The 115343-nt window shown below is 60.1% G+C and carries 105 protein-coding genes (2 of these 105 only partly in view); 79 read left to right on the top strand and 26 right to left on the bottom strand.

Annotated elements, in window-relative coordinates; genetic code table 11:
- Nucleotides 1-748, bottom strand: partial view of an HNH endonuclease signature motif containing protein gene (locus CACC_RS07975; RefSeq protein ID WP_005278450.1) — the 5' portion only. It extends 251 nt beyond the left edge of the window; the window shows 748 of its 999 coding nt (coding positions 1-748); its start codon is at nt 746-748; its stop codon lies off the left edge, out of view.
- A gap of 285 nt (nt 749-1033) precedes the next feature.
- Between CACC_RS07975 and ileS the strand changes: the two genes are divergently transcribed.
- From ileS to CACC_RS07955, 4 genes are all read left to right on the top strand, one after another.
- Nucleotides 1034-4198: an isoleucine--tRNA ligase gene (ileS, locus tag CACC_RS07970; protein WP_005278452.1), complete on the top strand. Its 3165-nt coding sequence runs from the start codon at nt 1034-1036 to the stop codon at nt 4196-4198.
- Nucleotides 4199-4817: 619 nt separating this feature from the next.
- A complete protein-coding gene (locus CACC_RS07965) occupies nt 4818-5708 on the top strand; it encodes a hypothetical protein (RefSeq protein WP_005278455.1) in 891 nt (296 codons plus the stop codon).
- 431 nt (nt 5709-6139) lie between these two features.
- Nucleotides 6140-7105 (top strand): hypothetical protein, encoded by a 966-nt coding sequence (locus CACC_RS11630; RefSeq protein ID WP_005278457.1) that lies wholly within the window; start codon nt 6140-6142, stop codon nt 7103-7105.
- A gap of 507 nt (nt 7106-7612) precedes the next feature.
- Entirely contained in the window at nt 7613-9088 is a 1476-nt protein-coding gene (locus CACC_RS07955; RefSeq protein ID WP_005278458.1) for a hypothetical protein, read from the top strand.
- Nucleotides 9089-9219: 131 nt separating this feature from the next.
- Here the strand turns inward: CACC_RS07955 and CACC_RS07950 are convergent, their stop codons facing one another.
- Both CACC_RS07950 and CACC_RS07945 read right to left on the bottom strand, forming a co-directional pair.
- Nucleotides 9220-10452: an MFS transporter gene (locus CACC_RS07950; RefSeq protein ID WP_005278460.1), complete on the bottom strand. Its 1233-nt coding sequence runs from the start codon at nt 10450-10452 to the stop codon at nt 9220-9222.
- Nucleotides 10449-11093: a GntR family transcriptional regulator gene (locus CACC_RS07945; RefSeq protein ID WP_005278463.1), complete on the bottom strand. Its 645-nt coding sequence runs from the start codon at nt 11091-11093 to the stop codon at nt 10449-10451. Before CACC_RS07945 ends, CACC_RS07950 begins: the two co-directional genes overlap by 4 nt.
- A gap of 79 nt (nt 11094-11172) precedes the next feature.
- Here CACC_RS07945 and CACC_RS07940 point away from each other — a divergent pair, with 79 nt between their 5' ends.
- Entirely contained in the window at nt 11173-12558 is a 1386-nt protein-coding gene (locus CACC_RS07940; protein ID WP_035108433.1) for a DNA polymerase IV, read from the top strand.
- Here CACC_RS07940 and CACC_RS07935 read toward each other — a convergent pair.
- Nucleotides 12555-13469 (bottom strand): asparaginase, encoded by a 915-nt coding sequence (locus tag CACC_RS07935; RefSeq protein WP_005278469.1) that lies wholly within the window; start codon nt 13467-13469, stop codon nt 12555-12557. The two genes, CACC_RS07940 and CACC_RS07935, sit on opposite strands and share 4 nt — an antisense overlap.
- A gap of 107 nt (nt 13470-13576) precedes the next feature.
- Here CACC_RS07935 and CACC_RS07930 point away from each other — a divergent pair, with 107 nt between their 5' ends.
- Nucleotides 13577-14212 carry a WKL family lipoprotein gene (locus tag CACC_RS07930; protein ID WP_005278471.1) on the top strand — a complete coding sequence of 212 codons (636 nt, stop codon included), beginning with the start codon at nt 13577-13579 and terminating at the stop codon, nt 14210-14212.
- 12 nt (nt 14213-14224) lie between these two features.
- Here CACC_RS07930 and CACC_RS07925 read toward each other — a convergent pair whose 3' ends face one another.
- Entirely contained in the window at nt 14225-15169 is a 945-nt protein-coding gene (locus CACC_RS07925) for a hypothetical protein (RefSeq protein WP_005278474.1), read from the bottom strand.
- A 32-nt stretch (nt 15170-15201) separates the two neighbouring features.
- Between CACC_RS07925 and lspA the strand changes: the two genes are divergently transcribed.
- From lspA to CACC_RS07905, 4 genes are all read left to right on the top strand, one after another.
- Nucleotides 15202-15702 carry a signal peptidase II gene (lspA, locus tag CACC_RS07920; RefSeq protein ID WP_005278476.1) on the top strand — a complete coding sequence of 167 codons (501 nt, stop codon included), beginning with the start codon at nt 15202-15204 and terminating at the stop codon, nt 15700-15702.
- Nucleotides 15695-16621 (top strand): RluA family pseudouridine synthase, encoded by a 927-nt coding sequence (locus CACC_RS07915; protein WP_005278479.1) that lies wholly within the window; start codon nt 15695-15697, stop codon nt 16619-16621. Before lspA ends, CACC_RS07915 begins: the two co-directional genes overlap by 8 nt.
- Nucleotides 16618-17157: a hypothetical protein gene (locus CACC_RS07910; protein ID WP_005278482.1), complete on the top strand. Its 540-nt coding sequence runs from the start codon at nt 16618-16620 to the stop codon at nt 17155-17157. Before CACC_RS07915 ends, CACC_RS07910 begins: the two co-directional genes overlap by 4 nt.
- Before the next feature lie 61 nt (nt 17158-17218).
- A complete protein-coding gene (locus CACC_RS07905; protein WP_005278484.1) occupies nt 17219-18241 on the top strand; it encodes an HNH endonuclease signature motif containing protein in 1023 nt (340 codons plus the stop codon).
- A 272-nt stretch (nt 18242-18513) separates the two neighbouring features.
- Here CACC_RS07905 and rarD read toward each other — a convergent pair whose 3' ends face one another.
- Nucleotides 18514-19389, bottom strand: a complete 876-nt coding sequence (gene rarD / locus CACC_RS07900) for an EamA family transporter RarD (protein WP_005278487.1) — start codon at nt 19387-19389, stop codon at nt 18514-18516.
- Between the two features lie 45 nt (nt 19390-19434).
- Between rarD and dnaE the strand changes: the two genes are divergently transcribed.
- A complete protein-coding gene (dnaE, locus tag CACC_RS07895) occupies nt 19435-23007 on the top strand; it encodes a DNA polymerase III subunit alpha (protein ID WP_005278490.1) in 3573 nt (1190 codons plus the stop codon).
- 167 nt (nt 23008-23174) lie between these two features.
- Here the strand turns inward: dnaE and CACC_RS07890 are convergent, their stop codons facing one another.
- Together CACC_RS07890 and CACC_RS07885 are read right to left on the bottom strand one after the other, a co-directional pair.
- A complete protein-coding gene (locus tag CACC_RS07890) occupies nt 23175-23654 on the bottom strand; it encodes a hypothetical protein (protein ID WP_005278493.1) in 480 nt (159 codons plus the stop codon).
- Nucleotides 23655-23719: 65 nt separating this feature from the next.
- Nucleotides 23720-25609 carry a choice-of-anchor I family protein gene (locus CACC_RS07885; RefSeq protein ID WP_005278496.1) on the bottom strand — a complete coding sequence of 630 codons (1890 nt, stop codon included), beginning with the start codon at nt 25607-25609 and terminating at the stop codon, nt 23720-23722.
- 122 nt (nt 25610-25731) lie between these two features.
- Between CACC_RS07885 and ilvA the strand changes: the two genes are divergently transcribed.
- Genes ilvA through CACC_RS07865 form a run of 4 tightly spaced genes read left to right on the top strand, consistent with a single transcriptional unit; the run spans nt 25732 to nt 28269 of the window.
- Nucleotides 25732-27000, top strand: coding sequence for a threonine ammonia-lyase IlvA (gene ilvA, locus CACC_RS07880; protein ID WP_005278499.1), 1269 nt, complete (start codon nt 25732-25734; stop codon nt 26998-27000).
- On the top strand, nt 27000-27644 hold the full coding sequence (locus tag CACC_RS07875; RefSeq protein WP_005278502.1) for a YigZ family protein: 645 nt from the start codon (nt 27000-27002) through the stop codon (nt 27642-27644). Before ilvA ends, CACC_RS07875 begins: the two co-directional genes overlap by 1 nt.
- Nucleotides 27641-27880 carry a hypothetical protein gene (locus tag CACC_RS07870; protein ID WP_005278507.1) on the top strand — a complete coding sequence of 80 codons (240 nt, stop codon included), beginning with the start codon at nt 27641-27643 and terminating at the stop codon, nt 27878-27880. Before CACC_RS07875 ends, CACC_RS07870 begins: the two co-directional genes overlap by 4 nt.
- On the top strand, nt 27880-28269 hold the full coding sequence (locus CACC_RS07865) for an RNA-binding S4 domain-containing protein (RefSeq protein ID WP_035108435.1): 390 nt from the start codon (nt 27880-27882) through the stop codon (nt 28267-28269). The genes CACC_RS07870 and CACC_RS07865 overlap by 1 nt, the downstream gene beginning before the upstream one ends.
- On the opposite strand, the gene CACC_RS07860 is transcribed toward CACC_RS07865, so the two are convergent.
- The 4 genes from CACC_RS07860 to CACC_RS07845 all read right to left on the bottom strand — a co-directional run bounded on the left by CACC_RS07860 (nt 28266) and on the right by CACC_RS07845 (nt 31964).
- Nucleotides 28266-29264, bottom strand: a complete 999-nt coding sequence (locus CACC_RS07860; RefSeq protein WP_005278511.1) for a GTP pyrophosphokinase — start codon at nt 29262-29264, stop codon at nt 28266-28268. The two genes, CACC_RS07865 and CACC_RS07860, sit on opposite strands and share 4 nt — an antisense overlap.
- A gap of 10 nt (nt 29265-29274) precedes the next feature.
- Nucleotides 29275-29892, bottom strand: coding sequence for a hypothetical protein (locus CACC_RS07855; RefSeq protein WP_005278513.1), 618 nt, complete (start codon nt 29890-29892; stop codon nt 29275-29277).
- Nucleotides 29893-29964: 72 nt separating this feature from the next.
- Nucleotides 29965-31329 carry an exonuclease domain-containing protein gene (locus CACC_RS07850; protein WP_035108436.1) on the bottom strand — a complete coding sequence of 455 codons (1365 nt, stop codon included), beginning with the start codon at nt 31327-31329 and terminating at the stop codon, nt 29965-29967.
- 101 nt (nt 31330-31430) lie between these two features.
- On the bottom strand, nt 31431-31964 hold the full coding sequence (locus CACC_RS07845) for a TetR family transcriptional regulator (RefSeq protein WP_005278517.1): 534 nt from the start codon (nt 31962-31964) through the stop codon (nt 31431-31433).
- A 161-nt stretch (nt 31965-32125) separates the two neighbouring features.
- On the opposite strand from CACC_RS07845, the gene CACC_RS07840 reads away from it, so the two are divergent.
- Nucleotides 32126-32893, top strand: coding sequence for a hypothetical protein (locus tag CACC_RS07840; RefSeq protein WP_244262143.1), 768 nt, complete (start codon nt 32126-32128; stop codon nt 32891-32893).
- A 1-nt stretch (nt 32894) separates the two neighbouring features.
- The gene (locus tag CACC_RS07835; RefSeq protein WP_050755823.1) at nt 32895-33434 is read left to right on the top strand and encodes a hypothetical protein; all 540 of its coding nucleotides are present in this window, start codon (nt 32895-32897) and stop codon (nt 33432-33434) included.
- Here CACC_RS07835 and CACC_RS07830 read toward each other — a convergent pair.
- Complete coding sequence (locus CACC_RS07830) at nt 33421-34320, bottom strand: YbjN domain-containing protein (RefSeq protein WP_005278523.1); 900 nt, start codon at nt 34318-34320, stop codon at nt 33421-33423. The genes CACC_RS07835 and CACC_RS07830 overlap by 14 nt on opposite strands.
- A 137-nt stretch (nt 34321-34457) precedes the next feature.
- On the opposite strand from CACC_RS07830, the gene hisD reads away from it, so the two are divergent.
- From hisD to pyk, 13 genes are all read left to right on the top strand, one after another.
- A complete protein-coding gene (gene hisD / locus CACC_RS07825) occupies nt 34458-35768 on the top strand; it encodes a histidinol dehydrogenase (protein ID WP_005278524.1) in 1311 nt (436 codons plus the stop codon).
- Complete coding sequence (locus CACC_RS07820; protein ID WP_005278527.1) at nt 35769-36881, top strand: histidinol-phosphate transaminase; 1113 nt, start codon at nt 35769-35771, stop codon at nt 36879-36881.
- Between the two features lie 3 nt (nt 36882-36884).
- Complete coding sequence (gene hisB / locus CACC_RS07815; protein ID WP_005278532.1) at nt 36885-37487, top strand: imidazoleglycerol-phosphate dehydratase HisB; 603 nt, start codon at nt 36885-36887, stop codon at nt 37485-37487.
- A gap of 167 nt (nt 37488-37654) precedes the next feature.
- The gene (locus CACC_RS07810) at nt 37655-38905 is read left to right on the top strand and encodes an MFS transporter (protein WP_005278542.1); all 1251 of its coding nucleotides are present in this window, start codon (nt 37655-37657) and stop codon (nt 38903-38905) included.
- A 3-nt stretch (nt 38906-38908) separates the two neighbouring features.
- Nucleotides 38909-39541 (top strand): imidazole glycerol phosphate synthase subunit HisH, encoded by a 633-nt coding sequence (gene hisH, locus CACC_RS07805; protein WP_005278545.1) that lies wholly within the window; start codon nt 38909-38911, stop codon nt 39539-39541.
- 13 nt (nt 39542-39554) lie between these two features.
- Nucleotides 39555-40343 (top strand): bifunctional 1-(5-phosphoribosyl)-5-((5-phosphoribosylamino)methylideneamino)imidazole-4-carboxamide isomerase/phosphoribosylanthranilate isomerase PriA, encoded by a 789-nt coding sequence (priA, locus tag CACC_RS07800; RefSeq protein WP_005278547.1) that lies wholly within the window; start codon nt 39555-39557, stop codon nt 40341-40343.
- A 3-nt stretch (nt 40344-40346) separates the two neighbouring features.
- Entirely contained in the window at nt 40347-41117 is a 771-nt protein-coding gene (locus CACC_RS07795; protein WP_005278550.1) for an inositol monophosphatase family protein, read from the top strand.
- 23 nt (nt 41118-41140) lie between these two features.
- Entirely contained in the window at nt 41141-41911 is a 771-nt protein-coding gene (gene hisF / locus CACC_RS07790) for an imidazole glycerol phosphate synthase subunit HisF (protein WP_005278553.1), read from the top strand.
- A complete protein-coding gene (gene hisI / locus CACC_RS07785) occupies nt 41908-42270 on the top strand; it encodes a phosphoribosyl-AMP cyclohydrolase (RefSeq protein ID WP_005278556.1) in 363 nt (120 codons plus the stop codon). The genes hisF and hisI overlap by 4 nt, the downstream gene beginning before the upstream one ends.
- The gene (locus CACC_RS07780) at nt 42270-42905 is read left to right on the top strand and encodes a TIGR02234 family membrane protein (protein ID WP_005278559.1); all 636 of its coding nucleotides are present in this window, start codon (nt 42270-42272) and stop codon (nt 42903-42905) included. Before hisI ends, CACC_RS07780 begins: the two co-directional genes overlap by 1 nt.
- 86 nt (nt 42906-42991) lie before the next feature.
- Nucleotides 42992-43822: an indole-3-glycerol phosphate synthase TrpC gene (locus tag CACC_RS07775; protein WP_005278561.1), complete on the top strand. Its 831-nt coding sequence runs from the start codon at nt 42992-42994 to the stop codon at nt 43820-43822.
- Nucleotides 43823-43875: 53 nt separating this feature from the next.
- Entirely contained in the window at nt 43876-44847 is a 972-nt protein-coding gene (lgt, locus tag CACC_RS07770) for a prolipoprotein diacylglyceryl transferase (protein WP_035108438.1), read from the top strand.
- 121 nt (nt 44848-44968) lie between these two features.
- Nucleotides 44969-46387 carry a pyruvate kinase gene (gene pyk, locus CACC_RS07765; RefSeq protein ID WP_175279200.1) on the top strand — a complete coding sequence of 473 codons (1419 nt, stop codon included), beginning with the start codon at nt 44969-44971 and terminating at the stop codon, nt 46385-46387.
- Nucleotides 46388-46456: 69 nt separating this feature from the next.
- Here pyk and CACC_RS07760 read toward each other — a convergent pair whose 3' ends face one another.
- Nucleotides 46457-47668, bottom strand: a complete 1212-nt coding sequence (locus CACC_RS07760; protein ID WP_005278568.1) for an amidohydrolase — start codon at nt 47666-47668, stop codon at nt 46457-46459.
- 27 nt (nt 47669-47695) lie between these two features.
- Here CACC_RS07760 and CACC_RS07755 point away from each other — a divergent pair, with 27 nt between their 5' ends.
- Nucleotides 47696-48094 carry a hypothetical protein gene (locus CACC_RS07755; RefSeq protein WP_005278570.1) on the top strand — a complete coding sequence of 133 codons (399 nt, stop codon included), beginning with the start codon at nt 47696-47698 and terminating at the stop codon, nt 48092-48094.
- Here the strand turns inward: CACC_RS07755 and CACC_RS07750 are convergent.
- Nucleotides 48091-49176, bottom strand: coding sequence for a glycerate kinase family protein (locus CACC_RS07750; protein WP_035108440.1), 1086 nt, complete (start codon nt 49174-49176; stop codon nt 48091-48093). The genes CACC_RS07755 and CACC_RS07750 overlap by 4 nt on opposite strands.
- A gap of 201 nt (nt 49177-49377) precedes the next feature.
- On the opposite strand from CACC_RS07750, the gene gdhA reads away from it, so the two are divergent.
- Nucleotides 49378-50724, top strand: a complete 1347-nt coding sequence (gene gdhA / locus CACC_RS07745) for an NADP-specific glutamate dehydrogenase (protein ID WP_005278576.1) — start codon at nt 49378-49380, stop codon at nt 50722-50724.
- A 259-nt stretch (nt 50725-50983) separates the two neighbouring features.
- On the top strand, nt 50984-51751 hold the full coding sequence (locus tag CACC_RS07740) for an SPFH domain-containing protein (RefSeq protein ID WP_005278579.1): 768 nt from the start codon (nt 50984-50986) through the stop codon (nt 51749-51751).
- A 102-nt stretch (nt 51752-51853) separates the two neighbouring features.
- Here the strand turns inward: CACC_RS07740 and CACC_RS07735 are convergent, their stop codons facing one another.
- Entirely contained in the window at nt 51854-52468 is a 615-nt protein-coding gene (locus tag CACC_RS07735; RefSeq protein ID WP_005278582.1) for a hypothetical protein, read from the bottom strand.
- Between the two features lie 150 nt (nt 52469-52618).
- Here CACC_RS07735 and CACC_RS07730 point away from each other — a divergent pair, with 150 nt between their 5' ends.
- The 16 genes from CACC_RS07730 to ffh all read left to right on the top strand — a co-directional run bounded on the left by CACC_RS07730 (nt 52619) and on the right by ffh (nt 73228).
- Nucleotides 52619-53167: a YceD family protein gene (locus CACC_RS07730; RefSeq protein WP_005278584.1), complete on the top strand. Its 549-nt coding sequence runs from the start codon at nt 52619-52621 to the stop codon at nt 53165-53167.
- Nucleotides 53164-53934, top strand: a complete 771-nt coding sequence (gene rnc / locus CACC_RS07725) for a ribonuclease III (RefSeq protein ID WP_005278587.1) — start codon at nt 53164-53166, stop codon at nt 53932-53934. Before CACC_RS07730 ends, rnc begins: the two co-directional genes overlap by 4 nt.
- Before the next feature lie 3 nt (nt 53935-53937).
- Nucleotides 53938-54753: a bifunctional DNA-formamidopyrimidine glycosylase/DNA-(apurinic or apyrimidinic site) lyase gene (gene mutM / locus CACC_RS07720; protein WP_005278590.1), complete on the top strand. Its 816-nt coding sequence runs from the start codon at nt 53938-53940 to the stop codon at nt 54751-54753.
- A gap of 53 nt (nt 54754-54806) precedes the next feature.
- Nucleotides 54807-56309, top strand: coding sequence for an alanine/glycine:cation symporter family protein (locus CACC_RS07715; protein ID WP_005278593.1), 1503 nt, complete (start codon nt 54807-54809; stop codon nt 56307-56309).
- 18 nt (nt 56310-56327) lie between these two features.
- A complete protein-coding gene (locus CACC_RS07710; RefSeq protein ID WP_005278595.1) occupies nt 56328-56606 on the top strand; it encodes an acylphosphatase in 279 nt (92 codons plus the stop codon).
- A 57-nt stretch (nt 56607-56663) separates the two neighbouring features.
- Nucleotides 56664-60194: a chromosome segregation protein SMC gene (gene smc / locus CACC_RS07705; protein ID WP_005278597.1), complete on the top strand. Its 3531-nt coding sequence runs from the start codon at nt 56664-56666 to the stop codon at nt 60192-60194.
- Nucleotides 60195-60248: 54 nt separating this feature from the next.
- Nucleotides 60249-62387: a signal recognition particle-docking protein FtsY gene (ftsY, locus tag CACC_RS07700; RefSeq protein ID WP_005278599.1), complete on the top strand. Its 2139-nt coding sequence runs from the start codon at nt 60249-60251 to the stop codon at nt 62385-62387.
- Between the two features lie 249 nt (nt 62388-62636).
- Nucleotides 62637-65618: a DUF4040 family protein gene (locus CACC_RS07695; RefSeq protein WP_005278601.1), complete on the top strand. Its 2982-nt coding sequence runs from the start codon at nt 62637-62639 to the stop codon at nt 65616-65618.
- Nucleotides 65618-66094: a sodium:proton antiporter gene (locus CACC_RS07690; RefSeq protein ID WP_005278605.1), complete on the top strand. Its 477-nt coding sequence runs from the start codon at nt 65618-65620 to the stop codon at nt 66092-66094. The genes CACC_RS07695 and CACC_RS07690 overlap by 1 nt, the downstream gene beginning before the upstream one ends.
- A complete protein-coding gene (locus tag CACC_RS07685) occupies nt 66094-67635 on the top strand; it encodes a monovalent cation/H+ antiporter subunit D family protein (protein WP_005278607.1) in 1542 nt (513 codons plus the stop codon). The genes CACC_RS07690 and CACC_RS07685 overlap by 1 nt, the downstream gene beginning before the upstream one ends.
- Entirely contained in the window at nt 67636-68169 is a 534-nt protein-coding gene (locus tag CACC_RS07680) for a monovalent cation/H+ antiporter subunit E (protein ID WP_005278609.1), read from the top strand.
- Nucleotides 68166-68456, top strand: a complete 291-nt coding sequence (locus CACC_RS07675; protein WP_005278611.1) for a cation:proton antiporter — start codon at nt 68166-68168, stop codon at nt 68454-68456. Before CACC_RS07680 ends, CACC_RS07675 begins: the two co-directional genes overlap by 4 nt.
- A gap of 3 nt (nt 68457-68459) precedes the next feature.
- On the top strand, nt 68460-68828 hold the full coding sequence (locus tag CACC_RS07670; RefSeq protein WP_005278614.1) for a Na+/H+ antiporter subunit G: 369 nt from the start codon (nt 68460-68462) through the stop codon (nt 68826-68828).
- 230 nt (nt 68829-69058) lie between these two features.
- Nucleotides 69059-69397 (top strand): P-II family nitrogen regulator, encoded by a 339-nt coding sequence (locus CACC_RS07665; protein ID WP_005278617.1) that lies wholly within the window; start codon nt 69059-69061, stop codon nt 69395-69397.
- A gap of 6 nt (nt 69398-69403) precedes the next feature.
- On the top strand, nt 69404-71536 hold the full coding sequence (locus tag CACC_RS07660; RefSeq protein ID WP_005278620.1) for a [protein-PII] uridylyltransferase: 2133 nt from the start codon (nt 69404-69406) through the stop codon (nt 71534-71536).
- Between the two features lie 51 nt (nt 71537-71587).
- Nucleotides 71588-73228: a signal recognition particle protein gene (gene ffh, locus CACC_RS07655; protein ID WP_005278622.1), complete on the top strand. Its 1641-nt coding sequence runs from the start codon at nt 71588-71590 to the stop codon at nt 73226-73228.
- Between the two features lie 82 nt (nt 73229-73310).
- On the opposite strand, the gene CACC_RS07650 is transcribed toward ffh, so the two are convergent.
- The gene (locus CACC_RS07650) at nt 73311-75578 is read right to left on the bottom strand and encodes an acyltransferase family protein (protein ID WP_005278625.1); all 2268 of its coding nucleotides are present in this window, start codon (nt 75576-75578) and stop codon (nt 73311-73313) included.
- Between the two features lie 357 nt (nt 75579-75935).
- On the opposite strand from CACC_RS07650, the gene rpsP reads away from it, so the two are divergent.
- Nucleotides 75936-76436 (top strand): 30S ribosomal protein S16, encoded by a 501-nt coding sequence (rpsP, locus tag CACC_RS07645; RefSeq protein ID WP_005278628.1) that lies wholly within the window; start codon nt 75936-75938, stop codon nt 76434-76436.
- A gap of 145 nt (nt 76437-76581) precedes the next feature.
- On the opposite strand, the gene CACC_RS07640 is transcribed toward rpsP, so the two are convergent.
- Together CACC_RS07640 and CACC_RS07635 are read right to left on the bottom strand one after the other, a co-directional pair.
- Nucleotides 76582-77286, bottom strand: a complete 705-nt coding sequence (locus tag CACC_RS07640) for a TetR/AcrR family transcriptional regulator (RefSeq protein WP_005278630.1) — start codon at nt 77284-77286, stop codon at nt 76582-76584.
- 29 nt (nt 77287-77315) lie between these two features.
- Nucleotides 77316-77741 (bottom strand): cupin domain-containing protein, encoded by a 426-nt coding sequence (locus CACC_RS07635; RefSeq protein WP_005278635.1) that lies wholly within the window; start codon nt 77739-77741, stop codon nt 77316-77318.
- 86 nt (nt 77742-77827) lie between these two features.
- On the opposite strand from CACC_RS07635, the gene rimM reads away from it, so the two are divergent.
- From rimM to CACC_RS07560, 15 genes are all read left to right on the top strand, one after another.
- Nucleotides 77828-78325, top strand: a complete 498-nt coding sequence (gene rimM / locus CACC_RS07630) for a ribosome maturation factor RimM (RefSeq protein WP_005278638.1) — start codon at nt 77828-77830, stop codon at nt 78323-78325.
- Nucleotides 78322-79212, top strand: a complete 891-nt coding sequence (gene trmD, locus CACC_RS07625) for a tRNA (guanosine(37)-N1)-methyltransferase TrmD (RefSeq protein ID WP_005278641.1) — start codon at nt 78322-78324, stop codon at nt 79210-79212. Before rimM ends, trmD begins: the two co-directional genes overlap by 4 nt.
- Complete coding sequence (locus tag CACC_RS07620) at nt 79212-79592, top strand: hypothetical protein (RefSeq protein WP_005278643.1); 381 nt, start codon at nt 79212-79214, stop codon at nt 79590-79592. The genes trmD and CACC_RS07620 overlap by 1 nt, the downstream gene beginning before the upstream one ends.
- Nucleotides 79593-79690: 98 nt before the next feature.
- On the top strand, nt 79691-80281 hold the full coding sequence (locus tag CACC_RS07615; protein WP_005278646.1) for a hypothetical protein: 591 nt from the start codon (nt 79691-79693) through the stop codon (nt 80279-80281).
- A gap of 158 nt (nt 80282-80439) precedes the next feature.
- A complete protein-coding gene (locus tag CACC_RS07610; RefSeq protein ID WP_005278649.1) occupies nt 80440-82764 on the top strand; it encodes a Tex family protein in 2325 nt (774 codons plus the stop codon).
- Between the two features lie 255 nt (nt 82765-83019).
- On the top strand, nt 83020-85227 hold the full coding sequence (locus CACC_RS07605; RefSeq protein WP_035108443.1) for a YhgE/Pip family protein: 2208 nt from the start codon (nt 83020-83022) through the stop codon (nt 85225-85227).
- A gap of 174 nt (nt 85228-85401) precedes the next feature.
- The gene (gene rplS, locus CACC_RS07600; RefSeq protein ID WP_005278655.1) at nt 85402-85746 is read left to right on the top strand and encodes a 50S ribosomal protein L19; all 345 of its coding nucleotides are present in this window, start codon (nt 85402-85404) and stop codon (nt 85744-85746) included.
- A 245-nt stretch (nt 85747-85991) separates the two neighbouring features.
- A complete protein-coding gene (gene lepB, locus CACC_RS07595) occupies nt 85992-86687 on the top strand; it encodes a signal peptidase I (protein ID WP_167530823.1) in 696 nt (231 codons plus the stop codon).
- Entirely contained in the window at nt 86665-87402 is a 738-nt protein-coding gene (gene lepB / locus CACC_RS07590; RefSeq protein ID WP_005278660.1) for a signal peptidase I, read from the top strand. The genes lepB (CACC_RS07595) and lepB (CACC_RS07590) overlap by 23 nt, the downstream gene beginning before the upstream one ends.
- A complete protein-coding gene (locus CACC_RS07585; RefSeq protein ID WP_244262152.1) occupies nt 87380-88030 on the top strand; it encodes a ribonuclease HII in 651 nt (216 codons plus the stop codon). Before lepB (CACC_RS07590) ends, CACC_RS07585 begins: the two co-directional genes overlap by 23 nt.
- A 62-nt stretch (nt 88031-88092) precedes the next feature.
- A complete protein-coding gene (locus CACC_RS07580) occupies nt 88093-88398 on the top strand; it encodes a DUF2469 domain-containing protein (RefSeq protein WP_005278666.1) in 306 nt (101 codons plus the stop codon).
- A 182-nt stretch (nt 88399-88580) separates the two neighbouring features.
- A complete protein-coding gene (locus CACC_RS07575) occupies nt 88581-88979 on the top strand; it encodes a YraN family protein (RefSeq protein ID WP_005278670.1) in 399 nt (132 codons plus the stop codon).
- Nucleotides 88966-90531, top strand: coding sequence for a YifB family Mg chelatase-like AAA ATPase (locus CACC_RS07570; RefSeq protein WP_005278673.1), 1566 nt, complete (start codon nt 88966-88968; stop codon nt 90529-90531). The genes CACC_RS07575 and CACC_RS07570 overlap by 14 nt, the downstream gene beginning before the upstream one ends.
- On the top strand, nt 90528-91709 hold the full coding sequence (gene dprA, locus CACC_RS07565) for a DNA-processing protein DprA (RefSeq protein WP_005278675.1): 1182 nt from the start codon (nt 90528-90530) through the stop codon (nt 91707-91709). Before CACC_RS07570 ends, dprA begins: the two co-directional genes overlap by 4 nt.
- Before the next feature lie 22 nt (nt 91710-91731).
- Nucleotides 91732-92649 (top strand): tyrosine recombinase XerC, encoded by a 918-nt coding sequence (locus CACC_RS07560; protein WP_005278677.1) that lies wholly within the window; start codon nt 91732-91734, stop codon nt 92647-92649.
- A 7-nt stretch (nt 92650-92656) separates the two neighbouring features.
- Here the strand turns inward: CACC_RS07560 and CACC_RS07555 are convergent, their stop codons facing one another.
- Nucleotides 92657-93178 carry a M23 family metallopeptidase gene (locus CACC_RS07555; protein WP_244262144.1) on the bottom strand — a complete coding sequence of 174 codons (522 nt, stop codon included), beginning with the start codon at nt 93176-93178 and terminating at the stop codon, nt 92657-92659.
- Nucleotides 93179-93570: 392 nt separating this feature from the next.
- Between CACC_RS07555 and rpsB the strand changes: the two genes are divergently transcribed.
- From rpsB to CACC_RS07530, 5 genes are all read left to right on the top strand, one after another.
- Entirely contained in the window at nt 93571-94404 is an 834-nt protein-coding gene (rpsB, locus tag CACC_RS07550) for a 30S ribosomal protein S2 (RefSeq protein WP_005278684.1), read from the top strand.
- Between the two features lie 304 nt (nt 94405-94708).
- A complete protein-coding gene (gene tsf / locus CACC_RS07545; RefSeq protein ID WP_005278686.1) occupies nt 94709-95521 on the top strand; it encodes a translation elongation factor Ts in 813 nt (270 codons plus the stop codon).
- Between the two features lie 227 nt (nt 95522-95748).
- Entirely contained in the window at nt 95749-96435 is a 687-nt protein-coding gene (gene pyrH, locus CACC_RS07540; RefSeq protein ID WP_005278688.1) for a UMP kinase, read from the top strand.
- 70 nt (nt 96436-96505) lie between these two features.
- On the top strand, nt 96506-97063 hold the full coding sequence (gene frr / locus CACC_RS07535) for a ribosome recycling factor (RefSeq protein WP_005278690.1): 558 nt from the start codon (nt 96506-96508) through the stop codon (nt 97061-97063).
- A gap of 124 nt (nt 97064-97187) precedes the next feature.
- A complete protein-coding gene (locus CACC_RS07530; RefSeq protein WP_249852937.1) occupies nt 97188-98066 on the top strand; it encodes a phosphatidate cytidylyltransferase in 879 nt (292 codons plus the stop codon).
- A gap of 108 nt (nt 98067-98174) precedes the next feature.
- On the opposite strand, the gene CACC_RS07525 is transcribed toward CACC_RS07530, so the two are convergent.
- Nucleotides 98175-98582, bottom strand: a complete 408-nt coding sequence (locus CACC_RS07525) for a LapA family protein (RefSeq protein ID WP_005278698.1) — start codon at nt 98580-98582, stop codon at nt 98175-98177.
- A 104-nt stretch (nt 98583-98686) separates the two neighbouring features.
- Here CACC_RS07525 and rlmN point away from each other — a divergent pair, with 104 nt between their 5' ends.
- Entirely contained in the window at nt 98687-99799 is a 1113-nt protein-coding gene (gene rlmN / locus CACC_RS07520) for a dual-specificity RNA methyltransferase RlmN (RefSeq protein ID WP_023017311.1), read from the top strand.
- A 183-nt stretch (nt 99800-99982) separates the two neighbouring features.
- Here the strand turns inward: rlmN and CACC_RS07515 are convergent, their stop codons facing one another.
- Complete coding sequence (locus CACC_RS07515) at nt 99983-100471, bottom strand: DUF2631 domain-containing protein (RefSeq protein WP_005278706.1); 489 nt, start codon at nt 100469-100471, stop codon at nt 99983-99985.
- Nucleotides 100472-100611: 140 nt separating this feature from the next.
- Here CACC_RS07515 and dxr point away from each other — a divergent pair, with 140 nt between their 5' ends.
- From dxr to map, 5 genes are all read left to right on the top strand, one after another.
- Nucleotides 100612-101772, top strand: coding sequence for a 1-deoxy-D-xylulose-5-phosphate reductoisomerase (gene dxr / locus CACC_RS07510; RefSeq protein ID WP_005278709.1), 1161 nt, complete (start codon nt 100612-100614; stop codon nt 101770-101772).
- A 13-nt stretch (nt 101773-101785) separates the two neighbouring features.
- On the top strand, nt 101786-102994 hold the full coding sequence (locus CACC_RS07505; RefSeq protein WP_005278712.1) for a M50 family metallopeptidase: 1209 nt from the start codon (nt 101786-101788) through the stop codon (nt 102992-102994).
- A 177-nt stretch (nt 102995-103171) separates the two neighbouring features.
- Nucleotides 103172-104335 (top strand): flavodoxin-dependent (E)-4-hydroxy-3-methylbut-2-enyl-diphosphate synthase, encoded by a 1164-nt coding sequence (gene ispG, locus CACC_RS07500; RefSeq protein ID WP_023017313.1) that lies wholly within the window; start codon nt 103172-103174, stop codon nt 104333-104335.
- Between the two features lie 93 nt (nt 104336-104428).
- Nucleotides 104429-106279 carry a penicillin-binding transpeptidase domain-containing protein gene (locus CACC_RS07495; RefSeq protein WP_035108499.1) on the top strand — a complete coding sequence of 617 codons (1851 nt, stop codon included), beginning with the start codon at nt 104429-104431 and terminating at the stop codon, nt 106277-106279.
- 65 nt (nt 106280-106344) lie between these two features.
- The gene (map, locus tag CACC_RS07490) at nt 106345-107214 is read left to right on the top strand and encodes a type I methionyl aminopeptidase (RefSeq protein ID WP_005283598.1); all 870 of its coding nucleotides are present in this window, start codon (nt 106345-106347) and stop codon (nt 107212-107214) included.
- A 120-nt stretch (nt 107215-107334) separates the two neighbouring features.
- On the opposite strand, the gene mtr is transcribed toward map, so the two are convergent.
- Both mtr and CACC_RS07480 read right to left on the bottom strand, forming a co-directional pair.
- Nucleotides 107335-108735, bottom strand: coding sequence for a mycothione reductase (mtr, locus tag CACC_RS07485; RefSeq protein ID WP_005278725.1), 1401 nt, complete (start codon nt 108733-108735; stop codon nt 107335-107337).
- Between the two features lie 35 nt (nt 108736-108770).
- Nucleotides 108771-109817: an alpha/beta hydrolase gene (locus tag CACC_RS07480; protein WP_005278729.1), complete on the bottom strand. Its 1047-nt coding sequence runs from the start codon at nt 109815-109817 to the stop codon at nt 108771-108773.
- Between the two features lie 285 nt (nt 109818-110102).
- Between CACC_RS07480 and mqo the strand changes: the two genes are divergently transcribed.
- Nucleotides 110103-111599, top strand: a complete 1497-nt coding sequence (gene mqo / locus CACC_RS07475; protein WP_005278731.1) for a malate dehydrogenase (quinone) — start codon at nt 110103-110105, stop codon at nt 111597-111599.
- A 108-nt stretch (nt 111600-111707) separates the two neighbouring features.
- Here mqo and CACC_RS07470 read toward each other — a convergent pair whose 3' ends face one another.
- Together CACC_RS07470 and CACC_RS07465 are read right to left on the bottom strand one after the other, a co-directional pair.
- On the bottom strand, nt 111708-113063 hold the full coding sequence (locus tag CACC_RS07470; RefSeq protein WP_005278734.1) for a protein adenylyltransferase SelO: 1356 nt from the start codon (nt 113061-113063) through the stop codon (nt 111708-111710).
- A 1-nt stretch (nt 113064) separates the two neighbouring features.
- Nucleotides 113065-113889, bottom strand: a complete 825-nt coding sequence (locus CACC_RS07465; protein ID WP_005278737.1) for a PhzF family phenazine biosynthesis protein — start codon at nt 113887-113889, stop codon at nt 113065-113067.
- A 66-nt stretch (nt 113890-113955) separates the two neighbouring features.
- On the opposite strand from CACC_RS07465, the gene CACC_RS07460 reads away from it, so the two are divergent.
- Nucleotides 113956-115137: a sensor histidine kinase gene (locus CACC_RS07460; protein WP_005278739.1), complete on the top strand. Its 1182-nt coding sequence runs from the start codon at nt 113956-113958 to the stop codon at nt 115135-115137.
- A protein-coding gene (locus tag CACC_RS07455; RefSeq protein ID WP_005278742.1) for a response regulator crosses the window boundary here: on the top strand, nt 115130-115343 show its 5' end (the start). It continues 548 nt past the right edge of the window; 214 of the gene's 762 nt are visible here — the first part of the coding sequence; its start codon is at nt 115130-115132; the stop codon falls past the right edge of the window. Before CACC_RS07460 ends, CACC_RS07455 begins: the two co-directional genes overlap by 8 nt.

The raw sequence follows: 115343 nt of genomic DNA, 5'->3' as shown, positions 1-115343 counted from the left end.
TGGCAAAGCGCTCCGTGCGGTACAGGTTGACCGCTCCCTCATAGGGACTAATAAGCGTAATCAACCCGCGATCCTTAAGCGCGCGCTCGAGGTACTCGGCGCCGGTAAGCGTAGCGCCATTGGTCATTTGGAGTTGGATTTCCTCGCCATCGCCGTTGATGATGCGCACGTAGTCATCCAAGTTGACCAGGACATTGGTCATCACCGTGGTCTTGACGGCGGTACCGCCACCGAAAAAGGTCTGTTCCACCGCCTCGAGCGGCTTTTTGCCGCTCTCTTTTAGCGCGGCATGAAGGTCTGCAATAAGCATGGAGCGCGCATCGATGGCCAGGGTCCACGGCGCGTTCTTGCGGCGAATGATGCGCACCCCAGGCTTAACCTTCTTCTTTTTCGCAGGTAGCTTAGATTTTGCCAGTTTTTCTAGGTCCGCCGTGCCGGCGTTGGTAGTGCAGAGCTGCTCGCGGAGAAGCCAGGCATCGAAAAGCGTGGGCATCTTGCGGGCATACTTTTCGATGATGGACAACGCCACGATGGAATGACCATTGCGCCGGGCACCGTCCATGGCTCGCCGGCGTCGGCCGGTGAATTTGGTGTTTCCGCAATAAGCCTCTTTGAGCAGGATAAGCTCCCGCGCCGTGTGCTCCGGCGCACCATGCGCCCGCAGATCGTCCTCAGACAGGCCAGCGCACCCGGCGACGATATCCATCCCCGGGGCCATAGCTGCTAAGTAATTCTCGAGCGCGGTCATGCTTCATAATCTATGGCCGCGTGCAACCACGTACAACAGGAAAATTTCTACCTGTGGATAACTTTTGTGCACAGCGTTCTTGTGGCGCTATACTGGCGGGCACATGCGATGATCCGGCCATCACCGGGGGAGCAATTCAGAAGAACGGCCATAAGGCTCAGTAGAACTGAACGGGTGGGACCGTTATCTCCTTCACCGAAACGAAGCGGAGCTTTTAGCTCAAGCAGGGTGGTACCGCGAGCCATTGGCCCGTCCCTGCATCAAGTTACAGCGTGAAGGAAGATAATGGTGAAAAAGATTTACCCCAAGGTCGATATGACCGGCGGCTCGAGCCGTTTCCCGGATATGGAAGAAGAAGTCCAGAAGTACTGGAAGCAGGATGATACGTTCCAGGCTTCTTTGGAAAAGACCAAGGACTGCCCCGAATACATCTTTTATGATGGCCCTCCCTTTGCCAACGGCCTACCGCACTACGGCCACCTGCTCACCGGTTACGTCAAGGATATCGTGCCGCGTTACCGCACGATGGCCGGAAATTACGTCCCCCGCGTCTTCGGCTGGGATACCCACGGCCTGCCCGCGGAGCTAGAGGCAGAAAAGCAGCTCGGTATTACCGATAAAGCCCAGATCGAGGACATGGGCCTGGATAAGTTCAACGAGTACTGCGCCAAGTCGGTGCTGGAATACACCGATGAGTGGGAAGATTACGTCAACCGCCAGGCGCGTTGGGTGGACTTTGATAATGGCTACAAGACCATGGATATCAACTTCATGGAATCGGTCATGTGGGCGTTCAAGGAGCTCTATGACAAGGGCCTGATCTACAAGGGCTTCCGCGTCCTGCCGTATTCCTGGGCGGAGCATACCTCCTTGTCCAACCAGGAAACGCGCTTGGATGATTCCTATAAGATGCGCCAGGATCCCACCTTGACGGTGACCTTCCCGGTCGCGGGCGCTCGAGAGGGCACCGCGGCGGAGAAGACACTGGCGGATTACCCCGCGCTTGCCGATGCCTCCTTCCTCGCCTGGACCACCACCCCCTGGACCCTGCCGTCCAACGAGGCGCTGGCGGTTCACCCGGAGGTCTCTTACGCACTATTTAAGGCCACCGACGGCGAATTCGCCGGCCGCACGTTCATCATGGCCGAAAACCTGCTGGGCACCCTGGAAAAGGAGCTGGGTGAGGCGGAGGTGCTGGACACCTTCACCGGCGCGCAGCTCGAGGGCTTTAAGTACGAGCCGATCTTCGGCTTCTTCCCAGACCTGCGCAATGCTTATCAGGTACTGTTGGCGGACTACGTCACCACCGAAGACGGTACGGGTGTTGTCCACCAGGCACCCGCCTTTGGTGAAGACGATATGAATACCACCAATGAATACGACATCGAGTTGGTGGTCCCAGTGAATGAGGACGGCAAGTTCACCTCCCAGGTCCCGCCATACGAGGGTCAGCTGGTCTTCGATGCGAATAAGTCCATCATCAAAGACCTCAAGGCCGCTGGGCGAGTGGTGCGCCACGTCACCATCGAGCACTCCTACCCGCACTCCTGGCGCTCGGGCGAGCCGCTTATCTACATGGCTCTGCCCGCATGGTTCGTAAAGGTCACCGAATTCCGCGATCGCATGGTGGAGCTTAACCACAACGAGATCGAGTGGCTGCCGGAGCACATCCGCGATGGCCAATTTGGTAAGTGGCTGGAAGGCGCCCGTGACTGGAATATCTCCCGCACCCGCTACTGGGGCGCGCCCATCCCGGTGTGGATGTCCGATAATGACGAGTACCCGCGCATGGACGTCTACGGCTCTTTGGATGAGCTGGAGAGGGACTTCGGCAAGCGCCCGGAGTCGCTGCACCGCCCGCACATCGATGAGCTGACCCGCCCCAACCCGGACGATCCCACCGGCAAGTCCACCATGCGCCGCGTGCCGGACGTGCTGGACTGCTGGTTCGAATCTGGCTCCATGCCGTTTGCGCAAAAGCACTACCCGTTTGAAAACAAAGAGTGGTTTGAAACCCACTCGCCGGCGGACTTCATCGTGGAGTACTCCGGGCAAACCCGCGGCTGGTTCTACCTGCTGCACGTGCTGTCCACCGCGCTCTTTGACCGCCCGGCGTTCAAGAAGGTCGTGGCCCACGGCATCGTCTTGGGCAATGACGGGCTCAAGATGTCCAAGTCCAAGGGCAACTACCCGGACGTCAACGAGGTCTTTGACCGCGATGGCTCCGATGCCATGCGCTGGTTCCTGATGTCCTCGCCCATCCTGCGCGGCGGCAACCTCATCGTCACCGAGCAGGGCATCCGCGAGGGCGTGCGCCAGGCGCTGCTTCCCATCTGGAATGCGTACACCTTCCTGCAGCTCTACGCCGAGCAGGAAGCTAAGTTCGATACGAGTTCCACGCACGTGCTTGACCGCTACATCCTGGCCAAGACCCACGATCTTGTGGCCAATGTCGATGCCGCGCTGGCGGGGACCGATATCGCCACCGCTACCGAAGAGGTTCGCCTTTTCGCCGATGTGCTGACCAACTGGTACGTCCGCCGCTCCCGCGATCGCTTCTGGGGCGGCGAGGATGCCAACCCGGAGGCCTTCAATACCCTCTACACCGTGCTGGAGACCACCACGCGCGTGGTGGCCCCGCTGCTGCCGCACGTCGCCGAGGTCATCTACCGCGGCCTGACCGGTGAGCGCTCCGTCCACCTGGCGGACTTCCCGAAGGCCGAGGACTACCCCGCGGATGCGGACCTGGTTTCTGCCATGGACGCCACTCGCGCGGTGGCATCGGCTGCGTCTTCGGTGCGCAAGGCTAATAAGCTGCGCAACCGCCTGCCGCTGCCGAAGCTCACCGTTGCTTTCGCGGGCTCTCAGAGCCTGGCGGACTTCGCGGACATCATCCGCGATGAGGTCAATGTCAAAGAGGTTGAGCTTACTGACGATGTCGATTCCGTCGGCACCTTCCAGGTGGTCTGCAACGCCAAGGTTGCCGGTCCGCGCTTGGGCAAGGACGTCCAGCGCGCCATCAAGAACCTTAAGGCGGGCAACTACGAGCGCCGCGGCGATGAGGTCGTGGTTGACGGGGACATCGTCTTGAGCCCCGAGGAATATACCGAGCGTTTGCAGGCTGCGAACCCGGATTCCACGGCCCGCATCGAGGGCTTGGATGGCCTTGTCGTTCTGGATACCGAGGTCACCGAGGAGCTCGAGGCCGAAGGTTGGGCCGCCGATGTTATCCGCGGCCTGCAGGATGCCCGCAAGAACTCCGGCTTCGACGTATCGGACCGCATCTCCGTGGTTCTTGCCGTGCCTGAAGACAAGAAGGAGTGGGCGCAGCGCCACGCAGACACCATCGCAGGAGAGGTGCTAGCTACGGAGTTCTCCGTGGTCACCGAGCCACTTGCTGATGCCCACGACATCCTCGGCGACGTCACCGCCACCGTAGCGAAGAACTAAAAGCGCACGGCGCGTGCTCTAAACGGCCCGGCCGGATGCTATCTACAGCGTTCGACTGGGTCGCTTTGTGCACTTGCGAATCAGGGCATCCAATAGCCAGAAGATGAAAACAAAATACGAGGTGGTGAGCCAATTGCTTAGTGCATCGGCACTAGGCAGATTGGACCGCCAGCCAAAGACCTTGTTGCTGAGCTAACCCAACGCGAATGGAAAGTTACTGAGGAACAGGTCGGTCCAGTGCTTGGGAACATTGCTAGCGGAATCGTAGAAACCTATGGAAACAGAGGATTAGACTACATCCTGCGCATCGCGAGTTGGCATTAGTTATCTTTTGGGGCGGGGATGGGGCACTTAACATATCAACTGCTGAAGATGTGCCATTGGATGGGGGTGACTGGGAGCGAAAAGAGCACCCCTAACAGTGGGGAGGAAGCAAAATTATCGACGAAAAATGCTTTGGGATCACACGCGTTTATGGTTAACTGAGGTCAAGATTAATAACGCTAATAGCATGATAAATGTCGTGCTAAGTCGCGTCTGCGGCAATGTGTTTTTGAACTGTGAAACCACATCGTTGCGTATATGACCCAAAGTCGTCTGAACTCTCTGGAAGATTTGTATGAAACTCAATAAGCGTATTTTTGCTTCTGCCGCTCTGTCCGTATCCCTCGTTGCTCCTGCTGTAGCTCCAGTCGCTTTGGCTGACGAGGCGCCGACTCACACGAAGTGTGAGCAAAGGTTCCAAAAAGGCGCTGATTTCAATGGTACTCCTGAGATTATTGTAGCTGCGCACCTCAACAAGAATTGTGGCTTGAGTCCTGAGGAAATTGGGAAGTTGAGCCCAGAGGAAGTCAAGACCGTCGCGAAAGAGCTGAAGGACTCCAAAGGAAGGCCGGCTCTAACTGAAGCACAAATTAATAATGTGAAGCAGCCAAATTCGTTTGTCGTCAAGCCGTATTTGGATGGTTTGGCAAATAAGCCGAAAAAGGAACAAGGTTCTGACGAGCAGAGCGTTGAGAAGAAAACTTCAATCTTGGCCAATGACATTGCTGCCGGTGAGCGTGAAGTAACCGGGCAGGCATTCGTCGTTGGCGCCGAAAAGCAATCGGTTAAAGCCATCTTCCCAGGTGGCAAGGAAGCGACAGTTGAACTCGGAGACGGAATTGTCCTAGAAGAAGGACTGCGATTGGTGGAATTTACTATCGCTGTTCCAGAGGGTGTTGAGCTGAAGGCAGATGACCAAGTTTCCTTCGTTACGGTTCCATCGAACGGTAAAAGCACGACCATCATGGTTGGTGCCGCTGAAGAGGCTGACAGCAATGAAGAGAGCACCCCTGATGATGCAGTGGGTAGCTCTAAATTCGGTAAGGTCTTTGGCGTGATTGCAGGCCTTGGCGGCTTGGCCGCTTTGGTTGCAGGCGCTACCCATTGGTTGAACCAGAACCAGGACTTTGCTCACTTCTTGCAGCCACTTCGCGACTTCTTGGCACAGTTCAACATCAAGTTCTAATTCCGTCTGAATTTGCTTGGGCTCATGCCTTGGCTATGATTCGGACAATAGCTAAACCGGAGCTCTCTTTGCGGAGGTGCTCCGGTTTCTTTTGGTTAATAGGGGCAGGGAAGTGGACTTTGGTTGTTTAGCTTCAGCCTCGTGCTATTTCACGTACCCAGCAATCATCCCCTATTGAGCGGAGCTTGCTACTGGCGATTGTTTCACTGCACTACAGGCGCAGCGATTGAGTGATTTCGCGCACTTTTTGGTGGTGGATATTTTGAATGGAAAACCAATATGGTTTACTAATCTTACGTTTAAAAGCGTAAATGGCGCCATAAAGATCGTGTTATCCCACTTTCTACGGAGTCTGTCCATGCTTTCCATTCCTTGAAAGCACATCTTGGCGTATGGGGCCCGTAGCTTGTAGTTCCCCTTGGAAGGTTCGTATGAAACTCAATAAGCGTGTTCTCGCTTCTGCAGCCCTCTCTACGTCTCTCGTAGCTTCTGTTGTCCCCCCAGTTGCCTGGGCTACTGATGGCCATGTCAACTGCGCACAGGAATCCGATGATGGGGGCGATCCTCATTCTGGATTCAATGTCAATGATGCAGATTATCTGCAGCCAAACTGCGAGTTGAGTCAAGGTGAAGCCTCTCAGCCTGGCGTTGAAGAAGAGTTCAAGCAATTATTGCCTTCTGAGGTTGTTGGGGGAGCAGAAGGCAGCGACGTTTCCTTCGGCGATAACGGCGAGAATCTTGCTGATGTCGAACAGCAGTCTGGGCAGCCTCTATCGGTGAATGAAGTCAAAGAGGGGGATAGGGTGATCACTGGCTCTGTATATTTGCTCCCAGGTGAGCAGAAGATAATTCAGGCGCATTATCCAAACCGGACCGTTGCAACTAAAGTGCTAAACTCTGACGAAAAGTCCGGTGAAGAAGGTAAACCTTCTGGAGGTAAAGTTGTCACCTTTACATTCGGTGTTCCTGAAGACTTGCAACTAAAAGCCGGAGATGAAATAACAGTTTCCAGGCTTATTGATATCGCAGAAGAGGATGCCAATAAAGATAAACCCGTTAAAGTCATTGTTAAGGCGGCTGACAAGGGTAATGGTCAAGCTCCAGGGGGTGGCGCTGGCAACAATCCGTCAAAGCCGCCGGTTCCAGGTGGTAATGAGAATCCGCAAAAGCCGCCGGCTCCGGGTGGTGGTGAGAATCTGCCAAAGCCGCCGGCTCCAGGCGGCGGTGCTGGAGAGGACGGCTCTAACTTTGGCAATATCTTTGGCGTAGTCGCTGGTCTTGCTGGTTTGGCTGCTGTGGTGGCGGGTATCGCTAAAATCTTCCACCCGAACTCAGGTCTCGTTCGCTTCTTGCAGCCGCTGCGAGACTTCTTGGCACAGTTCAACATCAAGTTCTAATCCTGTCTGAGTTACCGGATGAGCGCGGGTCCGGTGTCCTGACCGTGTCTGGGTTAGGAACTGAACCGGAGCCCCCTTCGTGGATGTGCTCCGGTTTCCTTTTGATGAATGGGCCAGGAAAGCGGATCTTGTCTGTTTAGTTCTAGTCTCGCATTATTTGGGGCACTTTGTGATCTGCGATGTGTATGTCGCCCAGGCTGAGTATCAATCTGGCGCGTGTGGTAGGGCCTGAAGTAATCCTTCAACGCCCCTGTTAAACGGGGTTCGCTACCGGAAAAGTTACGCTTTACTACAGGCGCGGCCTTCAAGTGATATCGCACACTTTTCCGGTTTGAACCTTTTGGATGAGAAACCAATATGGTTTACTAATTCTACGTTTAAAAACGTAAATGACACGATAAGGTTCGTGTTATCCCACTTTCTGCGGTGTCCGCTCATGCTTTTATTCCTTGAAAGTAAAACGTGGCGTATGGGACCCGTGGCTTGTAGTAACCTTGGAAGGTTCATATGAAACTCAATAAGCGCGTTCTCGCTTCTGCAACTATGTCTGTGTCCCTCGTTGTTCCTGCTGTTGCCCCAGTCGCGTGGGCTAATGATACGCATGTAAACTGCGAACAGAGCTTCCGCCCGGGAAGCGATTTTGACGGTGATGCAAACGCCAAGGTCGCGGAACACTTGGAGCGGAATTGCCATCTGACCGCAGAACAGATTTCTAAGCTCAGCATTGAAGATTTGAAGTCGGTGGCTAAAGAGCTGAAGAGAGCAGACGGTACTCTCGCCATTAGCGTTGAGGAGATTGAGCAGTTGACTACTGGGCAGGTCAACTCTGAGGCGCAAAATAATAAAGCTGCTGATGAGGCCGACGAACCCGGCGAAACTCAGGGCAATGGGGCTGGTGGCGAACAGCAGTCTGCGGATACTCTAACGGTGAATGCCGTCAAAGCGGGCGCTAAGAATGTTACTGGCTGGGTGTTTTTGCTCCCAGGTCAAGAGAAGACTATCAACGTGTTTTTCCCGAATGGCTTACAGCCATCTGTCACAGTAAAACATGAGGACAAGTCTGTTGGAGAAGGTGAAATCTCTCGAGGCGAATATGTCCCCTTTGAAGTTGCCGTTCCTGGAGGCCTGCAATTAACGGCCGGCCAAGAACTGATCGTTACTCCGTCTAAAGATCCTTCCAAGCCAGGTGTCAAAGTAGTTTCCACTAAAGTAGTTGTTGAACCTGCAGATGTAGCTGAAGATGAAGGCCAAGGCCCTGAAAGCCCAGGGGGATCTGACCAATCAGGTGCCGGTAGCGAAGGCTCCGAAACCCCCGAAGACCCAGATTCTGGAGACTCTGTGGACGAATTCCCGGTTGATGTTATCGCGGAAGTAAATGACATCAAGGAGGGGGACAAGAAAGTTACCGGAAAGCTTCGTTTGTTCCCAGGGCAAAAAGAGGAAATTGAGGCTTATTTCCCGGGCGGAGGTCATCAGTCAACTGTCGTAGAGCTACCGAAAGACCCTGCAAAGAAGGGCCAAGCATCTGAAAGTCAGCTCGTTCCCTTTGGAATCGATGTTCCTGAAAGCGTGCAGTTAAAGGCCGGTGAAAAGGTAAAGGTTTCTCCAGTGCCTACCGTTACGGATCCGGAAACTGGTAAATCCAATAGTGTAGAGGTGGTCGTAAAGGCTGCTGATAAGGGCAGCGAGTCGCGACCCGAGCAAACCCCTGATAACGGTAAGGGCCAGACTCCAGGTAACGACGGTAGTGAGAAGCCGGGTAACCCGCAGGGTCCGGGCAACGACGGTAGTGAAAAGCCGGGCAAGCCTTCGGTTCCGGGCAACGGCAGTGGAGGGAGCAGCTCTAACTTCGGCGCTGCTTTTGGGGTAATCGCTGGTGTAGTTGCTTTTGTGGCAGGCGTTGCCAAATTCTTTAACCAGTTCTCTGGGATCGCGCGCTTCCTGCAGCCACTGCGTAACTTCTTCTCACTGTTCAAGTTCTAATCTTGCTTTAATCAGCGGATTAGCAGCTGTTTGAAGCCCGGACTAGGTACCAAGTAGTAACTAAACTGGAGCCCTCCTTGAGGAGGCGCTCCGGTTTCTGCGTTTTCTGGCTACGTGTTGCAGGACTGGCCCTAGCGCACGGGGCCGGGCAGGTGGGCGCGCCAGCCGTGAATCACGTTGATGAGGCAGCATGCGGCGAGCAGGGAGCCGATGAGGAATAGTGCGGTGAAGCCTATGTAGGGCGCAAGCGCGCTAAAGGCCATGGGGATAAAGAAGCCGGTATAGGACACGGAATAGAACACGGCGGTAAGGCCGGCGAGGTCATCTTTTCCGGCGATGCGCTGGACCTCGGAAAGGCCGGCGACAAGTGCTAGGCCGTAGCCAGCTCCCATGACAGCGGCGCTGGTGATACCGAGCGGGAGGGAGAGTGTGCGCGCGGCGATGGCACCGAAGACGGTGCCGACGGTAATGACGGCCATGGCAAAGGCGGAGGCGCGGGCGGAGCGGTGGGTGTCGATGACTTTGCCAAACATTTGGATGCCAACGCCGCAGCCTAGCGTGATGACGGTCATGAGACCGGAAAAGGCGATGGGGGCATCGCCGGCGGAATCGGAAAGCAGCTGCGGCAAAAGGGCATAGGCCGCGCCCGCGCAGCCGAATACCCAGGGGGCTACGGGAAGGACGATGCGGGAAAAGCGGCGGTGCGCGACAGAAGGAATATGCAGCATGTGCAGCATATCGCGGATGCTTAAATCCAGGAACGTGTCTTTGACGGTCGCGCCGCGGGGTGGACGGGTTTCGGGGGTTTTCAATAGCCACACCGCGGTAATGACGGTAAGCAGGATGTGTAGGACGTAGGCCAGGTGGGTGGGCCACGGGCCCCATTGGGCCAGCACCGAGGCTAGGGCGGCGCCGATGAGGAAGCCCAGGGTAAGGCACATCGATGCCTTTCGGGGGCCTGCGGCGGGGTCGCCGCCGGAGCGGGTGATGAGCTCGGAAATCCAGGTGGAGCCGACCGCCATGACGATGCCCAGCGCCAGGCCGCACAGCACGCGGCCGGCGGCGATGATGAGGGGTTCTTCGGGAGCGATGGACAGCAGGAAGGACCCGGCCAGGGAGAGCGGTGCGGCGGGCAGCATCGTCGGGCGGCGGCCGATATAGTCCGACAGCGGCCCGGAGATAAGCAGCGCGGGCACGATGCCAATGACGTAGGCCGCCAGGAGGCCGTTGACGGTGACCTGCGAGAAGTGGGATTGCTCGCGGTACATCACGAGCAGGGGAGTAAATTCATTGCCGCCCCAGGCAACGGCCACCATGCTGCCTGCGACGGGTAACCAGTCGCGATTGGCGGGGTCCTGACTCATAGTTGATCCTTCGAATTCTTCAGGTGCGAACGGAGTGCGGCGAGGTAGGCGGGCAGGTTGGCGGTGCGGAGGGCATCGGCAAGCACGCGGTGCTGATCGACGAACGCGCGGGCCCGCGCCACATTGCGCCCGATGGCGGTGGCGGTAAAGCGTTGCTGACGCTCGCGCAGCTGGTGGCCCACGTTGGCCAGCAGGCTATTGCCGGCGCTATCCATGATGATTTGGTGGAATTGCGCATCCAGGCGCGTGTATTCGCGGAGATCCTCGGCATCCAGGGCGGCGTCTTGGGCCGCGATGTTTTCTTGCAGGCGCTTGGCGATGCCCCCACGTTCCGCCTCACCCAGCTCGCAGATCTTTTCGGCACTGTGGGCATCGACAAGCAGGCGCGCCTCGTAGACCTCGCGGATTTCTTGGGGGCTAATCGGCACGACCAGCGCGCCGCGCTTGGGATAAAGCTGCAAAAAGCCCTCGAGCTCCAGGCGCAGGAAAGCCTCGTGGGCCGGGGTCCGGCTGACCCCAACCTCGGCCGCGAGTGCGGCTTCTGACAGCATCTGCGAGGAATCGATGGTGCCGTCGATGATCCTTTCTTTGACCAATTCATAAACCCGCTCCGCGGCAGGCTGCATGCTTGTATCGCTCATGCATACATCTTGCATACAAGTTAGTTTAAGCGTCAACCTATTCCCAATTCTGGGGTTGGCGTGGCTTAGACTGGAGGGCATGCAACGTTGGGTCTTACACATCGATATGGATGCGTTTTTCGCCTCCGTCGAGCAATTGACCCGACCGACTTTGCAGGGCCGGCCGGTGCTCGTCGGTGGGGTCGGCGGCCGCGGGGTTGTTGCCGGTGCGTCCTATGAGGCGCGCGAGTACGGCGCGCACTCGGCGATGCCGATGTATCGCGCCCAGCAATTGGTGGGCCTGCACGCGGTGGTGGTCAGCCCGCGCCGGGCCGTGTATTCGGCGGCCTCGCGCCGGGTATTTGAGATCATCTCCCAGCACGTGGAGGTGATCGAGCAGCTATCTATCGATGAGGCCTTTATGGAGCCAGAGGCGCTGGTAGGTGCGACGGCTGATGAGGCGCAACAGTGGGCGGATGGCCTGCGCGCGCTCATCCGGGAGGAAACGGGCCTGCCGTGTTCCATCGGCGCGGGCTCCGGCAAGCAATTTGCCAAGATCGGCTCCGGCGAAGCCAAGCCCGATGGCACCTATGTCATCCCAGCGGATAAGCAGCTGGAGATGCTGCATCCGCTCCCGGTGGGAAAGCTGTGGGGCGTCGGGCCGGTTACGGAGGCCAAGCTTAAGGGCATCGGGGTGGAGACCATCGGGGCGCTGGCCGCCATGACCCAAAAGGAGGTGGAAATCTCCATCGGCAGCGTCGTCGGATTGCAGCTGTGGCAGCTGGCGCAGGGCATCGACGATAGGGAAGTTGCCCCGCGCGCGATTTCCAAGCAGATTTCTACGGAGCATACCTATCCCAAGGACCTGCTGACGGTACCGGATGTGGACGCGGCGATTACCCGCGCGGCCGAGGGTGCGCACCGCCGCCTGCTTAAAGATGGCCGCGGCGCGCGCACGGTGACGGTAAAGCTGCGAATGGCGGATTTCCACATCGAATCGCGATCGACCACCCTGGCCTATGCCACCGATGACCTGGAGGTATTGACCGCCGCCGCCTTCAAGCTGGCGCGCTACCCGGATGAGCTGGGCCCCATCCGCCTGGTGGGGGTGAGCTATTCCGGGCTGGAAGCCGCGCGCCAAGACGTACTATTTCCTGAGCTCGACCGCGAAATCGTGCGGCCTGTGCTGCCGGATAGCGACTATGAAACGGGCGTGAGCGATGACTCCCCGCCACCGGCGCCGACCACCGTGGTAGTCGAAGACGATGTGGAGGATCAGTGGCACGCCACCCAGGACGTCTACCACCCGGAATTTGGCCACGGTTGGATCCAGGGCACCGGGCACGGGGTGGTCAGCGTGCGTTTTGAAACCCGCGCCACCGGACCCGGCCGCACGAAATCCTTTGCCGCCAGCGACCGGGATTTGGTGCCGGCGGATCCGCTCGATTCCTTAGATTGGCAAGACTGGCTGGAAACCCAAGACTAGGCTTCGCGGTAGCGCTTGGGGTCAGGGCTTTGCCGGAATACCTCGGCAGGGTCCGTGCCGGTGGCCAGCACCGCGGCCAAAAGAATACGCGCCTGGCTGGGGCGGAAGGCACCCGCGTTGATCGCGCCCAAGCTATGCAGGCTCGCCCCGCCGCCATCGCCGCCATAGGACAACGCGGTCGCGCCGTACGGGGTGCGGGTGGAAATAACGACGGGGAGGCCATCGCGGAGGGCATCGGCAAGCGCGCGGCCCATATCCCCACTCATATTGCCCGCGCCCATGGCCTCGATGACGAGGCCGGCGGCGGAAGTGCGGGCGGCATCGACAAGCACGCGCCCCGCGCCGGGGTAGGCAGGGATGATTTCTACCGGGTGCGGCGCCAAGGGCTGCGGGTGCAGCCGCGGGGTGGCATCCGGGATCCGCAGGGACTCAAAAGCGCGCAGGTCAGAGGTGTGCTGCTTGCGGGCCCCGCGCGCAGGGATGGTCATGCCGCCAAAGCGGATGAAGACGCCGGGCTGCCCGCTAAGAGCGAGCTCGCGCGCATCGCGGAGATTGCGCGGGCCGTCCGGGTGCGGGTGATCGTAGGAGCGCTGCGCGCCGGTGAGCACAATGGGCGTATCGCCGGCGCAAAAAATCTCCAGCGCCATCGCCGTCTCTTCCATCGAATCGGTGCCATGGGTGATGATGACGCCGTCGATGTCTGCGCGGGCGGTCTGCTCATTGACCACCGCGATGAGCTCGTCGAGGTCCGCGAGCGTAATAGAAGAGGAATCGAGCTGGCGAAATTCCACCACTTCGGCGTCGATATCGGCCGCGAGCTGCGCGCCGGTGACGGTGGGGACGAGGGAACCATCCCGCACAGTGGTGCAGGCAATCGTGCCGCCGGTGGCGATGAGGGCGAGGTTAGTCATACCTTCCAGAATAAAAGAAGACGCGCCGAGGCGGCAGGCGCGGACCAGAAAAGCTGGTGCAAATGTAAACTGATGGGAGTTTATAACCCAGACGTGAGGAGTGAGAAGTGAAATTCCGCAAATTTGGTGCCGCGTGCCTCGCATTGAGCGCGGCGGCCGCCCTGTCCGCCTGCTCTTCTGATGACGAGCAAGAAGACACCACCAAGAACAGCGAATCCAGCGAATCCGCGTCCGCCGACGGCGACTCCGCGGCCCCCGCACTGCCAACCGCCGCCGATTTGAACGCCATCCTGGCCAAGGCCACGGATCCGGAGGCATCGCAGGAAGAAAAGACCGCCACCGTGGAAGGCGGCGAATCCGCCCCAGAGATCTTTGACACCATGGCGCGCTCCAAGGAGGAGTCCGGTGCGGAGTTCGCGGTCGTGGATCCGGTTTTGCCCGGCTATGACCCGCAGTCCGTGCTGACCACGGTGAATTTCTCCACGGCTGATGGCCAGGAGCAGACCGCGGACCAGGTGGAATTTATTTATCAAGACGGCACCTGGAAGCTGTCGAAGACCTGGGCCTGCACGCTGATCCAAAACACGGTGCCGCCTGAGCAGGTGCCGGAGATGTGTGCCGATACCGGTGCGGGTGCGCTGCCGGCCGATGAGGGCAACGGAGCACCTGCGCAGGGCGATGCCCCCGCAGAAGGCGCAGAGCAGGCGCCTGCCGAGGCCCCCGTAGAAGCCCCCGCTGAGTAACTCGCCTCCCCGCTACTCGGAAAACGCTAGCTCCGTCAGGCTTGATTGCACGACGCGCAGATCTGAATCGGCGGTGCCGTAGGTTACCTTCGTATCGAAGGACACGTCACCGTCCACGGGGAGCGGTTTCGTCAGGTCTACCGTGATGCTTCCCGAGGAGTTGGTGGAAGAATCCAGCACGTCGAGTTCCTTATCCTTTAACTCCGTGCCCTCGGCTTGGCCCTCGAAGGATAAAGCACCCAGGGTGGGGCGTTGTTCCACCTCGACGGATAGCGTGACGCGGTCACCATCGATGGACTCGACCTTATAGCGGGTCGTCTGCAAGAGCGTGGATTCGCCGGTCACGCGCGAATCTACCGTCCACGTCGCGCCGGTGCCGACCTCTTCTTCCGGGAAGACGATGGGCAGCGCGGTCAGCTTCATGATCGCCTGTTCGACGGTGCCGCGCGCCTCATCGCTCGCATCCTGCGGGGCGGCCAAGCGCAGGGAATTCATCTGGCCGTTGTCTTGGCCGCGCCAGCCAAATTGGAACCCGGACGCAGAAGAGACATCGGTATCGCCGGAGTATTCCGGATCCCCTGCGGTGACAAACGCGTTGCGCGAGGCCGGGAGCTGATCCTCGACGTCCTCGGTGGCTTTATCCACGGAAGCTGAAAGCGGCAGGGTAGTGGTCTCCTTATCCACGTCGGCGGCCTGGAAGTCGGCGGCGGCGGATTTATTCAGCAGGTCCTGCGAAAATCCCTCCGTGGCGCGGTACGTTACCTCCTGCGAGGAGTCGATGTCGTGATATTCCAGCAGTTTCTTCTCCCCGGTTCCGGCCTCTTCGACGGTCAGGCGCGGGGCATCGATAGTCAGGCCGACTGGCTGCTCCACGGCGGGGCCGGGGGTCTCATAAGAACAGGCGCTTAGCGCTACGGCGACGGCGGAAAGGGCTGTAAAAACTTTGACTCGAAACACGCTTACCAAAATACCGGACGCTCCTGATTAGAATGGTGTGGGTGAGCCAAAAACGAAGGAGTCAGACAGGTCTTATCGCCGCGGTGGTCATCGCCGTGGCGGTTGTGGATCAAGCCGTAAAACAACTCATGCTGACCGTCCTGACGGAGGGTGTGCCGCACTATGTCATCGGGGACTGGTTCAGGTTTACCCTGCTCTTTAACCCGGGCGCGGCGTTTTCCATCGGCGGCGAGGGATCGACCTGGCTGTTTACCACCATTCAATTGGCGTTCGTCTTAGGCGTTGCCATCGCCGCCCCGCGCATCCACAACACCGGCCAGGCGCTGGGGCTGGCGCTCATTGCCGGTGGGGCATTGGGCAATTTTGCAGATCGCATCTTCCGCGACCCGGGCTTCTGGTTCGGGCACGTCGTGGACTATATCTCGGTCGGCTCGTTCGCGGTCTTTAATATCGCAGATGCGGCCATTACCTGCGGCGTTGTCATCTTTATCGGCGCCATGCTGATTGCGGAACGAAGGGCGGAAAATGAATAGGCAATTGCGCAGTTTCCCCATTCCAGAAGGCTTGGAGGGCATGCGTGCCGATGCCGCGCTGGCCAAGCTCCTCGGCCTCTCCCGCTCGGCCACTGCCCAGCTGTGCGCCGAAGGCGGGGTCACCGTGGATTCGCAGGAGCTGGGTAAATCCGAGCGCCTGGCGTCCGGCCAGGTGGTCTCGGTGCTGCTCCCGGAGCCGGAAAAGCCCCTGCTGCCGCGCGAAGAGCTGGTAGAGGGCATGGACGTTTTATATAGCGACGCCGATATCATCTGCGTGCACAAACCCGTGGGCGTCGCCGCGCACCCGAGCGTGGGCTGGGATGGGCCGACGGTCATCGGCGGGCTGCGCGCGGCGGGGTATAACGTGGCCTCGCTTGGCCCCACCGAGCGCCAGGGCATCGTCCACCGCCTGGACGTGGGCACCTCCGGGGTCATGGTCGTGGCCTCCTCCGGGCGCGCCTATTCCGCACTCAAGCATGCGTTTAAGCACCGGACCGTGAAAAAGACCTATCACGCGGTGGTCCAGGGCCTGCCCGATCCGATTGAAGGCACCATCGATGCGCCCATCGGCAGGCACCCGAAGTCAGGCTGGAAATTCGCCGTGCTTGACGACGGCAAGGCCGCGGTCACCCACTACCGCCTCATCGAGGCCTTTCGCGAGGCCAGCCTCATCGAGGTGCACCTGGAAACCGGCCGCACCCACCAAATCCGCGTCCACATGTCCGCCACCGGGCATCCCTGCGTCGGCGATCCCATGTACGGCTCGAACCCGCAGCTTTCTGCCCGCCTAGGACTCGAGCGCCAGTGGCTGCATGCGGTGCAGCTGGGCTTTACCCACCCCGGCACCGGGAAGTGGTTCGAGGCCCGCGCGCCGTACCCCGATGACCTGCAACAGGCCCTGGAGCGCCTGCAGGGATGAAGAAGTTTTATCGGCGGCGCCGCCTAGCGGCCTTGGCGCTGGTGCTGGTGGCGATCGTGGTGGCCCTGGTGCTTTTTGGCACGCTGGGCACGCAGGCATCCACGCGCGTGCAAGGCGATCAGCTGGGCCCGGATGGGGAGTCCCGCGCGGAGTATATTGAGCGCGTTAATTCCATGGACATCGACCCGGATGCCGCCACGTATGCGCTGGTTACCTTCGATACCGAGCTGCCGCCTGTCGCCGTGGCCGCCGCCCTGACTGATATTCCGCGCATGGACGCCATCCTCATGGGCTCGACCGCGCCCATCGCGGTGCCGGAGCCTGTTGCCGGCGAGGATCGCGCCGCGGTGATTAACCGCACCTTCGATCGCATCGGCGCCTCCTACGGCCAGCGCCCCAGCGAGGTGAGCGCCGCCGTGGTGTGGGGGACGGGCGCCCAGCTTGCCGATGTCGCCTCCCTCCCCGCCGTCGCCGCCGTCGAGCCCGCGCCTGCCGATGCCGCCTGGGGCAGCTTCGCCGTGCGCCCACCCAGCTAAATTTGCCATCCTGAACGCTTCGCCGCGCGGGGTGTGGGGGTGGCGGCTTAGTATCGGGGACATGGAACACATTCGGGCATATATTGCGGCTTTAAACTCGGCGATGGATATCCTCGCCGAGGCCGCCGATATGCCCGCCTCCGAGCTGACCGCCGCCGGAATGCCGGATGCCGCCGCCGCGTCGATAGCCCACCTTTCCCAGATCTATTTCGGGCCGACCAGCTTTACGCGCCGCCAGCGTCGCGCGGTCGAGGGGGCGCGCCGCAATGGGCATTCGCTGCCGACGCTGGAGGTCATCGAAAAGCACGCCCGCCGCGCGCCCACCCAAGCCCGGGCCTGGGCCCTGCGCGCGGAGCTTGCCCAGGTATCCGCCGATACCCAGGCGATGGACAAGCTCGCCCGCAAGAAGGTGCGCGCGCTGCGCCCGCCGCGCGAGCCCAAACCCGGGGTGAGGCTGCGCCGCCGCGCCGCGGGCAAACCGTGGACGCTGACGATTACGGGTAGCTCCAGCCTCGTCGCGGAGCTGCATAACCAGGCAGGCACGCTTGCCGATGTCGCCGCCCTCTTCCACTCCGGCGCCTCCACCTCCACCGTGCGCACCAACGTGGTAATCCCGCTGGATAAGCTAAGCGCCGTTGTGCAGGGCGATAAAGATGTGACGGTCACCATGACCAACGGCGCGCAGATAAGTGGCGCCGAGCTGGCCCAGCGCGCGATGGCGGAGGAAGGCTTTATCACCCTTATCCACCCCGTGGAGGGGCCGGTGAACCTGTACCGCATGCGGCGCGGGGCAACGTGGAAGCAATTTATGATGGCCGCCGCCGAAAACCCCGTTTGCCCGGCGCGCGGGTGCCACCGCCCAGCCGATGAGTGCCAGGTGCACCACATCTATAGCTGGGCCGGCGGCGGCTGGACCAATGCCAAGAACCTCACCGTAGCGTGCCCGCATCACAACGGCCGCAATGACGACGACCGCGCGGGCCGCCCCCGCAATGGCCGCTTCGAGCGCGTGCACGGCGGCGTGCGGTGGATTAAACCCTGGCAGCCGCCACCGCCGGACCTTGTTGATACCGGGCCCAGATAGACACAGTGTTGGGCCCAAGGCCCGCCCTCCCAGCGGCGACCATTACGCGCCGTTTTCCCGCGCCGTACACTCTCGCGAACCCCTTTTCACGCAGGACATTCCTGCGTACCGTTTTCCTGCGCACGCAACCATTTCGCATTCCCCCTCGCCGCGGACTCTTGCGTGCCGCTTACCCGTGCTGCGAACTTCTGGGCGCCGCTAACCTGCGCCGCGCATTCTTGCGTGCAGCGCTCTGGCACCCTTCTCCCGTGCCGCGCACTCCTGTGGGCCGCTTACCCGCGCCGCGCACTCTTGCGCGGCGCGCTTTGGCGAACGCGAATGAGATCCGCAATGTAGATGCTGACCGCTACGCCGATGATGCCGAAGCCAATCCACCGGTGCGCGGAAAAATGCTCTTGGGTGACAAAGAGCGCCCACAGCATCTGCATGATGGGGGTGAGGTATTGGAGCATGCCGATCGTCGATAAGCGGAGCGTCCGCGCGCCTTGGGCGAAGCACAATAGTGGCAACGCGGTAATTAGGCCGGCGCTGATTAATAGCAGCATGTGTGGCGTGCCATCCGAACTGAACGTGCCGCGGCCGGCCTGCTCGATCCACACGATATAGGCAATGGCAATGGGGGAGACCACCAAAGACTCCGCCGCGACCGAGACCGCTGCCGATACCCGCACCTGCTTCTTGATGAGCCCGTAGATGCCAAACGATGCCGCCAACAGCAGCGAGATATACGGCGCCTGTCCGATAAAGAAGGTCAGATACAGCACCGCGATTGCCGCCACGGCGACGGCGGTCGCCTGCCATGGGCGCAGCTGCTCCTTTAAGAAGATCATGCCGAGCGCCACCGATACTAGGGGGTTGATGAAATACCCTAAAGCGGCATCGGCCACGTGATCGGTATTAATCGCCAGTACATAAGTACCCCAGTTGACCGTGATAAATACGCCCCCGGCGGCAAGCCAGCCCCACGTGCGCTTGTCCATGCGCACCAATTCGCGCCAGCCGCCGCTGAATATTAAAAATGCCGTGACGATAACCGCGGTCCACAACACGCGGTGGGCGAGGATTTCCAGCGGCGTGGCCGGCAGCAGGAGCGGGAAGAACGCGGGGAAGAACCCCCACATGATGTATGCGGCGAGCGTGAAGATCATCACCGCATAATATCGTCATCTTGACCGCCCCGCTAAGATGACCGCATGGCCAAAAACTCCTCCTTCGTCCACCTGCATAACCATACCGAGTTCTCCATGCTGGACGGCATGGCCAAGGTCGATATGTTGGCTGATGAGGTGGTCAAGCAAAACATGCCCGCCGTGGGCATGACAGACCACGGCAATATGTATGGATCCGACGCCTTTTACAAGCGCATGACCAGCGCCGGGGTCAAACCCATCATCGGCATCGAGGCCTACATGGCCCCGGAATCGCGCTTTAATAAAAAGCGTGTGTTGTGGGGCACCCCGGACCAAAAGCGCGACGATGTCTCCGCCTCGGGCGCGTATTTGCACCAGACGATGATCGCGGAAAACGCGACCGGGCTGCGCAACCTGTTCACCTTGTCTTCGCTCGCCTCCTACGAAGGCCAGCTGGGCAAGTGGCCGCGCATGGATGCAGAGCTCATCGCCGAGCATGCCGATGGCATCATCGCCACGACCGGCTGCCCATCCGGCGATGTGCAGACCCGCCTGCGCCTCGGCCAATTCAACGAGGCCCTCGAGGCTGCGGCGATGTGGCAAGACATCTATGGCAAGGACAACTTCTTCTTGGAGTTGATGGACCATGGGCTGGACATCGAAAAGCGCACGCGCGATGGGCTGCTCGAAATCGGCCGGAAGCTGGACCTGCCGCCGCTGGTGACCAATGACTGCCACTACGTGCTGGAATCCCAGGCTCCGGCGCACGAGGCCATGCTGTGCGTGCAGACCGGCAAGACGTTCATGGACCCGGACCGCTTCAAGTTCGGCGGTACCGGCTACTACATCAAGTCCGCCGCGCAGATGCGCGATACCTGGGATGACCTGATTCCGGATGGCTGCGATAACACCCTGTGGATTGCCGAGCGCGTGCAAGACTACAGCGAGGTGTGGGAGGAACACCCCCACGACCGCATGCCCATTGCCGATGTCCCCGAGGGCCACACCCCCACCTCCTGGCTGACCCACGAGGTGATGGAGGGGCTGCAGCAGCGGTTCCCCGGGCGCGATGTGCCGGAGGAGTATATCGAGCGCGCCAAGTACGAGATTTCCGTGATTGAGATGAAGGGCTACCCGTCCTACTTCCTCATCGTGGCGGAGCTTATTAAGTATGCGCGTTCGGTGGGCATCCGCGTGGGGCCCGGCCGTGGTTCTGCGGCGGGTGCGCTCGTGGCCTACGCGCTGACCATTACCAATATTGATCCGCTGGAACACGACCTGCTCTTCGAGCGCTTTTTGAACCCCGAGCGCCCGTCCGCGCCCGATATCGATATCGACTTCGACGATCGCCGCCGCGGCGAGATGATTACCTACGCCGCCGAGCGCTGGGGCGAGGATAAGGTTGCCCAGGTCATTACCTTCGGTACGGTGAAAACCAAGCAGGCCATTAAGGACTCCGCCAAGGTACACTTTGGCCAGCCCGGCTTCCAGATGGCCGACCGTATCAACGGCGCGCTGCCGCCGGCGATTATGGCGAAGGACATTCCGCTGCGGGGCATTACTGACCCCGACCACGAGCGCTATTCCGAGGCCGCCGAGGTCCGCCAGATGGTGGAAACTGACCCGGATGTGAAAAAGATTTATGACACCGCGCGCGGCTTGGAGGGTGTTGTTCGCCAGGCTGGCGTGCACGCCTGTGCGGTGATTATGGCCTCCGTGCGGTTGATGGACCACATCCCGATGTGGAAGCGGCCTGCCGATGGCGCCTATATCACCGGCTGGGATTACCCCGCCTGCGAGGCCATTGGCCTGTTGAAGATGGACTTTCTGGGCCTGCGCAACCTCACCGTTATCGGCGATGCCATCGAAAACATCAAGCGCAACCGCGGCGAAGAAGTGCAGCTCGAGCAGCTGCATGCCGATGACCCCAAGGTCTCCAAGGTCTATGACCTGCTCTCGCGCGGGGATACCTTGGGCGTGTTCCAGCTGGACTCCGGCGGAATGCAGGAGCTGCTCAAGCGCATGAAGCCTACCGGATTCAAAGACATCGTGGCCTCCTTGGCCCTGTACCGCCCTGGCCCGATGGGTGTCAATGCCCACTGGGATTATGCCGATCGCAAGAATGGGCGCAAGGAAATCACCCCGATCCACCCTGAGCTCGAGGAGCCGCTGAAGGAAATCCTGGATGAGACGTATGGCCTTATCGTCTACCAGGAGCAGATCATGCGTATCTCGCAGAAGGTGGCGAACTACACCGCCGGCGAGGCAGATGGCTTCCGTAAGGCGATGGGTAAGAAAAAGCCCGAGGTCCTGGCCCAGCAATACGATAAATTCTGGGGCGGCATGCAAGAAAATGGCTACTCAAAATCCGCCATGGATGCCCTGTGGGGGACCATCGAGCCCTTCGCGTCGTACGCGTTTAACAAGTCCCACGCCGCGGGCTACGGGTTGGTCTCGTTCTGGACTGCCTACCTCAAGGCCTACTACGCGCCGGAATACATGGCGGCGCTACTAACCTCTGTGGGCGATAAGAAAGATAAGTCCGCCATCTACCTGTCGGACTGCCGCCACTTGGGCATTAACGTCTTACCGCCTTCGGTCAATGAGTCCGAAGAGGACTTCCAAGCTGTGGGCGAGGATATTCGCTTCGGCATGGGCGCTATCCGCAACGTGGGCTCTGAAGTGGTCGAATCCATCATTGCCTCGCGTAAGGCAAAGGGGGCGTTTACCTCCTTTAGCGATTACCTCGACAAGATCGACCTTGCGGCGTGTTCCAAGCGCGTGACCGAGGCGCTGATTAAGGCCGGTGCTTTTGATGATTTCCAGCAGCCGCGCAAGGGCCTCATGTTGATTCACGAGGACGCCGTCGATGCCGTGCAGACCACCAAGAAGGCGGCGGATAAGGGGCAATTCGACCTCTTTGCCGGCTTCGGCGGTGGTGACGATGCCTCTTCGGAGGGCGCCTTTGCCATTGATGTTCCGGACGACTCGTGGGATCGCAAGCACGAGTTGGCACTTGAGCGAGAGATGCTGGGCCTCTACGTTTCTGGCCACCCACTCGATGGTTTCGAAGAGGCCCTAGCTGCGCAGACCAATACTCCGCTGACCAAGATCCTCAACGATGAGGTACACAATGGCCAAGAACTCATCATCGGCGGCATCATTTCCGGCGTGGACCGGCGCTTTTCTAAGCGCGATGGTTCCCCGTGGGCGATTGTCACGGTAGAAGACCACAACGGCGCGCAGGTAGAGATCTTGGTATTCAATAAGGTCTATTCGCTGGCAGCGCCGCATATCGTGGAAGACAACATCATCTTGGCGCGCGTCAACGTCAAGGTGCGCGATGAGCGCCGGTCGCTGTTTTGTTCCGATATTCGCGTCCCCGAGCTGGGGCCTGGCGGTGGCGCGAGCCTGCCGCTGCGCCTGACCATGCGCACGGACCAGTGCACGATGGAAAATATCGCCCGACTCAAGCAAGTCTTGGTCAAAAACCACGGTGATTCCGATGTTTACCTTGAGCTTGTCGAAGGCGATCAAACCACCACGATGGTCCTAGGCGAGCACCTCCGCGTGCAACGATCCGGCAACCTCATGGGGGATCTGAAGGCCACCATGGGCGCTGGCATTTTGGGCTAGTAGAATTTGCCTGCCTCGTCCCTGCGCTCCCTCTTTCTGAGGCGAACAGGGATTGAGGTGGCGACGGGCCTAGGGCGAAGCCGCCAGGCCGCCTGCGCGAAAAGCTGGGCATAAAGAAATGGCCGCCGTGCACATGCAACGGCGGCCATTTTTTGGGAAATCGGAGATTAGTACTTAATTCCCAAGCGGTCAAGCGCAGCCTTCAGCGGTTCGAGAACTGCCGGGTTGAACTTGGCGATGGCGGCGTAGGTCTGCAGAATCGCAGCGACGGCGCCGGCGATGACGGCGGTCCACTGCGAGACCTTCAGGAACTTTTCTGCAGTTTCCTCGGAGGAGCCAAGCTTGGTCAAGCTATCGAGCTGCTGTTGCTGTGCCTCTTTAGTCACGCAATCTGGCTGCTTCGGCATGCCGGCGGTGCCGTAGCCATTGAGCAAGCCCTCGAGGAACTTATTTGGGTTGGACAGGTTGACTCCGCCCTTGCCCTCTTCGATGTTCTTGAGGTGCTCTTGCTTGGCAGCTTCTACTTGGGCCTTGCATTCAGCGCTGAGCCCCTTGCCGGTCTCATCTGCGGAAGCAACAGCCGGGGTGACAAGGCCCGCCGCCACAGCGGTGGCAGCGACGAGAGAGGTGCTGAGTCGTTTACGCATAGGGAAAGGCTCCTTAAAGTTCAGATTTTAGCTTGTTAAAACGTAGCAGCTTTAAGGCTAAAAATCTATGGAAGTAATTGCCGGATGGGTTCAGGAAGCATCTTATAAAATTGATCCGCCACCTGCGGCATGAAGTGCAACACCCCGCTCAACATGGCGCCGAGGGCAATGACACCGGCGATAATCCCGATACCTTTCCCGATGAAGCTGCTGCCAGAACCGTCATCAGGCAGCGACGCCCCGGGAGTATTGTCGCCATTTTCATCGGAGTCGGCGTCGTCGCCTTCAGCCTGGGAGCCGCCCACGAGATCGGCGACGGAGAAGACCGTGGTGGTGCCGGATACCTCGTTGCCGGCGATAAGGAGGGCATCGGCAGTAGGCGAGTCTTCTTTGCTAATGAACGCCAATCCCTCTGGGCCCAAGTCGCCGGCCAAGCTGGTGGCGGCGACATTGTCTTCGTCGTAGTCCACGGTGAAATCGCGGTTATTGGTGTAGGTGACGAACTCGGCTTGAGCGGGGTCGGTGACGTCATAGACAAAGATGCCGCCCACACGCTCCATGCCGATGAAGGCATAGGTACGATCGCCAACTGATCCAATCGTCAGGGCTTCCGGTTCGGGGCCTTTATTATTGGAGCGATCGTCAAAGTCGGGGTCTTCATTATCGGCATTGAAGTTAAGTCCCTCGATGTCCTTGGTGATGTCCTCGAAGTCGGAACCGGAATCGAAGGCGACGTTGCCCTCGGCATCGTAAATGCTAAAGGAGCGGGACCCGAAGGAATACAGGCCATCGAAGCAGCCCTTTTCCTCATTCCACCCAGAGGCATTGCTTAACTTGAGGTTACCGGCGTATTTCTTATCCTCGATGCCTTCTGGAAGGTCGACGGAATCACAAACCTGGCCCTCTTCAACGAGCTCTTTCAGTTTGACCTCATCGGTGTAACCGCCCCAGTCGCGGGCATCGCCCTCATTGGCGGTTGCGAAGTAGGTCTGGCCGTTGGTCTGGAAGGCACCGATCGAATCCGGCATGGACAGGCCATGCACAGGGATCGTGCGCAGCTTTGCCTCGCCGTCCTTATTGGAGGGATCGAGGGGGACAACGGAGTGATCCGCGATGTGGGCGGGCAGCACCTTTTCTACGGTGGCGGAGGCGATATCGACCACGCCGATGGCGTTGTTTTCTTGCAAGGTGACATAGGCCTTGCCATCGGCGGAGGAAATATACTCCGGCTCGAAGTCGAGCGAAGGTTTGTTGTGGTGGTTTTCTGGGCCGAAGACGCGAATGGACGGGTCAAGTTCTGCATCAGGGCCGTCGAAAGCGCGGAAATCGGCGGTGCGAACATCGGCAACAGAGGGCGCCGCGACACCATCAGGCAGGGAAATCACGGATACGGTGCCTTCTGGGTCTTTTGCGTATTCGGTGCCGTCGGCGGTGAGCTCATCGGAGGGCTCGCCCTCATTCGCGGTCAAGGCATAGGCGCCGTCTTTAGTGATGTGCACGTTATCTGGCAGCGCGCCGAGCGGGACGCGGCCGAGCTCATCGCCGGAGGCGGTATCGAAAATCAAGGCTTCGCCGTTTTCGGTCTTGTCAGCCTGCTGCACGGCGGCGATGGCGAGGCCATCGGGGCGCACGGCTACGGAGTTGATTTCCTTATCGCCGCCGGCGGAGACCTCGGCAACCTTGGTGGGGTTGGCGGGATCGGAAGCATCCAGGATATCCACCTTGCCCGATTGCGCGTTCACCGTGAGAATGCGCTGGGAGGCGGCGTGGTAGGCCACGATTTCCGCTGCTGATTTGCCCATGACCCCAGCTTCATAGGAGCCAATGGGGCTGAGCTTTACCGCAGCATCGTCGGCGGAGCGTTCCAAAACATTATCGACGATATGCGCGTTGGCGGCCGGGGCGCAGCTGAGCGCAAGGCAGGCAGCCACGCCGATGGAGGTGCGCTTAAACATAGAGAGAGTCCTTTCTTGTTGAGCACTCCATTGTCTCGGGCCCACGTAACAGGCGCGCTACACCGGAATGAAATCTAGGTGAATCGGTCGAACACTAGGTAGGGCGAGTAGACTCTGCAATCATGACTGAATCGACCATCCACGCATCCGATATCCAGCAGGCACAGGCACGCATCAGCTCTGAAATCGCGCCGACGCCGCTGCAGTATTGCCCCCGGCTTTCTGCGGAAACGGGCTGTGAGGTCTATTTAAAGCGCGAGGATCTCCAGGACGTGCGCTCGTATAAGATACGCGGCGCGCTCAATAGCATCTCCAGCCTGTCGCAGGAGGAGCGGGAGCGGGGCATCGTGACGGCATCGGCAGGCAACCATGCCCAGGGCGTGGCCTATGCGTGCCGCACCATGGGGATTCCGGGCAAGATTTTCGTCCCGGAGCCCACGCCCATGCAAAAGCGCGACCGCATCCACGTACACGGCGGTGAGCAGGTGGAGCTTATCGTCGTGGGGGCCAACTTTGACGAGGCCGCGGCCGCCGCGCATGCCGATGCCGCCGAGCGCCACGCCACCTTCATCGAGCCCTTCGATGCCCGCGATACCATCATCGGCCAGGGCACCGTGGCCGCGGAGGTCTTGGCGCAGCTTTCGGCAAAGGGCGCCTCGGTCGATACCATCGTCGTTCCCGTCGGCGGCGGCGGGCTGATTTCTGGCATTACTTCCTATATGGCGGATATGGCACCGCACGCGAAGGTGGTGGGGGTGGAGCCGGAAGGGGCGGCATCGCTAAGAGCCGCCTTCCGCAACGGCGGGCCGGTGGCGCTTGAGAGCGTGGATCCGTTCGTCGATGGCGCGGCGGTCAAGCGCCTGGGCGCGCTGCCGTATGAGATTTTGGAGGCCAACCAATCGCGCCTGCACTGGGACACGGTCTCTGAGGGGGCGGTGTGCACGGACCTGCTCAACCTGTACCAGAATGAGGGCATTATCGCCGAGCCCGCCGGTGCGCTGTCCGTGGCTGGGCTGCAGCGTGTGCCGCTGGAGCCGGGTTCGACGGTGGTCTGCGTGATTTCTGGGGGAAATAATGACGTGTTGCGCTACGCCGAAATCATGGAGCGCTCCCTAGTGCACCGCGGCCTCAAGCACTATTTCTTGGTCAATTTTCCGCAGGAACCGGGCCAGCTGCGCCACTTCCTGTCTGAAATCCTGGGTCCCAGCGATGACATCACTCTATTCGAGTACCTCAAGCGCAATAACCGCGAGACCGGTGCCGCGCTGGTGGGCATACAGCTCAGCCGCGCCGAGGACCTGGCGGGGCTGAAGGAGCGGATGGCCGAGTCCAAGATCTCGGTGCAGCACCTGCAGCCGAATACCCCCGAGTACGATTTCCTGGTGGCCTAATGCGCGATATGTATCGGCGCCCCACCGGCCAGGTGGAACACGAAATTGAGATCAAACGCTCGCGGTTTATCACCCTGATCGGCCGGGTGACGAATGAGGAAGAAGCACGGGCGTTTATCGATGCCGCCCGCCAGCGCTTTCCCGATGCCCGCCACCATTGCTCCGCCTATGTCTACCACGTCGACGACGCGAACCCAGTGGAGCGTTCCTCCGATGATGGCGAGCCTTCCGGGACCGCTGGAAAGCCGATGTTGGATGTGGTGAACGGCTCTGGAATGCTCGATATTTGCGCGGTGGTCGTGCGCTACTTCGGTGGCATCAAGCTGGGTGCGGGCGGGCTTGTGCATGCCTATGGCGGGGCGGTCAGCGAGACCATGGAAAAGGTCGAGGCGGTCACCCGGGCGCGCCGGGAGCTTTATACCGTGGAATGCCCGCACGCCACGGCCGGGCGCCTCGAGGCGGATTTGCGCGGGCGCGGCATCGATATCACCGATACCGAGTACGGTGCAGCCGTAACCTTTACCGTCGCCGTGCGCCCGGGTGGGCTCGATGAGCTCCAGGCGATGCTCGCCGCGCTTTCCCAAGGCGAAATCAGCGCGCGCGAAGCAGGCTCTGCCTGGGTTGAGGTAGGATCTGGGTCATGACTATGCAGCAGCGACCGAATAACCCCATTGCGCAGCGCAAGCAGCAGGTGCGCAAGCACTCCCGCAACGCCGTTATTTCCGTTGCCGGTGGCCTCGGCGCAGGAGTTGTTTTAGGTGTGCTTTCTGCTAATTTGGCCGCTTGGATGGTTTTGGGCCTTATCATCGCCGTGGTGGGTGGCGGATATAACTGGTTGAAGATTCGCAAAATCGTCAACGAGAACCACAATAATTATTAATGCCTACCCCGCAGCCAAGCGGCCGTCCCGTCCGCATTGATGCTTGGGTATGGGCGGTGCGCATGTTCAAAACCCGATCCGTCGCGGCCACCGCGGTGCGCGCTGGACACGTGAAAATCAACGGTGAAGCGGTCAAACCCGCGCAACAAGTCGTGCCAGGCGATAGGGTGCGCGTATGGCGCAACCACCACGAGCACGATTTGGAGGTACTGGCTACCGTCGCCAAGCGCGTGGGCGCGCCGGTGGCCCGTACCTGCTATACCGATCACGCGCCTCCACCACCGCCCAAGGAGTTTATGCCGTCCGTGCCGGTGCGCCCCCGCGGCGCGGGTCGGCCGACGAAGAAGGAACGCCGCGATATGGAAAAGTTTCGCGGCGGATTCCGCTAAGAGTTAGCGCGCAACGCCTTTAATCGCGCGTTCAGGCGGCGTCGGCGGCCGGCGCGGTCGCCGGATTCAGCGGTGGCCTCGATGTGCTGCTTGCCAAACTTATTGAGCAGCAGGTCATCGATAAGGCGCACTTGGCCGGGCCGAAAGCGATAGCGCATGGTGTCGTGGACGTGGGCAATGGCGTCATCGTCAAGCAGCTGCTCCAGCTGGTCCAAGGACCGGATATCGTTTTCCTCCAAGATTTCCGCGAGGAAGCGGTAGTGCTCCGAACGCGAAAGCGGGAAGCGATTGCCCAAAATGATGGCCAGGACGCCAGGCAGGGTTTCCGGAGTAAGCTCCACATTCGTGTCCGCCTCCGTGCGCGGGGCCTTGAGCGCGGCGATTTCATCGAATTGCTGATCGGCAAGTTCGATGAGGCCGGCGGCCAGCGTAAATAGGCGGTCGACCTCGGGCGAGGGCGGGGTAGGGCCCTGCTTATAGCGGATATCGTGCTCGAATTCCGCCCACGCGTGCTGCAGCACGGTGCGGATTTGCACCTCAAAGGTCCAACCCACAAAATCGGCGAGCTCCTCCATGGCCGCCGCGCTATCATCCGTCACGGTGAGCACCAGGTGGTGGGAACCGTAGCCAAAGCCACCGGAAATGCGGGTCTCGGCCGCCTTATCCACAGAGCGCACGACCTTGAAAGATTCACCCAGCACGTCTAGCGCATTGGGAATGGTGGTGGAGTGGTACAAGGTGACGCGCACGCCCATGACATCGTGGATATCGTCCCACGGGGTGGGGTAGATGAAATCGCCGCCCTCGCCCCGCTTCTTGGCCTTGCGCTTGAGTGAAGACCAGGCCTTGACGCGCGTCGATACCCGGTCAAAGATGATGCCGGCGTCATTGAGCAGGTCCTCGATGGCGGTGCGAAAATCCTCCGCCGCCGTGGGGTGGCTGCGGGTCCAGGCGTGGTACTGATTGCTCAGCCGCGACATCCTGCTTTCCGCCATGGTGCTCCTCTCATAATTCGCGGGGAAATCCGTTAGACCATACTAGCGGGCGCGAATGTAAAACGGTGCGATGGCTTGGAAGTTGTTCGGCGGCGGCGCGGGCGAGGTCGCGAGCATATTCATCGGGTAAGTGGGCGAAGACAAAAACCGTCGCGGAATCCGGCACCAGGTAGGTCAAAGAATGCGAGCGCATGAGGCGGCGCATGTGTTTATCCAGCACGGTAAAGGTTTCCGGGTGAGCCAACCAAGAGGAAATCGGGGCACCGTGGGAGCGGACCTGTAGGCCGCCATAAGGCGTTGCGGCAGGCAGGGCGCAGCGAGCTGGGCGCGTCCAAAAACGCAGGCCCTGCGAGTCGAGCGCGGCGCGCTGCAGGTTCAGCGAGGCACAATTCCACGCCTGACGGGTCGAGACATCCAGGTCCGCGAGGCCGCGGTGGCTGAGCCGGCGAAAGGTGCGCTGCCCGGGAAAGACTAGCGCCATCGACAGGTTGGGGGAGAGCTGGATGGTGGCGAGGGAGTCGCAAAAGCCGTCATCGGAAAGCCGCTGGTGCTTAATCCACGATCGCGCGAAGAGCGCCGGCAGCAAATTAGCGGTGGTGGGGCGGGGAGCGTCGAGCGTAAGGGTCATGGCGATTTCTCCAGGGTCGTGAGTATCCGCCCTTATTGGACTGGAGAAATAGCCGGGTGGTTCCCTGTGGGTTTAAAAAGGCGGCTCGGCGTCGAGCTCCAGCTCAGAAAAGAGCTGGGCACCGGACCACATGGTGATGTCCTGGCCCTTTTCCTGCAGCTCTTCGGCGCGCTTTTCCTTGGAGGTCTTCTTTGCCCATTCGCCGACGACAAGCAGCGTGGTCTTCTTGGTGACGTTTTTGCCCACTTGCCCTCCGCGCTTGGCGATGCCCTGCCACAGCAGCCCCTTATCGTACGGCTCGAAATCCCCGGTCAGGGTGACGTGTTGGCCGTAGAGTGCGCCTTGAGGATCGGCGTCGAGGTTGGGATCTGGAATGGTATCTGGGGTGGCAACGGCCTGCCACGGCGCCCGGCCGGAAGACGCGGGCTTCTTGTTGGTTCCGGCGGAACGGGTGGAATCGCGGAAATCGGTGCCGGCGCCCAGATCGTCGCCGGAGGTGGGCGCGGTATGCGCGCGCAGAACCGGCAGGATGGCCGAGGATTCGAGCCGGCCGAGGCTAAACTCGCGGGTGGTAAAGAGATCGGTGATGCTTCCGGTATGCCCGAAGCGCTGGGCTAGCCCGGTGATGATGGTGCCGGCGGCGCGGGCGTCCTCGGTGGCATCGTGGTGGGTAAAAGAGGCGCCGCCGAGGTGCTTCACGACGGTAGGAAGCTTGTGGTTGGCCACCGAGATAACACCTTGCCTTGAGGCATCGCGAGACAAAGCGAGCGAGCAGGCCAGCGGGACGGTGGGGACATCGGCGCCGGCGGCCAGCAATCCGGAGCGCAGCGCGGAAGAATCGAACTGGACATTGTGCGCGACGATGACATCGCTGCCGATGAAATCAAAGAGCTCTGCGGCCGCTGTGGCAAAGGGCATGGCACCTTCGACATCGGCTGCGGTAATCCCGTGGATGGAGATATTGATTTCGGCAAAGTGCTCCAAGCCTGGGGGAGGGGTGCACAGCCACGACTGGGACGCGGTTTCCCCGCCATCGCGGTAACGCACGGCACCGATCTGGCAGATGGACCCCCAATTATCATTGGCGGTCTCTACATCAACCGCGACGAAATCAAGCCCCGGGTTGCCCACGGAGGATTCTTCGCTAGAGGATGGGGCTGCGGCTTCCGCGGGTGCGTCGCCCTGCTGCGCCGCCTTAATGGCGCGCGCCACGCTGTGGGGATCTTGGTGCGGCGCGAAGGCAATGCTGCCGGCGCTGCCTAAGGACAAGGAACCAAAACCGGTGGCGGTGGGTTCGTGGGCGCGCAGGTCATCGATGGTATCGAGCGCGATTTCTGCGGTGGCAGGCGCGCCTAAGCTGCGGGAGAGCAGGCTGCGGTGAAGCACGACTTTTTCCGCAGTGACATCGATGAATACGCCATGCGCGGGATACGACACGAAAATGGCCTTTCTTCTGGGGTGAGAATCTAAGGGGAGGTGCTGCACAGAGATCGTACTCGCTTGTGCTTAGCAGAAATCCGCCGAGGGGGTGAAGCGTTTTAATCCGCTTCGCTGTGCTGCAATCCGGCATTGATAATCCGCACGCCACGCACCAAATCGGCGCGGTAGTCCGCCGGGGTAGTCCCGCCGGTGGTTTCTAACAGCTGGCGCTGGGATTGCTCGAGCAGCGTGGCGCCCAAGACGAGGTGCACGGCGGAAAGGGCAGCGGCCTTGCGGGCGGAATGATCGAAATCGGGGCAGGTGGCGGAGCTAAACTGCGCGACGAGGTGATCCCACGCCGCGGAATCCGGCTGCGAGAGTCCGGCAATGGCTACCTCCGCGCCATCGCGCCGGGCCAGGAGCAATTCGCGCAGGTGCAGGCTAATTTCTTCCAGCGTGGAACCGGCGACGGGGGCGATAATATCTTCAGCAAGAGCGGCGATGAGCGCCTGCTTATTGGCGATGTGCCAATACAGCGCCCCCGGGGCAACGCCGAGGGAGGAGGCGACGCGGCGCATGGTGACATCGGCAAGCCCATACGTATTCAATAGGGTCGTGGCGGCGTCGATGATGGCCTCGCGATGTAGTTGCACAGTGGAAATTGTACGTGTTTCGCCGCGCTAAGGAATAGCTCACAGGTACTTTTCAGACTGCAATAATGTCCCTTGCAAACTTGCATTGTTAGGATTGCGGGGACATAAGAACCCGTCGTGAGGCGGCTTCGCATTCGAAAGATTGATTCAGGAGCTCTCCCTTGTCCTTTTTGACCCCTGCTAAGAAGTCCCTTTTTGCGGTCGCTATGGTTGCCCCGCTTGCCTTAGCTGCATGCAGCTCAGATGACGAGGACGATTCGACGAAGACCGCGTCGTCTTCGTCCGCCTCCTCGTCTACTGAGACCTCCGCAAAGGAATCGGCGAAGAAGTCTGAGGACAAAGACGCCGACGAGGATAAGAAGGAAAAGGAAGAAAAGGATAAGAAGAAGGCCGCCGAGGACCCTAAGGACAAGGGCGAAGAAGGCGGCAATGAGGGCGCTAATACGAACCCCATGCACAACGGGGACGATCCCTTCGCCAACGCCCAGGACATCAAGCCCATCGAAGGCGGACAAGAAGCCAACGATGGCGATAAGCAGGCCATTGAGCAGCTGGTTCGCGGGCAGCATGAGATTGACAACGTCAAGGAATACTTTGGCTACATGCCAGCCCACGCCTGCAGGGCCGTGCGCGAAGGCGAGTCCGGGGATTTCCAGCAGTACCTCAACTACGTTGACAGCCTGCCCAACCAGTCCTTTTCCGAATACGCAAACTCCATGCGCCAGCAAGGCCAGGGCAATCCCCAGATCAACGAATTTGCCAACCAGCTAGAGGCCATTCCTACCTCCACCAAGCTGGAATCGGTCAATGACGTTGTGGTCAACGGCGATGACGCCTCCGCCACCGTGAGCGTGTCAAACTCGGAAGGTACCGATACCTCCACCGTTCGTTTCCGCCGCGAGGACGGCAACTGGACCTTCTGTAACTAAAGTGTCTTCCCGCCAAGCTCGCTTGCCCCGCACTCTCGGTGTTGGTGCGGGGCTCCTCGCGTGTTCCCTGCTCGTTTTCGGCATCTGCGGCGCGCTCTGGGGTTTTATGCGCCCCACGATGACCGGCCGCGCTGTCGAAGGTGGCGGTTATGCCATTGAAGCGGTGGGCAACGCGCAATTCGTCGCTTTTATGACCTTTGCGCTCGTTACGGGTTTCTTGGGGCTGTGCTTGGGGCTAGCCGCATTTGTCCAGCGCCGCGGGCGCGGTCTCGCGATGTTGCTGTGGGTGGGGGCATGCGCCTTCGCCGGTGCCGTGTCCTTCTACGTCTTTGGCGGCATCACCGCGACGCACCCGCCGGAGAACCCAGGCGATGTCGTGGAGTTTGCGCCGAACTTTTCTCCCGCCGTGGCCTGGGCGGTAGCGCCATTTTTGGCCATGTTTTCCTACTGGTGCACCGCGTTTATTAGCTCCGACGCGGACTGGGAAGTTGTGGGGCGAGAGGCTGCGGATGAGCCGCAACGGGAAGTTACGCCCACTTAACCGGGGAGCTGCCGCAAAATTCCCGCGCGATTTCATCGATTGCGTGCAAGATCGCATCGAGGCTCTGGCTTAAAACCCGCTGCAACTGGTCTTGGCTTAGCCCCGCCCCAATAATCGTCGGCACATCGACGTGGACGTGGAGGCCGTCGTCGTTGGCGCGGCAGTAGGCCGTGGCGCTGTGGCTTATCAAGTTCCAGTCATTGCAGATCAAAAACAAACGGGTGAACTCGTGCTCATCCGCATTGAGAGCCCACCGGCCGGTAATGATGAGGCTTGGCCCAGAGTCGAGGGTGAAGGTGCAGGCGATGGAATTGACGAGGGCAAATAGGCAGATTTCACCATCGCTATGGAAGCTGTCGATCCCTATCTGCGGCAGAGTGGCGGCGAGGAAATCCAGGGTGACTGCGGGCGGGGAAGCGGCATCGTCTTGAACTAGCAACAGCTCTGGTTCTTGGGCAAGGGCTGGAAATTCGCGCGTCGCCACGCTCATGAGCACCTCTGCGCCGCGGAGCGCGGCGGGCACAAACGCGGCCAATTGATCGTGGGTTGGTGCCGTCCCGGTGGTGAAGTGGCTCTGCCCGCACAGCACCAGCGAGCCCGCCTCGTCATAGTCCAGCAGGGCGGTGGGGTAGAGGCAATCGGCATTCCAGGTGGTGATGAAGCGGGACAGCTCGGCGGCATCGCCCAGCGCAACCGCACCGCGCGGAGCGGTGTGCAGGTGGATTACCACACCGTCGGCCTGCGACACAGACACCAGGGTGGATCCCTCCTGCCCATGGGAGATGACGAGTTCTCCAGTGGGCAAGGCCCAATAGGAAAAGTCATTCTCGCGGACGATGGCGCGCAGGTGCCGCTCAAGACTGGTGGATTCAAATTCGATCATCATGCACCGCACACTCGCCCTCGCTGGAATTTGCTTTGAGTCTATCGCCCAAGAGGGTGTTCCCGCGGCGCTTTGGGCGATAGTATATTGGTTTGTCTACAGATATAGCCCACGGTGATCAACCAGAAAGTGAGCCAGGAATGCTTCGAACCATCGATCTCCGCGGTCAACAGCTCCGCCCCGCTACGCTGCGCCGCGTCCTTCCGCGCGGCGGCACCGATGTGAATTCCGTCATGGGGACCGTCGTGCCGATGGTCAATAAGGTGCGCGATGAGGGCGCCCAGGCGGCGCTGGATTATGGGGAGCAATTCGATGGAGTGCGCCCGCCGTCCCTGCGCGTGCCTGAGGCGGAACTGCAGCGGGCCGCCGACGAGCTTGATCCCCTGGTGCGCGCGGCCATCGAGGCCTCCATCGAGCGGGTGCGCCGCGTGCATGCGGACCAAAAGCCGGAGTCGCACACCACGCAGCTGGCCCCCGGCGCCACCGTGACCGAGGTATTCCGCCCCATCGAGCGCGTTGGCCTCTATGTTCCCGGCGGCAAGGCGGTCTACCCGTCCTCTGTCATCATGAATACCGTGCCCGCGCAAGAGGCCGGTGCCTCCAGCCTGGTGGTTGCCTCCCCACCGCAAAAGGAGGACGGCGGCCTGCCGCACCCCACGGTCTTGGCCACGTGCCACATGCTGGGCGTGGAGGAAGTATGGGCCGTCGGCGGGGGCCAGGCGGTAGCTCTTTTGGCCTACGGCGATGCGGACGAAGACGTAGAGCCCGTGGACATGATTACCGGGCCGGGCAATATCTTTGTCGCCGCGGCCAAAAGGGCGGTGCGCGGGGTGGTAGGCACCGACGCGGAGGCCGGCCCGACCGAAATCGCCATCTTGGCGGATGAGACCGCGAACCCCGTCTACGTGGCCTACGATCTCATCTCCCAGGCAGAGCATGATCCGATGGCGGCTAGCGTGCTGATTACGGCATCGGAAAGCGTGGCCCAGCAGGTGCAGCAGGAGGTCGAGCGCCGCTATACGGCAACGGAGAACTCCGCCCGCGCCGCCGAGGCCTTAACCGGCGAGCAATCCGGCATCGTCCTGGTGGATTCTCTGGAGGCGGGCATCGCCGTGGCGAATGCGTATGCCGCCGAGCACCTAGAAATCCACACCGCGGATGCGCGCGCCGTGGCAGAGCGCATCAACCACGCCGGAGCCATTTTCGTCGGCGCGTATTCCCCGGTGCCCTTGGGGGACTATTCGGCCGGTTCCAACCACGTGCTGCCCACCTCGGGCACGGCGCGGTTTTCCGCGGGGCTTTCCACCCACACCTTCCTCCGGCCGGTCAACGTCATCGATTATGACCGCGGCGCCCTGGAAGAAATCGCCCCCAACGTCATCGCCTTTGCCAATGCCGAGCGCCTTCCCGCCCACGGGGAGGCCATCCGCGCCCGATTCGAGGAGAAATAAATGGCCCAGCTACATGACCTACCGCTGCGCGAGGAATTGCGCGGCGAGACCGCCTATGGCGCCCCGCAGCTGCGGGTGGCCTACCAGCTCAATACCAACGAAAATCCTTTCCCGCCTTCGCCCGCGCTTGTCGATGCCCTCGTTGACGAGGTCCGCCGCTGCGCCAGCTCGCTCAACCGCTACCCAGAGCGCGATGCGGTCGAACTGCGCACCGAGCTAGCCCGCTACGTTTCGCAGCAAACCGGCGTGGATGTCACCTACGAGCAGGTCTGGGCCGCCAACGGCTCCAATGAGATCCTGCAGCAGCTGTTGCAGGCCTTCGGCGGGCCTGGGCGCAGCGTGCTGGGATTTACGCCGTCGTATTCCATGCACCCGATCCTGTCTGCCGGTACCCACACCCGGTTTATCGAGTGCCCGCGCGATGAGAACTTCGCCATCGATATGGACCGCGCCCTGGCAGCGGTGGCCGAGCACCAGCCCGACGTCGTTTTTGTCACCACTCCGAATAACCCCACCGGTGGGGTAACCAGCCTGGAGGATATCGCCGCGCTTATCGATGCCGCTCCCGGCATCGTCATCGTCGACGAAGCCTACGCAGAGTTTTCTGACTCGCCGTCCGCGACGAGCTTGTTGGAAAAATACCCCACCAAGCTCGTGGTCTCCCGCACGATGTCGAAGGCCTTCGACTTTGCCGGCGGGCGGCTCGGTTACTTCGTGGCGGACCCGGCCTTCGTGGAGGCCATCATGCTGGTGCGCCTGCCGTATCACCTCTCCGTCTTATCCCAGGCCGCGGCCACCGTGGCCCTGCGCCACAGCGCAGATACCCTCGCCACCGTGGAGACCATCGCCGCCGAACGCGACATGGTGGCCGGGCGCCTGTGCGAGATGGGCTATACCGTCATGCCGAGCGAATCGAATTTCCTTTTCTTTGGCAATTTTGCGGATCAACACCGCGTGTGGGAGCAGTTCTTGGAAGAAGAGGTGCTCATCCGCGATGTAGGGATCGACGGGTACTTGCGCGTGACCATCGGCCTGCCAGAAGAAAATGCAGCCTTTCTGGCTGCAGCGGAAAAGCTAGCGACTACAGTAGGAGCGGATACTTCAAAGGAGTGATTTATGACAAACCGTGTGGGGCGTGCCCAAAGAGCAACATCGGAATCGGACATCACCGTTTCCATCGACCTTGACGGCACTGGGAAAAGCGACATTTCCACTGGACTGCCGTTCTTTGACCATATGCTTACCGCATTTGCCACACACGGGCTCTTTGACCTGCAGGTTAAGGCCACCGGTGACGTGGAGGTAGACGCCCACCACACCGTGGAAGATACCGCCATCGTATTGGGCCAGGCCCTGCGTGAAGCAGTGGGGGATAAGGCCGGGATCCGCCGCTTCGGCTCCCAATTGCTGCCCATGGATGAAGCACTGGTAGAGGCGGTCGTGGACTTTTCGGGCCGCGCCTACTTCGTGATGAATGGCGAGCCGGAGCACTTGGAGTGGCAGGTCATCGGCGGGCACTATGCCACGGTGATTAACCGCCACTTCTTCGAATCCTTGGCCATGCACGCAGCCATTACCCTGCACGTCAACGTGCGCTACGGCCGCGATCCGCACCACGTGACCGAGGCGGAATACAAGGCGGTAGCCCGCGCGCTGCGCGCTGCCGTGGACCACGATCCGTGCCAGTCCGGCATTCCTTCGACGAAGGGAGCCCTGTAGCCCGTGCAGTTTATGATCCTCATCCTGTTTTTGGTGGCAGGCCTCTTAGTTGGAGGGGCCTGGTCTGCGTATCAGCAGGGCTCGAAGTTTTTCACGGTCGTCGCCGCGCTTTTAGCCGTTATCACCGCGGCTGCGGCCATTGCCTGGATGGTTGGAGGCTTTAGTAAATGAGCGAATCTCAAGAGACCAATATTTGGAAGGTGCCCGGCTATACGCCGACGATGGTAGCCATCGCCGCTGCCTTCGGCGCCTGGTCCATCCTGCTTCCTGTGGTGCCGCTTGCCGTCATTGACTCCGGCGGTTCCGCGACCCTGGCGGGTGGATCCACCGGTATCTTCATGGCCTTTACGGTTGCCACGCAGATCATATCTCCGTGGCTGTTGCGCCGCTGGGGCTACAGGCGCGTGATGGCGCTGTCCGCCTTTACCTTGGGTGTGCCGGCCTTCGGCCACCTGCTGGGCACCGACGCCTGGATCGTCTTGCTATTTTCCGCCATGCGCGGGGTGGGTTTCGGCGCCCTCACGGTGTCCGAATCCGCGCTCATTGCAGAGCTCTCTCCGGTACGTCTGCTGGGCAAGGCTACTGGCATGATTGGTGTATTTACAGGCTTGGGCCAGATGATCTTCTTGCCGCTCGGCCTGTTCATGGCGGATTCCCTAGGCTACGCGTCCACCTATATCACCGCCGGCCTTATCGGCTTCTTGGGCTTTGCAATGTGCCTGCGCATCCCCAAAATCAAGGTCACCTTGGCCGAGGATAACGATGAAGAAGTCAATATCATCCGCGTTCCTACCTGGAAGCTGGTGGCAGTCCCGGCCTTGGCCTTGACCACGTTCTCCATGAGCTACGGCGCCATTTCCTCGTTCTTGTCCCCCGCGATGCAGGAACTCGATGCCGCAAGGGGTGCCAGCCTCGCCGGTATCATGCTGTCCATCGTGGGCGGCGCGGCGATGATCTTCCGGTACTTCGCCGGCGTGGTGGCAGACCGCACTGGCGCCCCAGGCAGCCTGTACATCCCAAGCCAGATCATGGCGATCATCGGCGTCGGAACGATTTCGCTCACCCTGTTTATGGAAAGCTCCATCTGGTGGCTAGTGCTCGGCGCCGTTCTATTCGGTGGCGCCTTCGGTATCGCGCAAAACGAGGCCTTGCTATCCATGTTTGACCGGCTGCCCCGCGAGCGGGTCTCGGAGGCCTCGGCGATTTGGAATATTTTCTACGATAGCGGCACCGGTCTAGGCTCGACCTTGCTCGGTGCCATGGTGGCAGGCTACGGCTACGACGGCGCCTTCGGAGCGGGAGTTGCGATCCTGATCGCCGGTTTGCTGCTTACCACGGCGGACTTCATCCTGGGCCGGACTCGTATCAGCGAGACCAACGATATCCGCACTCGTTTGCGTCGAATGCGTAAGGTATAGCCCATGACAAAATCGGTGGTGTTATTGGACTACGGCGCGGGCAATATTCGCTCTGCCCAGCGTGCCCTCGAGCGCGTCGGGGCGGAGGTCACCGTCACGGCGGATCCTTATCAGGCCCTCGAGGCAGACGGGCTGCTGGTTCCCGGCGTGGGCGCGTTCGATGCTTGCATGACAGGGCTTAAGGCGGTGAATGGGCCGAGGGTCATCGGCCAGCGGCTGGCAGGAGAGCGGCCGGTCATGGGCATTTGTGTGGGTATGCAGGTGCTTTTCGATGCCGGCGTCGAGCACGGCATCCACTCCACAGGCTGCGGCGAATGGCCGGGTACGGTCGAGCGCCTGCAGTCCGACGTGTTGCCGCATATGGGCTGGAATACCGTTGAGGTGCCAGATGGCAGCGCCATGTTTGCCGGGCTTAATGCCGATGAGCGATTTTATTTCGTGCATTCCTACGGCGTTCGCCGCTGGGAATTGGAAACCGTCATTACCCGCCCGCCGCTGGTGAGCTGGTCCACGCACGCTGGCGATTCTTTCGTGGCGGCGGTGGAAAATGGCGCGCTGTGGGCCACGCAATTCCACCCCGAAAAATCCGGGGATGCGGGCGCGCAGCTATTGGAAAACTGGATGCACACGCTCTAGGTAGGATGAAACCATGACTTTTACGCTTTTGCCCGCAGTCGATGTCGCCGGCGGCAAGGCCGTGCGTTTGGATCAGGGAGAGGCCGGCACCGAAAAGGTCTACGGTGCCCCGCGGGATGCAGCCCTTGAATGGCAGCGCCAAGGCGCCCAGTGGCTGCACTTTGTTGACCTCGATGCCGCCTTTAATCGCGGTTCCAACCACGAGCAGATGGCGGGGATTACCCAAGAACTCGGCATTAATGTCGAGCTTACCGGTGGCATCCGCGATGATGCCGGGGTAGAGCGCGCGCTGGCTACCGGCGCGAACCGCATCAATATTGGCACCGCCGCCTTAGAAAACCCAGAGTGGATAGAAAAAATCCTTGGGCGCTACGGCGAGAAAGTCGCCGTGGATTTGGCGGTGCGCTTAGAAGATGGCGAATGGCGCACGAAGGGCAATGGCTGGGTCTCCGATGGCGGGGATCTTTGGGAGGTGCTTGAGCGCCTCGATGCCGCAGGATGCCAACGCTTCGTGGTCACGGATGTGTCCAAGGACGGGACGCTTTCTGGGCCCAATGTGGAATTATTGCGCGAGGTAGCAATGGCAACCGATGCCAAGGTCACCGCCTCCGGCGGCATTTCCTCCCTGGCGGATCTCACCGAGCTGGCCCGGTATGAAAATGAGGGCATCGATTCGGCGATCATCGGCAAGGCGCTGTATGAGGGAAAATTCAGCCTGGAGGAGGCGCTAGCGGCGGTGGCAGAGGTAGAACCGCTGCCCGCAGAGGTGCCTATCGATCCTTATGACCCCGAGGAAGAGTAAGCGATGATGGATCCGCGCGAGTTGGTGGCCTTCGCGGAGGCGGCCGTTGACCAGGTCGAGCCCATCTTTCGATCCGGCATCGGGGCGCCACCGGCCCACTTTAAAAGCAGGGGCGATTTTGCCACAGAGGTGGACTTGGCCATCGAAAAGCAGCTGCGCGATATCTTGCAGCAGATGACCGGTATCCCGGTCTATGGGGAGGAATCCGGCGGAAGCATCCACGACACCGTGTGGGTGGTCGATCCAATCGATGGGACCGCGAATTATTCCGCGGGCAACCCCATGGCGGGTATCTTGGTGGCTTTGGTTCACGAGGGCCAGACTGTCGCGGCCATCTCAGATTTTCCCCTCTTGGGCAGGCGCTTGGTGGCCAGCGACGGCTCGCCGCTGCGTTCTGCCGGTGGGCCGTCCGGCGGTTTCGGTGGCGGGGAAGAGTCCCCAGAATTCGATGATGCCCGTGGGCACGTGGGATGTTTTTCCAACCTTCCCACTGCGGCATTCCACGAGCTGCGCGAATCCGGCTTGCGGCCGCGCATCACGGGCTCGGTGGGACTAGATAATGCCTTCGTGGCCCAGGGCGTATTTGACGGTGCCGTGAATTTCTCGCCGCACCCGTGGGATAACGCGGCGGGAGCGCTCCTTATTAAGGCCGCTGGGGGCATCATCACGGATCCGGAGGGCAATCCGTGGACCGTGCAGTCGCGGGGTATGGTCTCCGGTACGCCGCAGGTGCACGAGACAATCCTAGAAATCCTATCTCATCACTCAGATTAAACCTGTGAAGGAGTAAGCCCCGCATGGCTGTAGCCGTACGCATTATCCCGTGCCTTGATGTGGATCAAGGCCGCGTAGTCAAGGGCGTAAATTTTGCCCACCTGCGCGATGCAGGAGACCCCGTGGAATTAGCCGCGCGCTATGAGGAATTGGGCGCGGACGAACTGACATTTCTCGATGTCTCCGCGTCCAAGCACGGCCGGTCCACCATGCTCGATGTGGTACGCCGCACCGCCGATCAGGTCTTTATCCCTCTCACCGTGGGCGGGGGAGTGCGCAGCGTTGACAATGTCCGCGAGCTCCTGCGCACCGGTGCGGATAAGGTATCGGTCAATACCGCGGCGATTGGCAATCCAGACCTGCTGCGCGAATTGGCAGAGGTCTTTGGCTCGCAGTGCATCGTCTTATCCGTGGACGCGCGGCGCACCGACGCGGCGCACGCACCGTCGGGGTTTGAAGTCACGACTCACGGCGGGACGACATCGGCTGGCATCGATGCAGTGGAATGGGCCCGCACCGGCGCCGAACTGGGCGTGGGGGAGATCCTTTTAAACTCCATGGACGCCGATGGCACGAAGGCCGGATTCGACCTCGAGCTTCTGCGCGCGGTGCGCGAAACGGTGAATATTCCCGTCATCGCCTCCGGTGGGGCGGGTGCGGCAGCGGATTTTCCACCCGCCGTTGAAGCCGGTGCCGATGCCGTGCTGGCAGCCAGCATCTTCCACTTTGGAGAGGTAGAAATTGGCGAGGTCAAAAAGGCCCTCGCAGACTCCGGATACGAGGTGCGCCGGTGAACACTCCCGCAGATTATGAGCTAGACCCGCAGATAGCTGCGCTGCTCAAGCGCAATGAGCAAGGGCTCGTGCCGGCGGTTGCCCAATCCGATTCCGGCGAAGTGCTTATGCTTGCCTGGATGGATGACCACGCGCTGGCCCACACGCTGGCAACGCGAAAGGGCACCTACTTCTCGCGCTCGCGCGGCGAGTATTGGATTAAGGGCGAGACCTCCGGACATACGCAGGACGTGCTCGGTGTGCGCCTTGATTGCGATGGCGATACCATCTTGCTGACCGTGCGGCAGCGCGGCGCGGCGTGCCACACTGGAGACCGGACCTGCTTCGATGCGAGAGTTCTTTTAGGGGATGATTCCTGATGACGAGGCGACTTGGCCCGCTCCTTATCGCGGTGGGCACGGCGGTGCTGTGGTTTTCTTCCCGCAGCACCTGGGTAAAAGCGGTAAGCGAGGACGATAAATCGGGCTCGGCAACCAATGAGATCGTGGGCTCGTCGTGGTCCTTAGAGCTTATGGCATTGACACTGGTTCTCCTCGCCGGGGTGCTCGCGGGCCTCGCGCTGCGCCGAACGGGACGACGTATCGTGGCCATTGTGTGCGCCCTCGCCGCCGCAGCCGCTGCGTGGAGCCCCATTAACCTGCTGACCAGCGGTGCTGACGCCCAGCGCGCGCAAAAAATATTGCAGGGCGCGTCCGCGAATGAGAACGCGGTGGATTCTGCCGCAATCTCCGAGTGGGCCACCGTCATCTCGGTGGAGGTCACCAAACTTGGCCCCATCGTGGCCATTATTGGTGCGGCCCTAGCGTTCTTTGGCGCCGTCCTCCTCGCCCAGAACCCAGGCAAGGACAAGGCCAAGGCATCGAGCAAGTACGAAACCCCCGCCGCCCGCCAAGAAAAGCTGGCGGAAGATTTGGAGACCTCATCCGATTCCGGCCGCGTGATGTGGGACGCGCTCGATAGCGATATCGACCCGACCGATGTGGGCCGCAAATAGCCCCGTTCGCGCAGCGCAATTTCCGGAAACGCCTCGCATAGCGTTAATCTAAGTGTGATCTTAATCGCGCTTGGAGGGAGGTGCTCATGCCCACGCCCATAGCCGTCGATCACCTGGTCGCTGGGGTGCTTGAGGATGTCGCCGCGCGCGAAGCACGCGTTTCCTTCCAAGACATCAAGGCGCGCTCCCGGGACATGGAGCCTCCCCGCGATGCCCGCGCGGCGCTTTTAAAACCAGGGTGTTCGGTCATTACTGAGCTCAAGCGCGCCGTTCCTTATACCGGGGAAATTGCCCACGTGGGCTCGGCCGAGCAGATGGCCGAATGGGCGCGCACCTTTGAAAACTGCGGCGTGCATCTGATGGCCTGCCAAACGGATACGCGGCGCTTTAACGGTTCGCTTGAGGATATGGCGGCCGCGCGCGCTGCTATCGATATCCCGATGATGGCGCGCGACCTCATCGTGGATCCGTACCAGATTCATGAGGCTCGTTGTTTTGGCGCCGATGCAATCCCGCTGCAGGTCGAGCTTTTAGAACAAGCTCGATTGGAAGCCCTTTTGGACCGGGCGGAATCGTTAGGGATGACCGCCATCGTGGAGGTGCGAACCTGCGGGGAGGTCAACCGTGCCATCAAGGCCGGCAGCAGTGTCATCGCGATCAATGCGTGGTCGCTTGCCTCCGATGAGATCAACCGGGAGGCCTTCAACGATATTGCCCCGGGCCTGCCGGAATCGCTCCTGCGCATTGCCGTGGGCGGGGTAAATAACGCCCGCAACCTCTTCCACTATGCCTCTCGCGGGGCGGATGCGGTATTGGTCGGCGAATCCGTCATGGCAGCCCAGGATCCCACCGCCTTGGCACGCTCTCTGGTGGCCGCGGGCCAGCACCCAGCGTGCCCGTCGCGTAAAAGTTCCTAGGAAAAGTGACCCCAAACTAGCTCACGGGCACGCCGATAAGGCACACTATCTACGTGCGTACTCAGAACCTTGCAAATATCCCCTCCCCGCCGCAGGGCGTGGTGTGGCATCTTGGCTCCATTCCAATCCATGCGTATGCGCTGTGCATCATCGCCGGCATCCTCGTGGGCATGTGGATGACGCTGCGGCGATACACGGCTCGGGGCGGCAATCCCGATACCGTGTGGGATGCGACCATCGTCGTCATCCCTGCCGGCATCGTGGGCGGACGGCTCTATCACGTCATTACGGATAACCAGAAATACTTCTGTGATACCTGCAACCCAGTCGACGCCCTCAAGGTCACCAATGGCGGCCTTGGCATCTGGGGTGCGGTCGCTTTAAGCGCCGTAGCGCTCTGGGTAATGTTCCGGATCAAAAAGATCCCCCTGGCACCGTTTGCGGACGCGGTAGCGCCTGGCCTCATCCTTGCCCAGGGCATCGGCCGGTTGGGCAACTGGTTCAATCAGGAGCTCTACGGCCGGCCGACCGACGTTCCGTGGGCGCTGGATATCTACTACCGCGTCGATGAGGCGGGGGAGTACGCCCCAGTATCCGGGCATTCTACCGGCGAGGTCATCGCTTCGGTGCACCCGACGTTTTTGTATGAGCTCATTTGGAACGTGCTGGTGTGCCTGTTCCTTCTGTGGGCGCACAAGGCATGGAAGCTGGGGCGCGGACGGGTATTCGCCCTCTACGTCGTGGGCTACACTCTGGGCCGCTTCTTTATCGAAGGCATGCGCTCTGATGAGGCCACCGAAATCTTCGGCGTCCGCGTAAACCTCATCGTCTCCGCCGTTGTCTTTATCGCAGGTCTCATCGTCTTTTTCTTGCTGGACAGGCAACGCAAGGGCCCCGAAACTCCAGAGGAAGTTGACCCGCGGTACTACCGCGAGCAGGCGGAAAACGGCGGCGAGGGCGACGAGAAACGCGTGGCAGCCACGCATGCTAACGGCACCTCGGGCACTGCTACCGGCCGGAAATGACCGGTTATGTGTGATCGTGTCCGATTGCCGTAGTTAAGGCGCCAAAAAATTGTGGCCTGTCGGCGCGCGAGGGAGTAGGTTGGGGGTTGTTCAATTTCCCCGATGGAATAGGCCAATAATGCTGGATAGAAGAACCAAAATTGTCTGTACTCTCGGCCCCGCGGTAGCTAGCGGGGACGGAATTTTGCGCCTTGTAGAAGACGGCATGAACGTCGCGCGCCTCAACATGTCGCACGGTGAGCATGCGGACCACGAGGCCAATTACAAGTGGGTCCGCGAAGCCACCGAAAAGACCGGCCGGAACGTAGGTATCTTGGCCGATCTTCAGGGCCCCAAGATCCGCCTTGGCCGGTTTAAGAACGGCGAAGAGCAGTGGGATAACGGCGAGATCGTCCGCATCACCGTGGACGATGTCGAAGGCACCCACGACCGCGTATCCACCACCTACAAGGGCTTGGCCCAAGACGCGAAGCCGGGCGATCGCTTGCTTATCGATGACGGCAAGGTCGCCGTCGTCTGCAAGGAAGTAGACGGCAATGACGTGGTGTGCGAGGTTACCGAGGGCGGCCCCGTATCCAATAACAAGGGCGTGTCCCTGCCCGGCATGAGCATTTCGGTGCCGGCCCTGTCTGAAAAGGACATCGAGGACCTGCGCTTTGCCCTGCAGCTCGGCGTGGACTACATCGCGCTGTCCTTCGTGCGTTCGCCTGCCGATGTCGACAAGGTCCACGAGATCATGGACGAGGAAGGCCGCCGCGTGCCGGTCATCGCCAAGCTGGAAAAGCCCGAGGCTGTCGATGCCCTCGAGTCCATCATCTTGGCCTTCGACGCCGTGATGATTGCCCGCGGTGACTTGGGCGTTGAGGTTCCGCTGGAAGAGGTGCCACTATTCCAGAAGCGCGCTATCCAGATTTCCCGCGAGAACGCCAAGCCGGTCATCGTGGCCACCCAGATGCTGGATTCCATGATCGAGAACTCCCGCCCAACCCGTGCGGAGGCTTCCGACGTGGCCAACGCCGTGCTCGACGGCGCCGATGCGGTGATGCTGTCTGGCGAGACCTCCGTGGGCGCGGATCCACACAACGTGGTGCGGACCATGTCGCGCATTGTCAAGCGTTCTGAGACCGATGGCCAGGTCCCGCCGCTGGCGCACGTCCCGCGCACCAAGCGCGGCGTGATGTCCTATTCCGCCCGCGATATTGCAGAGCGCCTGAACGCGAAGGCTATCGTTGCCTTCACCTCCTCTGGTGATACCGCAAAGCGCGTCGCCCGCCTGCACTCTGATTTGCCGCTTTTGGTATTCACCCCGGACCAAGACGTGCGCGCCCAGCTGGCGCTGACCTGGGGTGCAGAGACCTTCTTGAGCCCCGACGTCAAGTCCACGGATGAGATGATGGAGGCCATCGATAAGTACCTGCTGGACTTGGACGAGTACGACGAGAATGACTTGGTCGTCGTTGTTGCAGGTACCCCTCCGGGAATCTCCGGCAATACCAACATGATTCAGTGCCACATTTTGGGAGAGACCATCAAGGACTAGCGGACTGAAAAATCCGCCGCGCCCCACACTCCATTGAGAGAGTGGACGCGGCGGATTTTTTATGGTGAGTTAAGCGCCCAGGTACGCCAGCACCGCCGCATGGGTGGCTTGGGTGGAGGCCTTGACCGTCGGCTCATAATCCGGCAGGAAGTTGGCCTGGTGGTTGACCGGGGGATCGGCTAGCTCAGATTCCGGGGTGCACCCTACGTGCCAAAAGACGTACGGCACGCCCCAGGCCTGGGGGAGGTAACAAAAGTCTTCGGAAGCGGTCGAGGGGGAGGCGGTAACGGATTCTTCCCCGAACGTGGCCGTAAAGACCTCGTCGATGGGCGAATACGCGGCGGCATCATTATCGGTGACCTCGCCGTGCGCGTAGTACTCGAAGGTGGGGTCCTTCTCGCAGCCGGAGGCCACGCATTCTGCCTTCACCATGCGCTCTAAGGAGGCATAGACCTTCTCCGCCAGGGCTGGATCATAAAAGCGCGTATTGAGCACGAGCTCGGCGGAATCCGGGATGATGTTGTTTTTATCGCCGGAGTGCAGCTCGCCCACGGAGATGACGAAGAACTCGTGCGGGGCTACCTCGCGGCCGACGATGGCCTGGAGCCGGGTGACGATCATCGCCGCGGTATAGGTCGGGTCGATTGAATTATGCGGCATGGAGGCGTGGGCGGATTTACCAAAGATGCGGATGCGCAGGGAATCGCAGCCGGCCATGATGGGGCCGGCGGTGTGGCGGACGGTGCCGGCGCGGCCGGGCATGATGTGCTGGCCTAAGCAAATATCGGGGCGTGGCACGCGCTCGGTGAGGTTATCGGCGATCATGTATTTCGCGCCCATGGATGATTCCTCCGCCGGCTGGAACAGGGCGAGAAAAGTGCCGGACCAGGTATCGCGGGAGGCATCGAGAAGCGCACAGGCACCGAGTAGGGCCGTGGTGTGCATGTCGTGCCCGCAGGCGTGCATGTAGTCATTGGTCGAGGAATACTCCACGCCGGTGGCCTCCTTGACCGGCAGGGCATCGAAATCGGCGCGCATGAGGGCGGTGGGGCCATCGCCATTGCGGAAAATGGCGACCATGCCGTGCCCGCCAATGTTTTCTTCTACTTCGCAGTCGAATTCGGCCAACTTGGCGCGGATGCGCGCCGCGGTGCGTTCCTCCTCGTGGGAAAGCTCGGGGTGGCGGTGCAGATCTTCGTAAAAATCCCGCTGCCACGCCAGGTCAGTATCCGCAGAGTGGACCACGGAAGCGATGTTTGTGGAATAAGACATAGTTTTCATCCCTTTGGTTAGGGTAGGGTCAGCTATATGCCGACTATTCAATTCGATGTATTGGTTCCAGATGAGCAAGCGGACCGCGTGGAGGAGATTTTTACCACTGCCACCGATAAGCTGGTAGCGGGCGGATCGCTTACCTCCGCCGAGGTTACTCGCCCGGCAGATCCCCAGTTCCCTGAGGGCTTGGAGGAACAACTGCAGCAAAATTACCGCGATGAACACGAAGAGCGCGACTTAGAAGGTGCGCACGCCCACCGCTATAACATCGCGGTGGCGGGAGCGACCGGCTCCGTGAACCAGCTGGCCATGGTGCTGTCGCGTTTGCTCACGCCGCACGCCGTATTGCCCAAGGATCACGTGCTGCTGGAGGATGAGTTGGCGCATGAGCGCCCCGCCATCTTTCCCTGGACGGTCGAGATTCGCCCTTAGCCCAGCTGCTTGACGATGTCCCGGGCAGCCCTAGCCAGCTGCTCCGGCATCCCACCTTCTTGATCTAGCTCTGCGGTGACGTGCTTGGTGTCCTGGTTGATGGCCCCGGCAACGATGCCGACGGGGGTAGAGGACTCCGCCGCAAGGTCCGCGACGGTGCCGACGACCTTGCCGGTTAAGGATTGCTCATCAAAGGCGCCTTCGCCGGTGATGACGAGGTCCGCCTGAGAAATGGCATCCGCGAGACCAAGGGCCTTCGCCACGTGGGCCCCGCCAGAGACGACGCGGGCGTGCTCATCGGTGCCCCACAGGGTGCGCGAAAGCCAGGTAAGGCCGATGGGAATGCCACCGGCGGCACCGGTAAATTCCGTTTCCGGATCCGTGCCGGTGACCTTGCACAATTGGAGCAGTGCCCCGGCAAGCAGGGCTATTTGTTCGCCCTCTGCGCGTTTTTGTGGCCCGTACATGGTGGCAGCCTGCATGGCCTTAGCCCGGGTATCGGCCAGGAGTGTGAAATCAACCATGCCCGCTTTGATGTTTAATTGCGCGGTATCGATGGAATCGAGCTGCACTAGCGGGGCGCCGCCCTTGGGCAGGGCATAGCCGCGTGCATCGTGGGCGGCAGCGCCGAGGGCAGCAAGGATTCCCATGCCACCGTCGATGCTGGCCGTGCCACCGAGGCCGAGCACGATGGAGGTGGCGCCGCGGGATTGGGCATCGGCAAGCAGCACGCCCGTGCCATAAGAATCCGCGTGAAGGGGATCGAGTGCGTCGCGGACCGCGGGCAGCCCCGTGGCGGCGGCGACGTCGATGAAGGCCGTGCGTCCAGCGAGGAAATACTGGGCCTCGGTCAAACGCCCCACCGCATCAGTTGTGGGAAGGGTAATGGTCTGGGTTTCTTGCCCGCCCGCCGCGGCGGCCTGGGCCAGCACCTGGGCGGTGCCTTCGCCGCCATCGGCCATGGGCAAGGTGGTAACGGTGGCGGTGGGGTAGTGCTGGCGGATTCCGTTGGCGATTCCGGCTGCGGCTTCCGTGGCAGAAGCGGTACCTTTAAAAGAGTCAGGCGCGACAACAATATGCATGCCCGTGATTATAAGGCCCACGACTCGTGCGGCGGCTTTTTGCCAGAAATCCGAACGTTCGACAGAAAATATTTACCTTTATCATCGCAGGTAAAAGCCGGTAAGCGGGGGAGTGAGAAATAATTGCACTTGCATTATCGGTAGATTGATAGGAAACTGGTTTCTGCTAGTCAAACTCCACGAGAATGGGATTTATACACTATGTCTGTTGATAGCCAGATTTCTGAGTACTACGACAAGCTACTCAAGCGTAACGCCGGCGAGCCGGAATTCCACCAGGCGGTGTCCGAGGTGCTGGATTCGCTCAAGATCGTCCTGGATAAGGACCCACACTACGCAGACTACGGTCTGGTTGAGCGCCTGTGTGAGCCAGAGCGCCAGCTCATCTTCCGCGTCCCATGGATTGATGACAACGGCGAGGTGCAGGTCAACCGCGGCTTCCGTGTGCAGTTCAACTCCGCGCTCGGCCCGTACAAGGGTGGCCTGCGTTTCCACCCCTCGGTAAACCTGGGCATTATTAAGTTCTTGGGCTTCGAGCAGATCTTTAAAAACTCCCTGACCGGCCTGCCCATCGGTGGCGGCAAGGGTGGCTCCGACTTTGACCCGAAGGGCAAGTCTGAGCAGGAAGTTATGCGCTTCTGCCAGTCCTTTATGACCGAGCTGCACCGCCACATCGGCGAGTACCGCGACGTTCCTGCCGGCGATATCGGCGTTGGCGGCCGCGAAATCGGCTTCCTCTTCGGCCAATTCCGCCGCCTGACCACCCAGCACGAGTCCGGCGTCCTGACCGGTAAGGGCCTGACCTGGGGCGGTTCCTTGGTACGTACCGAGGCCACCGGTTTCGGTGCCGTCTACATCACCGAAGAAATGATGAAGACCCACGGCGAGTCCTTCGATGGTGCCAAGGTCATCGTCTCCGGTTCCGGTAACGTTGCCATCTACGCCGCCGCAAAGGCACAGGAACTGGGCGCTACCGTCGTCGCAATGTCTGACTCCTCCGGCTACATCACCACCCCGAATGGCGTGGACGTTGACCTGCTTCGCGATGTCAAGGAAGTCCGCCGTGAGCGTATCTCCACCTACGCCAAGGAAGCTGGCAACGGCGTGGAGTTTCACGAGGGCGGCAATATCTGGGATGTCCAGGCTGATGTTGCACTGCCGTGTGCAACCCAGAACGAACTCGATGGCGAGTCCGCCAAGAAGCTCGTCGAGGGTGGCGTGCGCTACGTTGCAGAGGGCGCTAACATGCCGTCTACCCCGGATGCGGTACACGTATTCCAGGACTCCAAGATCAACTTCGCGCCCGGCAAGGCTGCCAACGCCGGTGGCGTGGCAACCTCCGCACTGGAGATGCAGCAGAACGCATCCCGCGACTCCTGGTCCTTCGAGTACACCGATGACCGCCTGCGCGGCATCATGAGCAACATCTTCAAGAACATCGACAACACGGCCAAGGAATACGACCGTGAAGGCGACTACGTGGCTGGCTCCAATATCGCCGGCTTCAAGAAGGTGGCTGACGCCATGCTGGCACAGGGCGTTATCTAAACTCCCCTTAATCCACGGCTCCCCATTTCTCCGCACCCGCGGGAGGTGGGGAGCTTCTGCATTGGTATGGCATGTGCCGATCCCCGTTGGTAGCCGGTGGCCAACTGCGCCAGTGCCGCGGGTATGTGGAGGGAAAATGGGTTACTCGCACACGGGATGCGAATCGAATTCGGAGAGCTTGAGCCCTCGCTGCACCGGCCTGAGGATTCAAGGCGCGCCCTCCACACAATGCGGGGTGCTGCGTTGTAGAATTCCCAGCATGTACCGTGTCTTTGAATCCCTTGATGAATTAGTTCAGCATTTGGAGCAGGCTTCTGGCTTTCCCATGACCTCCAATTGCTTGGTCCCCCGCCATGAGATGCTGGCGCTTCTCGATGACCTGCGTAACGCGCTGCCCGTAGAAATCGACGATGCGCAGGACGTTTTAGACAAGCAAGACGAGATTATCCGCGGCGCCGAAGAGCGTGCGGATAACACCATTAATGAGGCGAATGCGCAGGCCACCGATATGGTCAACCAGGCGCGCCAAGAGGCCGATACCACGATCGCGCAGGCAGAAGAACATGCCCAGCGGCTGATGGCTGATGCCGAGGCGCGCGCCCAGTCCACTCTTGAGCAAGCCCGCGCAGATGCAGACCGCACCATTGCTCAGGCCAACGAGGAATACGAGCGCTCGGTGGCCGAAGGCCGCCAGGAACAAGAACGTTTGGTTTCCGAATCTGAAGTTGTCCGCCGCGCCAACGAAGAAGCCAACCGGATCGTGGAGACCGCATACACCGAATCCAACCGGCTGCGCACGGAGTGCGACGACTTTGTAGATAGCAAGCTCAGCGAATTTGAAAGCTCCCTCAGCGGCCTCTTGCGCACCGTTAATTCCGATCGCTCCGCCTTGCGCGGTGGGGCCGGCGTGCGCTCTCGCGGCGGCGACTACCTGCCGTCCACCAACGCTGGTTCCTCTCGCGGTGGTGCTAGCGCCCCGCGCTATGGCGACGATGACGGTTACGAGCGCCGTTATACCGAGCGCTAAACGCTTAAACTACAAGGCACGACGCTTAAAAAGTCCTGCTGCACGGGGTACATCGCGAAAATCGCGGCACCGTGTAGCAGGACTTATTGTGCCTGTGGGAGTCTAGACCGAGCTGCGCGAGTTGGAGTGGTGCGGCGTGGGGGATGAGGGGGCATCGGCAAGCGAGGCGTCAACAGCATGTGCAGTGGGGTGTGGGCGCTGGCTCTGGACCGCCACGAAGGCCACGATTCCCGCGCTGACCAGGCCAGGGAAGAGGAAGGTGACCAAGGCCGTGGTGAAGTAGGACGAGAGCGAGGTCATCGAGCCGCTCATAAAGTCTTGGGGGAAGAACATCGCGCTGAGGCTAATGACCGCGCCTGCGGTAAGGAACATGGTGCCGACGCTAAGCAGCGCGCAGGCAAGGGCTTCGCGCGAAAGCCACGTGATGGCGGCGGCGCTGGCGGAAAATACTAGGGCACCGGTAAGTACTGTGAGGTCGAGTCCGGAAGGGATGACCAAAATCGCGCCGGCGATAAGCCCCGCGCACAAGCTGAGGATGAGGGCGGAGGAAAGGCGCAGGCCTCTGTCGCCGTAGATGCCGGAGTGGTCGGCCTTGGGCAGGCGATGGAGGACTGTCCCAGAGATGACCAAGAAGGTGGCGGGAAGGCAGCACAACACTCCGAATCTAGGAGCGATAGCGCTCAAATCTCCTGAGGTCGCGGCCAAGTGGTAAGTCATGCCTTTAGGCTAAGGCGGCTGCGGCCTGCAGGAAAGGGAAAACCGGCAAGCCATAGCGCTTTATGCCCAAACCTTCAGTTTCTTGCCAGAAAAAGCGGCCGTGCCAGCAACTACGCGGAGTTTGCGAGGCAGGGTAGACTACCAACTGTTATGACATCTCCATTGAAGTTCGATGTGGGCGAATTATTAAACGCCCAAGGCGCTGACGCAATGCCGGAACAACGCACCCAGACGGGACCTGCACCGGAAAGGATTGGCGTGGAAATGATCGCCATCCCTAAGGGTGAAGATCTCACCGTTGCCGCGATCCTGACCCCCCTGGGGTCAGGCGTTCTGGTTGATGCGGATATCTCGGGCGTTCTCACGGGCGAGTGTGCGCGCTGCTTAAAAGAGCTCCACCCACAGCTGGATTTGCACGTGACCCAGGTCTTTGCCGCCGATGAATCTTTTGTCAGCGGCGATGACGCCGATTCTGATGATGCCGGCTCGGGCGATGAAATCCCAGAAATCGAAGACGATGAGCTGGATCTGCTCCAGGCGGTCATCGATGAAGCAGGCCTGAACCTCCCGTTCGCCCCCGTCTGCGAAGACGGTTGCGATATTCAGACCCCAGAGGGTGTGACCACCGGAATTTCTGGGGAAGAAGAGGAAGAGGAGAAGGTAGACCCGCGCTGGGCAGGTCTGGAGAAGTTCCTATGAGCCGCAAGAAGAAGCTAACCGGGCACGAGGCATGGGAGGCCGCCTTTGCGGCGGTGGACCACAGCCCGCTCTTGGAATCGCTCGGCGTTGCCTTGGAGCCGGAAAACCTGCGCTTGGCGCTTACGCACCGTTCCTTTGCCAATGAAAACGGGCACCTGCCCAATAATGAGCGCCTCGAGTTCTTGGGCGATGCCGTCTTGGGGCTCTCGGTGGCCGCGAAGCTATACGTGACGTATCCATCGCGCCCGGAATCCGATATCTCTAAGATGCGCGCGTCCATTGTCTCGCGCTATGGGCTTTCCGATATCGCGCGTGAGATTAACCTGGGCCCGCATATCTTATTGGGCAAGGGCGAGCAGTCCACCGGTGGGCGCGATAAGGATTCCATCCTTGCGGATACCACCGAGGCGATTTTCGGCGCCATTTACCGCGAGCACGGCTTTGAAACCGCCCGCGATGTCATCCTGCGCCTCTTCGCGGAAAAGATCGATAATGCCTCTGTCAGCGGGCGCCACTTGGACTGGAAGACCACCTTGCAAGAGCTGTGTGCTGAGCTAAAGGCACCGATGCCGGTCTATTCGGCCACCGCCACCGGCCCAGAACACGATCAAACCTTCAGCGCGGTCGCGACCGTCGCGGGGCTGACCGTGGGAAATGGGCAGGGGCACAATAAGAAATTAGCGGAGCAGCAGGCCGCGCAAGAGGCATGCCAAACCCTGCGCGAAACCCCGTTGCTGGTGCAAGGGACCGCCCATAAAGAAGGCTAAATAATGCCAGAATTGCCCGAAGTGGAATCGGTGCGCCACGGCGTGGAAAGCTACGTCGTGGGCAAAGAGATTACATCGGTAGACATTGCGCACCCGCGGGCGAACCGCGGCCAAGATGAACCGCTCGCGGGCCTTATAGTGGGCAAAGAAATCGCCGCAGCCGCCCGCCGCGGTAAATTCATGTGGCTGGAATTCGTGGGGGAGGACCCGATGGATAGCCACCGCGACGTGCTTTTTATTCACTTAGGCATGTCCGGTCAGCTGCGCATCGGCCACACCGACTCCCCGCACCGCCGCATCACGGTAGTACTTAGCGATGCCACCGAGCTGCACTTCGTGGATCAGCGCACCTTTGGGTACTGGCTGTATGCGCCTTGGTCCACGATCTCACATATCGGTTTAGATCCCCTGGAACCAGATTTTGATATCGCTAGCGCCGCGCGCCGCCTGCGGAAGAAGAAAACCGCGGTAAAGACGGCGCTGTTGGATCAAACGCTGGTATCTGGCATTGGCAATATCTACGCCGATGAAGCGCTGTGGGCAGCGCGCATTTCACCGCGCAAGAAGGCTTCGGCACTGCGGCAGAAAGATGCCGTGGCGCTATTGGCCGCGGCACAGACCGTGATGTCTGCCGCCCTCAAAGCGGGGGGAACGAGCTTTGATTCTTTGTACGTCAACGTCAACGGTGAATCCGGCTATTTTGCGCGCTCGCTTGCGGCCTATGGCCGCGCTGGCCAGCCATGTTCCCGCTGCGGCACGCTCATTGAGCGAAGTGTTATCGGTGGCCGCTCGAGCCATTATTGCCCCCACTGCCAATAGGGCTTTACCTGTGAGGTTCACGTTGTGCACCTTCAGGCAGTAAATTAATCCGCATGGAATTTCTCGAAAATGTCGTCACGACATTTAACGATGGCGTGTGGACATACATCCTGCCCTGGCTGCTCATTGGAGCGGGCCTTCTATTCGGTGCGCGCACCGCAGTGGTGCAGATTCGCAAGGTGCCCGATATGCTCCGCGCCGTGGTCGAGCGCCCCAAAACCGACGATGAGGATGAGGGCGCAGGAAGCGGGGGAATTTCCGCATTTAAGGCATTTACCATCTCTGCTGCCTCGCGCGTGGGCACCGGCAACGTGGCCGGCGTCGCGGTGGCCATTTCGCTGGGTGGTCCTGGTGCCGTCTTCTGGATGTGGATCATCGCCCTCCTCGGCGGCGCTACCGCCTTTGTGGAATCCACCTTGGCGCAGCTGTGGAAGGTCCGCAATGGCGATACGTACCGCGGCGGGCCGGCCTACTACATGAAGCGCGGGCTGGGCTGGGGCCCGCTCGGCGTTTTATTCTCTATCGCCATCGTCTTTACCTTCGGCTTAGTCTATAACTCTTTCCAGACCAACGCCATCGCAGAGGCCGTGGCCTTTTCCTTCGGCCGCGAAGACGATGCCACCTTTGGCTCCATCATTGGCATCATCATCGCGATTGCCGCGGGCCTCATCATTTTTGGCGGCGTAAAGCGCATTGCCAATATCACCCAGGTGGTCGTTCCGTTTATGGCCCTGGCGTACCTGCTCATCGGCGGCTTCGTGGTCATTACGAACTTTGACAAGGTCCCGGGCATGCTGGGCGATATCATCGGCCACGCGCTCGGCTTTAAGGAAATCGCCGGCGCGGGCATCGGCGCCGCGATGATGAAGGGCATCCAGCGCGGCCTGTTTTCCAATGAGGCCGGCGAGGGGTCTGCCCCTAACGCCGCGGCTACCGCCACCGTCTCCCACCCGGTAAAGCAGGGCTTGGTGCAGACCTTGGGCGTGTACTTCGACACCATCGTGGTCTGTACCATTACCGCCTTCCTGATCCTGCTCGGCCCGGAAGTTGCCTACGGCGAAGAGGCCGAGGGCGTTTCCCTTACCCAGGCGGCCTTGTCCGCCGAGGTTGGCCACTGGGGCATTCACTTCGTCAGCTTCATCTTGTTCTTCCTGGCCTTTTCTTCCATCTTGGGCAATTACTACTTGGCAGAAGCCAACCTGGAATACCTCACCACCAATAAAACGGTGCTGAATATCTTCCGCCTCGTGGTGCTGTTCTTCGTCTGGTTCGGCGCAGTCGGATCCCTGCCATTGGTCTTCGCCCTGGCAGATACCGGTGCGGCGACGATGGTGATTCTGAATATCATCGCCATTGTTCCGCTATCCGGCGTGGCCATTCAATTGTTAAAGAACTTCAACGAGCAGCGCAGTAAGGGCATCGATCCGGTCTTCCACCGCGATATGCTTCCCGATGTCCCCGGTGTGGAGTGCTGGGACGGTTCTGACCCCGTGACTCGCCGCAGCGATGCGGACCGCAAAATCTTGCGCGATCGCGGCGAAGCCGATCGCTACTAATAAGGAAGGTGCAGTGGCATGGAAAGAATGACGGCTTTTGTGCACGGTACCGTGCAGGGTGTGGGCTTTCGCTGGTGGACGCGGTCGCGCGCACTGGAATTAGGCCTTTCTGGGCATGCGACCAACCTGGCAGACGGCCGCGTGCAGGTTGTTGCTGAGGGCCCGCGCAAAGACTGCGAGAAGCTCTTGGAACTATTGCAGGAGCAACCGAGCACTACCCGCCGCCCCGGCAGCGTCGATCTCGTGGTCGAGCAGTGGGCGGACGCAAAGGGCGAAAGCGGCTTTGTTGAGCGCTAATAGCCAACCCAATGCTTGCTGCAGCTCGTGTCTTAAAGGCTTGCTACACTATCCCAAATGCACCTGAAATCGCTGACGCTCAAAGGCTTTAAGTCATTCGCGTCGGCGACGTCTCTCAAATTTGAGCCGGGCATCTGTGCTGTTGTCGGCCCGAATGGTTCCGGCAAATCCAACGTGGTCGATGCCCTTGCCTGGGTCATGGGAGAGGCCAGCGCGAAGACCCTGCGCGGCGGCAAGATGCAAGACGTCATCTTCGCCGGGGCAGGCGACCGCAAGCAATTGGGCAGGGCCGAGGTCACGCTCACCATCGATAATGCCGATGGTGCGCTGCCCATCGAGTACTCCGAGGTATCCGTTACCCGCCGTATGTTCCGCGATGGCGCGAGCGAATACGAAATCAACGGGGCAAAGGCCCGGTTGATGGATATCCAGGAGCTGCTTTCTGATTCCGGCATTGGCCGGGAAATGCACATCATCGTGGGGCAGGGCAAGCTTTCTGAAATCCTGGAATCGCGCCCCGAGGATCGCCGCTCCTATATCGAGGAGGCTGCAGGCGTCCTCAAACACCGCCGCCGCAAAGAAAAGGCCCAGCGCAAGCTGACGGGCATGCAGGCCAATTTGGACCGCCTGCAGGATTTGACCGATGAGCTGGGAAAACAGCTCAAGCCCTTGGCGCGGCAGGCAGAAGCCGCCCAGCGCGCGGCAACAGTGCAGGCGGATGTGCGCGATGCGCGCCTGCGCCTGGCCGGAGATCGCATCGTCGGCCTGCGGCAGAAGCTTTCCGCTGCCGAGCAGACCGCGACGGCCCTATCCACCCAGGTGGAAGAGACCACGGCGCAGCTCGAAGAGGCGACCGAGCACCAAATGGAGCTGGAAACCCAGCTAGAGGAGGTCAATCCGCAGGCAGAATCCGCCCAGAAGTTGTGGTTTGATCTCTCCACCTTGTCCGAGCGCATTGCGGCGACCCAGCGCATCGCGGAGGAGCGGGCGGATAATGCCGGGTCCCAGGTCGCTTATGCCGGCCAGGATCCGGATGATTTAGAGGCCAAGGCAGCGCGCGCGGACGAGGAGCACGAGGAACTCCTGGTGGCGGCAGAAGAAGCTGCGGAGCGGTTAGAAAGCATCCGGGAGGAAGTGGCGGAGCGTCGGCAAGCATTCGAGGCCGCCGAGCACGAACATATGGCACAGGTGCGTGCCATTGCGGATCGCCGCGAGGGCGTGGTGCGCCTTTTTGCCGCCGAGGAAAAGGCGGCGGGGCAGGTAGCCAGCGCGGAAGAGGAGTTGGCGCGGCAGGAAGAGGCCGTGGCTTCGCTGCAGCGCCGCACCCAGAATGCGCAGGCAGAAGCTGCTGAGGTAGCGCAGAAGCTGGATAATTATGCCGCGGAGCGCCAGCCTTTGGAGGAGGCGCATACGCGGGCTGCCAGCGAGTCCGGTGCTGCCGATAAGCGCTTGGATCAGCTCCGCGATGCCCAGCGCGAGCGCGAGCGCAGTGTCTATACGCTGCGGTCCCGCATCGATACGCTATCCCAGACCATCCCCGAGTCGGTCGAGGTGGGCGAAGAATTCCAGCCATTGGCCGCGTATATTTCCACCACCTATGAATCGGCGGTTGCGGCCGCGTTGGGCACCTTTGCGGAGGCGCAGGCGGGGCAGTTGACCGAGGGCTTGATTGCGGATTTGGAGAAGGGGCCGCGCTCAGCGCTGCTGGATGCGGCGGCGGCAGCGCCTGCAAGCTCGTGGCGCGTCGATGCCGATTTGCCGCCGCAGACCTCCTGGTTGCTGGATCACGTCACGGTACAGCCTGAGGTTTCGGCGGCATTGCACAGGCTGCTTGCCGATGTCGTCCTCGTCCCCGATATTGCCCACGGCCGGCGCCTCGTGTCCGACGATCCGCGCTTGCGCGCCGTGACCGCGTCCGGGGTTGTCATCGGTGAAGGCTGGGTCGAGGTCGGCACCGGTTCCTCATCCACGGTGGAGGTCACCGCCCGCATCGCGGAGGCCGAAGAGGAACTAGAGCAGGCAAATCAAGCCCTGCACGAGCTTTCTGGCACCCTGGAAGGAGCAAAGATTGCCGCCGAGGATGCCCGCGTGACGGCCGCGTCCGCCAAGGCCGCGTTGCGGGAGCACGATACCGAAGCCGATGCCTGGAAGCGGGATCACCGCCGCTTGGAAAAGCAGTACGAGGCCAATAAGGCGGAGCTGGAAAAGTCCGCGCAGCGCGCCACCGAGATCGAGATCCGGCTGCAGAAAGCCAACCAGGAGCTTGCCGATGCCCGCGATAGGCTCGCCCGCGTCGACGCCGACGATCAACCAGACGAGCCCTCGTCCGCCGATAGGGACGCCGCCTCGGCCGCGCTGGAAGAGGTAAAGTCCATGGAAATGGAGGCCCAAGTCGCGGCCCGATCGGCGCAAGAGCGCGTGGGCCAAGTTGCCGGCAAGGCCGATAGCTTGCGGCGCCAGGCCCAACACGAACGCCAGGCGAAGGCCCGCCATGAACAGGCCATGGCTCGCCGCAAGGCGCAGGGGCAATTGGCATCGGCAGTGGCGCGACACGCACAGGATTTGGCCGCGCGGGCGAACCAGCTTTTAAGCCGCGCCACCTCCGAGCGCGATGAGTTTGTACACGAGCGCAACTCCTTAAATTCCCAATTGCAGCAAGCCAAGCAGGCGGTATCGGCCGCACGCCAAAATAGCGACCGGCTAACCGCGCGGGCGCATGAAGCAGAACTGGCCCGCTCGCAGGCACAGGTGCGCCTGGATGAAGCCGAGAAAAAGATCGGCGAACAGCTGGGCATCGCCATCGCTGACCTCTTGCGCGATTTCACCCCGGGCGAAGATTTCGACCGCAGCGCCGAAAAGTCGCGGCTGCAGCAGGCAGAAAAGGATTTGAACTCCTTGGGCAAGGTCAACCCCTTGGCCTTGGAAGAATATAAGGCGCTGGAAGAGCGCTACAGCTACCTGTCCACGCAGCTCGATGACGTCATCCAAGCCCGTCAGGACCTCGCCGGGGTAATTTCGGACGTAGATAAGCAGATCCTGCAGCTATTTACCGATGCCTGGCGGGATGTGGAAGCCGAATTTCCCAAGGTATTCAATACCCTCTTCCCGGGTGGGGAGGGCCGGTTGATCCTTACCGAGCCCGAAGACATGCTCACCACCGGCATTGAGGTCGAAGCCCGCCCGCCAGGCAAGAAGGTCAAGCGCCTGTCGCTGCTTTCCGGCGGCGAGAAATCCCTTACCGCATTGGCCATGCTCGTGGCGATCTTCCGCGCGCGCCCCAGCCCGTTCTACGTTATGGATGAGGTCGAGGCAGCGCTTGATGATGTCAACCTGCGCCGGCTCATCGCCCTATTTGAGGAATTGCGGAAGGATTCCCAGCTCATCGTCATCACGCACCAAAAGCCCACCATGGATGTGGCCAATGTCCTCTATGGCGTAACCATGCGCGGCGATGGCATCACCCGGGTCATCTCCCAGCGCATGAATCCAGCCGGGCTCGCGCCGGGAGCCGAGCAAGCAAGCCGGGATGCGATGCGGCTTGGGGTTGATGCGCCGCACTCAGGTGGTACGCCGCAGTCAACGGAATAGAAGTTTTCGCCTCCCTTTTGTGCCGCAAGCCCGAAAGGCTGGCACTATAGAGGCATGAATTCTTTATGGTTATGGATCGGCATAGCAATCGTTGTCATTGTGCTGATTGTCGTCTTTATTGCAATTGGCAAAAAGCGCGGTGAATCCAAGAAGGTTTCTTTTGAGAAACCCAAGGAAGAAGAGCCCAAGCAGCTAACGCAGGAGCAAAAGTCCGGCAATTACCAGGCTAAGTCGGGCTTCAACTTTGCCCCAGCGGGCTCCAAGGAACCCGAGAAGGTAGCCCAAGAAAAGCCGCAGCAGGCCCAACCGCAGCAGGCTAAGCAGGAACAGCAGCCGGAGTCCTCGGAGAAATCGGAGCAATCGGAGCCGAGCGCCACCGATATCGCCAATGCGCAGCTCAACGGCGAAGAGCCACCGGCGGCCAAGCGACCTGAACCGGCTAAGGATAAGGACGCTGCCTCCACAAAGGAGGCCAAGCAGGAAGAACCGCAGCGCCAAGAACCTGCAGCTGACGAGCAGCCGAAGAAGTCCGCAGAGCCCGCGGAATCCAAGAAACCTGCAGAAGACGGCGACGTACCCAACCAGGATAAGGACACAGGAAAAGCCGACGTCGCTGGCGATGAGGCTGAGTCCGAGTCCAAATCCGAGTCTGCTTCCACTTCGGAAGCGGAGTCCAAGCCTGCCGCGGATAAGCCTGCGGCGGATAAGACTGAAGGTAAGGGCACTGCCGGTACGGCCGCTGCCGCTGCGGCCGCAGCTGGGGGAGTCGGCTCCGCCGCTTCTGCAGCCTCTGGTGACCGCCAGGAATCCGCCGCAGATGATGCGGATAAGGAACCTGCAGATCAGGCAACTGACCAATCTGATAAGCCGGATTCCGCGCAGGCTTCCACACCTGCTTCCGGTGAGGCGGAAGCAGAGGATAAAGAAGCAAAGGGCAGCGAGCAATCCGCCCCAGCTGCAGCCGAGAAACCCGCAGCAGAAGGCACAGACGATCGGCACCGCGGCGAGCCGGACCATGAAGAAAAAGACCCAGAAGACGTTGTATCCGTCGAGGCCGCCGAGGTAGAAGACGAATCGCCGGTCTTCGATGCGGTGGTAGATGATAAAGACGCTGACCACATCGAAGAACGCGTTGATAACCGCGAGGAAGCCGAAGAAGCTGCGGCTGCCGCCGATGCACAAACGGATGCTGCAGAAGCAGCCAAAGAACAAACCCCTGTGCCTGATGGCGAACCTGCTGCGGCGGGCCAGCCCACCGAAGACATCGCTCCGGCAGGCGGCCGTCTCGGCCGGCTGCGCGGTCGCCTCTCTCGTTCCCAGAACGCCATCGGCCAGGGGCTGATGGGAATTCTTTCCGCAGGTGATCTGGACGAAGACGCTTGGGAGGAAATCGAAGATACCCTCATCATGGCGGATCTGGGCACCAAGTCCACGATGAAGGTCACCGATTCTTTGCGTGACAAGATCGCTGAGCGTGGCGTGTCGAGCGAGGAAGAGGCGCGTGCGATGCTGCGTGAATGCCTCATCGAGGCCTGCCACCCAGAAATGGATCGCTCCATTCGCGCGATGCCCAATGACGGAAAGCCCGCCATTGTCATGGTCGTGGGTGTCAACGGCACCGGTAAGACCACCACCACCGGTAAGCTCGCCCGCGTCCTCGTATCGATGGACCACAGCGTCCTGTTGGGTGCGGCAGATACCTTCCGTGCTGCGGCTGCAGACCAGCTAGAAACGTGGGGACGCCGCGTGGGCGCCGAAACCGTGCGTGGCAAGGAAGGCGCAGACCCAGCCTCCGTGGCCTTTGATGCCGTGGCCACCGGTGTGGAACAGCAGGTCGATGTCGTCTTGGTCGATACGGCCGGCCGCCTGCACACCTCGACGGACCTGATGGATCAGCTGGGCAAGGTCAAGCGCGTCGTAGAAAAGAAGACCGAGGTTGATGAGGTCCTCTTGGTTCTCGATGCCACGGTGGGCCAAAACGGCCTGGCACAGGCTCGCATTTTCCGCGAGGTCGTGGATATTTCCGGCGTGGTGCTCACCAAGCTGGATGGCACGGCGAAGGGCGGCATCGTCTTCCAAGTGCAAGAGGAATTGGGCGTTCCAGTCAAGCTTGTGGGCTTGGGTGAGGGCGCCGATGACCTTGCGCCATTCGAAGTTGAAGGATTCGTCGATGCCTTGTTAGGTGAGAAATAGGGTCTTCTCCCTCAACCGTTTTAGATAACTCCCCAGTACCTGGCTGCTCATAAAATGAAGTAGTCGCGGGTGCTGGGGAGTTTTTCGCGCCTATGTGCCTTGCAGGTATGTCCTGCGAGCATGGGGAGCCGTGGATTGCTGTGATCTGCATTGAGCTGGTGAGCAATGGTAATCTGGTAGGGCTGTATTTAGTGATTCGGTGCGAAATTCGCACCATTCCAAGACCAAGGTTCGTGAGGCAAGTATTTCGTGACGCTACTTTTTGCTGTCCTCCTCGCAGCATTGGCAGTGATCTTGGCACCGGTGACCGTAAAGGTCATGGACCGACAGGCGGGCTATCCATTAGCCGTCCTCTTTCTCATCGCAGCGGTGCTCATTGCTAAGGATTTTTCTGCCATTGCAGCGGGGGAGGAACTCAGTTTCCAAGCCACCTGGGTACGCGATTTTATTGCACCGGGGGTTGATGTAAATTTCGCTCTGCGTGGAGATGCATTGAGCATCTTCTTCGCCATGTTGGCTCTTGTCATTGGCGCTGTCGTGTTGACCTACTCGGCAGCGTATCTCCCGAAAAATGAGGGAAATACGAGCTTTTATACATTGATGACGGCGTTTACGCTGTCCATCTTGTTGCTGGTTCTGGCCAATGACGTTGTTGTCCTATTCCTCGCCTGGGAGCTTGTCTCCTTGGCTTCCTTCATGCTCATTGCGCGTTCTGGCTCCGGGGGAGAGGCGGGTTCACAGCGCACCTTAATCCTGACGTTCATCGGTGGCCTTACGCTATTGACGGCATTGGGCATCGCCGCAGTGACCACCGGTTCGACCACCATTTCTGAGATCCTCGCATCCTCGGTATGGGATGAGCGCCCCGGCGTGACCGCGAGCGTTGCCGTGCTCATCGCGGCTTCTGCTTTTACCAAGTCCGCTCAATTCCCATTCCACTTCTGGCTCCCAGAAGCCATGGCCGCCGCTACGCCTGTCTCGGCGTTCCTGCACGCCGCAGCCGTGGTCAAGGCGGGTATTTACCTGCTCATTCGCTTCTCCACGGTCTTCTACGATGTCGCGGTATGGAACTGGGTGCTCATCGTCGTCGGTATGGGCACGGCTGTTATGTCCGCGGTATTCGCGGTGCAAAAGACGGACCTGAAGAAGCTGACCGCTTATTCCACCGTGTCTCACCTGGGTTGGATTGTGGCCACCATCGGTGTCGGTACCCCGTTTGCTATTGGGGCAGCACTGGTGCACACCCTGGCACACGCGCTCTTTAAGTCCTCGCTGTTCATGCTCATCGGTGTCATTGACCATGAAGCGGGTTCGCGCGATATCCGTCGCCTTGGCCCGCTGTGGAATAAGATGCCGTGGACGTTTGGCTCTGTCGTCATCGGCGCCGCCTCCATGGCTGCGGTTCCTCCGCTGCTGGGCTTCGTGTCCAAGGAAGGCATGCTTACCGCCTTCGAGGATGCCCCCATTGGCGGCGCAGGCCAAGCAATCTTGCTTGCCGTGGCAGGTATCGGTGCGTTCTTTACCTTCACCTACTCGGCAAAGATCGTCTTCGGTGCATTCTTCGATGGGCCGCGCTCTATGGACGATGTCCACGAAGCCCCAGTTGCCCTGTGGCTTCCTGCTGCGCTACCGGGCTTTATGTCCCTCCCGCTCGTCTTCGTCCTGGGTATTTTCGATGAGCCTTTGGAGCATGCCATTGCCGCTGTGGGCATGGAAACGCATTCTCACCTTGCGGTATGGCATGGAATCAACGTGCCATTCATCATCTCGATTCTCGTGCTGGTGGCCGGTATCGCTGGTCTCTTTGCCCGCAAGAAGATGTGGCCGGCTTTCGAGGGCCGGAACTTCATGCCGCGCAGCGGCAACGAGCTCCTGCAAAGCCTGCAGGATGGCTGCGCCAAGCTCGGCCAGGTATTGGGCAAGATGTCCGATTCCCACAACCCGTCCCGGCACATCCTGCCGATTGTCATCGTGATTATCGTCCTCGCCGGTACTACCTTGTTTGGTGAGGGCGTCGACGGCGTACCGCTGCAACCGCGCGTCGATGGTCTCGATAACCCGTGGGACCTGCTGCCGTTGGGCATCATTGCCTTGTCCGTATTCGGGCTGGTTCGTACCAAGAACCGCCTCACCGGCGCCGTCATGATCGGCATCGCAGGTACCGGCGTTACCTTGCAGATGTTCCTCTTGGGTGCACCGGACGTGGCACTTACCCAGTTCATGGTGGAAGCCCTGTCCGTGGTCGTCATGATGATGGTGCTGCGTTACCTGCCGGAGACCTTCCAGCCGGTTACTGATAAATCCCGCAGGGTAGGCTCCATCGTTATCGCCGTGTTGGCCGGTATCGCTGCCTTCCTCGGCGTGTGGGGCCTGATGGGCCGCCACGAACGTTCGGACTTGGCGCTGTGGTACCTCGACGAGGCACCGGATATCACGGGTGGCGATAACGTCGTGGCCACCATCATCGTGGAATTCCGTGCACTCGATACTTTGGGCGAGCTGTCCGTGTTGGGCATGGCCGCCGTCGTTATCGCAGCCATTACCACGACGCTGCCGCGCTTCCCGTTCAGCTCGGGTACGCGCCCGGCGCCATTCGGTCAGTCGCAGCTGAACTCCGTGCCGCTGCGCAAGGGAATCAATATTGTCATTCCTTTGCTCATCATCATGTCCGTCATCGTGTTCTTCCGCGGGCACAATTCCTCCGGCGGTGGATTCCCAGCGGCGCTCATCATGGGTGCGGCTATTGGCTTGACCTACCTGTCCCGCGGCTCCGATGAAATTGTCTTCGGCCGGATGACCCCAGTTCACCTCACCGGAATTGGCATCATAACGGCGCTATTGGCAGGCTTTATTGGCTACTGGCACGACGGCTTTGGCAATGGTGGTTTCCTCACCGCCCTGCACGGTGAAGCCTTTGGCCAGCACTGGACGACGTCCCTCATCTTCGACCTCGGTATTTACCTGGCCGTGTTGGGCATGCTCACGATGGCCATCAACGCCTTGGGCGGCTACCTCAGGCCAGGTACCGAGCGGGACTTCCTGCCGTGGATTCATGACGATGACTCGGCCCTGCCGGCCACGCCGCGCATCGCCGTTGAGGATGCGGACGATCCGTATCCAGACCCAATCAACCCGTCGACGGATCCGCTCGCTTTGCTGAGCCCCAAAGAGGCAAAGACAAAGACAAAGCAACGTCGCCGTTCTAACGCCAACCGAGGAGGGGAGAAGTAATGATTCTCGCGTTAACTATCGCCATCCTCATCGGTGGCGCCGTCTATCTCATTCAGCAACGCGGCTTGGTCCGCATTGTGTTGGGCATGATGGCATTCGGCCACGGTGCCAACCTGACCTTGTTGGCCACTGGCGTGTACTCCTACCGAGGCGAAGCCTTTCCCTCAGAGGTACCCCACGATCAAATGGCCGATCCGCTACCGCAGGCATTCGTTCTGACGGCCGTTGTTATCTCCATGGCAACCTCGACCATCTTGTTGACCATGGCCGCGATGGGTAAAAACGATGACACCGATGTGGTGGAACCCGTCGATGACAACACCATCGATCACGCATTTTCTACCTTGGGCCGCGATGCCCAGAACCGTGCGATTTTGGAAGAATCCGCGAATGAGCTCGATCGCATTGGCCGGGTAGACCACGACACTCCCGTGGCTGAGCGCGGGGTAAATAGGAAGAAGGAGGATGAAAAATAATGGCTGATGTTGTAGCCCAACTTCTTCCACTTTTCCCGGGCATTCCGCTCATTGCCGCGGCTCTTGCCTTGCTGGCGCCGTGGCGCGCCGTCCGCGATGCGATCATGCTCATCATTCCCGGGGTCGGTGTCTTCGCCGGCCTGGGACTGTTGATCTACACCATGAACAATGGGGTAGTGGCGCATACCGTGGGCCTCTACGTAGGCAATGTGGGTATTCCGCTCGTTGCGGACGCCTTCTCCGCGCTGATGATCATCACCACGATGATCGTGGCCTTTGGTGCTAACTGGTTCGCCATCGTGGGCGGGGAGACGAAATCTCGTTACTATCCGTCGCTCACCCTGATCCTTATTACTGGTGTGTGCGGTGCGCTGCTGACCGCTGACCTCTTTAACTTCTTCGTGTTCATTGAGGTCATGCTGCTGCCGTCGTACGGCCTTATCACCATGTCGGGCACGTGGTCGCGCTTGGCGGCAGGACGCGCGTTCGTCCTCGTTAACCTTTTTGCCTCCACGCTGCTGGTGGTTGGTGTCGGTTATATCTATTCCGTCACCGGCTCGGTTAACCTGGCTGCCCTGCAGGGGGCCGCTGCCGGCAACGGCCCGGTCACCGTCGCCGCGGGCATTATCCTTATTGCGATTACCGCCAAGGCCGGTGTCTTCCCGGTGCAGTCTTGGCTACCGCGTACCTATCCAGGCACGTCGGCCGCGGTGATGGGCCTTTTCTCCGGCCTGCACACGAAGGTCGCCGTCTACATGCTCTACCGGCTGTACGTGCAGCTTTTCGATCTTGAGCAGCGGTGGAACGTCCTTATCATCGTCCTCATGCTGATCTCGATGATGATCGGTGCCTTTGGTGGTCTGACCGAAAAGACGATTCGCCGCGTGCTGGGTTACCAGATGCTCAACGGCATGCCGTTCATCTTGGTGATGCTGGCCTTTACTTCGGAGGATCCGAGCCGCGCCCTGGCCGCCGGTATCATGTACACGATTCACCACATGGTGACCGTTGGCTCGTTGATCCTGGCATCCGGTGCTATCGAAGAGACCTACGGCACGGGTGATTTGACCAAGCTATCCGGCCTCGCGCGCCGCGATACCATCATCGCCTGGATTTTTGCCGCCGGTGCCTTCTCCGTGGTGGGCTTCCCGCCATTCTCCGGCATGTGGGGCAAGCTCATGATCGTTTTCGAGGTCGCCCGCAACGGCGGCGCTTGGGCCTGGATTGCGATTGCCGCCATCATCATCGCTTCCTTCGCCGCATTCTTGGCGATGTTGCGCGTCTGGCGCGAAGCCTTCTGGGGACACGATTTGCCCTCGGACAAGGTTCCAGATGAGCTCATCATCCGCAAGAAGCTGATGGCGCCTTCCGCAGCGCTCATCTTGGTCTCGCTGGGCATGTTCATTTTCTCCGGCGTGGTTATTGATGCGGTGGAAACCGCAGCCGAGCAACTGCTGGACACGACGGCTTATACTGACACCATCTTGGGCGATGATTCAGCCGCACTACCTAATATCGATGACATTCAGGAGGGCCGATAAATGCATGCCGTAGCTTATGCACTCTGGCTCATCAAGGAGATTTTCGTTGCTGGGTTCACCCTGGCGATGTCAGCATTTAAGCCCGATAACGAATACCACCCGGTGATCATCCGGTATCCACTGCGCGTTACCAGCGCCTGGGAGATTTTCTGGTTCACCTCTTCCATTACCGCAACCCCTGGCACGCTGTCCTTGGGACTCCGCGAACCTCCGCGGAAGGGCTTGCCCCGCATCGTGCTAGTACAGGCGGTGCAGGGTTCCGATCCTGCGGCGATTGTGGCTGACTTGGCCGATATGGAAGAGCATTTGGCACCGCGCGTTAAGAGCATCGACTATGGCGTTCCTGGGCAAGGGGATACTACGGAGCTTGATGAGGCTTTCTACGAATTCCCCTTGGATACCCTGGGCCGCTATATGCGCTCGCCGGATCTCGCGCGGGCGGAGGACACTCCGCTTTCGGAGAGCCAGGCGGACGTCGAAAAGCCCAAGCACCTCGCCCGGAAAATTCAACGCAGGAAGGAGACCGACCGATGATTGATTTTGCAACATTGTCCCCATTCGGTTGGGTTGTACTAGTGTGCGTGTTCATCATGGGCGGGGCCGCTTGGTGCGGGGTGCTATTAGCGCTGCGCACCCGCGATGAACTCACCCGCGCGGTGATGTCAGACATCGTCTTTTACGGCATGATCTGCATGTACCTCGGCTGGTCAATGATCAACAATGCCCCCTTGGCCTATGACATTGCCCTGATTGGCGCCATCGCGGCCGGTATTTTGCCGACCTTGTCTATGGCACGCATTATTTCGAAAGGTCGGCGATAAGTCATGGCTGTTTACGAGATTATTGCTTCGATCTTGCTTATTGTCGCCACCATCCTCGTGGTGGCAACCGTGGTCTCCTTGTGGCGCGCGCCGGATGCCTTGACCCGTGCCAACCTGATGGGCCCGACCGTGGGTTTGGCGGTGCCGCTTATTATCGTCGCCAAGCTCGTGGTGGATTTTGGCCAAGATGGCTTTTCTTTGGGCCTTCTTATCAAAGGCCTCATCGCCTGCTTCGGCGTGTGGATTATCGGCTCGGTGGGCTCGTTCTACCTGGGCCGTTCCATCTATGGCGTTGCGGTTACTGACGTCAAGCACGCCAAACACAATAATGAGAAAATCCAGACCGTCTATGCAGATGAAGACGAAATCTAGGGTTATTCTTTCCTCATGAGTAACGCGGGTGCGTACCTTCTCCAAGGAGGGGGTGCGGCCCGCGCTTCTTTTGCGCTGCCGTAGTGCTTAGCGCAGCGGGGAGCCAGCCGTAACTTGCCGATTGCCACCTTAATTCGGGCACATTCGGAAGTTGGGCGGGGCTAGACTGGAACGCAGCATATCCGCGCCAGGTTTGGCCGCTGAATTTTACTTTTCTTCAGGAGGATTAAATGAAACTTATTACCGCCATTGTGAAGCCGTTTACTCTGCCGGATATCCGGGAGGCATTAAAACAGCAGGATGTGCACGGCCTGACCGTGACCGAAAGCCAGGGCTTTGGGCAGCAGAGCGGGCACAGCGAGGTTTACCGCGGTGCCGAGTACGCCACGGACTTTGTGCCCAAGGTGAAGCTGGAGGTTTTGACCGCTGATGACCAAGTGGAAGACCTCATTGATGCCATCGTGGATGCCGCTTATACCGGCAAGATTGGCGATGGCAAGATTTGGATTACCCCGGTAGAAGACGTCATCCGCATCCGCACCGGGGAGCGCGGCGAGACCGCCCTTTAAGCACACATGGTGGCAGCATCCGCTCTTCGCAGCGAGGCTTATGCAGCGGCGGTGCGCATACTCCAGGGTTTGGACCTGCCGCCGCACACGGCGCTAGCAGCAACCGGCTCTGTGGCCCGGCAGGAGATGACTCCCTATTCCGATATTGATGTCATCCTGATTTTCCCGGAGGACCACGAGCCAGACCCCAGCCAGGTAGAAAAATTGTGGTACCCGGTGTGGGATGCCAAGTATCGGTTGGACTTTGCCCTGCGTACCCCGCAGGAGTGCGCGGAGATTGCCCTGCAGGATGCCTCGGCTGGCTTCGCTCAATTGGATCTGACGTATATCGCAGGCGATAAGCCGCTTGTCGATGACGCCCGTCAGCGCCTCCTGCACGCGTGGCGGCGGCAGCTGCAGCGGGGCTTTGATAGCTTCGTGGATATCGCCATTGCCCGGTGGAACCGCTCCGGCGCCGTCGCCACCATGACCAACCCAGACTTAAAAAACGGGCGTGGGGGATTGCGCGATATTCAGCTCCTGCGCGCTTTAGCCCTGGGCAACCTATGTGATCTGCCCGCGCTGGAGGAAGAGCGGCGGCTGCTACTCGATGCCCGGACCCTGCTGCACGTCAAGGCTCGCCGCCACCGCGATATTTTGGATCCGGACTTTGCCGCAGATGTTGCTGATGAATTGGGCTTTAGCAGCCGCTATGAGCTCACCGCGGCGTTGGTTACTGCGGCCTCTGCGGTCGACGAGGCGGTAGAGCGTAGCTTGGCCACAGCCCGCGGCGTTTTGGGTAGCCGCAGCGCTGGTCCGGCGCAGGGGCGAGACCGCGTGCGACGTCCCCTCGACGTGGACGTCGTGGCCGATGGCGCCGTTATCTCCCTGGCCCGCACACCCAATTGTGAAGATCCATGGTTATTGACCCGCGTTGCGGCGGCCGCGGCGCGGACGGGCTATTCCGTCTCGGCGGCGACGTGGCGAGCACTGCAAGAGCTGCCGCCCCTGCCGGAGCGATGGCCGCGGGCGGCCGTCGATGACTTTTTCGCCATCTTGTCCTCGCCGGCCCATACCCCACGGGTGATTGCAGAATTGGATCGCTATGGGCTGTGGGAGCGTTTAGTCCCCGAATGGGGCCATGTGCGCGGATTACTGCCCAGAGAACGCAGCCACATGCATTCAGTGGACTACCACCTCGTCGCCACCGTCACGCGCTGCGCTGAGGTGCGGACCTCGGTGGCCCGCCCAGATCTCCTCCTCTTGGCTGCGTTGTACCACGATTTGGGCAAGGGCCATGACCGCCCGCACGAGCAGGTAGGGGCAGAGCTGGTGGCGCGGCAGGCCGCGCGCATGCGGTTTAATCTTGCAGATATATCTCGCGTGCAAACCGTGGTGGCAGAGCATACGAGCCTGGCGCGATTGGCGGCGACGATGGATCCGCGCTCGGATGCCGCGCGCGATGCCCTATTAAACGCCTGCCATTATGACCAATTGACCATTTCGCTGCTTGCGACCTTATCCAAGGCGGATGCCTTATCGACGGGCCCTGGCGTGTGGTCTGCTCGCACCGCACAGGCGCAGGCCCTTATCGTCGCTCGCGCTTTGGAAGCGAATAAGCCTCGCATAGTCACCCGCCCTTTAGTTCGCGTTCCGCAGGACGAGCATGGAGTAGGGCTTGCGGTTGATTGGCAGGAGGAAGTGGTCACAGTGACTTGGTCCGGCGCCAATAAGGCAGAGTTTAAGCGCATTTTTGCGCTGATTTCCGCCTTGGGGTGGACGATTGTGCGGGCCAATTTCGTACAAGGTGATGCTGGTAGCTATCAGGCGGAGTTTGTCATCCGTACCGTGCAAAAGACGCTCACAGAGGCCGCGGAACCGGATAGGTTTATCCAGTCCTATAATTCGCGTACGTACACAGAGCTTCCCGATATCGTAGGTGAGCCCACGACGGCGGCGTTTAACGTGGGCGGAATCTTAGAGATTCGCACCGTGGAGAGAATAGGTGCATTGGGTTATTTGGTGGAGTCATTGCCGGAGTTTATGTGGCTGCGCCATGAGATCCTGGGTGCCACGATGATTGTGCACGTTTTCTTTGGCGCTTCGGTTTCTCGCGCCCAGGTGGTGGGGAATGTGACCAGGGCCCTGGCTAGGGACTAAGATTGAATAATTGAACTTTAGATCGATCTAATTTAAGGGAGCGCATCCGTAGTGTTTGACTCACTATCAGACCGCCTACAGTCAGCCCTGGCGGGCCTGCGCGGCAAGGGCAAATTAACTGAGGCGGATATCAACGCCACGACTCGTGAGATTCGATTGGCATTGCTGGAAGCTGACGTTTCTCTGACGGTGGTGCGCGGGTTTATCAAGCGCATCAAGGAACGCGCCCGCGGCGCGGAAGTCTCTGAGGCGCTCAACCCCGCCCAACAGGTGGTCAAGATCGTCAATGAGGAACTCATTGAGATCCTTGGCGGCGAAACCCGCCGGTTGAACCTGGCCAAGAATCCTCCGACCGTCATCATGCTGGCCGGTCTGCAGGGTGCTGGTAAAACCACCCTGGCCGGTAAATTGGCCAAGCACCTCACGAAGCAGGGGCACACCCCCATGCTCGTGGCCTGTGACTTGCAGCGCCCAGGCGCTGTGCAGCAGCTGCAGATCGTCGGCGAGCGCGCGGAGGTCCCGACCTTCGCCCCGGACCCAGGTACCTCCCTGGATTCCAATGACCACGAGATGGGTACCTCGCACGGGGACCCGGTGGACGTCGCCAAGCGCGGTATTGCTGAGGCAAAGCAGAAGCAGCACGATGTGGTCATCATCGATACCGCCGGCCGGCTGGGCATCGATGAAACCCTGATGACGCAGGCGCGCAATATCCGCGATGCCGTCAACCCGGATGAAGTCCTCTTCGTCATCGACTCCATGATTGGTCAGGACGCCGTGCAAACGGCGGAGGCCTTCCGCGATGGCGTGGACTTTACCGGCGTGGTTCTCACGAAGCTGGATGGTGACGCCCGCGGTGGTGCAGCGCTGTCCATTCGTGAGGTGACCGGCAAACCGATTTTGTATGCCTCTACCGGTGAGAAGCTCGATGATTTCGATGTCTTCCACCCAGAGCGCATGTCCAGCCGCATCCTGGGCATGGGTGACCTGCTCTCCCTGATTGAGCAGGCGGAAGCCACCTTGGATCACCAGAAGGCCGAGGAAGCAGCCTCTAAGCTGGGCTCTGGCGAGCTGACGCTGAATGACTTCCTTGATCAGATGCTCATGATCCGCAAGATGGGTCCGATTGGCAACCTGCTGAAGATGATGCCTGGCGGCAAGCAGATGAATGAGATGGCCGCGATGGTGGATGAAAAGCAGCTGGACCGCATCCAGGCGATCATCCGCGGTATGACTCCAGAAGAACGCGAGAATCCCAAGATTTTGAACGCGTCGCGCCGCAAGCGCATCGCCAATGGTTCCGGTGTGAGCGTGTCCGAGGTCAACCAGCTCATCGAGCGCTTCAACCAGGCCAAGAAGATGATGTCCAAGATGGCCGGCCAATTTGGCATGGGCGGTGGCGGTCGCTCTGCCACCAAGAAGAAGCCCAAGGGCCGCAAGGGCAAAAACGGCAAGCGCAAGAAGGGCAAGGGCGGCGGTGGCAACCGCGGCCCCAAGATGCCGGGCGGTATGCCGGGCATGGGCGGCGGTATGCCATCGATGGAAGAGCTACAGCAGCTGCAGCAGCAGATGGGTGGTGCCGGCGGTGCCGGTGGCCTTGGCGGTGGAAAGATCCCCGGCATGCCCAAGATGCCGAAAGGCATGGAGAATATCGACCTCGATAACCTCAACTTTGGCAAGGGCAAGAAGTAGCCGCGCAGAGTCATAAATAAAAGGTGGCCCATTACTTCGCAGGTAATGGGCCACCTTTGTGCGTGCCATCGCGGGGGAGCGTTTACACCGGATCGTTTTCCGGGGTATTGGGATACGGCACTGGGTTGGCGCGCCGCGTGCCACCGGTGGTGGGGGCAGCCGGCGATTCCTCTAACGCTGCCTCCGCCTCTTCGGGGGAGATTTCTGGCGCCTCTTGCTGGACCTTTTCGCCGTTCAAGAAGGGCGTAAGGGCTTCTCGGATCATCGGTATCGCGGAATCCGCGAAGGCATTGGTGATGTGGTGCATATCGCGGTAGACCATGGTGTTGCCAATGACCACCGGGCAATCGCCATTGGCGTCGCAGAACCACGGCGCGGTATCGAGGGACAGCATGTTCTCATACTGCGATAGGACTACAGCACCTGGATCATAAGGTTGGTAGACCTGCTCGAATCGCATGCCACAGCCCACAGCATCCTCGTTGGCTACGTAGCACTCATCGAATTCGCGCGGCTCCCCGTCTTCATCGAATCCCCACGGGTTATCGCGGAAGCCCAGGAAGGGGATATCGCGCTTGGATAGTTCTTCCCAGAAGGCTTGGTAACCGGCGGGCACCGCATCGGGGCCATGCCCATATTCGTTTTGCGGGCGGGTGGTATTGGAAATAACCAGCGCTGGGTGGGCCTCGGCAATGCGGTCCATGACCAGCTCGCCCCACTCGGCGCACTCGGGGCTGACCGTGACGTCATCGCCAAGCTCGATTGGGCAGCCTTGGCGCAGGAGGGGGACGAGCTTAAAGCCCATCTCGCGGCCCAAGTGGTCGAGGGCGGAGGAGTATTGCTCCGCGTGGGATCCTCCCACCAAATAGACTTCTTTTTCGGAATTGGTATCGCCGAAAATGCACGGCGTCTTGCCGTCCCTGCGCGTTTCAAAGAAGAAATCGGCGGGCTGGCTATCGGGAACAAAGCACCAGTTTGCGGCGACCGGCGGCTGGATGCCCCCGGCCACGATGGGATCAGGTTTGATCTCTACGCCATCTGGTGGAGTGATGTCATTAATGAACGTGGTGGCGCCCGGATATTGCTTGGGGTTGAGAATCTCCGCATCGGCGATATTCAGCGTGCGCAGCCACAGCGGCTGAATGAGAAGCAGTGCGGTGACACAGCTGGCGACCACGACACCGCCGATGGCCCGACCGGCCCCGGCACGGGTGGACAGGCCGGAGATTGCCTTGTGGGCTGGAAGGTCCTCTGCCAAGGGGCGCTTGCGGTGCTGGCGCAAGGGGCGCTCGATGAAGCGGTGCGTGGCATCGGCAAGCAGCAGGGAGATGGCAATGATAATGATGCCCAGCCACCACGACGGGGTCTGCTGACCCAAGTACGAGGTGGACAAAATGAGCAGCGGCCAGTGCCAGAGGTATAGCGGATAGGCGACATCGCCTAGCCAACGCGCCTTTCCAGAAGCCATGGCCTTGGAGATCTTGCCGCCACCGCCCAAGATGATGAGCACGGCGCCGCCCAGAGGCAATAGCGATAGCGGACCTGGATAGGCGGTGGTCTCTGCGATGATGGCGCCGGTAAAGACCAACATGAAAAGGCCGAGGCCGGTAAATAGGTCATAAAAACGGGCCGGAATCTTCCAGGCGGAGCCGTAAATAGCAAGTACCGCGCCGAGGGTCAGCTCCCAGGCGCGCGACCACGTGGAGTAGTAGTTCTCCGGCGTTCCGTGCAGCCCATGGCGCGAGGCATAGGCAAAGGAAGCGATGGTCACCACGATGAGAATGGGACCGGCAATCTGGTTGACCGTGGGGAAGCGGCTGGTACGCAGCGAGGACTCCTGCGGGCGCAGCTTCATTATCGCGGCCAGGATGAGGGCGAAGGCGATACCCATCAGGTAGAACTGGCCCTGCACGGACATCGACCACATATGCTGCAGCGGGGAAGTATCGGCGGCGGCCGCCGTGTAGTCGGCGTTTTGGCGCGCCAACTCCCAGTTCTGGTAGTACAGCATGGTTGCCGTGATTTGCTGGGTAAATTCAGTGCGCATGAGCTGCGGGGTGAAAAGGCGCACCAAGATATACGTCACACCGATGACTAAAACGAGGCTTGGCACCAAGCGGCGCAACGTGCGCCAGATTGGCCACCAGGGGTTCAAAGATGCGTTGGGCTTGCCGGCATAGCGCAGCTGCGAGCCTAAGAAGAAGTAACCGGAAAGCAGTAAGAAGACATCCACGCCGCCAGAGACACGACCGACAAAGACGTGGTAGATAACTACGAGGCCAATTGCGATACCGCGCAGACCGTCGAGGTCATAGCGATATCGAAAGTTGCGTGGGGAATCTGTTGTCATAAAACGTCATTTCGTGCGCTTGTCCATGGGAGGCACAAACGCGGCGTACTTTTAAGCCTTCAGGGTCAAAGGATTACATTCGGCTCATAAGGGTACTCTTTAAAGGTCTCGGAAGCATAACGAGCCCAGGCTAAGCGTAGGGAAGCGGAGATTTTAAAATACTGCCTGCACACGCTAAAATGGTTCAGGTTATCGCAGCGGTGCGAATTGCTGCTGATAATGAGACGTTTCATTCTGCGTAACACCGTTCCCGTCTACGGTCGGCCGGTACGTCACGCGCAGATAAAATCCAAGGGTTGAACCGGCGCGCTAAAAGGCGCGTGTCTGAACTGCCCAGTGACTAGAAAAGGAGCCATCATGGCTGTCAAAATTAAACTGCAGCGCGTAGGTAAGATCCGCGCCGCTGAATACCGCGTAGTTATCGCTGATGCTCGTACCCGCCGCAGCGGCAAGGTCATCGAGAACATTGGCATCTACCACCCGAAGGAAGAGCCTTCCCTCATCAAGATCGACTCCGAGCGCGCACAGCGCTGGTTGTCCGTTGGTGCACAGCCCACCGAGCCGGTCTTGGCGCTGCTGAAGGTCACCGGTGACTGGCAGAAGCACAAGGGCCTGCCGGGCGCAGAGGGCACCCTGAAGGTTGCTGAGGAGAAGAAGTCCAAGCTGGACCTCTTCAACGAGGCATTGGCTGAGGCTAATAACGGCCCAACCATCGAGGCCATCACCGAAAAGAAGAAGGCCAAGGAAGAAGCAAAGAAGAAGAAGGAAGCTGAAGAGGCTGCTGCAGCTGAGGCTGCCGCTGCTGCTGCCGGCGAGGCAGACGCTGAAGCAGAAGCTTCTGAGGAGTCCGCAGAGTAATCTGCTCGGGTTTCTAGCGCCCTCTACCAATAAGAGGGCGCTTGCATAAACTTTCATCCCCCACCTGCCATCGTTGCATTGACATACGGTGGCGAGTGGGGGATTTTGCGCGCTTGGCCAGCGCGCGGCCGCCGCAGGCTAGTGCCTAATGCTCCCCATCGTGTGGGCGCAGTTCGGGGTAATTGCCATATACATCGTTCGGATCTTCAAAATCCATCCCGCGCAGGCTACCTGCGACGACGGGCTTGAAAAGTTTATAGATTTCTTCCCGCGGCAGCTTGGACAGGGGGCCGTCAATGGCAAGCACGGTAAAACCGTGGACGGCGGACCAGGACAGCAAGCTATTGTGCAGGAAGTATTCTTTCTTGGGCGTTTGGCCTCGGGCCTGCGCATGGCGGGCCAAGAGATCGAAGTAGCGCTGAATCAGGTTCAGGTGTTCGCTTTTTGGATCATCGGGGGTTGACGGATCCACGCCGAGCATAAAGCGCAGCGCCTTCCACTCCAGCATGCAGCGGAAGAAATTCGTTTCATCCAGGGCGAAGTCGAGGTAGGCAAAACCTATCTGCACGAGGTGATCGGGGAAGGCAAGGTCACCAGCTTCATTGGTGGTGCGGTGCAGGCGGCGCACAAGCTCATCGGTGGCGAGTTCGGCCACCTTATCGTGTAGCTCTTCCTGGTCCTTAAAGTGCCGGTAAGCGGACGTAGGGGACACTCCTGCCGCGCGGGTGACGGCGCGGATGGTAATAGCCTCAGGACCTTTTTCTTTGCCTAATTGCACGGCGATGCGCAGCAGCTCGTCGTGGAGGTTTCCGTGGTGATAAGGCTTGTTATGAGACTGCGTTGTATCCAAAATCTGTCCTAACCGTGTGTGTATTTCAATTAGCCCGTAAGCATCGTTAAAAGCATCAGTGCAGGCTGCGCGTCCGCCTGTTGTGCGGGCGAATCCGAATCCATCTCCGGCAGGGGCGCGGCAACGCTATGTACTGTATAAGCCGGCAAGTGCACCATATTACCCGGGGATAGGGTGACCGTTTTCTCCCCGCAGGTGAACTTCACCTCGCCGCGTATGGCCTGCACGGTAATCGGGTGGGCGGCTTTGTGGTCCGGCAAGGTTTGCCCCGGTGCGAAGCTAAAAAGGATGAGGTTGGCGCGCTCACCGTTCAAGACCCGCTTGACCCCAGGGCGCTTGCGCTCAGGATCGGTGGCAGGCGCCAAGGCTACGAGGTCAAGGTCAATCAAGGGCGAGTGCGGTGCCTCCTGATGTGCACCGCGTGGCTCGGAAGCAGGGTTGGGTGAGTCGTTCATGCCACAAGCCTAATCCTTGGCGGCGGGATTGTGGGGAACGCGGCAGGAGATAAAGGCAACGGGGTGCATGCGGTAAACTTTGCGCCATGGAATTGATGATTGGGCGCGTCATTAAGTCGCACGGTATCAAGGGAGAAGTGGTGGTAGAACCCACCACCGATGAGCCTGAGGTGCGCTTTGCAGTGGGAGAAAAACTGCAGGGGAGGCAGGGCCGCAAGGAACACGAGTTGACCATCTCTGCGGTGCGCAGCCACAAGGGCAGGCTTTTGGTGACGTGCAAGGAAATTGCCGATCGCACCCAAGCGGATAGCCTGCGCGGCACCCAATTTTTCGCCGCCCCATTAGAAGATGATGACGAGGGCTTTTATGATCACGAGCTCGAAGGCCTGCGCGTTATCCGCGACGGGGAAGATATCGGCGCTGTGGTTTCCGTCGTGCACGGGCCTAGCCAAGACCTCTTAGAGGTTGAACTGTCTACGGGTAGTTCCGCCTTGGTGCCCTTTGTCCATGCCATCGTCCCAGAGGTCGATGTGGAAGCCGGCACGTGCACCATCGAACCCCCGGAAGGGCTGTTGGACCTATGAGGCTCGATGTCGTGACCATCTTTCCGGAATACCTGCAGCCGCTGCGCCACGCCCTTTTGGGCAAGGCCATCGAGCAGGGCCGCCTTGAGGTGGGCGTGCACGATCTGCGGCAGTGGGCCACGGATGCGCATAAATCGGTCGATGACTCGCCCTTTGGCGGCGGCCCAGGAATGGTTATGAAGCCTGAGGTATGGGGCCCTGCGCTTGACGATGTCGCACTCGGGACCACCGCTCCCACACTCGACTCCTCCCTGCCGCACCTCAACCGCCCGCGCCACGATGAATTAGAGGGCGTCGAAGCTCAGGCGTATGGCCCCGAAGTGGCGCACGAGGAGCGAGAGAGCAACAGTGAAGATAGCGATCTCCCGCTGCTCTTGGTTCCCACCCCGGCTGGCGCGCCTTTTACCCAGGCGGATGCGCGGGCATGGTCTACCGAGGAGCATATTGTTTTTGCCTGTGGGCGTTACGAGGGCATCGACCAGCGCGTGGTTGAAGATGCAAAGAAGCGCTACCGCGTTCGGGAGGTATCCATCGGGGATTATGTGCTCATTGGCGGGGAGGTCGCCGTATTGGTGATTGCAGAAGCCGTCGTCCGCCTTATCCCCGGGGTATTGGGCAATAAGCGCTCGCATGAGGAGGATTCCTTTTCTGATGGCCTGTTAGAGGGACCGAGCTATACCAAGCCGCGGGAGTGGCGCGGGCTTGCGGTGCCGGAGGTCCTGACCTCTGGAAACCATGGGCTGGTGGACCGGTGGCGCAGGGAACAAGCATTGGAGCGCACCTGGCAGCGCCGCCCCGAGTTATTGGAACACGTGGAATTGAGCAAGGCGGACAAGGCATATCTAGCGCACGTGCGCGAGCGTGAATCTGAAGACAAGGGGCAATAATGCAGGTGAGCGTGGATCTTTCTGTGCTGATGACCCAGGAAGAATGGGAAGGATGCCAGGAAGATATGCCGGAGAAATTACGCGATGCAGGTTTTACGCCGGTAAATATTTTTGCCACCGTGGTTGCCCCATCGGCGCCGAAAGATAGCCCATTGGCTCAAGAATATGCCTTCAGCAATGGAACCGCGGCGGAAGGAACGCCGCTGTGGCGGGTCATCGTCAATGGCGATACCGCAGCAGCCCTGCCTTCCGTCGCGCCGGTGGTTGCTGAGTGCTTACCGCCCACCGCGGCGTGGTTGGGGAGCACGGAAATTGGCCATACCGAATTCGCGTGGTCGGCCGAGCCCGTATGGAGCGCAGAATCCTCCGAAGAAATTTAAGAAAAGCTCTCTAGAAAAACGTGTATCGATGCTGGGTAGTGCTACTGTAAGTGCAGCATTTACTCGCATTTTTTACTTGCTCTCCAAGGATCTCTCGCATGACTTCTCCCAATGGAAATGACTTTGGCGGATACAACCAACAGCCGCAGTACAACCAGTACCCCGCGTATTCCCAGCCGCAACAGAGTCGCGGCGGGAATGGGGCCATGATTGCGGCGATCATTTTGGGAGTTGTGGCGCTATTGGCCGTTGCTGCTGCCGCATTCTTTTTCGTGCAGGGAAATGGCAATAAGTCCAGCGCCACCGCGCAGGAAAGCCAATTCCAGCAAAAGGTTGACTCCACCAAGGTCGATGCCAAGGACGACGGGAAGTCTGGCAGTGAAGCTACCGTGACCAAGACCGAACAGGCCCCCGCGCCCGCCCCAGCACAGGCGGCTGCAAGCAGCGGCAATGGGCACTCGTGGGGCGATTACACGAGCTATTACGCGGCCACGAGCAAAACCTCAGAGGCCTTTGCCAAAAACGTCTACAACACCTTCATGAATAACTGGGTGGCCGGTGGCGGAACGAATGCCACCTTGAGCGTTTATTCTCCTACTACCGGTGGTACCTACACGATGTACTGCTCCGGCAGCTCCTCGCGGGTAAGCTGCACCGGCGGCGATCGGGCCGAGGTAGTCATCCACTAAATCGGGGCGTCTTTTACTCCTCTTCTTCCTGCTTGTAGCGTGCGGGAGGGAGAGGATTTTGTGTGTCCGGCGGTGGCAGGCCGGGGCGGTGGACAAGGCATGCGGTAGATTGGGTGGGTCCCGTACCAAGCTTTGAAATAGAAGTGTGAGGAATCTACGTGAATATTGCGGCCACCATCGCGGCGGAGATCGGCGCTCAAGAAACCCAGGTTTCGACGGCGCTGAAACTCCTTGCGGAGGGAAATACCGTGCCTTTCATTGCGCGCTATCGCAAGGAGGTCACGGGTGGTTTGGATGACGCGCAACTGCGCACCATCGAAGAGCGGGCCACCTACCTGCGCGAGCTAGAAGAGCGCAAAGAGACGGTCCTTGCCGCCATTGATGAGCAGGGCAAGCTTAGCGATGACCTGCGCGGCCAGATCCTTGCCTGCGATACTAAGGCGCGGCTTGAGGATTTGTACCTGCCGTATAAAAAGCGGCGCAAGACAAAGGCGGATATCGCGCGCGAAGCCGGCTTGGAAGAGCTGACCGATACATTGATCGCGCAGCCGCAGGCCCAGCCGGAGGAACTGGCGCAGGACTATCTCACGGAAGGTTTTCCCGATACCAAGAAGGCGCTCGAGGGTGCGCGCTCCATCCTCATTGATCGCTTCGCACTCGATGCAGACTTGGTCGGTGGCGTGCGCGAGCGCATGTTTAACCAGGGTGCCATGCAGGCGCAGGTGGTAGAGGGGAAGGAAGCCGAGGGCGCGAAGTTCAAGGATTACTTCGACTTCAACGAGCCTTTTTCTTCGCTTCCTTCCCACCGCATTCTGGCGCTCCTGCGCGGGGAGAACGAGGGAGTGCTGCAGCTGCACCTGGATGCCGGTGACGATGCCGACTACGAGGACCTCATTGCGGATCGCTTCGGTCTGGATCGCAGCTCCGCGTGGCTGGGTAATGCCGTGCACTGGGGATGGCGCACCAAATTGTATGTTTCCTCCAGCCTGGATGTGCGCATGCGCTTGAAAGAAGTAGCAGAAGAAGGCGCCCTCAAGGTCTTTGCCACGAACCTGCGCGACGTGCTGCTTGCTGCCCCTGCGGGCCAGCGCGCGACGATCGGCCTCGATCCGGGCTACCGCAACGGCACCAAGTGTGCCGTGGTGGATAAAACGGGCAAGGTGCTCGATACCACCATTGTCTATCCTCACCAGCCGCAAAACCAGTGGTCGCAGGCGGTGCAGACCCTGTCCACGCTGTGCGCGCGGCACTCGGTTGACCTTATGGCCATCGGCAATGGCACTGCGTCTAGGGAAACGGAAAAACTTGCACACGAGATTGCTGACCTGCTCAAGCAGGCTGGCGGCCAGCGTCCGACGCCCGTCGTGGTCTCCGAATCCGGGGCATCGGTCTACTCCGCATCGCAGTTGGCGGCGGAGGAATTTCCCGATATGGACGTCTCGCTGCGGGGGGCGGTCTCCATCGCCCGGCGCCTGCAGGATCCGCTGGCAGAGCTGGTGAAGATCGATCCTAAGGCCATCGGCGTGGGCCAGTACCAGCACGATGTGAACCAAACGTCGCTGGCACGGACGCTGGACGGCGTGGTGGAAAGCGCCGTCAACGGCGTTGGCGTTGACCTCAATACGGCATCGGCGCCGCTCTTGGAGCGCGTGGCGGGTATTAACCCCACCATTGCCGCCAATATCGTGGCCTACCGCAATGACAACGGTTCTTTTGCTACCCGCAAGGAACTGAAGAAGGTGCCGCGCCTGGGGCCGAAGGCCTTTGAACAGTCCGCCGGCTTCCTGCGCATTAATGGGGGAGCGGACCCGCTCGATGCGTCCGCGGTTCACCCGGAGGCCTATCCCATCGTGACGCGGATAGCGGAGCAGACGGGGCTGGGCATCGGCGAGCTCATTGGCAATACCCGCGTGCTAGACAAGCTGGATCCCGCCAATTTCGCCGATGAAACCTTCGGTATCCCAACTGTGAACGATATCATCGCCGAGCTGGATAAACCCGGCCGCGATCCGCGCCCTGAGTTTAAGACCGCCACCTTTAAAGAAGGCGTGCATAAGGTCTCTGACCTCACCCCCGGCATGGTGCTGGAGGGCACGGTCACCAACGTCGCGGCCTTCGGCGCGTTTGTGGATGTCGGCGTGCACCAAGACGGCCTCGTCCATGTCTCTGCCATGAGCCACCAGTTTGTTTCTGATCCCCATGAGGTCGTGCGCTCTGGCCAGGTGGTCAAGGTCAAGGTGATGGAGGTTGACGTCGATCGCCAGCGCATCGGCCTATCGCTGCGGCTGGATGATGAGCCGGGACAGCCCGCGCCGAAGCGCCGCGGCGGCGACTCGCAGCGCGGATCCGGCAAGCGCGGCGGTCAAAAGCCTTCGCGCGCAGCGGGGAAGAAGGGCGGACGCAACTCCGATCGTGGAGGCTCCCGCGGGCGCCCGGCAGCCAAGGGGACCATGGCCGATGCCCTGAAGAAGGCCGGCTTCTAGCTTCCCTGTGCAGCGGCCTACCAGCACCGCAGGGTGGGCCGCTACTTGAGGCGCGGTGGGGAAAATATCCCCGCCAACCGCGGACGACCCGAAAAATATGACCGCCACATTACAATCGATGCGGACTCCCACATCCAATAATGGTAAGTTTGGCAAAACTAAGTAAATGGCGTCCTTCTTCTCCTGCTTCAGCGAGGTGCTCCTGGGCAGATGGGGGCAAGGGGGACGCTGAACTACTGCCATAAGGAGACAACTATGAGTCGTGCGGCCGATAGCGGTCACGGTGCCGAGGACACCGCAGCGATGGCCTCGATAAGCGGCGAGGAACACAAGGGCCGGGGAGTGCTGGGCTGGCACCGCCTCCTGGACTGGCGCCCGCGCAGCGCATTGTCGCGGGTGCTTATCGTATTCTTCCTCGTTGCGCCCATCATCGTGGCCGGAACCATGATGTGGGCCATGTGGGATCCGTCCAAGTACATGCGCAATATTGACCTTGCCGTGGTCAATGAAGACGCGGGCGTGGACAAGCAGGGCAAGAACACCAACTATGGCGACCAAGTGGTCGAGGGGCTGCTAGAGACTGACTACCTCAAATTCTCTGAGGTCAACAAGGAAGAAGGCGAAGAGGGCCTGGTCAAGGGCAAGTACTTGATGGTGGTGACTATCCCGAAGAACTTTTCTGAGCAGGCCGTGACCATCATCAGCGATAAGCCCGAAAAACCGGAGATCAACTTCGCTACGAATGACTATTACGGCACGAATGGTTCGGTCATTTCCTCCAGCCTCATTCCGCAGGTACAAACGAGCGTGGAAAACGCCATTTCCAAAAAGTACGCCGACCAGGTTATTGAGGGGCTTACTAAGCTGAGCGACGGCCTGGGCAATGCCGCGGACGGCGCGGGGCGCCTCGATGAGGGCGCTGGAAAGCTGCAAGAGGGCGGCGGGCGCGCGGTTGAGGGCATCAACAAGCTCGACAACGGTGCGGGCAAGCTCAATAACGGCACGGCCGAGCTCCTCAACGGAACGACGCGGCTCAATGACGGCGTCGGGCGGTTGAATGATGGTGCAGGCAAGCTGAGTGATGGCGCGGCGCGCCTCGATGACGGTGCGACCCGGCTTGCCGATGGCTCCGATAAGCTCCTTGCCGGCACCGGCCGCCTTGCCGATGGTGCGGGCCAGATCGATGCCGGGGTCAATCAACTCACCGGCATGCTCATCCCCGTGCTGAAGCAAGCCCAAGCCGTGGTTCCTGGCCTTACCCAGCTGGTAGACATCCTGCGCGGGCTCGGCATGACCCAGCAAGCGGATCAGCTCTACTCGTTGGTATCCAGGCTCGATCCCGCCTCTAGTGGAAATATGGTGGGGCAGCTGGAGAAGCTTTCCGCAGGCACCGGGCAGCTGCACTACAACCTGTCCGACCCGCAATCGGAATACCTCGGCGGGCTGACCACACTGAACGGCGGTGCACACCGCCTGTCCGATGGCATCAAGGAGCTGCGCGGCGGAGTTGGCAGGCTTAGCGACGGTACCTCGCAGCTGCAGGACGGTGCGACCCGCTTGCAGGATGGTGCCTCCCGCCTCCACGATGGCACGGGCGCGCTCAAGGAGGGCACCGGCCGCCTGGCTGAAGGCGGAACCGAGCTCAAGGGCGGCTTGGACCGCCTCAAGGAAGGCTCTGGCGAGCTATCCACAAAGCTTGCCGAAGGCGCCGCCAAGGCACCTACCATTTCCCGCCCAGAGGATTCCGCGCAAAATATAGCGGTTCCCATTAACTTCACCGCATCCAATGTCCATCCCGTGCAGACGGTCGTCAACCCAGCGGACCCGACCGAAAAGAATATTACCGGCGGCGCCTCCATGCTCTTCGTGCTCGTATTCGGCTTCCTCGTCATGCTGCTCTTGGCGATGACGCTGCCGTACTACATGGTGCGCCGGGGAGCCCGCGCCACCAGCCCGGTCCGCAGCGTATTCGGCGCCTTTGCCGCGCTGACCGGCCTGAACTTCCTCATACTGGCGTTTATGGCCCTGATGTCTTCCACCCTGGGGTGGCAGCCGGCAAGCTGGTCCATGATCGCGCTCGTGCTCGCCGCGATTTCCGCCGTGGGTGCGGCGACCTACCAGTTCTTCCTGATTACCTTCGGGCGCAAGATCGGTTCGATCTTTGCCGCCGGCGCGTTCGCCCTGGGCGTGATGGTCTTTGGCGGTGTCTGGCCGGTCCTGGCGATTCCGCGCGCGCTCAGCCTGCTGCACCCTTTCCACCCGATGTCCTACGCCAAGGACGCGTTCACCCGCGCTACCGACGGCATTCATGATGGCACATTCTGGAGCAGCATCATTATCCTCTTTAGCATCACGGTGGGTGCCGTGGTGGCGTCGTACTTGGTCTTCCGGGCGCGATACCTGGGCACGGCAAAGATCCTCGATGAGCACCACTCCATCCTCCGCTCGCCCATGCCTGCCTAAGGCGTGCTGCGCGCCCGGCTCGCCCCAGGTAGGGTAGTAAATCCGCGAAATAGAGGAATTTGGAATTGGCCGGTTCCTATGGAAAGATAATCCATCGTTCTATGTAACGGGCACGAACCGGTCAGGCCTCCGGCCGCCAGGGTCCTCTGTCCCAAACTGAAAAGGAATATTGGCATGACCAACATTATCGACAAGGTCGATGCAGCACAGCTGCGCGACGACATCCCGTCCTTCCGTCCCGGCGATACCCTCGACGTCAACGTCAAGGTTATTGAGGGTAACAACGAGCGTGCACAGCTCTTCAAGGGCATCTGCATCCGCCGCCAGGGCTCCGGTATCCGCGAGACCTTCACCGTGCGTAAGGTTTCCTTCGGTATCGGCGTAGAGCGTACCTTCCCGGTTCACTCCCCGAACCTCGAGTCCATCAAGGTCTCCCGCCGCGGCCGCGTTCGCCGTGCGAAGCTGTACTACCTGCGCGATCTGCGCGGCAAGAAGGCTCGCATCAAGGAGCGTCGCTAGTTCTAACGCCCGCCCTGGGCAGCGCCTATCTCCCTTCCTTTCCCGCATGCACAGTGCCGGAAAGGGAGGGAGATTTTTATTGTGCACTCCTCGAATCATTTCGATTTCCTGTGAATCGCCCCGCAGTCACGGGAGCCAATCCAGATTGCGGGCATGCAGTTGCTAGGATCTGACGGGTGAATAACGAAAGCATCTCGCAGGGCAAAGAAGCGGCCGCGGAGGAAGCGACCACGGAGAAAAAACAAATGCCGTGGTGGCTGGAGACTCTCGTAGTCGTCGTCTCCGTGCTGGTGGTCGTGGGGCTATTCCAAAACTTCATCGGCCGCCAATACGTGATTCCCTCAGGATCCATGGAGCCGACGCTGCATGGCTGTGAGGGATGCACGAATGACCGCATCTTTACAGAAAAGGTCTCTTACTACGGCGATAAGAGCCCAGAGCCAGGCGATGTCGTGGTCTTTAAGGGCACCGACGATTGGAACGGGAGTTACGTCTCCCCGCGCTCATCCAATGCCGTCATTCACGGCATTCAGGATGCGCTGAGCTTTATCTCCTTGGCGCCACCAGATGAAAATACCCTGGTCAAGCGCGTTATCGCCACCGGCGGGCAGACGGTGTCTTGCCAGGAAGGCGATCCCGCCGTCATGGTGGATGGCAAGCCCATCAAGCAGGATTACGTGCAGGATCCGCCGACCTATCCGGTGGATGAATCGACTGGATCGGAAGCCTGCGGTGGCCCGTATTTCGGCCCAGTGAAGGTGCCTGAGGATAATATCTGGGTCATGGGGGATAACCGCACCGCGTCTGCCGATTCGCGCTACCACATGGGCGATAACTTCCACGGCACGATCCCCGTAGATAACGTGCGCGGAAAGGTGCAGTTCGTATTCTGGCCGTTCAACCGCATTGGTGGGGTCGATGACCCAGACATCCAAAGCTAAACCACAGCAACAGCGCCTGCGCACCCGCGATTTCCTCGCACCGGTCATCGGCGGCTTCGTGCTCTTAGTCCTACTGCAGGCATTCGTCGGCCGGATGTATGTCATTCCCTCCGCGTCGATGGAACCTACGCTGCATGGCTGTACCGGCTGCGATAATGACCGCATCGCGGTGCAAAAGATGAGCTATTACTTCCACGACCCAGCCCCAGGCGATGTCGTGGTATTTGAAGGACCTGAGTCCTGGAATACGGAATTTGAGGTGCAGCGCTCCGATAACGTGCTGGTGCGCGGTGCCCAAAACGCCTTGGCGTCGGTGGGGCTTTTGCCCAATGGGGAAAATATCCTGGTCAAGCGCGTTATCGCCACCGAGGGCCAGACGGTCAAGTGTGAGGAGGGCGATTCCGCGGTGATGGTGGATGGTGCACCGATAGACCAGAGCTTCACGTTGGATCCGCCCGAGATCCCGGTTGATCCCGGCTCCGGCTCGCAGGCCTGCGGCGGCCAATACTTCGGTCCCGTGACCGTTCCAGAAGGCAATATGTGGGTCATGGGGGATAACCGCACCAATTCCCTGGATTCTCGTGCGCACATCGGCGATCACCTGCAAGGCACCGTGCCGGTGGACAACGTGCGCGGCAAGGTAGAGGCCGTGGTCCTGCCCGTATCGCGCTTTGGCGGCATTGACGATCCGGATATCCAGGATGCGGCGGCTTAAACAGCAACGCACCTTTGAAGTGGCGTTGGCCAAGGCAGGGCTCGGCCCCGTCGCCGGGGTGGATGAGGCCGGCCGCGGTGCGTGCTGCGGCCCCATCACCATCGCAGCCTGCATCCTGCCCGAGCGCATCGTGGGCGAATTGGATACCTTAACCGATTCCAAAAAGCTCACGCCCCGCCAGCGCGAAAAACTCTTTCCCATCATCAAAGACAAGGCTGTGGACTGGTCAGTGGTGCATATTGGTGCGGGGGACATCGACAAGCGTGGCATCCAACACGCCAATACCTCGGGCATGCGCAGGGCAGTAGCGCGCCTGGAACAGCGCCCAGGCTATGTGCTTTCCGATGCCCTCTTTATCCCCGGCCTCACCCAACCTCACCTGCCCATCGTTGGTGGGGACGCGGCGGCGCGGTGCATTGCGGCGGCGAGCGTGCTGGCCAAGGTCAGCCGGGATCACCTCATGCTGGATCTGGACGAGCGCTTTCCGGGCTATGGATTGGCAGGGCATAAGGGCTATGGCACTAAGGCGCACGAGGCCGCGATTGCCGCTTTGGGGGCGAGCCCGGAACACCGCATGAGCTACAGCAATGTGCAGCGCGCGCATGCCCAATTTACTGCGCGTGCCTAGCGAAAATTGTGGTTTCTGCGCGCTAAGCTAGGGCGAGCTATCCCATCTTTTGGAGGTCCACAGTGAGTGCAGAGGAACTCGAAAACTACGAGGCAGAGGTAGAGCTGTCCCTTTACCGCGAATATCGCGATGTCGTCAGCCAGTTTTCTTATGTCGTAGAAACCGAACGACGTTTCTACCTGGCCAATGCCGTAGAACTGATTCCCCATACCGCCGGGCCCGATGTGTACTACGAGGTGCGCATGTCCGATGCCTGGGTGTGGGATATGTACCGTTCCGCCCGATTCGTGCGCTACGTCCGCGTCATTACCTACAAGGACGTCAATATCGAGGAACTGGACAAGCCGGATTTCATCATGCCGGACTAGGGCACTGGGCGCCTGTCAACCCGGCGCCCGCTTCATACCGCCGCAGCTGTGGATAACTCTTCGTGATGCCGAAGTTATTCACATCTGCGGCGGTTTTCTGGTTTTCGGGCTTGTATCCGGCCCGCATCCTGCGGTGTTCTGTGCGTGCAGCACAAACAGCACGAAAGAAAAGGACGCCGCACATGCAATTTGCATCCGATAAACACCTCGCTACGAAGCACCCCCGGCACAGGCAAGAACTAGGCAAGCGGGGAGAATCATTCGCCGCGGGCTACCTCCGCGAGCGCGGATCCGATATCATCGCCGCCAACGTCTCCTACCGAGTGGGAGAAATCGACCTTATTGCCCGCGAGCCCGATGGCACGATCGTCTTCGTAGAGGTAAAAACCCGCTCTACCGCGAGCTTTGGCACAGCCGAGGCGGTGACCCCACACAAGCTTGCCCGTATGCGCAGGGCCGCCGTCCAGTGGCTAGACGGCAAGCCGCTGGCTACCGTACGCTTCGATGTCATTGCTCTCGTGGTCAATGGCGAGGGTTTTGAATTAGAGCACTTTACGGGGGTCGACGATGGCCCTCGGTAAATGCCTAGCAGTCTCCCTGCACGGCGTGCTCGCCCGCGTCATCAACGTCGAAGCCAACGTAGGGCATGGCCTGCCCGGAATCCATGTGGTGGGGCATGCGGATACCGCGATATCTGAATCCCGCGACCGCATCAAGACCGCCGCCGCGAATTCCCGCCTGCCATGGCCGAAAACCAAGGTCATCGTCTCCATGTCGCCGGCCTCTCTACCAAAATCAGGCTCCCACTTTGACCTGCCCATGGCCCTTGCGATTCTCGCCGCCCACGTAGAACAGCACGGCGCTGACTACGCGCGCTCCGTGCAGTCACCCAACCGGGTCCTTGAAGAAACTCTGGTGCTCGGGGAACTGGGCCTGGACGGCACGGTTAGAGCAGTCCCTGGCATCATCCCAGCGCTTCTCGCCGCCCGCGAGGAGGGCATTTCTACGCTGGTTATTCCGCCAGGAAATGCGGCCGAGGCCACCCTCGTTCCCGATTTGAATGTGCTGGTTGCAGCCACGCTCTTTGATGCCTTTGCGTGGGCGCTTGGAGAGCGCGACCTGCCCCGCGCGGCCGAGTGCTGCTCTGACCAGCCTGCAGCGGCGCCCGCACAGGAGCGGCTAGATTTTTGCGATATAGCCGGGCAACACCATGCCAAGTGGGCGGCGGAAGTCGCTGCCGCCGGTGGGCACCATCTGTTGATGATCGGCCCACCGGGCTCAGGAAAATCCATGATCGCCTCGCGCCTGCCCAGCATTCTTCCGGCGCTAAGCCCGGACCAGATGGTAGAAACCACCGCGGTCCACTCGCTCACGGGGACCCCCGGTGAAGTGGTCTCCCACGCGCCCTTCATCGCCCCGCACTCTTCGGTTACCCGTGCGGCGCTCCTTGGTGGTGGAAGCGGTCATCCTCGCCCAGGGGCGGTGAGCCTGGCCCATAATGGGGTGCTCTTCCTCGATGAGGTCAGCGAGGTAAGCGCCCCAGTCCTCGACGGCATGCGCGCGCCTTTAGAAGAAGGTCATGTACGCCTGGCACGCGCGCAGCAGGAGATTGACTACCCGGCGCGATTCCAACTGATTATGGCCGCTAACCCCTGTCGGTGCGCCGCCGAGGATCCCTCTCAATGCACGTGCAATCCGCATGACCGGCTTCATTATCTATCGAATCTCTCCGGGCCGTTGCGCGACCGCTTGGACATGGTGGTCACCCTCTCCGGACAGTCAGCCACCATCAATGCTGAGGGCGAAGAATCCTCTGCCGCCATTGCCGAGCGGGTCGCCGCAGCCCGCGACCGTGCCCGGGCGCGCTGGGCGGCCGACGGCATTCCCGCCCGCGTCAACGGCGCCGTGCCCTCGTCCTATTTGCGCCGGCACCGCCCCGCATCTGAGTCCGCGATGATCATGTTGTCTGCCTACCTTGCCGAGGGCGAGATTTCGCAGCGCGGCATCGACCGCGTCCTGCGCGTGTCGTGGACCTTGGCCGACTTGCATGGCAGTTCCACACCCGATCTTGCGGAAGTGGGTCAAGCCCTCGACCTTCGTTCGAGCCAAACGGTAGGGAGGATTTCGGCATGAGCGATCTTGATTTATCGACTCCACTTGCCACATGGGTATATCTCAATCGCGTGGTGGAAGGCCCGTCCGCCTCCTTGCAGGCCTTGCTGGAACATCATTCGGCCGAAGAGATTGCCCACGGGATTTATCACCGAGCCGATTGGATCGGGCCTCTCTTAGCGCGCACCGCCTCACGGTTTGATTGGGTGCGGCAAAAAGAAGACCTCGCCGCCGCAGAGCGCGTGGGGGCGCGATTGATCACTGCCGATAGCCCCGAGTGGCCAGCCGAGGCATTTTCTTCTGCCTTCGGTTTCTACCAGAATGGCGCGGACGCGCCGGCCACATTCGATGAGCAAGCAGTACCGCCGCATAGCTTGTGGGTACGCGGCTCAGCGCTTAAACCCGAGGTAGGGCAGGCCGTGGGAATCGTGGGCACGCGCGCCATTTCGCGCTACGGGTGGCAGGCAACCCAAAGTGTGGTCTCAGGCCTAGTGAACCATCAGTGGACTATCGTCTCCGGCGGGGCTTTGGGAGTAGATACCGTGGCGCATGAGACCGCCTTGCACAATGCGGGGCGCACCATTGCTGTCGCCGCGTGCGGAATCGACAAGAATTACCCGGCCCGCAATGGTGGACTCTTCGATCAGATTGCCGATAATGGCTGCATCGTCTCCGAATTCGCTCCCGAGACAGCACCCAAGCGGCATCGCTTTCTCATTCGCAACCGCCTTGTTGCTGCGCTAAGCCAAGGAATCGTGGTCATGGAAGCGGCATATCGCTCGGGTGCTCTTAATACCCTCAACTGGGCAGAAGCCTTGGGGCGCGTTGCCATGGCGGTGCCGGGGCCAATTACGACGAGTGGCTCGCTCGGGTGCCACCAGCGCATCCAAGACGGGCGGGCCCAGTTGGTCGCCAGCGCCAACGAAGTCCGCGCCCTGGTGGGCCGCGCCGGGACGGTTGATCCGGAGGCGCAATATGAAATGAATTTTGCGGCGTCTTTAACGCAGCGACTATCGCGGAATGAGCTGCGGGTCTTTGACGCGACCCCTCCGCCAGGAAGCCCTCCGGCTACTGCAGAAGATATTGCGCGGGACGCGGGATTCCGCCTGCCCCTTACTATCCACTTATTGCTTGCCCTAGAGAAAATGTGTGTGATCGTGCGGGAGGGAAATAATTGGGTTCGCTTAGAGATGGGCTGAAAAGCAAGTAAACTCGTGGGGTATGAGTGATAAACGGAAGGCCGCAGAAAGTCATGGCCCGGTCGGGCAAATGGACGAGGCTATCGAGGACTTTGCGGACTTCCAACTCTGCGTCAAAGGCCGTGCGGAGGCCACGGTGCGTGGCTACCGCGCGGACCTAAAAAACCTGGCCCAAGACATCGATACCTTTGCGGACTTTAACCTCAATAACCTGCGGCAGTGGCTGGGCAACGCGGTCGCAGAAGGAAAGGCGCGCGCAACGCTGGCACGCAGGACTGCCTCAGTTAAAGCCTTTTCTACCTGGGCGGAAAGGGAAGGCTACCTCACCCGTGATGTTGCGGCACGATTGGTAACACCGAAGGTGGGCCAGCATCTCCCAACGGTCATGGCACCGCAGCAGGCGGGCGAACTTGTGGGCAACGCCGTTTCTGTCGATGAAGCACATTTTCAGCGCGATAGCGCCATTTTGGAGTTGCTCTATGCCAGCGGAATGCGCGTGGCGGAACTGGTCCGCCTCGATATAGAAGACGTGGACTTTAAGCGGTCCACCGCACGTGTAACCGGTAAGGGAAATAAGCAACGGGTCGTGCCCTTTGGTGCCGCCGCAACCGATGCCCTGCAGCAGTGGATAGACGGCGGGCGCAAAGAAATGGCGCGGGGAGAAACCCAGGCCATCTTTGTAGGCAGCAGGGGAGCGCGCATTGACCAGCGCCAGGTGCGGCGCATCGTAGACAAAGCCGCCACGGTTACCGGCACAAGCGGCCTAACGCCGCACGGGGTGCGACACCTTGCGGCTACACATCTTTTAGAAGGCGGCGCGGACCTGCGCGTGGTCCAAGAGTTATTGGGACACTCGTCTTTGAGTACCACGCAAATCTATACGCATGTTTCCGCAAAGCGGCTAAAGCAGGTCTATTCCCAGGCCCACCCGCGGGCCTGAGTGATTCTTATAAAGGCTTGAGGCGGATAACCGGCATATCCAGCAGGCTTAATGGGTCAATGTAGCTGTCCTTGGCAATCCGCGCGCCCCAATGCAGTCCTGGTGTGCCGTCTACTGGGTGGCCGAGCTTTCCTATGGTTTGGCCCTCGCGCACTTCTTGGCCTTGGGTGACGCTCGCGTGCACGGGTTGATACGTGGTACGAATGCCATCTGCATGGTCTATCGAAATGACCGGGGTTCCAGCGACGGTGCCGACAAAAGCGACGGTGCCGGATTCGGCGGCGACGACGCGGCCGCCAATTCTTAGGTCCATATCGACGCCGCGGTGGCCAGCGCTCCACTTATGCTCGGGCTTATCAAAGCCGCGCGGCACCCGAACCGGGCGCGGTTTACCCGAGGCGGGATCGACGTATGCGGCAGCGGGTGCCGCGCACAGTAGCACGAGCGCACCAGTGAGGGTGGTGGCGAGGGTGGGGATAAGGGGGCATCTGCAAGCGGCATTATTGCGTGGTCGTGGAAAAAGGTTCATGGGTCACAGTGTGTAGCGCCAGGGCAAATAATGTCCTGCGAAGCGTGGGCTGGCTGTGGATAAACTGGCAGCGGTGGGGGCGGAAGAAACCCGAGTGACAATCGAGGCGAAACGTCCAAAGAAACTTGTGGAAAAGTGCTTGTTCGGTTTGGAAAATCTAGCTGGCTGGGATTATTGTCTTTCATAGCAGTGTGTCCGCTGGGAGTTAACCCTCACGGAGGCATTGACTACGCGCGACGAAGTTGTTGCATCCTGCGTTAAGGGTGTGGCGGCCCGGCAGCTGACGTGGTCCTTGGAAACAAGGTGTTGGCAGGGCCTTCGTTGCTAGGGTGCGGAATAAAACACCGCACATTTGGAAAACCGAAAGACAAGTAAAAGAAAGCGAGCGAATCATGGCAGTTGTAACCATGCGCGAGCTCCTCGACGCTGGTGTGCACTTTGGCCACCAGACCCGTCGCTGGAACCCGAAGATGCGTCGTTTCATCTTCACCGACCGTAACGGCATCTACATCATCGACCTGCAGCAGACGCTGACCTACATCGATGAGGCATACGAGTTCGTTAAGGAAACCGTCGCTCACGGTGGCACCATCCTTTTCGTTGGCACCAAGAAGCAGGCGCAGGAAGCAGTTGCTGAAGAAGCAACCCGCGTCGGCATGCCTTATGTCAACCACCGCTGGTTGGGCGGCATGCTCACCAACTTCCAGACCGTGTCCAAGCGTCTGAAGCGCATGAAGGAACTTCAGGCTATGGATGAGCGCGAGGACGGCTACAAGGGCCGCACCAAGAAGGAAGTTCTGATGCTCAACCGCGAGCGCGCCAAGCTTGAGCGCGTTCTGGGCGGCATCTCTGAGATGGCCAAGACCCCGTCCGCACTGTGGATTGTTGACACCAACAAGGAGCACATCGCGGTTAAGGAAGCTCACAAGCTGAACATCCCGGTTGTTGCCATCCTGGACACCAACTGCGACCCGGATGACGTTGACTTCCCGATCCCGGGCAACGATGACGCAATCCGTTCCACCAAGCTGCTGTCCGGCATCGTGGCGTCCGCCGTCGAAGAGGGCAAGAAGGCTCGCGAGGAGCGCCAGCTTGCAGCCGCTAAGGAAGCTGCCGGCGATTCCGCAGAGAAGGAACAGCGCGATGCTGAGGCTGCTGCAGCCGCATCCGATCCTGCTTCTGCAGAAAAGGCTGAGGAAGCCCCCGCAGACAAGCCTGCACAGTAGGCCTGCCTCTTGTGAGGATTCTTTCTTAACTGCACTTAATTGAATACCCCACGCACATTTTGGTGTGGGGCAGCTAGGGAATAATTCCTGTACAAGGCTGTTTACCTAACCCCTACCACCGTGTGCTACGGCGGTGGGGGTTACTTTTATCTATGCTGGAGGCGGCTAAAACTAGCCTCCGTACAATCGCATTGATGAAGGAAACTGGGGTAGATACCCCCACCCAAAGACGGCGCGAGACCGTTTCTTCGGCTACGCTGTCTCAACGAACACTGACTGATTTTCAAGGAGGATCGCCCTAACTATGGCGAACTACACTGCTGCAGACGTGAAGGCACTGCGCGAAGCAACTGGCTCCGGCATGCTCGATTGCAAGAAGGCCCTGGAAGAAAACGGCGGCGACTACGACAAGGCCGTTGAATTCCTGCGCATCAAGGGTGCGAAGAACGTGTCCAAGCGCGCTGACCGCGAGGCTACCGAGGGCCTCGTTGCCGTATCCGGCAACACCATGGTTGAGATCAATTGCGAGACCGACTTCGTGGCAAAGAACGAGGGCTTCCAGTCCTTCGCCAAGAAGATTGTTGTAGCTGCAGCCGCAGCCAAGGCTAACTCCCCGGAAGAACTCAACAACGTAGAGATCGAGGGCCAGAAGGTCTCCGAGTTCGTTGACCAGGAGTCCGCAAAGACCGGTGAGAAGCTGCAGGCACGTCGTGCAGTCACCGTTGATGGCGACAATGTTGCTGTCTACCTGCACCAGCGCTCCGCTGACCTGCCTCCTGCAGTCGGTGTCTTGGTTTCCTACGAAGGCAACAAGGAAGGCGCACACGCTGCCGCTCTGCAGATTGCAGCTATGAACGCTGAGTACCTGAAGCGCGAAGACGTTCCTGCAGAGATCGTCGAGAAGGAGCGCTCCATCGCTGAGGCCACCACTCGCGAGGAGGGCAAGCCTGAGGCTGCTCTTCCAAAGATCGTGGAAGGCCGCCTGAACGGCTTCTACAAGTCCGTTGTTCTGCTGGAGCAGGCTTCCTTGTCCGATAACAAGAAGACCGTTAAGCAGGTTGCAGAAGAGGCCGGCACCACCATCACCGGCTTCGTCCGCTACGAGGTTGGCGCTTAAGCCTCAGCCGCTTTTTAGCCTTTAAAGCCCACGGGAGGTACACCCTCTCGGTGGGCTTTTCTGCTGTCTAGAGGCGATGGGGAAGGGGCGGCTGCCGGGCTGCGGTGCGGTGTGGGGAAGCGGGGACAGTGTAGGTAAGATGGAAAAGAAATAAATCAGCCCGCGCAAAAGGAGACGATGAAGGCGTGACTTCTGCAGACGAGAAGCGAACCGGATACAAACGAGTAATGCTGAAACTCGGCGGCGAAATGTTTGGCGGCGGCAAGGTTGGCATCGACCCAGACGTTGTCGATAACGTTGCTCGCCAAATCGCTGAAGTGGCCGAGCAGGGCATCGAAATCGCCGTGGTGATCGGCGGCGGCAACTTTTTCCGCGGTGCAGAGCTTTCACAGCGCGGCATGGACCGCGCCCGCTCTGACTACATGGGAATGCTGGGTACGGTCATGAACTCGTTGGCCCTGCAGGACTTCTTGAAGCAAAAGGGCGTTGATTGCCGCGTGCAAACCTCTATCAACATGGCGCAAATCGCCGAGCCGTACCTGCCACTGCGCGCTGACCGCCACCTTGAGAAGGGCCGCGTCGTTATCTTCGGTGCCGGCATGGGCATGCCGTACTTTTCCACGGATACCACCGCCGCGCAGCGCGCCCTGGAAATCGGCGCCGATGTCCTCTTCCTGGCCAAGGGTGTTGATGGCGTGTACTCCGACGACCCACGCACGAACCCCGATGCGGAGCTCTACACCCGAATCACTCCGCGCGAGGTTATTGAAAAGGGACTCAAGGTAGCCGATGCAACCGCCTTTAGCCTGTGCATGGACAATGACATGCCGATCTTGGTCTTCAACCTCTTGGAAGAGGGGAATATTGCACGCGCCGCAAGCGGCCAGGTTATCGGCACGCTGGTGCAGTCCTAATTCTAAAACGGCACAGAACCTGCTACCTTTTATACAGCTACCCCTCAACGTTGAAGGATGATTCAGCCTCATGATCGATGACATTCAGCTCGAAGCCGAAGAACACATGACCGCTTCCGTCGAGCACACCCGCGAGCAGCTGGTGACCATTCGCACCGGCCGCGCGAACCCGGCGATGTTCAACGGACTCATCGCGGAATACTACGGTGCGCCGACCCCGATTACTCAGATGGCTACCATCTCCGTGCCAGAGCCGCGCATGTTGCTCATCAAGCCCTACGAGCAGTCCATGATCCAAGAGATTGAAAACTCCATCCGCAACTCGGATTTGGGTGTTAACCCCACCAACGATGGCCACGTTTTGCGCGTGACCGTTCCGCAGTTGACCGAGGAACGCCGTAAGGAAATGGTCAAGCTGGCCAAGAGTAAGGGCGAAGACGGCAAGATTGCCATCCGCAATATCCGCCGCAAGGCCATGGAACAGCTGAAGAAGCTTCAAAAGGATGGCGAAGAAGGCGAGGATGAGGTCCTTGCCGCAGAAAAGGAAATGGAAAAGATTACCGCTGGCTATGTCGAGCAGGTTGACAAGCTGGTGGAAAACAAGGAATCCGAATTGATGGAGGTCTAGGTCTTTTCCACTGCCGCCGCGCCCACCTCGGCCGGCGGCGCTTTTCTGTACGTAGTATTTTTGTATAGGAAATAGATAAGCCCCGCGACGCGCATACAACGTCAAGTGAAAGGAGCCGGTCACGGTGAGTGACGCCTTGAACCGCCGATTGCCGCAGCCGAAAAATGGCCCAGGCCGTGACTTGCCGGCGGCTATTGGAGTAGGCGTGGGGCTCGGCGCCCTCGTTGTCCTCGCCGTGTGGGCTGGCCCCTTGGCCTGGTATGCGGTGGTTGCCGTCGCAGTCGGCGGGGCCATGTGGGAAGTTCTTACCCGCTTGCGGGAGAATTCATACTATATCCCGCGCACGCTGTTAATCATCTTGGGCCAGGCCATGGTGTGGATTTCCTGGCCGCTTGGCGCGCCCGGCCTCGTGGCCGTCTACGTCACCGCCGTACTCATTTTGATGTTCGGCAGGCTTTTCCATAACGGGCGGCATCGCCCTCCCATCAATTACCTGCGGGACATGTCCGTCGGCATTTTCGTGCTCACGTGGATTCCGCTTTTCGCGACTTTTGCAGCGATGCTGTCGTTGATTTCTACCCCGGTGGCCAGCGGCGCCGCTTCCATCGTGGTCTTCATGCTGTGCGTGGTCGCCTCCGATACGGGCGGCTATAACGTCGGCGTGATGTTTGGCTCCCACCCCATGGCACCGGCCGTGAGCCCGAAGAAATCCTGGGAGGGCTTTTGCGGCTCCATTGGCTTCGGCGTCATCGTTGGTGCGGTGTCCGTCCATTTCCTCTTGCACCATTCGGCGTGGATCGGCGCCTTGATGGGGCTCGGCCTTGTTATTTGCGCCTCATTGGGTGACTTGGTGGAATCGCAATTTAAGCGAGAGCTGGGCATTAAAGATATGTCCCACATCCTCCCCGGGCACGGTGGTTTGATGGATCGCCTTGATGGCATGCTTCCCTCTGCCATGGTTACCTGGGTGGCCATGAGCCTCATGGCAAACTTCGCGGTCTAAACCGGGTTGCAGCCACCACGTATAAGGATGCTGCGCATAAACCGCCCGCTCCCTGCTGCGCCACCGAAATATCTCGAGGGCAAGGAGGAGGGCGGCAGTAGAGCTCTTTTAGCCTTCGGCCTGCTTGCGCAATTGGCGGCGCAATTCAAGCATGCGCCACACACCTACTAGCGCCATGATGAGCGCGCCGCCGATGGTAAACATCAGGTAGGCAATGCCCGCTGGGAACTGCCCCGACCAGCCCAGGAAGTTCATCGGCACTTCTTGCTGGTTTTGCATGATGAAGATGATCAACACGATCAGCAAGAGGAAACCGACAATGAGCGCTGCCCAGGTGCTAGCGGCGAACGAGCCTTGGGCTTTTTGTGGTGCGGCAGCGGGCTCGGTGGTGCCGGCGCCGGCATCGGTGGAGACTTCCTTGCTTCCGGTTTCGGCCAAAGCGGCATTATCGCTTGCCGCGGTGGCCTCATCATCGGAAGCGGAAAAGTCATCTTCGGGGTATTTCGGAGTGGTCATATGTCCATTATTTCTGTAAACCCTTCCAAAATGCCACTTGGCTATAAATTGAGGCCTTCCCAATTGGAAAAGTACCGGTAAACCGTGGAAAGATGGGCGTTATTATGGCTCAACCAGTAAAACTTAACTTCTCCGCGCCGCGGCGCGGTCTGCCGCCCAAGCACTTTGCGGATCTCTCTGAAAGCGAGCGCATCGATAAGCTCGCAGAAATTGGCCTACCTAAATTCCGTGCTAAGCAAATTGCCAAGCACTACTACGAGCATCTCACCGACGACGTCGAAGAGATGACAGATATCCCCGCCGGCAAGCGCGAGGAGGTCAAGGAGGCCTTCTTCCCTGAGCTTATGAAGCCTATTCGTACGACTTCTACCGACGATGGGGAAACCACCAAGTCCTTGTGGCGCTTGCACGACGGCACCTTATTGGAGTCCGTACTGATGCGCTATCCCGGCCGCGCTACCTTGTGCATTTCTTCCCAGGCCGGCTGCGGAATGGCCTGCCCGTTCTGTGCTACCGGCCAGGGCGGACTAGACCGCAACCTTTCTACCGGCGAAATCGTCGAGCAGTTCCGCCACGCAGCCGCGGCGATGGCGGCCGAAGGCGGACGCTTGTCCAATGTGGTCTTCATGGGCATGGGCGAGCCGCTGGCAAACTACAAGCGCGTGGTCCAGGCGGTGCGCCAGATTACCGGTCAGGATGGAACGGGCTTTGGGCTCTCACAGCGCAATGTGACCGTATCCACCGTGGGCTTGGCACCTGCCATCCGCAAGCTCGCGGACGAAGACCTTGCCTGCACACTTGCGGTTTCGCTGCACACCCCGGATGATGAGCTGCGCGATAGCCTGGTTCCGGTAAATAACCGCTGGTCCGTCGATGAGGTCCTCGACGCAGCACGATACTACGCCGATAAATCCGCCCGCCGCGTGTCTATCGAGTACGCCCTTATTCGGGATAAGAATGACCAAGATTTCCGTGCCGATATGCTGGGCCGCAAGTTGCACCAGAAGCTCGGCTCCAAGGTGCACGTCAACGTGATCCCGCTCAACCCGACGCCGGGCTCGGAATGGGATGCAGCCCCCAAGGCGCGGCTTAATGAATTCGTGCGCCGCGTCCAGGCACAGGGAGTGCCGTGCACCGTGCGCGATACCAAGGGCGATGAAATCGCGGCAGCCTGTGGCCAGCTTGCCGCCGATGAACGAGAAGACATGTCGGCCTAAGAGTCCGCTGCCGCACAGCCACCTAAGCATTTTTGAATAAGTGCTTAGGTGGTTTTCTCGTTGGTGCATGCCGCGTTTACACACGCGGCCCAGCCAAACGCAGTACAGTTATGCACCCAGTAAAACCACGAAACCGCCGAGCCCCTCGCAATAAGGAGGCTCGGCGGTTTTCCGTAGCTAGGATTACAGCGCGTGCTTGCCGGAGCTTACCTCGGCAGCGTCGGACGCGGAGTCAACGCGCAGGTGGGCTACGCGGGAAGGCTCGATATTCAACGCGCGCAGCTGGGAGTCGGTCAACTCGGTGTAGGCGCCAGAAACGGTCTTCTGGTCATAAATCCAGTCGCGCTCCAGGTGGTCGGCCGGCTTGTTATTAGAGGTGATGGTGCGCACCTGGTTGAGCTTCGGCTCGAAGGTGAAGATGAGCAGGCCCACAACCAACAGGACGGTCAGGGCGACGAGCCAGACGGTCTCCACGTGGCCCTTGTGGTTACCAAAGTTGAAACCAATCATGAAGATCACGGAGATCCAACCCGCGATTTGCACACCAGAGCGGCTGATGCGGGACCAACCGAAGCCTGCGGATGGAACATCTTCGGTAGAAACACCGTCATAAACCTGCGGTACCGGCTTGTGGGAAGACACTTGCTCTCCTTCGCTATCGCGTGTGTCCATTAATCGAGGGGGCACACCAATGCCATTTGACTGACACCTATTTTAAAACATCGTGGCTGTAAAGGCGATTAAACACCCCCGCCTGCTTGACCGGTTCCACCCCATAGCAGGGCGCGGTAAATGACCGCTAGGGTAGAGGGGTGACTACTCAGCGAATCCTTATCCTTGGCTCCACCGGCTCTATTGGCACGCAAGCATTAGAAGTAATTGCGGATAACCCCGATAAATTCGAGGTCGTGGGCATTGCCGCGGGCGGCTCTAACCCGCAGCAGATCATTGAGCAGGCCCGAAGCTTCCACCTTTCGTTTGACCACATTGCCGTTGCCCAGCCTGCCGCGGCTGCGGAGGTTTCTGCGGCTTTAGGCGGCACGGTACTTTCTGGTGATGGTGCTGCAGAAGAGCTGGTGCGCTCGGTTCCCGCCGATACCGTGCTCAATGCCCTAGTGGGATCCCTCGGGCTTAAGGCCACTTTAGCCACGCTGGACATGGGCGAGTACCTTGCGCTAGCGAATAAGGAGTCCTTGGTTGCTGGCGGCACGCTGGTCACGAAATCCGCGCGGACAGGCCAGATCATCCCCGTGGATTCGGAGCACTCTGCGATGGCGCAATGCCTGCGCGCGGGCGAAGAGGGCGAGCTGGCCAAGCTCGTTCTCACGGCCTCGGGCGGTCCCTTCCGCGGCCAAACGCGTGAGCAGATGTGGGACGTTACCCCGCAGCAAGCCGCGCAGCACCCCACGTGGTCCATGGGGCAGATGAATACGCTGAATTCCGCCACCTTGATCAATAAGGGGCTCGAGCTCATTGAGGCGACGCTGCTTTTTGATATTGAGCCAGAGCGCATCGATGTCACGGTTCACCCGCAGTCGGTCATTCACTCGATGGCCACCTTTAAAGATGGCTGCACCATCGCCCAGGCCTCGCCGCCGTCGATGAAGCTGCCCATCTCCCTGGCGCTGAATTGGCCCCAGCGTGTGCCAGGCGCGCAGCCGGCACTTGATTTTTCCCAAGCGCATACGTGGAATTTTGAGCCGCTTGATGATGTCTCTTTTCCCGCCGTATCCCTCGCCCGCGAGGCCGCGGCGCAGGGCACTGGCGTGATTTATAACGCTGCCAATGAAGAGGCCGCGGCGGCCTTCTTGTCTGGTCGCATCCACTTCCCAGAGATTGTTGATGTTGTAGGCGAGATCCTCGGGGAGTCTTCCCAGTTTGCTGGTGTAGTCTCTACCCTCGATGAAATCCTCGCCGTAGAAGGCGAGGCTCGCAGGCGCGCGAATGCGCGCATTGACCGTTTAGCTGACTAGAAAGCTTTCTTTAATGGCAAATTTGCTGGGCATAGTGTTTTTCGCCCTTGGCATCGGGCTGACCGTGGCACTCCATGAGGCGGGGCATATGTTTACTGCCCGCGCCTTTGGCATGCGGGTGCGCCGGTATTTCATTGGCTTTGGCCCGCGTGTTTTCTCCTTCCGCAAAGGGCATACCGAATACGGCCTTGCCGCCTTCCCGGTGGGTGGGTTTTGCGATATCGCCGGGATGACCGCGCAGGATGAATTCCTTACGGAGGAAGAAAAGCCCTATGCAATGTATAAAAAGCCATGGTGGCAGCGCATCATCGTCCTTGTAGGCGGTATTGGCGTCAACCTGATCCTCGGCTTTGTCATCTTGTATTTTGTGGCGATGACTGCGGGACTTCCCAACCCAGATGCCGATGTGCGCCCGCGGGTGGGGGAGGTAACCTGCACCGCTGACCAAAAAGAAAACCAGGAGCTGGAATCGTGCACCGGGAACGGGCCCGCTGGTAAGGCCGGTGTCCAGGAGGGCGATATCATTCTCGCGCTCGATGGCGAGCACCTAGATTCCTTTACGCAATTGCGCGATGAGGTCATGCAGCGCCCTGGCGAGACCGTGACGCTTACCGTAGAGCGCGGCGGTGAGGAAAAAGACTTCTCCATCGAACTAGAAACGGTCAAGCGCCTGAATCAACAGGGCGAATTGGTCGATGCCGGTTCGATCGGGCTGAGCAATGAGGTCCTCGACATCGTCGAGAAGCATTCAGCAACGGAAGCGTTGCCTGCAACGTGGCATTTCACCACGTATTCGCTCGAGGCCACGGTGGAAGGAATCAAACAATTCCCCGCTAAGGTACCGGGAGTGGTGGCCTCCATCTTTGGCCACGAGCGGGATGTCAATGGGCCGATGTCTGTCGTCGGTGCATCGCGGGTTGGTGGCGAACTCGTGGAGCGCTCCCTGTGGGCATCGTTCTTCATGATGCTGGCGACGCTGAACTTCTTCCTCGCCCTGTTTAACCTCATTCCGCTGCCGCCCTTTGACGGCGGCCATATCGCGGTCATCTTGTATGAGAAGATCCGCGATGGCATCCGCAAGCTGATGGGCAAGCAGCCGCTGGGTCCTGCAGATTACACCAGGCTAATGCCCATCACCTATGTGATGGCGGCCCTGCTCATGGGGCTTGGCGTCGTTATCATCATCGCGGATGTGGTTAACCCGATCAGGCTATTTGGCTAGGTTTGCCCTTCCCGTGCCCGCCGCGGGGAGTGGGTGGAGAGCTCAACGTATAGTGCACATTTGCAGCGCGAGCGGGAACTTTAGCGCTTAACCATCTAGTGCTAGAGTGGGGACGTTCAACACTTATTGTGCAATAACGTTTAGCAACGAGCCACGAGCTAGAAATAAGGAGCATTCATGTCTAGTCCTATCGGTCTAGGAATTCCTGACGGGCCTCCGCCAGTATTGCACCCGCGCCGGAAGACGCGGCAATTGCACGTAGGCCCGGTGGGCGTTGGTTCTGACTACCCAATTTCGGTGCAGTCGATGACCAATACCAAGACCCATGACATCAACGGCACCCTGCAGCAAATCGCACAGCTTACTGCCTCTGGCTGCGATATCGTGCGCGTGGCCTGCCCTAAGCCGGTGGATGCGGAGGCTCTGCCGACCATCGCCAAGAAGTCCCCGATCCCGGTCATCGCGGATATCCACTTCCAGCCCAAGTACATCTTTCAAGCCATCGATGCTGGATGCGCGGCGATTCGCGTCAACCCAGGCAATATCCGTGAGTTCGATGGGCGCGTTAAGGAAGTAGCCAAGGCCGCGGGTGATGCGGGGATCCCCATCCGCATCGGCGTTAACGGCGGTTCGCTGGATAAGCGCTTGCTGGAAAAGTACGGCAAGGCCACCCCAGAGGCACTCGTTGAGTCCGCTATGTGGGAAGCTAGCCTGTTTGAGGAGCACGGCTTTGGCGATATCGCCATTTCCGTCAAGCACTCTGACCCCGTGCTGATGGTGGAGGCCTACCGCCAGCTGGCCGCGCAGACTGATTACCCGCTGCACTTGGGCGTGACGGAAGCCGGCCCGAAGTTCATGGGCACCATTAAGTCCTCCGTCGCCTTTGGCGCCCTTTTGGCAGAAGGCATCGGCGATACGATTCGCGTTTCGCTCTCCGCCCCGCCGGAAGAAGAGGTCAAGGTGGGAGACCAGATTCTGCAGTCCTTCAACTTGCGCCCGCGCAAGCTGGAAATCGTCTCCTGCCCGTCGTGTGGCCGCGCGCAGGTGGACGTGTACAAGCTGGCGGAAGAAGTTACCGCAGGCCTCGAGGGCATGGAATTTCCCATCCGCGTTGCCGTCATGGGCTGCGTCGTCAACGGGCCGGGCGAGGCCCGCGACGCAGACTTGGGCGTGGCATCCGGTAACGGCAAGGGCCAGATCTTCGTCAAGGGCGAAGTGGTGCGCACCGTGCCGGAGGACAAGATCGTGGAAACCCTCATTGAAGAGGCAATGCGCATTGCGGATGAGGAAGGCCTCGAAGCCGTGGACGGCGCTAAGGCCGATGTCCGCGTGACGCAGTAAGCTGCGCGCCTCTACGCAAATTATTAATAGACTGCCCTGCACCTCGGTGTGGGGCAGTCCTTTTTGCTGCGTGCGCTGCTAATGTGCCAAGGCATGAAGAAGTTATTCGCACTGGTTGCTACGGTCTCGCTTAGCGCAACTAGTGTGGTTGCTTGCACCCCAAAGCCCGTCTCCGCCGAGCCGGTGGCAGAAGAGTTCATTGAAGGCATGGAGAGCCGAAATAACGAGGGCTTGGCGGAGCTTACGGATTCCCCCGATGACGCCACGCAGGCCCTCGATGCTACGTACTCGGGCTTGCAGGCAGAGGGCCTCGATATTGAGCTCGAGGGGGTAAAACAGGACGAAACCGTGGCCACGGCGGATTATAAGGTCACCTGGGATTTGCCCAAGGATCGCAGCTTGAGCTATACCACGCAGATGACCTTGACCAAGGCCGAAGACGAGTGGACGGTGCGGTGGAAGCCCAGCATTATTCACCCGGACCTGGGCGCGCACCAGCATTTGGAGCTGCGCGCCTTGGAAGCCACGCGCGCCAGCGTCGTTTCCTCCAACGGGGTGGAGCTGATGAGCCCCGGGCTGAATTACCGCGTCATCGTGGATACGAGCTCGCTTTCCGATGTCCGCCCCACGGCCTCCAAGGTCAGCAGCGCCCTGGCTGCGGCGCACCGCGAGGACGACTCGATCGCGGAGGTAGACGCCAAGGGGCTCGCCGAAAAGTTGGAGAAGGCAGAGTCTGCCTATTCGGTGGGGCTTTATACAGAAGAGCAGGAGTCCGTCATCCGCGCCAAGCTGGAGGGGATGGACGGCGTCCGTATTAATGAAGAGCCCGCGCTGGTGACCCGGGACCGTGGTCTTGCGCCCGATCTCTTATCGCGCGTGCGCTCGGCCGTCAATGACGAGCTCGACGGCGAGACCGGCTGGTCCATCGCCGTCGTCAATGAGAATGGTGCGGCGCTTTCCGATGTCGAAAAGCATGCGCCCGAGGCCGCCCCCTCCATCAAGGTTGGCTTGGATTATGACGTCCAACGCGCGGCCCAAGAAGCGGTGAATCAGCGCTCGGACGCCCAGGCCATGCTGGTTGCCATCCGGCCTTCCAACGGTGATATCCTGGCCGTAGCGCAGACCGAAAAGGCGGACGAGGACGGCGACGTCGCCTTGCAAGGCCAATACCCACCCGGCTCGGTTTTTAAGATCCTTACCGCCGCTGCGGGTGTAGAAAAACAAAACCTGACCACGGATACCATCGTTCCGTGCCCTGGCACGATGGATATTTATGGCCGCGTGGTGACCAACTACAACGCGTTTTCGCTCGGCAATGTGCCGCTAAGCCAGGCCTTCGCCCAATCGTGCAACACCACCTTCGCCGATATTTCCACCAAGCTGGCACCCGGTGAATTGAAGGAAACCGGCAAAAAGTTTGGCTTCGGGGTGGATTATGAAATCCCTGGGCTGACCACCACGACCGGCTCGATTCCTGAGGGCAAGGAAGTTTTGGAGCGCACCGAGGCCGGCTACGGCCAGGGCTACGACCTTGCCAGCCCGTTCGGCATGGCTATGGTTTCGGCCTCTGTGGCGGCGGGAAAGACTCCAACGCCCACCCTTATTGAGGGCCGCAAGACCAAGGCCTCGAATAAGTCGGCGCCGATCCCAGACCACGTGCTGAATAACGTGCGCGGCATGATGCGCCAGGTGGTCACCAGCGGTACCGCCCGCGGGATGCAGGCGGGCGGAACGATTTACGGCAAGACCGGTGAGGCCGAGATCAATGAAGGCTCGCACGCGTGGTTTACCGGCTACCGGGAAGAAGACGATATCGCCTTTGCCACGCTCATCGTATTGGGCGGCGGCTCCGAATCCTCGGTAGCTATTACCGATAACTTCCTGCGGAAGCTGGATGATTACCGCTCGCGCCCCAATGATGGCCCGGCCCCCAAGGTCGAGTAAGCAGCGGACACTGACTGGCCACCCCGATACTGCGTGAGCCGGTATGAGGACTACCATGGGCAATTATGAGTACTCGTGGAAAATTGAAGCCAGGTAAACCAACCCCCATCCGGCCGGTGCCAGAAGATATCGAACGCCCGGAATATGTGTGGAAAGACGAGGTACAAGAGGCCATCGGTGAGCCTTTTGTGCAGTCCCCCGAAGTGATTGAGAAGATGCGGGAGGCCTGCAAGATCGCGGCCAACGCGCTGAAGGAAGCCGGCAAGGCCGTAAAGCCTGGCGTGACGACGGATGAGGTCGACCGCGTGGCGCACGAGTATATGTGTGACCACGGTGCGTACCCATCTACCTTGGGATACCGGGGATTTCCCAAGGGCAGCTGTGTTTCGCTGAATGAAATTGTCTGCCACGGCATTCCGGATACCACCGTGATTGAAGAAGGCGACATCGTCAATATCGATGTCACCGCTTATAAAAACGGCGTGCACGGCGATAATAACGCCACCTTCTTGGCAGGTGACGTATCAGAGGAGCACCGCCTTTTAGTAGAGCGCACCAAAGAAGCCACGATGCGCGGCATTAAGGCCGCAAAGCCTGGCCGCGAGATCAACGTTATCGGCCGCGTCATCGAGTCTTATGCCAAGCGTTTTGGTTACAACGTCGTGCGCGATTTCACCGGCCACGGTGTAGGACCCACCTTCCACAATGGGCTGGTGGTCTTGCACCACGATTCCACCACGTACCGCGATATCCTGGAACCAGGCATGACCTTGACGGTGGAGCCGATGATCAATCTTGGTTCGCTGGATTACGATATTTGGGACGATGACTGGACCGTGCAAAACCGTGATGGCAAGTTCACCGCTCAGTTCGAGCACACCTTGGTCATCACCGATGATGGCAATGAAATCCTGACCATCCCAGATGAGGATTAATCGCTAGGGCCTTTCTTCAAGGCCTAGACACGGCGAAAGCCGCCTCCTTAACCGCCGCGCATGAATCTTAGCGCGTGGCCAGGGAGGCGGCTTTTGCTATGGAGCCTTAGCTACGGTGCCTTAGTCCCACTCGAGGCCCAAGAGGGCGTTTTCTACGACCTCTGGCAGGGCTGGGTGGATCCAGTACTGCTTGCGGGCAAAGTCGCGCAGGTCGATCTCGTAGGCCATTACGGTAATCAGCTGCTGGATCAGGGTGGAGGCCTGCGGGCCCATTAGGTGGGCGCCCAAGAGCTGGCCCGTCTTGCGGTCCGCAATCAGCTTGCAAATACCGGTGGTATCTTCCATGGCCCAGCCGTAGGCCACGTCGCCGAAGTTTTGAATCTTCACGGTGATATCGAAGCCCTGCTCCCGCGCTTCTTCTTCCTTCAAGCCCACAGATGCAATCTGCGGGTGGGTGAAGATGGCGGCAGGAACGTTGTCGTGCGGAAGCTCCTGCAGATCCTCCGGGTGGAGCAGGTTGTGCTGGATGGTGCGGGCTTCGGCATTGGCGACGTGCTTGAGCATGTAGGGCGAAGAGACATCGCCAAGCGCCCAGACGCCTTCTGCATCGGTAAGGCCATGCGCATCGGTGGAAATGCGGCCATTGTCCAGCAGCTTGATGCCGGCCTTGTCCACATCCATGAGATCGCCATTCGGCTTGCGGCCGGTGGCTACCAGGATTGCGTCTGCTTCGAGGCTCTCGCCATTATCGAGCTCCAGCTTTACGCCCTTGTCGGTTTCTTCCAGCTTGGTGCCGTTAGCAATTCGCACATCGAAACGCTCGCGGGCAATTTCGTTGAAGCGCGAGGAGATATCGGAATCGAGGTGGCGCAGCAGGGTCTCGCTGCGGTTGACCACGGTGACCTTGGTGCCGAGGCCATCGAAGACGTGGGCAAATTCCATAGCGATATAGCCGCCGCCGACGATGATCAGGCTTTCTGGTTGGCGATCCATCCGCATGATGTCTTCGTTGGTGTAGTACTTCACACCGGAATTGGCGTAGACCTCAGGGATTACCGGGCGGGAGCCAGTAGCAACAACGATCTGATCGGCGCTGATGACGTGGTCGCCGGTCTGGATGCTCTTAGGGCCGACGAAGCGAGCGTGCTCGTCGTAGACGGTGATATTCGGGGTCTTGTCGCCGCGACGGTAGTCCTCGCCGCTTTGGGCGATCTGGTCAATGCGGTTGTGGAAGACGCGCTCCACAATGGAGTTCCACTCCACGTCGTTGACCTGGGCATCAATGCCAAGGCGCTCGCCTTCGCGGGCGGCGAGGGCGACATCGGCTGCGTAGACGTACATCTTGGTGGGGATGCAGCCAACATTCAGGCAGGTGCCACCGAAGCGGCCCTTTTCAATAATGGCAATTTTCTTATCGTGAAAATCGCGGTTGGCAATGGAGTTGCCGGAACCGGTGCCGATGATGATGAGGTCGTAGTGTTCCTCAGCGGCCGGAGTATTTGCTGTATCAATTGTGGTCATATCAATACCTTAATCCATGTGTCCAATTCGGGTATTTATGCTGGTGTGGGCGCTTCCACGATGGTGGGAAGCCAGGCATCGCACGCTGCGAACGCCTCCGCTAGGGGGCCGGAGAGGGATAAAAAGACATCGTGGCGCGCACCTTCGATGGAACGCAGCGTGTAGTGCGCATTGAGCTCTTTTGCCCACCGTCGGGTCTGTGCGACATCGATGATGCAATCGGCATGATTGACCGCATCGCAGTAGGGCGTTCCCAATAGCGAGCGGGTAGATTGCAGCGTCAATACGGGGACCCCGGCATTAATGCGGCCGCTGTGAATGACGTCGAAACCGTGGAAGACGGCGGCCAGCCAGCCTATATATTTCTTATGCCCGGCTAATGGTTTCAGGCTGAGGTTGTAGTCCCACTCGCCGTAGAAGTCACTGTGCACCGATTCGCCATAGGCGGTGAGGTTGCCCCCGGGCAAGGGGGTCTTGGGTGCGATCTTGGCGGTGGAATATATCGCCGGCTTCAGCGCTGATACGGCCCAGCCGGGAACGCCCATCATGTCCAGCCAGGGGCTATTGAGGATGAGGCCTTTCAGGCGGGAGAAGCGCTCCGCGTCATGGCGGCGTAGAAAGTCCATCCACAGCGGCGCAATCAGGCCACCGGTGGAGTGGGCGATAACGATTACTTCGTCGTTTGTAATGGCATCGAGGGCTGCGGAAAGATCCACGTTATATAAGGACAAGTCCGAAACGTAGTGCCAGGCTTGGCCCGGGCGGTGCGAGCGGCCGCATTTGCGGAGATCGACCGCGTAAAAGTCATAGCCTTGTGCCGCGAAGTGCTGTGCGACGTGCGTGTGGAAGAAGTAGTCAGTCATCCCGTGCAGCCATACCAAGGCCGGGCGGGAAGTGGCAGAAGGTGAAGAAGAATCGGCGGGGCCCGAATCCGTGGAGCCTGCAGCCGAGCCTGGTGCATAGCGGACGAGGGTGGTGACAACGTCGCCCTCGCCATCAGGATCGGGGCCGAGGTTGAGGGTGGCTGATTGAAAATCGGGGCCGAGGATATCGGGCCCCCATGACGGAGTTGCTGTATCCATGACACGAGTCTAGTCAACAGTTGGTCGTCGCTACGGTAGCTGCGTGACCTGCCATTATTTCGGCGAAATATGAAGTGTATAACAGGTCGCTCCATATTGTGGTGACCAGGGTGGGGGAGAAAAACCAATCGAGGAAAGAAAAGCGTAAGGTAAGGCGTTAATGCGTGACACATCGGCAGGTTGGCTGTGCACAACAGTCGCGGTGTGGGGCGCAAAGCGCTTAAAATATATGGTGCAGAATGCGCCGATGTATATAAATTTTCAATTCGAAGAGGTTATAACACAGTGTCCTCAGCAAAGAAGACAGCACAAGTTGTAGATGAGGTCGATGTCGCACTGGTCGGTGCCGGCATCATGAGCGCCACCCTGGGCGCTATGCTCCGCGAGTTGGAGCCGAGCTGGACCCAGATGATCTTTGAGCGCCTTGATGGCCCCGCCCTGGAATCCTCCTCTCCGTGGAATAACGCCGGTACCGGTCACTCCGCCCTGTGCGAGCTCAACTACACGCCAGAAAAGAACGGCCGCATCGATATCTCTAAGGCGATTGCAACTAACGAGAAGTTCCAGAAGTCGCGCCAGTTCTGGTCCCACCAGCTCAACAACGGCATCCTGACTGAACCTAGTGAGTTCATCAACCCAGTCCCGCACGTCTCCTTCGCCCAAGGCGAAATCCAGGCGGACTACCTGAAGCGCCGCTACGAGGTACTGAGCGAAAAGCACATGTTCCCCGGCATGCAGTTCTCTGATGATGAATCCACCTTTGCGGAGAAGCTGCCGCTCATGGCGGACGGCCGCGACTTTTCCAATAAGGTCGCTATCTCTTGGACCGAAGTCGGCACCGACGTGAACTTCGGCGCCCTGGCCAAGCAGTTCCTGACCGCGGCGCGCGCATCTGGAACGGAGATCCGCTACGGCCACGAGGTCTTCGATATCGACCGCGACGGAAATGACTGGAAGGTCTATTCCAAAAATAAGCACACCGGCGATATCACCGTGGTGAAGGCGAAGTTCGTCTTCGTCGGTGCCGGCGGCTACGCCCTGGATCTGCTCCGCAAGGCAAAGGTGAAGGAAGTAGCTGGCTACGCCGGATTCCCCATTTCCGGTCTGTGGCTGCGCGCCAAGAACCCGGAGCTCATTGAGCAGCACCAGGCCAAGGTTTACGGTAAGGCAGCAGTCGGTGCTCCTCCGATGTCCGTGCCGCACCTGGATACCCGCGTTATCGACGGCGAGAAAGGCCTGCTGTTTGGCCCGTACGGCGGCTGGAGCCCGAAGTTCTTGAAGAAGGGTTCCTACCTGGATCTTTTCAAGTCCATCCGCCCGGATAATATCACCTCCTACCTGGGCGTTGCGGTACAGGAATTCGGCCTGACCAAGTACCTCATTGATGAGGTGCGCAAGGACTTCTCCGACCGCGTTGATTCCCTCCGCGAATACGTACCAAATGCGAAGGAAAGCGACTGGGAGACCGTGATTGCCGGCCAGCGCGTACAGGTCATCAAGCCTGCTGGTGCACCGCGCTTTGGCTCCCTCGAGTTTGGTACCGCACTGGTCAATAACCAGGAAGGCAATATTGCCGGCCTGCTCGGTGCCTCCCCGGGTGCTTCCATTGCCCCAGCCGTCATGCTGGAGCTACTGGAGCGTTGCTTTGGCGAGCGCATGATTGACTGGAGCGATAAGATTCGCGAGATGGTCCCGTCCTACGGCATGAAGCTGGCCAATGATGAGGACTTCTACAACGAGATGTGGGAATACACCCAGAAGACGCTGAAGCTGGAGCGCTAAAACGCCTTCGGCTTGGGGCTAAGTCCTCGGCTGCAAGCCCTCCGTGCAGAACCTACTGTGTGGAGGGCTTTGTGCTGCGCAATCCCTGAATTCGGGGTCGCAAGCAATTTAGGTACCGCAGTAGGTGAGAAAACCTGCAAGCCCATTCGGATCGGGCTGTTCGTAGGACGGATGCGGCTGCCACGGGTGGGTCACGGCGTGGAGCAGCTCAGTAAAGGGCTTAATATCGCCGGCCTCGGCGGCGCGCAGCGCGGCTTCGACGGCCATGTTGCGGGGAATGACCCGGGGCATGGCAGCATCCACGGCAGCCGGGGCGGGGTGAGTGGCTAGGTAGCTATCTAGGAAGTCTGAATCTGGGAAGAGCTCTTGGGCAGGAAGGGTGTGGCCGCGGGCGGCATCGGCAAGCGCGCGGTGCGCCAACGTGATATCCGGCCGGGATAGCTGCATCGCAGTAAGGTAGGCCGAGGCGACCTCGGTGGTGGTATCGAGGGCCGCGGCTATATCGCTGCGGCGCTGGGTGGCGAATTTCTCCTGGAACCCATTGATGGTCTCTTGCGCGAAGTCGACCCCGGCATTGATATCGGCATCGAAAAGCGGCACGAGCGATTCCGTGAGCCGGGCGAGGTTCCAGCCCAGGATGGCTGGTTGATTGCCAAAGGCATAGCGTCCCTGCTGGTCAATGCTGGAAAATACCGTATCGGGAGAGTATGACTCCATAAAGGCGCACGGGCCATAATCAATGGTTTCGCCGGAGATGGTGGTGTTATCCGTATTCATCACCCCGTGGATAAAGCCCAAGCGCATCCATGAAGACACGGTGGCTATCTGGCGGTCCATAACGCCCTGGAAGAACTCCCGGTAGTCTGCCCCAGGATAGTGGCGCGCGATGGCGTAGTCCGCGAGAGCCTGGAGGTGCCCGGACTGCGCGGCATAGTGAAAAGTACCGACCCGGATGTGGCTGGCCGCCACGCGGACCAGGACACCCGCCGGCTGCACGTGGCCGCGCTGGATGGGCCGGCCGGTGGAAATCACGGCGAGGGAGCGCGTGGTGGGCACGCCGAGGGCATGCATGGCCTCAGAAACCAAGTATTCGCGCAGCATGGATGAAAGGGTGCCGCGGCCATCAGCACCCAGGCGGGAATAGGGGGTAAGCCCCGTGCCCTTGGCGTGGAGATCCCACAGTTTTCCGTCTTTTTCCACCTCGCCCAAGAGCATGGCCCGGCCATCGCCCATCTGTGGGTTGAAGGAACCGAATTGGAAGCCGGAATAGGCCATGGCATGCCCGCCGTCGCGGCCCAAGAGGAAATCCAGGCCCTCTGCGGAGCGCAGCCAGTCAGTATCCAGGCCCAGCTGCACTGCTAGCTCCTCATTGAGGACCACGAGCTGTGGATCCGGCTGCTCTTCGCCGTGCGTTGCCGACACTAAGTCCGGCAGGTGCTTTGCATAGTCGTGGTGTAGGTGCATTTTAGACCTCCAATTGTCCTTGCACGCGGATGTGGACGCGGCCGCCGACCCAAATATCGGTGCCGTCATCGTGAATAAAGACCTCGCCGTCTCTTCCCAGTTGGCTGCCCTGGCAGGCGGTGTAGCGGGCGGGGACGAGGCCTCGCGAGCGCATGAATTGCGCGGCACCGCCGTTGAAGGAACCGGTGACAGGATCCTCGAATTCTGCGGTAAATGCGCGCACTTCATAGGCAGCGGAATCCCTACCCGCGGTGGTATCCAGCATGCCCACCACGCCCACCTTGGGGCGAGTGGCGGCGGGCTGAACCGCGCGCACGGCCGCGGCATCGCGCAGCTGTATAAGCCGCCAACCAGGCCCATTGTCCACCCAAGCGGAATCGATGACATCTTCTTCTGCGATATTCAATCCCGCGCAGGCCTCTGCCAGTTCGGCACTGCTTAATGGCCCGCCCGCGCGCAGCGGAGGGGTGGCAAAAGAATAAATACCTGCGTTCTCGCGCACGGAGACCAACCCCACCCCGCATTCCTGCACTATGGTGCCCTCCTTCTGCGGTTCATTGCCGAGCGCCCGCCAGACGGCGGCGCTGCCCAAAGTGGGGTGGCCGGCGAAGTCGAATTCCTCGTGCGGGGTAAAAATGCGCACGCGATAGTCCGCCGCGGGATCGGTGGGCTGGAGCAAGAACGTGGTTTCAGAAAAGTTGGTCCAGTGCGCGATGGCCTGCATCTGCTGTCTCGAGAGCCCATCGGCATGGGCCACGACCGCGAGCGGGTTACCGGAAAACGCCGAGGTGGCAAAGACATCGACTTCAAAGAACTGGAATTGCATGCCAGCCAGTCTAGTCAGCCCTGAGGATGAGGACGGCAGGCTGGCTTCTGCGCTAGCCTTGCCCTTATGTCTAAGCTTTGGCCGGATCGTCTGCGCGATTGGATTGGCCCGCCGTGGCGAATCATCATCCCCGTGTTCTTCGGCGTGCTCTTGCCCAATGCCGCGAACTTTTTGCACACCGATTCACCCTTCCAGGCCATCGTCGCGGTCTTGTACACCGTCGGCATTCCGCTGGCGCTGTGGCTGCATCCCAAGCTGCAAGAAAAGTCCATTTTCTTCATCGCCGGCACCATGACGCTGTGCATTTTCACGCCCTTGGCCTCCCTGGAGAACTTCCACGCCCCGATTTTCGCCTACACGGCTTTTCTCATCGGCACGCACTCGCGCAAGCGCTTGCGCTATATCTGGCTTGCCTGGATTGCCCTGGGCTCGCTGGCGGGAACCACCGCAAGCCTATTTGGGGAAAAGGTCTTCGCGGGCAGCGATATCGGCTTGGGCGATGCGACCATGAGCCCGCTGCTTGTCTATGCTGGCACGGTCCTGCTCGGCTGGCCGGTCCTCGGCTTTTTCTACCTGCTCGGCACCAATAACCGGAAGCGCCGGGAGGGCCAACAGCTGCTCATCGAGCGCGCGGAGATGGCCGGCGCCGTGGAGCGCAATCGCATCGCCCGCGAGATGCATGACATCGTCGCCCACAATCTCGCCGGCGTCATCGCGCTTGCCGATGGCGCCCGGTTCGCCGCCGCCAAAGACCCCAAGGTAGCAACGGAGGCACTCGATACCATCGCCTCTACTTCCCGCGAATCCTTAAAACAGATGCGCAGCCTGCTTTCCGTCTTGCGCGAAGAAGACGCGCGCGGGGAAACCAAGGCCCCAGGCACCTCAGACATCGCAGGTCTGTTTTCGGAAGCCCGGCGCGCCGGCTTCGATATCACCGTCTACGGCATGGAAAAGCTACCCGCCGATAGCGATGAGCTCTATCAATTCACCATCTACCGCATCGTGCAGGAGATGCTGACCAATATGCTCAAATACTCCAGCCAAAATAGGGGAACCCTGCGCTTTCGCAGCGATAGGTCGGCGCTTGTTATCGAGGGGCACAACCCCATGGCGCAGCCGGACGAGGACCACAGCCCAGGCTATGGGCTCATCGGGATGAAAGAGCGCGTGAAGGCCTATGGTGGCAGTGTGTCCACCAAGGCCGAGGATGGAACGTTTGCAATCATCGTGGAGGTACCGCATGTCTAATCCGGAACAGGAATCTGAGCCCATTCGCATTGCGCTTGTCGATGACCAACCGCTCCTGCGCGCCGGGTTCGCCATGCTGATCGGCTCGCAGGAGGATATGAGCGTGGTCTGGCAGGCCTCCGATGGCGATGAGGTACTGGACCTAGCCCGGCAAGAGCCCGTCGATATCATCCTCATGGACGTGCAAATGGCGCGGGTTAACGGCA

It is taken from the genome of Corynebacterium accolens (assembly GCF_023520795.1).
Classification (GTDB): Bacteria; Actinomycetota; Actinomycetes; order Mycobacteriales; family Mycobacteriaceae; genus Corynebacterium; species Corynebacterium accolens.
The sequence above is the reverse complement of the archived record's forward strand: the minus strand, read 5'-3'. Positions and strand labels throughout refer to the sequence as shown.

Bases quoted from the DNA above. Each gene is read 5' to 3' on its own strand.
- ileS (WP_005278452.1), top strand. From the start codon at position 1,034: ATGGTGAAAAAGATTTACCCCAAGGTCGATATGACCGGCGGCTCGAGC.
- CACC_RS07965 (WP_005278455.1), top strand. From the start codon at position 4,818: ATGAAACTCAATAAGCGTATTTTTGCTTCTGCCGCTCTGTCCGTATCC.
- CACC_RS11630 (WP_005278457.1), top strand. From the start codon at position 6,140: ATGAAACTCAATAAGCGTGTTCTCGCTTCTGCAGCCCTCTCTACGTCT.
- CACC_RS07955 (WP_005278458.1), top strand. From the start codon at position 7,613: ATGAAACTCAATAAGCGCGTTCTCGCTTCTGCAACTATGTCTGTGTCC.
- CACC_RS07950 (WP_005278460.1), bottom strand. From the start codon at position 10,452: ATGAGTCAGGACCCCGCCAATCGCGACTGGTTACCCGTCGCAGGCAGC.
- CACC_RS07945 (WP_005278463.1), bottom strand. From the start codon at position 11,093: ATGAGCGATACAAGCATGCAGCCTGCCGCGGAGCGGGTTTATGAATTG.
- CACC_RS07940 (WP_035108433.1), top strand. From the start codon at position 11,173: ATGCAACGTTGGGTCTTACACATCGATATGGATGCGTTTTTCGCCTCC.
- CACC_RS07935 (WP_005278469.1), bottom strand. From the start codon at position 13,469: ATGACTAACCTCGCCCTCATCGCCACCGGCGGCACGATTGCCTGCACC.
- lspA (WP_005278476.1), top strand. From the start codon at position 15,202: ATGGTGTGGGTGAGCCAAAAACGAAGGAGTCAGACAGGTCTTATCGCC.
- CACC_RS07915 (WP_005278479.1), top strand. From the start codon at position 15,695: ATGAATAGGCAATTGCGCAGTTTCCCCATTCCAGAAGGCTTGGAGGGC.
- CACC_RS07910 (WP_005278482.1), top strand. From the start codon at position 16,618: ATGAAGAAGTTTTATCGGCGGCGCCGCCTAGCGGCCTTGGCGCTGGTG.
- CACC_RS07905 (WP_005278484.1), top strand. From the start codon at position 17,219: ATGGAACACATTCGGGCATATATTGCGGCTTTAAACTCGGCGATGGAT.
- rarD (WP_005278487.1), bottom strand. From the start codon at position 19,389: ATGATCTTCACGCTCGCCGCATACATCATGTGGGGGTTCTTCCCCGCG.
- dnaE (WP_005278490.1), top strand. From the start codon at position 19,435: ATGGCCAAAAACTCCTCCTTCGTCCACCTGCATAACCATACCGAGTTC.
- CACC_RS07890 (WP_005278493.1), bottom strand. From the start codon at position 23,654: ATGCGTAAACGACTCAGCACCTCTCTCGTCGCTGCCACCGCTGTGGCG.
- CACC_RS07885 (WP_005278496.1), bottom strand. From the start codon at position 25,609: ATGTTTAAGCGCACCTCCATCGGCGTGGCTGCCTGCCTTGCGCTCAGC.
- ilvA (WP_005278499.1), top strand. From the start codon at position 25,732: ATGACTGAATCGACCATCCACGCATCCGATATCCAGCAGGCACAGGCA.
- CACC_RS07875 (WP_005278502.1), top strand. From the start codon at position 27,000: ATGCGCGATATGTATCGGCGCCCCACCGGCCAGGTGGAACACGAAATT.
- CACC_RS07870 (WP_005278507.1), top strand. From the start codon at position 27,641: ATGACTATGCAGCAGCGACCGAATAACCCCATTGCGCAGCGCAAGCAG.
- CACC_RS07865 (WP_035108435.1), top strand. From the start codon at position 27,880: ATGCCTACCCCGCAGCCAAGCGGCCGTCCCGTCCGCATTGATGCTTGG.
- CACC_RS07860 (WP_005278511.1), bottom strand. From the start codon at position 29,264: ATGGCGGAAAGCAGGATGTCGCGGCTGAGCAATCAGTACCACGCCTGG.
- CACC_RS07855 (WP_005278513.1), bottom strand. From the start codon at position 29,892: ATGACCCTTACGCTCGACGCTCCCCGCCCCACCACCGCTAATTTGCTG.
- CACC_RS07830 (WP_005278523.1), bottom strand. From the start codon at position 34,320: ATGATGATCGAATTTGAATCCACCAGTCTTGAGCGGCACCTGCGCGCC.
- hisD (WP_005278524.1), top strand. From the start codon at position 34,458: ATGCTTCGAACCATCGATCTCCGCGGTCAACAGCTCCGCCCCGCTACG.
- CACC_RS07820 (WP_005278527.1), top strand. From the start codon at position 35,769: ATGGCCCAGCTACATGACCTACCGCTGCGCGAGGAATTGCGCGGCGAG.
- hisB (WP_005278532.1), top strand. From the start codon at position 36,885: ATGACAAACCGTGTGGGGCGTGCCCAAAGAGCAACATCGGAATCGGAC.
- CACC_RS07810 (WP_005278542.1), top strand. From the start codon at position 37,655: ATGAGCGAATCTCAAGAGACCAATATTTGGAAGGTGCCCGGCTATACG.
- hisH (WP_005278545.1), top strand. From the start codon at position 38,909: ATGACAAAATCGGTGGTGTTATTGGACTACGGCGCGGGCAATATTCGC.
- priA (WP_005278547.1), top strand. From the start codon at position 39,555: ATGACTTTTACGCTTTTGCCCGCAGTCGATGTCGCCGGCGGCAAGGCC.
- CACC_RS07795 (WP_005278550.1), top strand. From the start codon at position 40,347: ATGATGGATCCGCGCGAGTTGGTGGCCTTCGCGGAGGCGGCCGTTGAC.
- hisF (WP_005278553.1), top strand. From the start codon at position 41,141: ATGGCTGTAGCCGTACGCATTATCCCGTGCCTTGATGTGGATCAAGGC.
- CACC_RS07780 (WP_005278559.1), top strand. From the start codon at position 42,270: ATGACGAGGCGACTTGGCCCGCTCCTTATCGCGGTGGGCACGGCGGTG.
- CACC_RS07775 (WP_005278561.1), top strand. From the start codon at position 42,992: ATGCCCACGCCCATAGCCGTCGATCACCTGGTCGCTGGGGTGCTTGAG.
- CACC_RS07760 (WP_005278568.1), bottom strand. From the start codon at position 47,668: ATGAAAACTATGTCTTATTCCACAAACATCGCTTCCGTGGTCCACTCT.
- CACC_RS07755 (WP_005278570.1), top strand. From the start codon at position 47,696: ATGCCGACTATTCAATTCGATGTATTGGTTCCAGATGAGCAAGCGGAC.
- CACC_RS07750 (WP_035108440.1), bottom strand. From the start codon at position 49,176: ATGCATATTGTTGTCGCGCCTGACTCTTTTAAAGGTACCGCTTCTGCC.
- gdhA (WP_005278576.1), top strand. From the start codon at position 49,378: ATGTCTGTTGATAGCCAGATTTCTGAGTACTACGACAAGCTACTCAAG.
- CACC_RS07740 (WP_005278579.1), top strand. From the start codon at position 50,984: ATGTACCGTGTCTTTGAATCCCTTGATGAATTAGTTCAGCATTTGGAG.
- CACC_RS07735 (WP_005278582.1), bottom strand. From the start codon at position 52,468: ATGACTTACCACTTGGCCGCGACCTCAGGAGATTTGAGCGCTATCGCT.
- CACC_RS07730 (WP_005278584.1), top strand. From the start codon at position 52,619: ATGACATCTCCATTGAAGTTCGATGTGGGCGAATTATTAAACGCCCAA.
- rnc (WP_005278587.1), top strand. From the start codon at position 53,164: ATGAGCCGCAAGAAGAAGCTAACCGGGCACGAGGCATGGGAGGCCGCC.
- mutM (WP_005278590.1), top strand. From the start codon at position 53,938: ATGCCAGAATTGCCCGAAGTGGAATCGGTGCGCCACGGCGTGGAAAGC.
- CACC_RS07715 (WP_005278593.1), top strand. From the start codon at position 54,807: ATGGAATTTCTCGAAAATGTCGTCACGACATTTAACGATGGCGTGTGG.
- CACC_RS07710 (WP_005278595.1), top strand. From the start codon at position 56,328: ATGGAAAGAATGACGGCTTTTGTGCACGGTACCGTGCAGGGTGTGGGC.
- smc (WP_005278597.1), top strand. From the start codon at position 56,664: ATGCACCTGAAATCGCTGACGCTCAAAGGCTTTAAGTCATTCGCGTCG.
- ftsY (WP_005278599.1), top strand. From the start codon at position 60,249: ATGAATTCTTTATGGTTATGGATCGGCATAGCAATCGTTGTCATTGTG.
- CACC_RS07690 (WP_005278605.1), top strand. From the start codon at position 65,618: ATGATTCTCGCGTTAACTATCGCCATCCTCATCGGTGGCGCCGTCTAT.
- CACC_RS07685 (WP_005278607.1), top strand. From the start codon at position 66,094: ATGGCTGATGTTGTAGCCCAACTTCTTCCACTTTTCCCGGGCATTCCG.
- CACC_RS07680 (WP_005278609.1), top strand. From the start codon at position 67,636: ATGCATGCCGTAGCTTATGCACTCTGGCTCATCAAGGAGATTTTCGTT.
- CACC_RS07675 (WP_005278611.1), top strand. From the start codon at position 68,166: ATGATTGATTTTGCAACATTGTCCCCATTCGGTTGGGTTGTACTAGTG.
- CACC_RS07670 (WP_005278614.1), top strand. From the start codon at position 68,460: ATGGCTGTTTACGAGATTATTGCTTCGATCTTGCTTATTGTCGCCACC.
- CACC_RS07665 (WP_005278617.1), top strand. From the start codon at position 69,059: ATGAAACTTATTACCGCCATTGTGAAGCCGTTTACTCTGCCGGATATC.
- CACC_RS07660 (WP_005278620.1), top strand. From the start codon at position 69,404: ATGGTGGCAGCATCCGCTCTTCGCAGCGAGGCTTATGCAGCGGCGGTG.
- CACC_RS07650 (WP_005278625.1), bottom strand. From the start codon at position 75,578: ATGACAACAGATTCCCCACGCAACTTTCGATATCGCTATGACCTCGAC.
- rpsP (WP_005278628.1), top strand. From the start codon at position 75,936: ATGGCTGTCAAAATTAAACTGCAGCGCGTAGGTAAGATCCGCGCCGCT.
- CACC_RS07635 (WP_005278635.1), bottom strand. From the start codon at position 77,741: ATGAACGACTCACCCAACCCTGCTTCCGAGCCACGCGGTGCACATCAG.
- rimM (WP_005278638.1), top strand. From the start codon at position 77,828: ATGGAATTGATGATTGGGCGCGTCATTAAGTCGCACGGTATCAAGGGA.
- trmD (WP_005278641.1), top strand. From the start codon at position 78,322: ATGAGGCTCGATGTCGTGACCATCTTTCCGGAATACCTGCAGCCGCTG.
- CACC_RS07620 (WP_005278643.1), top strand. From the start codon at position 79,212: ATGCAGGTGAGCGTGGATCTTTCTGTGCTGATGACCCAGGAAGAATGG.
- CACC_RS07615 (WP_005278646.1), top strand. From the start codon at position 79,691: ATGACTTCTCCCAATGGAAATGACTTTGGCGGATACAACCAACAGCCG.
- CACC_RS07605 (WP_035108443.1), top strand. From the start codon at position 83,020: ATGAGTCGTGCGGCCGATAGCGGTCACGGTGCCGAGGACACCGCAGCG.
- rplS (WP_005278655.1), top strand. From the start codon at position 85,402: ATGACCAACATTATCGACAAGGTCGATGCAGCACAGCTGCGCGACGAC.
- lepB (WP_167530823.1), top strand. From the start codon at position 85,992: ATGCCGTGGTGGCTGGAGACTCTCGTAGTCGTCGTCTCCGTGCTGGTG.
- lepB (WP_005278660.1), top strand. From the start codon at position 86,665: ATGACCCAGACATCCAAAGCTAAACCACAGCAACAGCGCCTGCGCACC.
- CACC_RS07575 (WP_005278670.1), top strand. From the start codon at position 88,581: ATGCAATTTGCATCCGATAAACACCTCGCTACGAAGCACCCCCGGCAC.
- CACC_RS07570 (WP_005278673.1), top strand. From the start codon at position 88,966: ATGGCCCTCGGTAAATGCCTAGCAGTCTCCCTGCACGGCGTGCTCGCC.
- dprA (WP_005278675.1), top strand. From the start codon at position 90,528: ATGAGCGATCTTGATTTATCGACTCCACTTGCCACATGGGTATATCTC.
- CACC_RS07560 (WP_005278677.1), top strand. From the start codon at position 91,732: ATGAGTGATAAACGGAAGGCCGCAGAAAGTCATGGCCCGGTCGGGCAA.
- CACC_RS07555 (WP_244262144.1), bottom strand. From the start codon at position 93,178: ATGAACCTTTTTCCACGACCACGCAATAATGCCGCTTGCAGATGCCCC.
- rpsB (WP_005278684.1), top strand. From the start codon at position 93,571: ATGGCAGTTGTAACCATGCGCGAGCTCCTCGACGCTGGTGTGCACTTT.
- tsf (WP_005278686.1), top strand. From the start codon at position 94,709: ATGGCGAACTACACTGCTGCAGACGTGAAGGCACTGCGCGAAGCAACT.
- pyrH (WP_005278688.1), top strand. From the start codon at position 95,749: ATGCTGAAACTCGGCGGCGAAATGTTTGGCGGCGGCAAGGTTGGCATC.
- frr (WP_005278690.1), top strand. From the start codon at position 96,506: ATGATCGATGACATTCAGCTCGAAGCCGAAGAACACATGACCGCTTCC.
- CACC_RS07525 (WP_005278698.1), bottom strand. From the start codon at position 98,582: ATGACCACTCCGAAATACCCCGAAGATGACTTTTCCGCTTCCGATGAT.
- rlmN (WP_023017311.1), top strand. From the start codon at position 98,687: ATGGCTCAACCAGTAAAACTTAACTTCTCCGCGCCGCGGCGCGGTCTG.
- CACC_RS07515 (WP_005278706.1), bottom strand. From the start codon at position 100,471: ATGGACACACGCGATAGCGAAGGAGAGCAAGTGTCTTCCCACAAGCCG.
- CACC_RS07505 (WP_005278712.1), top strand. From the start codon at position 101,786: ATGGCAAATTTGCTGGGCATAGTGTTTTTCGCCCTTGGCATCGGGCTG.
- ispG (WP_023017313.1), top strand. From the start codon at position 103,172: ATGTCTAGTCCTATCGGTCTAGGAATTCCTGACGGGCCTCCGCCAGTA.
- CACC_RS07495 (WP_035108499.1), top strand. From the start codon at position 104,429: ATGAAGAAGTTATTCGCACTGGTTGCTACGGTCTCGCTTAGCGCAACT.
- map (WP_005283598.1), top strand. From the start codon at position 106,345: ATGAGTACTCGTGGAAAATTGAAGCCAGGTAAACCAACCCCCATCCGG.
- mtr (WP_005278725.1), bottom strand. From the start codon at position 108,735: ATGACCACAATTGATACAGCAAATACTCCGGCCGCTGAGGAACACTAC.
- CACC_RS07480 (WP_005278729.1), bottom strand. From the start codon at position 109,817: ATGGATACAGCAACTCCGTCATGGGGGCCCGATATCCTCGGCCCCGAT.
- CACC_RS07470 (WP_005278734.1), bottom strand. From the start codon at position 113,063: ATGCACCTACACCACGACTATGCAAAGCACCTGCCGGACTTAGTGTCG.
- CACC_RS07465 (WP_005278737.1), bottom strand. From the start codon at position 113,889: ATGCAATTCCAGTTCTTTGAAGTCGATGTCTTTGCCACCTCGGCGTTT.
- CACC_RS07460 (WP_005278739.1), top strand. From the start codon at position 113,956: ATGTCTAAGCTTTGGCCGGATCGTCTGCGCGATTGGATTGGCCCGCCG.